125 protein-coding genes, 1 other RNA gene and 1 pseudogene (1 of these 127 running past the window's edge) are annotated in these 111575 nt (G+C 48.3%); 83 read left to right on the top strand and 44 right to left on the bottom strand.

Features of this window, described 5'->3' with window-relative positions:
* Positions 1–10: 10 nt before the first annotated feature.
* Both Q8M75_RS06770 and Q8M75_RS06775 read left to right on the top strand, forming a co-directional pair.
* Entirely contained in the window at positions 11–877 is an 867-nt protein-coding gene (locus tag Q8M75_RS06770) for an LOG family protein (RefSeq protein ID WP_305487668.1), read from the top strand.
* A complete protein-coding gene (locus Q8M75_RS06775) occupies positions 874–2115 on the top strand; it encodes an aminoacetone oxidase family FAD-binding enzyme (RefSeq protein WP_305487670.1) in 1242 nt (413 codons plus the stop codon). The genes Q8M75_RS06770 and Q8M75_RS06775 overlap by 4 nt, the downstream gene beginning before the upstream one ends.
* Here the strand turns inward: Q8M75_RS06775 and Q8M75_RS06780 are convergent.
* Both Q8M75_RS06780 and Q8M75_RS06785 read right to left on the bottom strand, forming a co-directional pair.
* Positions 2069–2929 (bottom strand): sulfurtransferase, encoded by an 861-nt coding sequence (locus Q8M75_RS06780; RefSeq protein ID WP_305487672.1) that lies wholly within the window; start codon positions 2927–2929, stop codon positions 2069–2071. The two genes, Q8M75_RS06775 and Q8M75_RS06780, sit on opposite strands and share 47 nt — an antisense overlap.
* Positions 2930–3016: 87 nt before the next feature.
* Positions 3017–3202 (bottom strand): hypothetical protein, encoded by a 186-nt coding sequence (locus Q8M75_RS06785; protein WP_305487674.1) that lies wholly within the window; start codon positions 3200–3202, stop codon positions 3017–3019.
* Between the two features lie 243 nt (positions 3203–3445).
* Here Q8M75_RS06785 and Q8M75_RS06790 point away from each other — a divergent pair, with 243 nt between their 5' ends.
* The gene (locus Q8M75_RS06790) at positions 3446–4039 is read left to right on the top strand and encodes a hypothetical protein (RefSeq protein WP_305487676.1); all 594 of its coding nucleotides are present in this window, start codon (positions 3446–3448) and stop codon (positions 4037–4039) included.
* An 82-nt stretch (positions 4040–4121) separates the two neighbouring features.
* Here Q8M75_RS06790 and Q8M75_RS06795 read toward each other — a convergent pair whose 3' ends face one another.
* Complete coding sequence (locus Q8M75_RS06795; protein ID WP_305487678.1) at positions 4122–4958, bottom strand: substrate-binding domain-containing protein; 837 nt, start codon at positions 4956–4958, stop codon at positions 4122–4124.
* An 83-nt stretch (positions 4959–5041) separates the two neighbouring features.
* On the opposite strand from Q8M75_RS06795, the gene Q8M75_RS06800 reads away from it, so the two are divergent.
* The 4 genes from Q8M75_RS06800 to Q8M75_RS06815 are packed head-to-tail and all read left to right on the top strand — an operon-like array spanning position 5042 to position 7847.
* Positions 5042–6052 (top strand): substrate-binding domain-containing protein, encoded by a 1011-nt coding sequence (locus Q8M75_RS06800; protein WP_305487680.1) that lies wholly within the window; start codon positions 5042–5044, stop codon positions 6050–6052.
* Between the two features lie 46 nt (positions 6053–6098).
* Complete coding sequence (locus Q8M75_RS06805) at positions 6099–6815, top strand: haloacid dehalogenase type II (protein ID WP_305487681.1); 717 nt, start codon at positions 6099–6101, stop codon at positions 6813–6815.
* A 37-nt stretch (positions 6816–6852) separates the two neighbouring features.
* Entirely contained in the window at positions 6853–7131 is a 279-nt protein-coding gene (locus tag Q8M75_RS06810) for a SemiSWEET transporter (protein WP_305487684.1), read from the top strand.
* Between the two features lie 23 nt (positions 7132–7154).
* Entirely contained in the window at positions 7155–7847 is a 693-nt protein-coding gene (locus tag Q8M75_RS06815; protein WP_305487687.1) for a fumarylacetoacetate hydrolase family protein, read from the top strand.
* On the opposite strand, the gene Q8M75_RS06820 is transcribed toward Q8M75_RS06815, so the two are convergent.
* A complete protein-coding gene (locus Q8M75_RS06820; RefSeq protein ID WP_305487689.1) occupies positions 7844–8254 on the bottom strand; it encodes a DUF2237 family protein in 411 nt (136 codons plus the stop codon). The genes Q8M75_RS06815 and Q8M75_RS06820 overlap by 4 nt on opposite strands.
* 102 nt (positions 8255–8356) lie before the next feature.
* Here Q8M75_RS06820 and Q8M75_RS06825 point away from each other — a divergent pair, with 102 nt between their 5' ends.
* The 5 genes from Q8M75_RS06825 (at position 8357) to Q8M75_RS06845 (ending at position 11238) form a co-directional block, all read left to right on the top strand.
* Positions 8357–8515, top strand: coding sequence for a DUF5993 family protein (locus Q8M75_RS06825; RefSeq protein WP_305487691.1), 159 nt, complete (start codon positions 8357–8359; stop codon positions 8513–8515).
* Positions 8515–9075: a disulfide bond formation protein B gene (locus Q8M75_RS06830; RefSeq protein ID WP_305487693.1), complete on the top strand. Its 561-nt coding sequence runs from the start codon at positions 8515–8517 to the stop codon at positions 9073–9075. Before Q8M75_RS06825 ends, Q8M75_RS06830 begins: the two co-directional genes overlap by 1 nt.
* Positions 9076–9091: 16 nt before the next feature.
* Positions 9092–10087, top strand: a complete 996-nt coding sequence (locus Q8M75_RS06835; protein WP_305487696.1) for a tripartite tricarboxylate transporter substrate binding protein — start codon at positions 9092–9094, stop codon at positions 10085–10087.
* A 132-nt stretch (positions 10088–10219) separates the two neighbouring features.
* On the top strand, positions 10220–10771 hold the full coding sequence (locus tag Q8M75_RS06840) for a hypothetical protein (RefSeq protein WP_305487698.1): 552 nt from the start codon (positions 10220–10222) through the stop codon (positions 10769–10771).
* A 35-nt stretch (positions 10772–10806) separates the two neighbouring features.
* A complete protein-coding gene (locus Q8M75_RS06845) occupies positions 10807–11238 on the top strand; it encodes a glycine zipper family protein (RefSeq protein WP_305487701.1) in 432 nt (143 codons plus the stop codon).
* 6 nt (positions 11239–11244) lie between these two features.
* On the opposite strand, the gene Q8M75_RS06850 is transcribed toward Q8M75_RS06845, so the two are convergent.
* Entirely contained in the window at positions 11245–12474 is a 1230-nt protein-coding gene (locus tag Q8M75_RS06850) for a GTP-binding protein (protein ID WP_305487702.1), read from the bottom strand.
* A 113-nt stretch (positions 12475–12587) separates the two neighbouring features.
* Here Q8M75_RS06850 and Q8M75_RS06855 point away from each other — a divergent pair, with 113 nt between their 5' ends.
* From Q8M75_RS06855 to Q8M75_RS06875, 5 genes are read left to right on the top strand one after another with little or no spacing between them, the layout of a single operon-like run.
* Positions 12588–13046, top strand: a complete 459-nt coding sequence (locus Q8M75_RS06855) for a Fur family transcriptional regulator (protein ID WP_305487704.1) — start codon at positions 12588–12590, stop codon at positions 13044–13046.
* Entirely contained in the window at positions 13033–13557 is a 525-nt protein-coding gene (locus tag Q8M75_RS06860) for a DUF2796 domain-containing protein (protein WP_305487707.1), read from the top strand. Before Q8M75_RS06855 ends, Q8M75_RS06860 begins: the two co-directional genes overlap by 14 nt.
* Positions 13558–13562: 5 nt before the next feature.
* A complete protein-coding gene (locus Q8M75_RS06865) occupies positions 13563–14255 on the top strand; it encodes an ABC transporter ATP-binding protein (RefSeq protein ID WP_305487710.1) in 693 nt (230 codons plus the stop codon).
* The gene (locus Q8M75_RS06870) at positions 14252–15487 is read left to right on the top strand and encodes an ABC transporter permease (protein ID WP_305487712.1); all 1236 of its coding nucleotides are present in this window, start codon (positions 14252–14254) and stop codon (positions 15485–15487) included. The genes Q8M75_RS06865 and Q8M75_RS06870 overlap by 4 nt, the downstream gene beginning before the upstream one ends.
* On the top strand, positions 15484–16026 hold the full coding sequence (locus Q8M75_RS06875) for a DUF3299 domain-containing protein (RefSeq protein WP_305487715.1): 543 nt from the start codon (positions 15484–15486) through the stop codon (positions 16024–16026). The genes Q8M75_RS06870 and Q8M75_RS06875 overlap by 4 nt, the downstream gene beginning before the upstream one ends.
* A gap of 19 nt (positions 16027–16045) precedes the next feature.
* Here the strand turns inward: Q8M75_RS06875 and modA are convergent, their stop codons facing one another.
* Positions 16046–16801 (bottom strand): molybdate ABC transporter substrate-binding protein, encoded by a 756-nt coding sequence (gene modA, locus Q8M75_RS06880; RefSeq protein ID WP_305487716.1) that lies wholly within the window; start codon positions 16799–16801, stop codon positions 16046–16048.
* Between the two features lie 134 nt (positions 16802–16935).
* Between modA and Q8M75_RS06885 the strand changes: the two genes are divergently transcribed.
* On the top strand, positions 16936–17307 hold the full coding sequence (locus Q8M75_RS06885; RefSeq protein ID WP_305487718.1) for a hypothetical protein: 372 nt from the start codon (positions 16936–16938) through the stop codon (positions 17305–17307).
* Positions 17307–18080, top strand: coding sequence for a polyphosphate kinase 2 (gene ppk2 / locus Q8M75_RS06890; RefSeq protein ID WP_305487720.1), 774 nt, complete (start codon positions 17307–17309; stop codon positions 18078–18080). Before Q8M75_RS06885 ends, ppk2 begins: the two co-directional genes overlap by 1 nt.
* Before the next feature lie 36 nt (positions 18081–18116).
* Here ppk2 and Q8M75_RS06895 read toward each other — a convergent pair whose 3' ends face one another.
* From Q8M75_RS06895 to trxA, 5 genes are all read right to left on the bottom strand, one after another.
* Positions 18117–19505 (bottom strand): MATE family efflux transporter, encoded by a 1389-nt coding sequence (locus tag Q8M75_RS06895; protein WP_305487722.1) that lies wholly within the window; start codon positions 19503–19505, stop codon positions 18117–18119.
* A gap of 144 nt (positions 19506–19649) precedes the next feature.
* A complete protein-coding gene (locus Q8M75_RS06900; protein WP_305487723.1) occupies positions 19650–21368 on the bottom strand; it encodes a glycosyltransferase family 39 protein in 1719 nt (572 codons plus the stop codon).
* Positions 21369–21484: 116 nt separating this feature from the next.
* Positions 21485–21847: a type B 50S ribosomal protein L31 gene (locus Q8M75_RS06905; protein WP_305487725.1), complete on the bottom strand. Its 363-nt coding sequence runs from the start codon at positions 21845–21847 to the stop codon at positions 21485–21487.
* Positions 21848–22026: 179 nt separating this feature from the next.
* Complete coding sequence (gene rho, locus Q8M75_RS06910) at positions 22027–23289, bottom strand: transcription termination factor Rho (protein ID WP_305487727.1); 1263 nt, start codon at positions 23287–23289, stop codon at positions 22027–22029.
* Positions 23290–23607: 318 nt separating this feature from the next.
* Positions 23608–23934: a thioredoxin TrxA gene (trxA, locus tag Q8M75_RS06915; RefSeq protein WP_305487729.1), complete on the bottom strand. Its 327-nt coding sequence runs from the start codon at positions 23932–23934 to the stop codon at positions 23608–23610.
* Positions 23935–24031: 97 nt separating this feature from the next.
* Here trxA and Q8M75_RS06920 point away from each other — a divergent pair, with 97 nt between their 5' ends.
* Positions 24032–27043 carry a PD-(D/E)XK nuclease family protein gene (locus Q8M75_RS06920; protein WP_305487732.1) on the top strand — a complete coding sequence of 1004 codons (3012 nt, stop codon included), beginning with the start codon at positions 24032–24034 and terminating at the stop codon, positions 27041–27043.
* A 5-nt stretch (positions 27044–27048) separates the two neighbouring features.
* Complete coding sequence (locus Q8M75_RS06925) at positions 27049–30606, top strand: exodeoxyribonuclease V subunit beta (RefSeq protein ID WP_305488222.1); 3558 nt, start codon at positions 27049–27051, stop codon at positions 30604–30606.
* A gap of 10 nt (positions 30607–30616) precedes the next feature.
* Here the strand turns inward: Q8M75_RS06925 and Q8M75_RS06930 are convergent, their stop codons facing one another.
* Both Q8M75_RS06930 and Q8M75_RS06935 read right to left on the bottom strand, forming a co-directional pair.
* On the bottom strand, positions 30617–31276 hold the full coding sequence (locus Q8M75_RS06930; RefSeq protein ID WP_305487736.1) for a putative quorum-sensing-regulated virulence factor: 660 nt from the start codon (positions 31274–31276) through the stop codon (positions 30617–30619).
* A gap of 30 nt (positions 31277–31306) precedes the next feature.
* Positions 31307–31651, bottom strand: coding sequence for a HigA family addiction module antitoxin (locus Q8M75_RS06935; RefSeq protein WP_305487738.1), 345 nt, complete (start codon positions 31649–31651; stop codon positions 31307–31309).
* A gap of 195 nt (positions 31652–31846) precedes the next feature.
* Here Q8M75_RS06935 and Q8M75_RS06940 point away from each other — a divergent pair, with 195 nt between their 5' ends.
* Entirely contained in the window at positions 31847–32512 is a 666-nt protein-coding gene (locus tag Q8M75_RS06940; protein WP_305487740.1) for a glycosyltransferase family 2 protein, read from the top strand.
* 10 nt (positions 32513–32522) lie between these two features.
* On the opposite strand, the gene Q8M75_RS06945 is transcribed toward Q8M75_RS06940, so the two are convergent.
* From Q8M75_RS06945 to Q8M75_RS06960, 4 genes are read right to left on the bottom strand one after another with little or no spacing between them, the layout of a single operon-like run.
* Positions 32523–32918: a dihydroneopterin aldolase gene (locus Q8M75_RS06945; protein WP_305487742.1), complete on the bottom strand. Its 396-nt coding sequence runs from the start codon at positions 32916–32918 to the stop codon at positions 32523–32525.
* A gap of 9 nt (positions 32919–32927) precedes the next feature.
* A complete protein-coding gene (locus Q8M75_RS06950) occupies positions 32928–33464 on the bottom strand; it encodes a chromate transporter (protein WP_305487745.1) in 537 nt (178 codons plus the stop codon).
* Positions 33465–34043, bottom strand: a complete 579-nt coding sequence (locus Q8M75_RS06955; protein ID WP_305487747.1) for a chromate transporter — start codon at positions 34041–34043, stop codon at positions 33465–33467.
* 8 nt (positions 34044–34051) lie between these two features.
* A complete protein-coding gene (locus tag Q8M75_RS06960; RefSeq protein WP_305487749.1) occupies positions 34052–34882 on the bottom strand; it encodes a hypothetical protein in 831 nt (276 codons plus the stop codon).
* 246 nt (positions 34883–35128) lie between these two features.
* Here Q8M75_RS06960 and Q8M75_RS06965 point away from each other — a divergent pair, with 246 nt between their 5' ends.
* Together Q8M75_RS06965 and Q8M75_RS06970 are read left to right on the top strand one after the other, a co-directional pair.
* Positions 35129–36280 carry a hypothetical protein gene (locus Q8M75_RS06965; RefSeq protein ID WP_305487750.1) on the top strand — a complete coding sequence of 384 codons (1152 nt, stop codon included), beginning with the start codon at positions 35129–35131 and terminating at the stop codon, positions 36278–36280.
* Positions 36281–36339: 59 nt separating this feature from the next.
* Entirely contained in the window at positions 36340–38109 is a 1770-nt protein-coding gene (locus tag Q8M75_RS06970) for an ABC transporter transmembrane domain-containing protein (RefSeq protein ID WP_305487752.1), read from the top strand.
* Positions 38110–38157: 48 nt separating this feature from the next.
* Here Q8M75_RS06970 and Q8M75_RS06975 read toward each other — a convergent pair whose 3' ends face one another.
* Positions 38158–38685: a DUF4149 domain-containing protein gene (locus Q8M75_RS06975; protein WP_305487755.1), complete on the bottom strand. Its 528-nt coding sequence runs from the start codon at positions 38683–38685 to the stop codon at positions 38158–38160.
* Positions 38686–38973: 288 nt separating this feature from the next.
* Here Q8M75_RS06975 and Q8M75_RS06980 point away from each other — a divergent pair, with 288 nt between their 5' ends.
* The 7 genes from Q8M75_RS06980 to Q8M75_RS07010 all read left to right on the top strand — a co-directional run bounded on the left by Q8M75_RS06980 (position 38974) and on the right by Q8M75_RS07010 (position 42486).
* Positions 38974–39594 carry a DsbA family protein gene (locus Q8M75_RS06980; protein ID WP_305487757.1) on the top strand — a complete coding sequence of 207 codons (621 nt, stop codon included), beginning with the start codon at positions 38974–38976 and terminating at the stop codon, positions 39592–39594.
* 94 nt (positions 39595–39688) lie between these two features.
* Positions 39689–40054 (top strand): hypothetical protein, encoded by a 366-nt coding sequence (locus Q8M75_RS06985; RefSeq protein ID WP_305487759.1) that lies wholly within the window; start codon positions 39689–39691, stop codon positions 40052–40054.
* A 53-nt stretch (positions 40055–40107) separates the two neighbouring features.
* Entirely contained in the window at positions 40108–40389 is a 282-nt protein-coding gene (locus Q8M75_RS06990; protein ID WP_305487761.1) for a copper-binding protein, read from the top strand.
* Positions 40386–41036 (top strand): hypothetical protein, encoded by a 651-nt coding sequence (locus tag Q8M75_RS06995; protein WP_305487763.1) that lies wholly within the window; start codon positions 40386–40388, stop codon positions 41034–41036. Before Q8M75_RS06990 ends, Q8M75_RS06995 begins: the two co-directional genes overlap by 4 nt.
* A gap of 10 nt (positions 41037–41046) precedes the next feature.
* Positions 41047–41373, top strand: coding sequence for a heavy-metal-associated domain-containing protein (locus Q8M75_RS07000; protein WP_305487766.1), 327 nt, complete (start codon positions 41047–41049; stop codon positions 41371–41373).
* Positions 41370–41762 (top strand): hypothetical protein, encoded by a 393-nt coding sequence (locus tag Q8M75_RS07005; RefSeq protein WP_305487768.1) that lies wholly within the window; start codon positions 41370–41372, stop codon positions 41760–41762. The genes Q8M75_RS07000 and Q8M75_RS07005 overlap by 4 nt, the downstream gene beginning before the upstream one ends.
* A 112-nt stretch (positions 41763–41874) precedes the next feature.
* Complete coding sequence (locus Q8M75_RS07010; protein ID WP_305487769.1) at positions 41875–42486, top strand: alternative oxidase; 612 nt, start codon at positions 41875–41877, stop codon at positions 42484–42486.
* A gap of 8 nt (positions 42487–42494) precedes the next feature.
* On the opposite strand, the gene Q8M75_RS07015 is transcribed toward Q8M75_RS07010, so the two are convergent.
* Complete coding sequence (locus Q8M75_RS07015; RefSeq protein ID WP_305487771.1) at positions 42495–43466, bottom strand: YafY family protein; 972 nt, start codon at positions 43464–43466, stop codon at positions 42495–42497.
* A gap of 199 nt (positions 43467–43665) precedes the next feature.
* On the opposite strand from Q8M75_RS07015, the gene Q8M75_RS07020 reads away from it, so the two are divergent.
* The 11 genes from Q8M75_RS07020 (at position 43666) to egtD (ending at position 52455) form a co-directional block, all read left to right on the top strand.
* Positions 43666–43908, top strand: a complete 243-nt coding sequence (locus Q8M75_RS07020) for a PbsX family transcriptional regulator (protein WP_305487773.1) — start codon at positions 43666–43668, stop codon at positions 43906–43908.
* Positions 43908–44249 (top strand): endoribonuclease MazF, encoded by a 342-nt coding sequence (gene mazF, locus Q8M75_RS07025; RefSeq protein ID WP_305487775.1) that lies wholly within the window; start codon positions 43908–43910, stop codon positions 44247–44249. The genes Q8M75_RS07020 and mazF overlap by 1 nt, the downstream gene beginning before the upstream one ends.
* Before the next feature lie 62 nt (positions 44250–44311).
* Positions 44312–44851: a TIGR00645 family protein gene (locus tag Q8M75_RS07030; protein ID WP_305487777.1), complete on the top strand. Its 540-nt coding sequence runs from the start codon at positions 44312–44314 to the stop codon at positions 44849–44851.
* A gap of 108 nt (positions 44852–44959) precedes the next feature.
* Complete coding sequence (locus Q8M75_RS07035; RefSeq protein ID WP_305487780.1) at positions 44960–45553, top strand: DUF2076 family protein; 594 nt, start codon at positions 44960–44962, stop codon at positions 45551–45553.
* Between the two features lie 248 nt (positions 45554–45801).
* Positions 45802–46656, top strand: coding sequence for a putative selenate ABC transporter substrate-binding protein (locus Q8M75_RS07040; protein WP_305487781.1), 855 nt, complete (start codon positions 45802–45804; stop codon positions 46654–46656).
* 8 nt (positions 46657–46664) lie between these two features.
* A complete protein-coding gene (locus Q8M75_RS07045; RefSeq protein WP_305487783.1) occupies positions 46665–47528 on the top strand; it encodes a phosphonate ABC transporter ATP-binding protein in 864 nt (287 codons plus the stop codon).
* 7 nt (positions 47529–47535) lie between these two features.
* Positions 47536–48378 carry an ABC transporter permease gene (locus tag Q8M75_RS07050; protein ID WP_305487785.1) on the top strand — a complete coding sequence of 281 codons (843 nt, stop codon included), beginning with the start codon at positions 47536–47538 and terminating at the stop codon, positions 48376–48378.
* Entirely contained in the window at positions 48375–49178 is an 804-nt protein-coding gene (gene phnE, locus Q8M75_RS07055; protein ID WP_305487788.1) for a phosphonate ABC transporter, permease protein PhnE, read from the top strand. Before Q8M75_RS07050 ends, phnE begins: the two co-directional genes overlap by 4 nt.
* Positions 49179–49243: 65 nt before the next feature.
* Complete coding sequence (locus Q8M75_RS07060) at positions 49244–50395, top strand: SUMF1/EgtB/PvdO family nonheme iron enzyme (protein ID WP_305487790.1); 1152 nt, start codon at positions 49244–49246, stop codon at positions 50393–50395.
* Positions 50396–50454: 59 nt separating this feature from the next.
* On the top strand, positions 50455–51501 hold the full coding sequence (gene selD / locus Q8M75_RS07065) for a selenide, water dikinase SelD (RefSeq protein WP_305487792.1): 1047 nt from the start codon (positions 50455–50457) through the stop codon (positions 51499–51501).
* 12 nt (positions 51502–51513) lie between these two features.
* Complete coding sequence (gene egtD, locus Q8M75_RS07070) at positions 51514–52455, top strand: L-histidine N(alpha)-methyltransferase (RefSeq protein WP_305487794.1); 942 nt, start codon at positions 51514–51516, stop codon at positions 52453–52455.
* 5 nt (positions 52456–52460) lie between these two features.
* Here the strand turns inward: egtD and senB are convergent, their stop codons facing one another.
* The 5 genes from senB to Q8M75_RS07095 form a co-directional block, all read right to left on the bottom strand.
* Complete coding sequence (gene senB, locus Q8M75_RS07075) at positions 52461–53405, bottom strand: selenoneine biosynthesis selenosugar synthase SenB (RefSeq protein ID WP_305487796.1); 945 nt, start codon at positions 53403–53405, stop codon at positions 52461–52463.
* 117 nt (positions 53406–53522) lie between these two features.
* A complete protein-coding gene (locus Q8M75_RS07080) occupies positions 53523–54962 on the bottom strand; it encodes a glycine betaine ABC transporter substrate-binding protein (protein ID WP_305487798.1) in 1440 nt (479 codons plus the stop codon).
* A 160-nt stretch (positions 54963–55122) separates the two neighbouring features.
* On the bottom strand, positions 55123–55476 hold the full coding sequence (locus Q8M75_RS07085) for an HNH endonuclease (protein WP_371131761.1): 354 nt from the start codon (positions 55474–55476) through the stop codon (positions 55123–55125).
* 86 nt (positions 55477–55562) lie between these two features.
* Positions 55563–56537, bottom strand: coding sequence for a D-2-hydroxyacid dehydrogenase family protein (locus Q8M75_RS07090; protein ID WP_305487801.1), 975 nt, complete (start codon positions 56535–56537; stop codon positions 55563–55565).
* A gap of 48 nt (positions 56538–56585) precedes the next feature.
* Positions 56586–56900 carry a hypothetical protein gene (locus tag Q8M75_RS07095; protein WP_305487803.1) on the bottom strand — a complete coding sequence of 105 codons (315 nt, stop codon included), beginning with the start codon at positions 56898–56900 and terminating at the stop codon, positions 56586–56588.
* 174 nt (positions 56901–57074) lie between these two features.
* Between Q8M75_RS07095 and Q8M75_RS07100 the strand changes: the two genes are divergently transcribed.
* Positions 57075–57782, top strand: coding sequence for an alpha/beta hydrolase (locus Q8M75_RS07100; RefSeq protein WP_305487805.1), 708 nt, complete (start codon positions 57075–57077; stop codon positions 57780–57782).
* 37 nt (positions 57783–57819) lie between these two features.
* On the opposite strand, the gene Q8M75_RS07105 is transcribed toward Q8M75_RS07100, so the two are convergent.
* The 3 genes from Q8M75_RS07105 to Q8M75_RS07115 are packed head-to-tail and all read right to left on the bottom strand — an operon-like array spanning position 57820 to position 60477.
* Positions 57820–58230, bottom strand: a complete 411-nt coding sequence (locus tag Q8M75_RS07105) for an aconitase X swivel domain-containing protein (RefSeq protein ID WP_305487807.1) — start codon at positions 58228–58230, stop codon at positions 57820–57822.
* Entirely contained in the window at positions 58227–59459 is a 1233-nt protein-coding gene (locus tag Q8M75_RS07110; RefSeq protein ID WP_305487809.1) for an aconitase X catalytic domain-containing protein, read from the bottom strand. Before Q8M75_RS07110 ends, Q8M75_RS07105 begins: the two co-directional genes overlap by 4 nt.
* Positions 59460–59481: 22 nt before the next feature.
* Positions 59482–60477: a tripartite tricarboxylate transporter substrate binding protein gene (locus Q8M75_RS07115; RefSeq protein ID WP_305487812.1), complete on the bottom strand. Its 996-nt coding sequence runs from the start codon at positions 60475–60477 to the stop codon at positions 59482–59484.
* Positions 60478–60570: 93 nt separating this feature from the next.
* On the opposite strand from Q8M75_RS07115, the gene Q8M75_RS07120 reads away from it, so the two are divergent.
* The 8 genes from Q8M75_RS07120 (at position 60571) to Q8M75_RS07155 (ending at position 67502) form a co-directional block, all read left to right on the top strand.
* A complete protein-coding gene (locus Q8M75_RS07120) occupies positions 60571–61476 on the top strand; it encodes a LysR substrate-binding domain-containing protein (RefSeq protein WP_305487813.1) in 906 nt (301 codons plus the stop codon).
* Positions 61477–61545: 69 nt separating this feature from the next.
* Positions 61546–62550: a sulfurtransferase gene (locus Q8M75_RS07125; RefSeq protein ID WP_305487815.1), complete on the top strand. Its 1005-nt coding sequence runs from the start codon at positions 61546–61548 to the stop codon at positions 62548–62550.
* A 293-nt stretch (positions 62551–62843) separates the two neighbouring features.
* Positions 62844–63254: a type II toxin-antitoxin system PemK/MazF family toxin gene (locus tag Q8M75_RS07130; protein WP_305487817.1), complete on the top strand. Its 411-nt coding sequence runs from the start codon at positions 62844–62846 to the stop codon at positions 63252–63254.
* 279 nt (positions 63255–63533) lie between these two features.
* Complete coding sequence (locus Q8M75_RS07135; RefSeq protein WP_305487819.1) at positions 63534–64994, top strand: DUF4407 domain-containing protein; 1461 nt, start codon at positions 63534–63536, stop codon at positions 64992–64994.
* Between the two features lie 28 nt (positions 64995–65022).
* Positions 65023–65910 (top strand): hypothetical protein, encoded by an 888-nt coding sequence (locus Q8M75_RS07140; protein WP_305487822.1) that lies wholly within the window; start codon positions 65023–65025, stop codon positions 65908–65910.
* 22 nt (positions 65911–65932) lie between these two features.
* A complete protein-coding gene (locus tag Q8M75_RS07145; protein ID WP_305487824.1) occupies positions 65933–66859 on the top strand; it encodes a hypothetical protein in 927 nt (308 codons plus the stop codon).
* 33 nt (positions 66860–66892) lie between these two features.
* A complete protein-coding gene (locus Q8M75_RS07150; protein ID WP_305487825.1) occupies positions 66893–67096 on the top strand; it encodes a hypothetical protein in 204 nt (67 codons plus the stop codon).
* Between the two features lie 118 nt (positions 67097–67214).
* Positions 67215–67502 carry a hypothetical protein gene (locus Q8M75_RS07155; RefSeq protein ID WP_305487827.1) on the top strand — a complete coding sequence of 96 codons (288 nt, stop codon included), beginning with the start codon at positions 67215–67217 and terminating at the stop codon, positions 67500–67502.
* 393 nt (positions 67503–67895) lie between these two features.
* Here the strand turns inward: Q8M75_RS07155 and Q8M75_RS07160 are convergent, their stop codons facing one another.
* Entirely contained in the window at positions 67896–68486 is a 591-nt protein-coding gene (locus Q8M75_RS07160; protein ID WP_305487830.1) for a hypothetical protein, read from the bottom strand.
* A 14-nt stretch (positions 68487–68500) separates the two neighbouring features.
* Entirely contained in the window at positions 68501–68941 is a 441-nt protein-coding gene (locus Q8M75_RS07165; RefSeq protein ID WP_305487832.1) for a hypothetical protein, read from the bottom strand.
* A 129-nt stretch (positions 68942–69070) separates the two neighbouring features.
* Here Q8M75_RS07165 and Q8M75_RS07170 point away from each other — a divergent pair, with 129 nt between their 5' ends.
* Positions 69071–69520: a DUF1810 domain-containing protein gene (locus Q8M75_RS07170; RefSeq protein ID WP_305487833.1), complete on the top strand. Its 450-nt coding sequence runs from the start codon at positions 69071–69073 to the stop codon at positions 69518–69520.
* Here the strand turns inward: Q8M75_RS07170 and Q8M75_RS07175 are convergent.
* From Q8M75_RS07175 to Q8M75_RS07185, 3 genes are all read right to left on the bottom strand, one after another.
* Entirely contained in the window at positions 69517–69906 is a 390-nt protein-coding gene (locus Q8M75_RS07175) for a hypothetical protein (protein WP_305487836.1), read from the bottom strand. The two genes, Q8M75_RS07170 and Q8M75_RS07175, sit on opposite strands and share 4 nt — an antisense overlap.
* Before the next feature lie 61 nt (positions 69907–69967).
* A complete protein-coding gene (locus Q8M75_RS07180; RefSeq protein WP_305487838.1) occupies positions 69968–70444 on the bottom strand; it encodes a hypothetical protein in 477 nt (158 codons plus the stop codon).
* A gap of 44 nt (positions 70445–70488) precedes the next feature.
* Entirely contained in the window at positions 70489–70632 is a 144-nt protein-coding gene (locus Q8M75_RS07185) for a hypothetical protein (RefSeq protein ID WP_305487840.1), read from the bottom strand.
* 199 nt (positions 70633–70831) lie between these two features.
* Here Q8M75_RS07185 and Q8M75_RS07190 point away from each other — a divergent pair, with 199 nt between their 5' ends.
* The 8 genes from Q8M75_RS07190 (at position 70832) to Q8M75_RS07225 (ending at position 78530) form a co-directional block, all read left to right on the top strand.
* Complete coding sequence (locus tag Q8M75_RS07190) at positions 70832–71377, top strand: hypothetical protein (RefSeq protein ID WP_305487842.1); 546 nt, start codon at positions 70832–70834, stop codon at positions 71375–71377.
* An 8-nt stretch (positions 71378–71385) separates the two neighbouring features.
* Positions 71386–71556, top strand: coding sequence for a hypothetical protein (locus tag Q8M75_RS07195; protein WP_305487845.1), 171 nt, complete (start codon positions 71386–71388; stop codon positions 71554–71556).
* A gap of 24 nt (positions 71557–71580) precedes the next feature.
* Positions 71581–71976, top strand: a complete 396-nt coding sequence (locus tag Q8M75_RS07200) for a hypothetical protein (RefSeq protein WP_305487847.1) — start codon at positions 71581–71583, stop codon at positions 71974–71976.
* Between the two features lie 102 nt (positions 71977–72078).
* Positions 72079–74124, top strand: a complete 2046-nt coding sequence (locus Q8M75_RS07205) for a DEAD/DEAH box helicase family protein (protein ID WP_305487850.1) — start codon at positions 72079–72081, stop codon at positions 74122–74124.
* Positions 74125–74126: 2 nt separating this feature from the next.
* Positions 74127–74288 (top strand): hypothetical protein, encoded by a 162-nt coding sequence (locus tag Q8M75_RS07210; protein ID WP_215314950.1) that lies wholly within the window; start codon positions 74127–74129, stop codon positions 74286–74288.
* A complete protein-coding gene (locus Q8M75_RS07215) occupies positions 74289–76313 on the top strand; it encodes an AAA family ATPase (protein ID WP_305487855.1) in 2025 nt (674 codons plus the stop codon). It abuts the gene before it with no gap.
* Positions 76310–76801 carry a hypothetical protein gene (locus tag Q8M75_RS07220; protein ID WP_215314952.1) on the top strand — a complete coding sequence of 164 codons (492 nt, stop codon included), beginning with the start codon at positions 76310–76312 and terminating at the stop codon, positions 76799–76801. The genes Q8M75_RS07215 and Q8M75_RS07220 overlap by 4 nt, the downstream gene beginning before the upstream one ends.
* A 28-nt stretch (positions 76802–76829) precedes the next feature.
* Positions 76830–78530, top strand: a complete 1701-nt coding sequence (locus Q8M75_RS07225) for an Hsp70 family protein (protein ID WP_305487857.1) — start codon at positions 76830–76832, stop codon at positions 78528–78530.
* A 17-nt stretch (positions 78531–78547) separates the two neighbouring features.
* Here the strand turns inward: Q8M75_RS07225 and dndE are convergent, their stop codons facing one another.
* From dndE to Q8M75_RS07260, 7 genes are all read right to left on the bottom strand, one after another.
* On the bottom strand, positions 78548–78919 hold the full coding sequence (dndE, locus tag Q8M75_RS07230; protein WP_305487860.1) for a DNA sulfur modification protein DndE: 372 nt from the start codon (positions 78917–78919) through the stop codon (positions 78548–78550).
* Positions 78920–80887 (bottom strand): DNA sulfur modification protein DndD, encoded by a 1968-nt coding sequence (gene dndD, locus Q8M75_RS07235; RefSeq protein ID WP_305487861.1) that lies wholly within the window; start codon positions 80885–80887, stop codon positions 78920–78922.
* Positions 80884–82476, bottom strand: a complete 1593-nt coding sequence (gene dndC, locus Q8M75_RS07240) for a DNA phosphorothioation system sulfurtransferase DndC (protein WP_305487863.1) — start codon at positions 82474–82476, stop codon at positions 80884–80886. The genes dndD and dndC overlap by 4 nt, the downstream gene beginning before the upstream one ends.
* Position 82477: 1 nt before the next feature.
* Positions 82478–83569, bottom strand: a complete 1092-nt coding sequence (dndB, locus tag Q8M75_RS07245; RefSeq protein ID WP_305487866.1) for a DNA sulfur modification protein DndB — start codon at positions 83567–83569, stop codon at positions 82478–82480.
* Between the two features lie 235 nt (positions 83570–83804).
* Positions 83805–84041: an HTH domain-containing protein gene (locus Q8M75_RS07250; RefSeq protein ID WP_305487869.1), complete on the bottom strand. Its 237-nt coding sequence runs from the start codon at positions 84039–84041 to the stop codon at positions 83805–83807.
* A 32-nt stretch (positions 84042–84073) separates the two neighbouring features.
* Positions 84074–85009 carry an HNH endonuclease gene (locus Q8M75_RS07255; protein ID WP_305488225.1) on the bottom strand — a complete coding sequence of 312 codons (936 nt, stop codon included), beginning with the start codon at positions 85007–85009 and terminating at the stop codon, positions 84074–84076.
* Positions 85006–85386 carry an HIT family protein gene (locus Q8M75_RS07260; protein WP_305487870.1) on the bottom strand — a complete coding sequence of 127 codons (381 nt, stop codon included), beginning with the start codon at positions 85384–85386 and terminating at the stop codon, positions 85006–85008. Before Q8M75_RS07260 ends, Q8M75_RS07255 begins: the two co-directional genes overlap by 4 nt.
* Positions 85387–85578: 192 nt before the next feature.
* Here Q8M75_RS07260 and Q8M75_RS07265 point away from each other — a divergent pair, with 192 nt between their 5' ends.
* Positions 85579–85716: a hypothetical protein gene (locus Q8M75_RS07265; RefSeq protein ID WP_305487872.1), complete on the top strand. Its 138-nt coding sequence runs from the start codon at positions 85579–85581 to the stop codon at positions 85714–85716.
* A gap of 63 nt (positions 85717–85779) precedes the next feature.
* On the opposite strand, the gene ffs is transcribed toward Q8M75_RS07265, so the two are convergent.
* Positions 85780–85877, bottom strand: an RNA gene (gene ffs, locus Q8M75_RS07270) — signal recognition particle sRNA small type.
* A gap of 33 nt (positions 85878–85910) precedes the next feature.
* Between ffs and dnaX the strand changes: the two genes are divergently transcribed.
* The 12 genes and pseudogenes from dnaX to rlmD all read left to right on the top strand — a co-directional run bounded on the left by dnaX (position 85911) and on the right by rlmD (position 100774).
* Positions 85911–87617: a DNA polymerase III subunit gamma/tau gene (dnaX, locus tag Q8M75_RS07275; protein ID WP_305487874.1), complete on the top strand. Its 1707-nt coding sequence runs from the start codon at positions 85911–85913 to the stop codon at positions 87615–87617.
* 66 nt (positions 87618–87683) lie between these two features.
* Entirely contained in the window at positions 87684–88007 is a 324-nt protein-coding gene (locus tag Q8M75_RS07280; RefSeq protein ID WP_305487876.1) for a YbaB/EbfC family nucleoid-associated protein, read from the top strand.
* Entirely contained in the window at positions 88007–88630 is a 624-nt protein-coding gene (gene recR, locus Q8M75_RS07285) for a recombination mediator RecR (protein ID WP_305487879.1), read from the top strand. Before Q8M75_RS07280 ends, recR begins: the two co-directional genes overlap by 1 nt.
* A gap of 101 nt (positions 88631–88731) precedes the next feature.
* The gene (locus Q8M75_RS07290) at positions 88732–90120 is read left to right on the top strand and encodes a carbohydrate porin (RefSeq protein ID WP_305487881.1); all 1389 of its coding nucleotides are present in this window, start codon (positions 88732–88734) and stop codon (positions 90118–90120) included.
* Between the two features lie 145 nt (positions 90121–90265).
* Positions 90266–91681, top strand: a complete 1416-nt coding sequence (locus Q8M75_RS07295) for a TolC family protein (RefSeq protein ID WP_305487883.1) — start codon at positions 90266–90268, stop codon at positions 91679–91681.
* A 9-nt stretch (positions 91682–91690) separates the two neighbouring features.
* On the top strand, positions 91691–92950 hold the full coding sequence (locus Q8M75_RS07300) for an efflux RND transporter periplasmic adaptor subunit (RefSeq protein WP_305487885.1): 1260 nt from the start codon (positions 91691–91693) through the stop codon (positions 92948–92950).
* 26 nt (positions 92951–92976) lie between these two features.
* A complete protein-coding gene (locus tag Q8M75_RS07305; RefSeq protein ID WP_305487887.1) occupies positions 92977–96060 on the top strand; it encodes an efflux RND transporter permease subunit in 3084 nt (1027 codons plus the stop codon).
* 6 nt (positions 96061–96066) lie between these two features.
* Positions 96067–96888 (top strand): 5'/3'-nucleotidase SurE, encoded by an 822-nt coding sequence (gene surE / locus Q8M75_RS07310; protein WP_305487889.1) that lies wholly within the window; start codon positions 96067–96069, stop codon positions 96886–96888.
* A gap of 32 nt (positions 96889–96920) precedes the next feature.
* Positions 96921–97544 (top strand): annotated as a pseudogene (locus Q8M75_RS07315) (protein-L-isoaspartate(D-aspartate) O-methyltransferase); the annotation flags it as partial.
* Complete coding sequence (locus Q8M75_RS07320; protein WP_305487892.1) at positions 97541–98371, top strand: peptidoglycan DD-metalloendopeptidase family protein; 831 nt, start codon at positions 97541–97543, stop codon at positions 98369–98371. The pseudogene Q8M75_RS07315 and the gene Q8M75_RS07320, both read left to right, overlap by 4 nt.
* An 11-nt stretch (positions 98372–98382) precedes the next feature.
* Positions 98383–99204, top strand: a complete 822-nt coding sequence (locus Q8M75_RS07325; protein ID WP_305487894.1) for a 3'-5' exonuclease — start codon at positions 98383–98385, stop codon at positions 99202–99204.
* Entirely contained in the window at positions 99197–100774 is a 1578-nt protein-coding gene (gene rlmD, locus Q8M75_RS07330; RefSeq protein ID WP_305487896.1) for a 23S rRNA (uracil(1939)-C(5))-methyltransferase RlmD, read from the top strand. The genes Q8M75_RS07325 and rlmD overlap by 8 nt, the downstream gene beginning before the upstream one ends.
* A gap of 95 nt (positions 100775–100869) precedes the next feature.
* Here rlmD and Q8M75_RS07335 read toward each other — a convergent pair whose 3' ends face one another.
* Together Q8M75_RS07335 and Q8M75_RS07340 are read right to left on the bottom strand one after the other, a co-directional pair.
* Positions 100870–101250, bottom strand: coding sequence for a HEPN domain-containing protein (locus tag Q8M75_RS07335; RefSeq protein ID WP_305487899.1), 381 nt, complete (start codon positions 101248–101250; stop codon positions 100870–100872).
* On the bottom strand, positions 101247–101591 hold the full coding sequence (locus tag Q8M75_RS07340) for a nucleotidyltransferase domain-containing protein (RefSeq protein WP_305487900.1): 345 nt from the start codon (positions 101589–101591) through the stop codon (positions 101247–101249). Before Q8M75_RS07340 ends, Q8M75_RS07335 begins: the two co-directional genes overlap by 4 nt.
* A gap of 186 nt (positions 101592–101777) precedes the next feature.
* Between Q8M75_RS07340 and Q8M75_RS07345 the strand changes: the two genes are divergently transcribed.
* Positions 101778–102020, top strand: coding sequence for a type II toxin-antitoxin system Phd/YefM family antitoxin (locus Q8M75_RS07345; RefSeq protein ID WP_305487903.1), 243 nt, complete (start codon positions 101778–101780; stop codon positions 102018–102020).
* A 32-nt stretch (positions 102021–102052) separates the two neighbouring features.
* Here Q8M75_RS07345 and Q8M75_RS07350 read toward each other — a convergent pair whose 3' ends face one another.
* Both Q8M75_RS07350 and Q8M75_RS07355 read right to left on the bottom strand, forming a co-directional pair.
* Positions 102053–102247, bottom strand: coding sequence for a hypothetical protein (locus Q8M75_RS07350; protein ID WP_305487905.1), 195 nt, complete (start codon positions 102245–102247; stop codon positions 102053–102055).
* A gap of 103 nt (positions 102248–102350) precedes the next feature.
* Positions 102351–103052, bottom strand: coding sequence for a Bax inhibitor-1 family protein (locus Q8M75_RS07355; RefSeq protein WP_305487907.1), 702 nt, complete (start codon positions 103050–103052; stop codon positions 102351–102353).
* Positions 103053–103345: 293 nt separating this feature from the next.
* Between Q8M75_RS07355 and ndk the strand changes: the two genes are divergently transcribed.
* The 9 genes from ndk to hflX form a co-directional block, all read left to right on the top strand.
* A complete protein-coding gene (ndk, locus tag Q8M75_RS07360; RefSeq protein ID WP_108469164.1) occupies positions 103346–103771 on the top strand; it encodes a nucleoside-diphosphate kinase in 426 nt (141 codons plus the stop codon).
* Positions 103772–103775: 4 nt separating this feature from the next.
* Positions 103776–104930: a 23S rRNA (adenine(2503)-C(2))-methyltransferase RlmN gene (gene rlmN / locus Q8M75_RS07365; protein ID WP_305487910.1), complete on the top strand. Its 1155-nt coding sequence runs from the start codon at positions 103776–103778 to the stop codon at positions 104928–104930.
* 35 nt (positions 104931–104965) lie between these two features.
* Positions 104966–106231, top strand: a complete 1266-nt coding sequence (gene ispG / locus Q8M75_RS07370; protein WP_305487913.1) for a flavodoxin-dependent (E)-4-hydroxy-3-methylbut-2-enyl-diphosphate synthase — start codon at positions 104966–104968, stop codon at positions 106229–106231.
* The gene (gene hisS / locus Q8M75_RS07375) at positions 106228–107535 is read left to right on the top strand and encodes a histidine--tRNA ligase (RefSeq protein WP_305487915.1); all 1308 of its coding nucleotides are present in this window, start codon (positions 106228–106230) and stop codon (positions 107533–107535) included. Before ispG ends, hisS begins: the two co-directional genes overlap by 4 nt.
* Before the next feature lie 39 nt (positions 107536–107574).
* Positions 107575–108231: a tetratricopeptide repeat protein gene (locus tag Q8M75_RS07380; protein WP_305487917.1), complete on the top strand. Its 657-nt coding sequence runs from the start codon at positions 107575–107577 to the stop codon at positions 108229–108231.
* Positions 108228–109361 (top strand): outer membrane protein assembly factor BamB, encoded by a 1134-nt coding sequence (gene bamB / locus Q8M75_RS07385; RefSeq protein ID WP_305487919.1) that lies wholly within the window; start codon positions 108228–108230, stop codon positions 109359–109361. The genes Q8M75_RS07380 and bamB overlap by 4 nt, the downstream gene beginning before the upstream one ends.
* The gene (gene der, locus Q8M75_RS07390; protein WP_305487920.1) at positions 109358–110716 is read left to right on the top strand and encodes a ribosome biogenesis GTPase Der; all 1359 of its coding nucleotides are present in this window, start codon (positions 109358–109360) and stop codon (positions 110714–110716) included. Before bamB ends, der begins: the two co-directional genes overlap by 4 nt.
* Positions 110717–110875: 159 nt before the next feature.
* The gene (gene hfq, locus Q8M75_RS07395) at positions 110876–111121 is read left to right on the top strand and encodes an RNA chaperone Hfq (protein ID WP_108469158.1); all 246 of its coding nucleotides are present in this window, start codon (positions 110876–110878) and stop codon (positions 111119–111121) included.
* Positions 111099–111575: the start of a GTPase HflX gene (hflX, locus tag Q8M75_RS07400; protein WP_305487923.1), read on the top strand. 780 nt of this gene lie beyond the right edge of the window; only the first 477 of its 1257 coding nucleotides appear in the window; it begins with the start codon at positions 111099–111101; its stop codon lies off the right edge, out of view. Before hfq ends, hflX begins: the two co-directional genes overlap by 23 nt.

Raw genomic sequence — 111575 nt, forward strand, 5'->3', positions numbered from 1 at the left:
TGGATTGCTTATGGGCAATACGCTCCGCCGCACTACCCCCGTTAGCATTACTGACTTAGCAAAGCTTTCTGAGCCGAGTGCTGCTGCACCAGGCTCGAGCCAAGCGCACGACTCTTACAAATTCGCATACGACGACGATGCTTTTTTATCCCGTCGCGAAACCCTGGGTATCCGTTTTGAGCTGGAGTTACTCAAGCCCGATTTATTGCTGCGTGAAATGGGCATCGAGAACACCGTCGTGGTCTTTGGCTCAACCCGCTTTTATAGTCCAGAGCGTGCTGCAGAAATGCTGCAGAAGGCAAGTGCACCCAGCGAAAAAATTGCTGCCGAAAAAGCGCAAAAGGGCACTCATTTTTATGACTCTGCACGACGCTTTGGCAGTTTAGTTGCGCAATACAATCTAAAACAAGCGAGTAATGCCGATAAGCTCGTGATCTGCACCGGCGGCGGTCCCGGCATTATGGAGGCGGCGAATCGTGGTGCTTTTGAGATGGGCGATCTATCTATTGGTTTTAACATCAGCCTGCCGCGCGAACAAACCCCTAATCCCTATTTAACACCAGGCCTGAGCATCCGCTTTCATTACTTTGCCTTGCGCAAAATGCATTTCATGATTCGGGCACGCAGCATTGTGGTGTATCCGGGCGGCTTTGGCTCTTTGGATGAATTGTTTGAAGTGGTGACGCTCATGCAAACCAATAAGGTAGAGCGCTTTCCGATTATTTTAGTCTGCAAGTCCTTTTGGGATGAGGTGTTGGGATTTCAGAAGTTAATTGATTATGGTGTGATTGATGCGGCCGATATGAAGTTAATTCATTTTGTCGATACCGCTGAAGAGGCTTGGGACTACATCGCAAATTGGTACGAACTCAATTGAGTACGAGTGCCCCATGGGATGCGATTGTTGTCGGAGGCGGTGCAGCAGGGCTCTTTTGCGCCGGCATTGCGGGTCAGCTGGGTAAAAAAGTATTGGTTTTAGACCATGCTGCTGTGCTTGGCGAGAAGATTCGGGTTAGTGGTGGCGGTCGCTGCAATTTCACGAATATCAGCAGCACTCCAGCCCATTTCTTATCCTGCAATCCGCATTTTGTGAAGGGTGCTTTAGCGCGCTATTCTTCTGCTGATTTTATTGGGCTAGTGAAACGCTACCGCATACCCCATCATGAAAAGCACCAGGGCCAACTCTTTTGCGATAACTCCGCAAAAGACATTATTGCCATGCTCTTTGCGGAATGCCAGCAGGGTGGGGTCAGTATTCGCAATCCCGTGTCTGTGGAGAAAATCCAGTCTGTTCGTGGATGCTGGGAGATTAAAACCAATCAGGGTGTAGAGCGTACGAAAGCCATCGTGATGGCTACGGGCGGACTTCCAGTGCCAGCGATTGGTGCAAGCGACTACGCATTGAACATCGCTAAGCAGTTTGATTTACCTGTTGTGCCAGTGCGCCCAGCGTTGGTACCGCTCTCCTTTACGTCCGATGAATTCACGCACTTGAGTACGCTCGCTGGTTTGAGTGTGCCGGTTCGCATTGCTGCTGGCGCTAAAGGGCAGCGCTATGGACATGGTGACTTTCAGGAAGATCTGCTCATCACCCATAAGGGCTTGTCTGGCCCTGCAGTCTTGCAAGCGAGCAGCTATTGGATTGAAGGAGAATCTATCGAAGTCAATTGGCTCGGTGCGCACGACGTCAAAGGCAAGCTGTTTAATTGCGATGCCTTATTTGATGATCCAGACAATCGACTCAAGCAAACGGAAACGATCTTAGCGATGGTATTGCCGCAGCGCTTAGCCAAAGCATTTGCAGAACAGCAGTCGCTGCTTGGTCGCAAGTGGGCAGAGGTGGGTAAAAAAGATCGGCAAGCGCTTAAAGCGGTCTTGCAGCACTGGACCGTGAAGCCTGCCGGTACTTTAGGCTGGAAAAAAGCGGAGGTGATGCTCGGTGGTGTGGATACCAAGGCGCTGGATAGTCAAACGATGATGGCTAAAGCGCATCCGGGCTTGTACTTTATCGGGGAATGCGTTGATGTGACTGGCCACCTTGGCGGCCATAACTTTCAGTGGGCGTGGTCTAGCGGCTTTGCCTGTGCCCAAGCTCTAGCGGCAGCTCGGGCCTAGCCGACCATTCGTGCCACGAGCCGATGTAATTGCGGACCTGCGGATAGCCAGCCAAACGCAGCGCCCAATAGGTATTAGCTGAACGAGCTCCACGATGGCAGTAGGGCGCTATTTCATCATCATCGTTAATCCCGCGTCTGTGCAGCAAAGCCCTAATTGCTTCTCCTGATTTAAAGCGGCCGCGCTCTAAAAATTCTGACCAATGAATCCATATTGCGCCAGGTACATGACCGCGGCGCTCACAACATGCAGTGTGATCAAGGCCATCGTGCTCCAGCTCATCGCGCACATCAATCACCGCACGCTTTGCTTGATTGAACTCAGCCATCAAGGAATCGGCCGAGACAAAACCAGCGCTACTGTATTGGATTTCAAATTGCTGTGGTGTACTCACGCAGGCTGTTGTGCTGATCGGACCGCCACATTGCTGCCATGCATTCAGACCGCCATGCAGTAAACGCACATGACGGTGCCCGAGGTATTCCAGTAACCAGCATTCTCTGGCAACGCGCACCCCGGTATCGTCGTCATAGACCAATACCGGTGTATCCAAGGTGATGCCAGCAGCACCATAAAGGGCTGCCGCTTGATTAGAAAAAGCGCGCATGCCTTCGGGTTTAGTATTGGGAACAAAGTTATCGTAGGTACTGACCGAAATGGCCCCTGGAATATGCCCGGCAGCATAGGCTTCGGGTGAGCGGGCATCAATAATCAGGCCATCGAGGGCTGCAATAGTAGCCAACAGGGTTTCGGGTTCGACCAAGAAGGCGCCCAGCAACTGATTTGCTGATGTGGTTTTGCTGGAGGAGTTCATGCCTAAGTGTACTAAGGCGAATGAATAAAAGGCCCTAAAAGGGCCTTTTGTTTGTTTATCGGCGCAGTGCCGACCGTTTGTTCCTACTTATTCTTGGCAAAAACTGGGGCTTGCCATGAACTGAGCCGCAAATTGGACGCCCATGACGCGGACATAGCGTTGCAGCATTTCCAGTGATGCGGGATCCAGCAGGTTGCTGGCAGGGATACCAGAAGCCTTGGTTTCACGAATTAGTAGGGCTACTTGGGCCCATTTATGTAGTCTTTTACGCATATTTGTCTCCTATGAGGCAAATAACGCACTGACTTTTACTTAAGTTAACAAGAATTTTTATTTATTTTGAACTTTTCTTAAAAATACGCCCAAGACTAAAAATGCACCAATTTAGTGCGCAAAGAGCCATTTGCTAAGGGGCGATCAACCGTCGGTCAAAAACCACCTACCGGATAGTAAACTGAGCTTTGGTGAGCGCTGAGCGCACATCTTTTTTAGATCCTTCATTCATTAGGAGTTCACTTGAAGAAAATTGCCCTTATCGCACTCTGCTCTACATTTGCAGCCACTAGTTTTGCCCAAGCGCCCGCTAAGCCAGCCGCCTCATCTGTTTCGATGGCGCCGGTTGCAGCAGAGGTAGTTGTCATGACTTCGACCGTTGATTCCGTTGACGTAAAAAAACGCATCGTTACCTTAAAGGATGACAAAGGCAATACCGCCACCATGACGGTAGGTAAGCAGATCAATGACCTTGAAAAAGTAAAGAAAGGCGATTTGTTTGTAGTGGAGTATGCCCAAGCGTTGGCAGTTGGATTGGCGATTGCGCCTAAAGATGCCAAGCCAGGTGTCAGTGGAACACGTACCGTTACCATTGCCGGTAAAGGTGCCAAGAAGCCATTTGAAGAAATTACCGATGTGATTGTTGCCACCGCAAAGATCACGAGCATTGATGTCGCTAAGCGTACCGCTGTTTTGACTTTGCCAAGTGGCGAGAAGCAAGCCGTGAAGGTAGATCAAAAAGTATTGGGCCTTGAGAAATTCAAGGTAAATGACGATGTGGTTGTAGAGTACATCGACGACATGGCGATTGGTTTTGTAACGCCACCAAAGAAGTAAAGATTGATGCGCGCATCGCAGTGTGCGGCGCATAAAAACAAAAGGCCCGCAGTGCGGGCCTTTTTATATGCCTAGCGCTTCATCATTTTGCGTTCGGAAAGAACAGTTGTTCACCGCCCACCTTATAGGAGGCAATCGTATCTTGCCCTTCTTTGGAAACCAGCCAGTTGATAAATGCCTGACCGTCTGCTTTTTTCACATTAGGAAACTTTTCTGAGCTAACCAGCATCACGCCATATTGGTTAAACAGCTTGGGGTCGCCTTGAACCAAAATAGCGAGATCGCCGCGATTTTTAAATGAAAGCCAAGTGCCTCGGTCAGCCAAGATATAGGCGTTCATGCCCGATGCGGTATTCAAAGCAGGGCCCATGCCCGAACCGGTTTCTTTATACCAAGGCAGGTTTGCGTTGACTTCAACGCCCGCACCTTTCCAGTAACGGAGCTCTGCTGCATGGGTGCCACTTTTATCGCCGCGCGACACAAAAGCAGAGTTGCTATCGGCAATCTTCTTGAGTGCTACTTGAATGTCTTTTCCGCCTGCGATTTTGGCAGGATCCGATTTGGGTCCCAGCAACACAAAGTCATTAAACATCACTTCTTGCCGTTTATCGGAAAACCCCTGCGATACAAATAACTCTTCTGCTGCTTTGTCATGTACAAACACCACATCAGCATCGCCGCGGCGGCCGATATCCAGTGCTTGACCAGTGCCTACTGCAACCACTTTGACGGCAATGCCGGTCTTATTGGTGAACGCTGGCAGGATGTGTCCGAATAAACCGGACTGCTCGGTTGATGTGGTGGATGAGACCAGAATACTTTTCTGAGCTTGCGATACAGCCGGCCCACTACCAATCAATAAGCCAACAGTCAGTAGGGTGGCAGCGCTTAGTGCGGAGTATTTTTTATATGGCGACATGGAATCATCCTCTTAAAAGAAGTTGTTATGATTCACGCCTTCGGTGTATAAATCAATATGCAATTAATTACATATAAGCTGATATGAATATCGTGATTAAGCCCGCCCTAATGCTGGAGTCAGGTGGCAAGAACCGTTCATCTGCTGATTTGTCAGCCATCGCTATCCTGTTGCGGGAGGTCCAGCGGGGCAAAACCATTCAATCGGCAGCAGAGGCGCTCGAAGTTTCATATCGGACTTTGTGGAATCAAATCAAGGTGGCAGAAGAGGCTTTAGGTACGCCCTTATTGCTTAGTACTAAGGGCCATGGATCCACACTCAGTCCAGCAGCAGAATCCTTTTTGAACTCCGTTACGCAAATGGAGCGACGCTTTGATCAGGTCAGCCAAGATGAGGCCAGCCGACTATCCCGCGAACTCGCATCATGGATTGATCCTCGGCCGGTGCGCTGGGTATGTTGTAGCAGTAGCGATCCATTAATTGAGCAGGTCATCGATGGGCTCACCCATATTGATTATCAAACTATGGGATCAGGTCAGGCGCTCGAGCGCTTGCTTAGCGGTGATGCTGATATTGCTGGATTTCATTTGCCTGATCAGGATAGTTTGCTCCAAGTGCAGGCCCATTTAAAAAAAGCGGGGATGGTGGCTTATCCAGTAATGCGACGTACACAAGGACTCATGGTGGCAGCTGGCAATCCCTTACGAATTAAAAAACTGGGGGATTTGGCTCGTCCTGAGGTGTGCTTTATCAATCGTCAAAAGGGTGCGGGAACACGTTTACTACTCGATACCTTGATTGAAAAAGAAGGTATTGGCAGCGACCGTATACGTGGATATCGCCATGAGGAATTTACACATACCGCCGTGGCGACCGCAATCGTGGCTGGCACCGCCGACGCGGCACTGGGCCTCAAGTACATTGCTGCGCAATTTCGTTTGGGTTTTGTTTTACTCGAAGAAGAGACGTTCTATTTGGCAATGTCACCCAAGACCCATGCTAGCAAGCCGATTCAAAAGTTCATTCAGTCCTTACAGGCTTTGGCGGCAAAGCAGGTAGGTTACCAAGCTGCGACTGCCCGGCCCCGAAAGTAGCTAAAATCGAAATACCCAATCGAGCAGACCGCTAAGGAGCCTTACCTTGAATACACCGTCCCCCGCTAGCCAAGTGAAGGTGCTGGCATTTGATGTCTTTGGTACGGTCGTTGATTGGCATGGATCGATCGTGCGTGAAGTCAGTAGCTTAGGCTTATCGGTTGACCCAGTTGATTTTGCTAGCGCATGGCGCAACGGCTATCGCCCAGCCATGGCGCGCGTTCGTTCGGGTGAACTTCCGTGGACGAAGATTGATGATCTGCATCGCCTGATCTTGGATCAGGTGTTACTGGATTTTGGAATTACCTCCCTAAGTGAGGAGCAAAAGCGCGATCTCAATTTAGTTTGGCACCGTCTCGCAGCATGGCCCGACAGTGTTTCTGGACTAACTCGCCTCAAACGTCAATTTACGATTGTGACGCTATCCAATGGTAATTTAGGTTTGTTAGCCGATATGGCGAAAAATGCCGGTTTGCCATGGGATTTGATTTTGTCGGCCGAAGTATTTCGACACTACAAGCCCGATCCAGAAACCTATCTGGGCGTTGGTCAAACCTTTGATCTGCCTCCAGAGCAAACCATGCTCGTTGCATCGCATAAAGATGATTTGGCGGCAGCCCATGCGCTGGGTCTAAAAACGGCATTTATTGAGCGTCCAGCCGAATTCGGACCTAAAAAAGCCAATCCGGATTTAGAGCGAGTGAGCTGGACTACTTTCCATGCGGCCGACTTCAATCACCTAGCGGATCAACTCGGCGCCTAATTGACGAAAGCCAAGGCAAGCTCAATACAATCAAGTCATGGATTTTATAAACACGATTGGCACGGTTGCCGCTACGCTAACGACCTTGGCCTTTTTGCCTCAGGCTTGGCGTTCATGGCGTACCCGTAATTTGGCCGGTGTGTCTTTGGCGATGTATGGCTTTTTCACGCTGGGTGTTTTTCTTTGGTTGGTATATGGCATCCTGTTAAGTCAGTGGCCCATTATTGTCGCCAATGCCATTACCTTCGTCTTGTCCTGCAGTATTCTGTTTTTAAAAATTCGGCACAAAGATGTGTCACATCACCCGCATCCCTAAGATGCAGTAAAGAAAGGTTTTTTATGAGCACCCAGTATGTGATTGACCCAGTCGTTTTGCCATCCTTGCCGGTAGCAGGCGATACCCGCCGCTTTGCGGTCAACCGCATTTATTGCGTTGGTCGAAACTACGCTGATCATGCCCGTGAAATGGGCCATGATCCAGATCGTGAGCCGCCATTCTTTTTTATGAAACCCGCTAGCGCAATCGTGACTGACGGTGCCGACATGCAATACCCCAGCCTCTCAAACGATGTACACCACGAAATCGAGATGGTGGTGGCGATTGGCAAGGGCGGTGCCAATATTGCAGCCGATAAAGCCTTGGAGCATGTATATGGTTACGGCGTTGGTCTGGATATGACGCGCCGTGATTTACAGGGGGAAGCTAAGAAAATGGGGCGACCTTGGGATACTGGCAAAGCCTTTGATCAATCCGCTCCATGCTCCGCCTTAGTCCCAGTTGCACAGTGTGGTCATCCATCGCAGGGTAGTGTTCGCTTGAGGGTCAATGGTGAAGTGCGCCAAGAGGGCGATCTTAATCAGTTGATTTGGAATGTACCCGATACGATTGCCTACCTCTCAACACTATTTACGCTGCAGCCGGGCGATTTAATCTTTTCTGGAACACCGGCAGGTGTTGGCCCCATTAAAAAAGGCGATGTGCTGGAGGGTGAGGTTGTTGGCTTGCCCCTGCTGAAGACGCGAATTATTTAAAGTAAGTTATCTTTCGCGGCGTATTGCTTCAGGGTGGCTAAATCAATTTGGTCGAGGGCTTTGATGTTCGTGCTCTCGAGTTGAATCAAGGGGGCGCACTGAGCATCGAGCGCCTCTTTCCAGCGATTGAGGCAAAGGCACCACTGGTCCCCGGGTATTAATCCTGGAAATTGCCACTCTGGTCTTGGGGTAATTAGATCATTTCCCCGTTCTAGACTGAAAACCAGAAATTCTTTTGTCATGATGGCGCAAATCAAATGACTCCCCAAATCCTGCTCATCGGTTTTGCAACAGCCGTCCCGAAAAAATCCAGTCAGAGGGTCAAATGAGCAAGGGACGATCGGCTCGCCCAGAACATTCAAGGCGATGTCATGGTCAGGGTCATATCGGTATTGATCTGCTGCCATACGCTTGGATTCGCTTTAAAAACATTGGAATGACTATTTATACGCTATTTTCCCCAAGCGATGGGGCATTTTGATGGCATGGGCATACGCTAGAATGAGCACATGTACATGTTTCTTCCTTTTGTGACCGCATTGCTTGCTACCGTGTGTATTTGGTATGAGCGGCGCATCCTGGCCTTGAGCTTGACTGGCATTACCCTGCTTATTTTGCTGGCATGGTTTCAGTTTCATGCGACCACGCATTTAAACATCAGCCTCTAATGCGAGCCCATCCTTTTTCATTTGCAGGTCTCGGTAATTTACTTGCCTTATTGGCCGTTAATGGCTCATTGAGCTATGCCTTTGTTGATCAATTGTATTTTGGAGAATTACCTTGCCCGTTGTGCCTATTACAGCGTGTTGCCTATGTATTGGTCGGTATTGCGCTCGTCCTGAACATTCGCTTTGGGGCGCACAGCGCGCATTATGGCTGGGGAATTTTAGGATGCGTGACTGGCATGGCGGTATCGTTGCGGCAAATTCTGCTACACGTACTCCCTGGAGACGCAGGCTTTGGAAATACTTTTTTAGAGCTCCACTTTTATACCTGGGCATTCGTGGGCTTTATTGGCTTAATTGCAGCCCAGGCAATTCTAATGATGCTGCCGAGTAGCGGCGTTCGCAATCACGGTTGGTTTGCTAAAACTCTGGTGATTTGGTTCATCTTGTTGGTGTTGGCCAATGTGATCTCGACATTGCTCGAGTGCGGAATTGGTCCTTGTGCCGATGATCCAGTGAGCTACGATGGATTGCAGTGGCTGCGCCAACGCTTTGGTATTTAGCATGCAGGTAGGGCGCATGGCTACTGTATCTTTTCAAAAACTAGCGCTGCTAAGCTGCTTCCTGTTTCTGACGGTCCATGCATCGGCGCAAACCAGTTCTGCTAAGAATACCGCTTGGCCAAAGCAAGCCATTCGCATTGTGGTGACTTTTCCAGCCGGGGGTGCTCCAGATATTTTGGCGCGTGTATTGGCTGAAAGTTGGCAGCCTGCCTTAAACGTTCCGGTGTTGATCGAAAACCGACCTGGGGTGGGCGGTAATATTGGCGCAGACATCGTAGCCAAAAGTAATCCAGATGGATATACCTTGCTCATCGGTACAGTGGGTATTCATGCGATTAATGGGGCGCTTTATAACAAGATGCCGTTTGATCCGATTGCTGATTTCACGCCCATCAGTTTTTTAGCCAGCACACCGAATGTGCTTGTAGTTAATAAGCAGCTCGGCGTAACCTCCTTACGTGAATTAATTGCCCTTGCTAAATCAAAACCCAATCAACTGACTTTTGGATCTTCCGGAATAGGTACGTCGCTGCACATGTCGGGCGAACTCTTTAATGAAATGGCCGGAGTGCAAATACGCCACATACCTTATAAAGGCCGGGCCCAGTCCTTGCCTGACTTATTGGGTGGTCGTATATCCATGTTGTTTGATAACTTATCTTCAGCCTTGCCCTTAATCCAGCAGCAAGAGATTGTGGCCTTGGGAGTCACCACCCTAAAACGCTCGCCTGCTGCGCCCGAGATACCAACGCTGGCAGAGCAGGGCTTGCCAAATTTTGAAGCGGTTTCCTGGTTTTCCTTGATGGCACCTGCCGGTTTGCCCAAGGACCTTCAGCAACAGCTCAATCGCTTAACAATTGAGGCTTTATCAAAACCCGAAGTGAGGCAAAAGCTGCTGATGAGCGGCCTGGAACCCAATCCGGGCACTCCGCGTGATCTCAGTAAGCTTATCCTAGAAGAATCCAGTAAATGGTCTAAGCTAATCCAAAAGGTGGGCATCTCGATTGATTAGGGTTCTGAAAGCCGCAATACCTTATAAGTCTGTCATCTTCTGCTTATGTGCCGCGTTATTACAGAAGAAGTGCTAAATTGATCCATGCACTCAGGTTTTCAATCTTCACTGCCTAACTGTTAGGGATATGCGATGACTCCATCTGCGAATACGCCTCAATTGCTTAAGAAAATCACCGGTATTTGGGTTTGTGGCGTGGCGGGCGCATTCCTTGCGATTGCTTTTTTGGCGATGCCCGCACCGGCTAGCGCCGGCGGATGGAATGTCGCTGTTGGTGTTTCGGGTGGCAATGGCTATCGCCCAATTGCCTATGGGCCCGGTTATGGAGCGCCCTATGGGCCTGAATTTAGGCGGGGCTACTGGAATGGTGGACCTTACGGATACGGCGGCTGGGGTACTGGGTGGAATGCAGCTTGGGGCAATGGATGGGGATATCCTGCTTATCCAGTTGGCTATCCATACGTGTTTAGCCCACCACCTGCAGTGTATGTTCAGCCGGTTGTGGTTGAGCCGATTGTCTTGGCGGCGCAAGCCCAGCCACCAGTTTGGTATTTTTGTGCATCCGCTGCGCAATATTTCCCGAATGTAGGAGCATGCCCTGAAGGTTGGCAGGTTCAGTCTGCGGTACCTCCGCCACAAACGCAAAGCCAACAAAAGCCTTCTAATCCTGCACGCATTAATTAGCTACCATTCCTACCGTTTTATTTGAAAGACCTACTATGACCCGTTTTCTTGTTCCATTTGTACTCATACTGACCTTAGCAGCCTGCGCATCGGCTCCGACTGGCCCAACGGTTACCGTGATGCCAAGGGAGGGTAAGCCATTTGATGTGTTCCAAAAAGAAGATCAAGAGTGCAGGACCTTTGCAGCAAAGGCAGTAGAAGATACCTCTAACGCCGCGCTGAAGCAGGGCGCTACCAGTGCATTGATTGGTGCTGCTATTGGCGCCGCTGCTGGAGCAGTCATTCAGGGGGGAAGTAGTCAGAACATTGGAACAGGAGCAGGTATTGGTCTTTTGGGCGGCTCGGCGATGGGCGCAATGGGCGCATCCAATAAAGAAGATCAAGCACAAACCCAATACAACATTGCTTATCAGCAGTGCATGTACGCCAAGGGCAATCAGGTTCCTAGCTTTAGGCCGCTGCGTTAAGCTGTTTTAGTTTTCGATGCGGTCCCAAACTGGAAAGGGGTCTTCGACTGAGTTCCAGTGGGATTGCGGCAGTGATTTTTCAGCTGCAGTAAGTTCGCATGCTTTCAGAATCGACTCAATTGTTGGGCGATCAAGGTGCTGCCCAATAAACACAATCTCATTGACGCGATCGCCATAGGGCTCTTCCCAGCTTTCTAGTATGTCCGCATATTCGGGATCATTTTTATCTGGCCACTCCGCACGCTCGGTTGCGGCCCACCAGTAACCAGCCGGCTCTACATTGGCAATATTGCCGGACCTCGAATATGCGATGGCCCATTCAGGACGGCTGGCTAACCAAACATAGCCTTTGGCCCGCAGAACACCAGTCAGTGGCAGCCCTAAGAAGGCCGCAAAGCGAACTGGATCGAGCGGCTCACGCGAGGTGTAAATAAAACTCTGGATGCCATACTCTTCGGTTTCGGGGGTGTGTTGTCCCTCCAATTCGCGGATCCAGCCTGGCATAGCGCTGGCCTGTTCAAAATCAAACAACTGCGTTCCTAAGATCGATTGCAGTGGAACGTCTCCCTGCTTCGCGAAGATTACCTTGGCACTTGGGTTGAGGGCTTTGACCACAGCCGTCACTTTTGCGAGCGCTTGCTCATCTACTAAATCAATCTTGCTAATGACGATGACGTTCGCAAACTCAATTTGCTCCGTTAGTAGACTGGCTAAACTGCGGTTATCGGTTTCATCGGCAATGGTTCCCCGATCGACTAGAAGGTCTTCGGAGTGGTAGTCCTTGAATAAATTGACGGCATCAACCACGGTCACCATCGTATCTAAATGGGCAACCTCACTGAGTGAGCTTCCTTCCTCATCCTCAAAATCAAAGGTCGCAGCAACGGGCATCGGCTCTCCAATCCCGGTGGACTCAATCAGGAGGTAGTCAAAGCGATTTTCTTGGGCTAACTTGCGTACTTCGATGAGCAAGTCTTCACGAAGCGTGCAGCAAATACAGCCATTGCTCATCTCAACCAATTTTTCATCGGTTCGAGAGAGGGCGGCCCCGGCATTGTTAGTGCCCTTAGCAATCAGAGAGGCATCAATGTTGAGCTCGCTCATATCATTTACGATTACGGCAACTTTGAGTCTTTCGCGATTAGCTAGGATTCGATTGAGTAGGGTGGTTTTACCTGCACCTAAAAATCCCGATAAAACCGTGACCGGAAGACGCTTTTCTGGATTGTGCTGCATCGGCGTGCCTTTGTTATGGGTAGTTTAGGTCAGTCATCAGGTCTTGTTAATGCAACTCAATTGCAATATGATACCAGCATCTATCGTAACTAAATGCAATAAGACCTTACTCCATGTCCTTGCTACGCAATCCAATTACAGCCGATTCCGAATGTGAGGAGTTGATCCGCTCTAAGGGTCTGCGTGCTACTCGTGCTGCTGTATCCGTTCTCAAAACTATCCATAGCTTGGATGTTCCTGTCTCCCATGACGATCTGCAGGATTATCTTAGCCAGCAAAAGCCGTCCAATGTAGTGGATTCGGTCACCTTATATCGTATTTTGGATCGACTCAGCCACGTTAAGCTGATCGACAAGGTATTGGGATCCGATCGAGTATGGCGTTATACCGGCGAGCGCGATCAGTTAAATGATTTGTACGAATGCGAATCGTGTCATCAGCACTTCAATCTGCCTCGGTCATCCCCGTTGGTCACGCTGTTGGAACAATTTAGTAATCAACTCAAGCGCAAAGGCGATGCTGCGTTTGCAATTTCATTTAATGTGCATGGGAGATGCAATGATTGTTCGTAAAGGGATTTATGTCCTCTGCTGCGCGTTGGTCTCGGTAGCAGTGACTCCTTTTGTGTTTGCCCAGCAAAAGCACAGCCATGCGCATGAGCATGGCAAAGGAAACTTAGAAATCACGCTGGATAAAAATCGCATCCTTAGCCACTTTACTTCGCCTTTACAAGCCTTGGTCGGTTTTGAGCGCCCACCCAAAAACCAGGCAGAAACAGATGCTATTAATACCCTAAATCAGCGCTTACTGAGCCCTGCCACGCTCTTTAGTGTGAACGCGGAAGCAGAATGCAAGCCAACCATTCTGGAAAATAAAATTGTTCGCGATGCTGCCAACAAACATGCTGATTTGCATTATCAGCTGGAATTTACCTGCGCCAAGCCTGCTGCCATCAAGCAAATGACGATTCATCTGTTTAAAGATACAAAGCACTTAAAAGAAGTTCGAGTGGAGTTCGTTGGCCCCAGCGGCCAAAAATCCAGTACGGCTAACGCTAAATCCAACACGGTTATATTCAATTGACGGCATTGCAATCGACGGCTGCCATACGGGCAGTAGACCTGGCGTTTGCTTGGCCTAAGCAAAAGCCCCTGTATAGCGATGTTTCCTTTGAGCTATACCCTGGCCAGAAACTATTAATCACCGGGCCTAGCGGCTGCGGTAAAAGCACTTTACTTAACTTATTGGCTGGGGTAGTAGAGCCTAGCTCGGGCTCGATCTGGATTCATGAAGAAAATATTCATGGCTTAAGCGCATCCGCTAAAGATCAGCTGCGCGGCGAGCAGATGGGTTTTATCTTTCAGCAATTCAATTTATTGCCTTACTTAAGTGTTCGCGATAACATTTTATTGCCTGCCCACTTGTTTGCTAAACGCCAAGCAGCCGCCCTTGCGCAATTTGGAAGCCTGGATCATGCTTTGCGCTACTACATGAATCACCTTGGCCTATCTACCGATCTAGAAAACCAAGCAGCACACCGCCTATCCATTGGTCAGCAGCAGCGGGTCGCTGCAGCTCGCGCATTTATGGGTAAGCCATCGATTGTGATTGCCGATGAGCCCACTTCGGCTTTGGATGAAGCAAATCAAACGCAATTGTTAAAGCTCTTTTTTGCCTTGGCAAACGAACAGCAGACAGCCTTATTGATGGTGAGTCATGATCCACGGCTATCCCCGTATTTTGATCGGCAATTGCAGCTTGCCGAGGTGAGTTCATCATGATTTGGCTGCGCCTCGCCATACAAAGCGCCCTTGCTCGTAAAGGGGCCCTATTGATCATGGTTCTATCTACCGCTATCTCGGTAGCGATTTTGCTTGGCGTATTAAAGATTCGAGACGATGCAAAAACGAGCTTTTCCAATGCCATTAGCGGTGTTGATTTAGTGCTTGGATCAAAGGGAAGTCCCGCTGAATTAATCTTATATAGCGTCTTTCATCTTGGCAAGCCCACCAATACGATTCCGGCTCGCCTTGACAGGGATATTGCTGCCATTACGGCGGTGGATTGGATTGTGCCGATTCAGTTGGGCGATAGTTACCGTAACTATCCGGTAGTCGGAACCAATACTTTATTTTTTGAGAAAGTGAAAGCCCAGGGGCGTCCCTTGGTGATTCAAACGGGTAAAGCACTAACTAGTCCAGAATCATTTGATGTGGTGCTCGGGTCGCGGGTAGCAAAGAGCTTAGGGCTGACGATTTCCAATCAAATTGCAATTGCCCATGGGTCGGGTAGTGGGCCTAAAAAAGACCATAGCGATTCGCCATTTAAAGTCGTCGGGATTTTGGCGCCAACCGGTACGCCGATTGATCAGGCTTTATACATATCGACCCAAGCATTCGATTCCTTGCATGATGCACAGGATGGTAGTCAATTGCAGTTTGCTAAGCTCGATCCCAATTCGCGGGTGAATGCCTTTTTTATTGGATTAAAGAGCCGTGGCAGTATTTTTTCTGTGCGTCGCCAAATTGATGATTTAAAAAATGCCAATCTGATGGCAGTTATGCCGGGGGTTGCCCTCGATGATTTATGGTCCACCATGGAGGTGGCAGAAAATGCCCTTATCCTGATTGCGTATGGGGTTTTACTCACGACCATTCTTGGTATTACAGCAACTTTATTGATTGCCCTCGATAACCGGCGCCGTGAGTTGGCTATTCTGCGCGCGATTGGCGCTAAACCCCCGCAGATCCTCTTGTTTATTCTGATGGAGGCTTTTTTGGTTTGTATTGTTGGCATTCTAGCGGGATGGGTGCTTTTACAAGCCTTGATTGCCGTTTATGCAGATCCGTTGCGTACCGAGTGGGGCGTGGTATCGTCGGTTGGACTGCCCAATACAGCCGACCTGATATCGCTATTGATTGTTTTATGTACCGTTTTATTATTTGCAACAATTCCAGCAGCAAAAGCCTACAAAATGGCATTGCATGATGGATTAAACCCACCATCACCATGAGACGACTCTTTTTACGCCGCTGCCTTTTATTAACTGCCGGGTTTACTGCTGGCCTAACGCATCCCTTGCTCGCTCTAGCGACCGCCTATAAAGATATCGATTGGGATGAGTTAATTCCGGACGGCTGGCGCAAACAAGTGATCTTAGAGCTAACACGGATGAAGCGTTTTACCAACGCAGAGGATGGCGACCCAAAGGCAGATGAGGCCTACGCTAAATTAAAGAAAACCTGGGATGCCGCCCCCATCGTCAAAAACATGATTGGTAAAAAAGTACGCATTCCGGGTTATGTAGTGCCACTCGATGCAGAGCGGATGCAAAGCAGTGATTTTTTGATTGTGCCGTACTTTGGTGCCTGTGTGCATTCACCGCCACCCCCAGCTAATCAAATTATTCTAATTATTCCTCCTAAAGGAACTCGAACCCGAACGATGGATGCCATTTGGGTAGAGGGAACCCTTGGCGAAGAGCGTACTTTCTCAGAAGCAGGTACGAGTGCTTACGTTATTAAGGCTGATAAAGTAACACCCTATCGTTAGCAAGGCTTGATGCTGTGGCTTACGGTATTTGATAGCCAAAGCGTCGCAATATGGCCTGCGCTTTCGGCGATTGCATAAATTGATAGAGGGCAACGGCTTCCTGAGGTGCATTTTTCATCAGAACCATGCGTTGCCGGATTGGCTCATAGAGTGCAGGATTTAAAACCAAATGCTCCGTTTCTTTTGCAACCCCTGGTGCCAGTGCCAAGGATAGGGCGGTAAAGCCAATATCGGCTGACCCGCTGGCAACAAACATCGTTGCCATGCTGATGTTATCGCCATAGACGAGTTTGTCTTTAGCTAGATCCCAGAGGCCTTCGGCTTTTAGATATTCGACTGCTGCTTTGCCATAGGGCGCTAATTCGGGTTTTGCAATGGCAATCTTATTGGCTTGTTTGATTGCCTTCGTGAGCTCTGCCTTACTACTCCGGAGCGCGATACCCGTTGATTTTTTACTGAGCAAGGCAATTTTGCCAATGGCATAGACCTTGCCTTCATCCCTTGTCATTTTCCGCTTAAAGAGCTCCAGTGGGTAGCTCTCATCTGCCGAGATAAAGAGCGAGAATGGCGCACCATTCAAAATCTGGGCGGAAATATTGCCGGATGACCCATAGACAACCCGAAAATCAGTCGTGTTATCTGTTTTGAATTCTTTCTCAATAGCAAGGAAGGCATCCTTCATATTGACTGCAACCGCTATCGTGCTGACTTGAGCGTGGACTGTAGTGCAGAGTGTGACCAAGAAAAGGCTTAGGATGAATTTGATGGGCGCCATACAGTCATCATAATCGAATCTATACACTAAAAAAATGACCCTAAACTGTCACAATTCCTTGAAATCACTACTAAATCGTCATACGATGATTCGATAGTAGTTCACTTAATTGCATGAATCGCGAGGGTATTAAAATGAGTAACACAAAGACCATTAAAAAATTAACCAAACAGCTCGATAAGCTTGAGGCAAGTAAAGCAAGTTTAATTAAAAAATTAGAAAAAGCCCGTGCCTCTAAGGCGGCCAGTGAGGCCAAAAAAGCCGCAGTAAAACAAAAAAAAGCAGCTAAAAAGGCAGCCAGCAAGAAGGTCCCCGCCAAAAAAGTGGTGGCAAGAAAAGCCCCCACTAAAAAAGCCGCAGTAAAGAGAGTACCTGCAAAAAAAGGAGCAGCAAAAAAGGCAGCAGTAAAACGCGTCGCTCCTAAAAAGGCGGCTGCCAAAAAAGCGCCTTCAAAAGTTACCGCACCGGCAGTGAGTGGTAATCCAGTGAATAAGGTCAACACTTAGTGGGTAAAAGCGCAGCCCATGATGCGGAGCCCAGGAGTTACGATCAAGAGCTGAGGCTACTGCAGATTGAGCTCGTCAAACTCCAGAAAAGCCTCATTGCAAACGGCGATCAGATCCTAGTTGTATTGGAGGGTCGCGATACGGCCGGCAAGGACGGTACGATCAAAGCAATTACCGAGCACCTAAGTCCACGCGAGACTCGGGTGGTTGCGCTGGGCAAGCCATCCGATGTGGAGTTTGACCAGTGGTACTTTCAGCGCTACATCGCTCAGTTACCCAAGCGAGGTGAATTCGTGCTCTTTAACCGGAGTTGGTATAACCGGGCTGGCGTTGAGATGGTGATGGGCTTTTGTAGCAAAAAGCAGTACGCTGAATTCATGTCTACTGTTAATCCGCTGGAATCGATCTTGATTCAGTCGGGCATCACTGTGCTGAAGTACTACTTGGATATTTCAAAGAAAGAGCAGAAAGAGCGACTTCAGTCACGTGAGCAAGACCCCCTTAAGCAATGGAAGATCAGCCCCATTGACCAGCAGGCCCAAAAGAAATGGAATGCGTACAGTAGCTACCGCAATGCCATGTTACTCAAGACCAGTACAGCAGAAGCGCCCTGGACCATCGTGCGCGCCAACAATAAAAAAGAAGCGCACCTCAATTTAATTCGGGATCTTTTATTGCGAATTGACTATGCCGGTAGAGATAAAAAAATGGCAGCGCCGGATCAGAGCATCGCGTTTCGATGGAATGGCAACGTCAGCGCTTTAGAGAAGTAGGGTGTGGGCTCCCCATTCAGGCCAAGGCAATCCCGACTAAACCAATACTGGCGGATGCGTTTTCTGAAAGCGGACCGCAGTGCGCTTGAAAAGATACAGCAGAAAGACGGCAGCAACCCCCAAGCTCAGGCTATTGGCCGCCCAAAAGCCACTCGCACCTTGCAAGGCCAATGGCACATTGCCGGTGATATTAAAACCCAGCATATAGCCGCCACCCAGCCCAACACCCCAGAGTGAGAGGGCATAAATCAGCATTGGCCAAAATGCAATGCGGTAGGCGCGCAGAATAAAAGCGGCGCTGACTTGCAGGGCGTCAAATATTTGATAGAAAGCGATAAATAAAAAGAGCGGAATAGCAAACTGCTTTACTTCCTCTGGGGGGTCGTACAAGTTAAGTAATTCGGTCCTGAAAAACCAGGCTGTGAGTCCAATGACGGCGCAGGCAGTAGTCGTAAAAAAGACCGAGGACCAGCCAATCTGCTCGGCTTTTGATTGTTGGTTGGCGCCAATCGATTGCGATACCAAGGTCATGGTCGCAATGGATAGGGATAAAGGAACCATATAGATCACGGTACCAATATTGGCCACAATTTGATGCCCAGCCAAGGTTTCTGTACCAAGACGAGCAATAAAGAGGGACATGAAGGTAAATGAGGTTACTTCAATGAGGTAACTAAAGCCAATCGGCATACCCAGTCTGAGCATGACGCCGATGCGGTGTGGATCGGGTTTACTAAATCGAGCGAATAGGGCAAAGGGCTTATAAAAACGCCCGGCGATCACAATCCATAAGGTAATGAGTAGCCAGAGCCAATTAATGATGACCGTTGCTACTGCACAGCCGGGACCTCCCATGCCTTCAATCCCAAAAGCCCCATAGATAAACAAATAGTTGAGCGGGAACTTAGCAGCTAAGCCAATCAATTGCACGATCGTAATGATGGTGGGCCGAGATACGGCATTGTGTAAGGCAACGAGTACGCGCATGACCATGCTGGCAGGCAATCCCAGCACGAGGATGTGCATGTATAAACTGGCTTTGGCGTGAATCTCGGGACTGACTTGCGAAATATCCAAGATCAAATCGGCATTCCAAAGAACCAATGCGCCAAACAGGCTGAGCAGTATTGCAAGCCAAATAGCCTGGCGAACCTCTTCACCGATTTCATCATAGCGTTTTGCTCCGAATAGTTGACCGGCAATTGGAGCCAATGCTGAAACAACACCGGTAAGCCCCACGTATACGCTAATAAAAATCGCGGAGGCCATTGCCAACGCCGCTAAATCATCTGCAGAGTAACGCGCCGTCATGGCGGTATCGAGCACCCCAAAGGTAATTACGGCAAGTTGACCCACCAGCAGTGGGCCTGCTAACTTAAGTAATGCCGGAATATCCTCGCGTAAGCGAGAGAGTCTTAGAAGCATGGGAAGTGGTTAATCAGCGACAAGAGGCCGACTGTAATGTTTGTGTTCTTCAAGGAGCTATTTTACTGCTTCGCCGATAAAGCATGTTCAGTGGTTTTTCGATCTTGCTGTGCAGGATCTAAACAAGCATATTGAATGAATCGGCTATTCAGGCGTCACGCGGTAAAGCCGCAAGCGCTCCGCACGATCGGCTGCCCGCCGATCTTCCCACAGCAGAGTAATCGTTTTTTGATTGAGGCTAGCGTAGGCCTTTGCCTCTAACTGACTGTGGGTCAATACATAAGGGCAGCTGGCATCATCCCGCAAGGGGAGTTTTGTGAAGTAACTAAAGGATGCTAGCTGCGAGGAGCCAATATTGCTAGTATCAATACAGCGCGCATCTTTTGGGGCTGCTTGTACCAATCGCTCAGCTACAAAGCGGTAGGTTTTGGCGTAATTAATGGTGGGCAGCCAAAGGGTCATGAGAAGTACCCACATTAACACCGTACCCGAAGCCGAAATAATTAAACAGCGCCAGATTACTTTGGGTGCGCGCGAAGTGCGCCAGCGAATCACTGCAATCCAAAGGCCGGTAATACCAATGGCAATCACAAAGGCGGTCAAACTAAACTGCGCCTCATAGCCTGGAATAAAGCGGGCCACATTGGCTGCGGTGCTGGCCGGAAATCCAGTGATCTTCGCCAGCCAAATGACCCAAATGGCTATACCAATAATGGTGAAACTCAGCATCGCCAGCCAATCAATAAAGCTAATCAGATTGCGTTTCAGAATCGGCAAGCTAAAAATAGCCAGAATGGCCATGGGCGGGATCAATACGATCAAATCGTGTTCGTTCGCATCAACGCGCAGAAGTACGTAGATGATTCCGCTGAGTATGAGGCCCAGTGGAATGCATAAATGGGCCGCACGCCAAGACCCCGCATTTTTTTCGCGAGCCCAATGCGCGATTGCCACGATGGCGAGCGGCCACACTGGCCAGGCATAAAGCCAGAAGTTCACGCCCAGAAAGCCAATCGATTCAGCGGAAGGACTACTCTGCATCGGCGGCACATTGATCCACGCATCCAATGCATTGGCCCGCTGAGATTCGGTTAAATCAAATAGGAACCACAGTAAGGGCCAAAGCGCAAAGCCAATCAGACCCAATACGACCGATGTGAGCGACCAGCGAAAGCGCAATCGCGCATTACTGACAAATACTGCACTCACGGTTGCCAAGATAACGAGGATGGTGAGGTATAGATTACTGGATAGTGCCAAGACCATCACGCCCAGGCCAGTCCATGCACCACCTTGCCAAGGCTTATCGAGTCCACGCACGGTGCCGTACAGCACAAAACTAATACCCATCAATTGAGCCATCATGGGGGTGGTTTCATGAGTGCGCTGAGCTAAGCCAACACATGCTAAGAATATAAGCAGAGCACCATCCGCCAAGGTCATGCCGTATGCCTTGGATTGCGGTTGACCGCCGACCGCTAGTGCCATCGGCTGTAATTCACGTCGGCGCCCTAATAGATAGGTGGCATACCAAATGGCAAGAGCAGCTGCAAAAAAACACAGGGCCGAATAAAGTCGGCTAGCGTTCGCTAGGCCAATGAGTGGTCCAAACCATTCCATCAGTAAGCCGCCAAGCCAATATGGCAGTGGCGCGCCGAGGGCAGCATCGCGCCCAGCTAAGTGAGGGATCAGCCAATCCTGGAGATTGCCTTGGTATAGCGACCACATACCGCCAAAGCCGATGGCATCCTCGTTCTTCCAAGGGTCTCGTTGGAATAGACCGGCCAAACCATAGATGAGCGTTAATGCAAAGATAACTGTGCGTGGAATCGATGCAGTAGCGGCGGCGGTGAGTTTAACCATGCAGGTGGTGATGGTGAAATTGCATTTGGGCGATATCAATTACAGCTAAGAAAAAAGGCAGCACAGGCTGCCTTTTCAGGGTTGCGGGAGAGAAGCAACTTACCCCCACAAAATCATTACGCCTTCTTGGGAGCTGCTTTTTTGGCCGCTGGTTTCTCAGCAGCTTTGGTTTCAGCAGCAGCTGCTTTTTTCTCAGCCGTTTTAGCAGCGCCATCGCCAGTTGCCTTAGCAACGGCTTTGCTACCAAACTTCTGACGGAATTTCTCAACCCGGCCAGCGGTATCCATAATCTTCTGGGTGCCGGTGTAGAAAGGATGCGACTCTGAAGAGGTCTCAATTTTGGAGAGCGGATATTCTTTGCCGTCTTCCCATTTCACGGTTTCTTTGGTGGTGATGGTCGAGCGGGTTTTAAAGCTGAAGTTGTTGGAAACATCGACAAAAACAACTTCGCGGTAATCAGGGTGAATGCCAGGTTTCATAAGTGTCCTTATTGCAGGTAGCCGTTTCAGTTCCAGTGAGAGAAGTGAAATACTTGCCCAGGTAAAAGTAAATACAACGGTGAATCAAAAAAAGCCACACCCAAGGTGTCGCAAAGACGAAATTATGCCATGAAATCAATAAGAAAGGCTAGATTTGCGATCCACCTAGCCTAGGCTTCTTAGCCTCCGCGGCGCATCAGATCGAAGAATTCCCCATTGTTCTTGGTCGATTTGAGCTTATCGACAATGAAGTTCATCGCCTCAATGTCGTCCATATCGGCCAATAACTTGCGTAAAACCCAGATTTTTTGGAGATTTTCAGGCTTGACCAACAATTCTTCACGGCGGGTGCCGGATTTATTGAGGTTAATCGCAGGATAGACTCGGCGCTCAGCCAAACGGCGCTCGAGGTGGACTTCCATATTGCCGGTGCCCTTAAATTCTTCATAAATCAGGTCATCCATGCGGCTGCCGGTTTCAATCAAGGCGGTGGCCAAAATCGTTAAGGAGCCACCTTCTTCAATATTCCGGGCTGCACCGAAGAAGCGTTTTGGGCGCTGCAAGGCATTGGCATCGACACCGCCCGACAATACTTTGCCAGACGATGGCACAACGGTGTTGTACGCGCGAGCAAGGCGAGTAATGGAGTCGAGCAAAATAATCACGTCTTTTTTCATTTCCACCAAGCGCTTGGCTTTTTCAATCACCATCTCGGCAACTTGAACGTGACGCACTGCTGGCTCATCAAAGGTAGAGGCAACGACTTCGCCGCGAACGGAGCGCTGCATTTCGGTAACCTCTTCGGGGCGCTCATCAACGAGCAGCACAATCAGAATGGCATCCGGGAAATTGGTGGAGATGGCATGGGCAATGTGCTGCATCATGACCGTCTTACCTGACTTGGGTGAAGACACGATTAAGCCGCGCTGACCAAAGCCAATCGGCGAGATCATATCGATGATGCGACCGGTTAAATTCTCTTCGGCTTTAATGTCGCGCTCTAAATGAATGGTGCGATTAGGGTGAAGGGGCGTCAAGTTCTCAAACATGATGCGGTTCTTCAGGGCCTCTGGTGCTAAGCCATTGATCTTATCGACCTTGACCAGTGCAAAGTAACGCTCACCGTCCTTTGGTGTGCGAACTTCACCTTCAACGCTATCGCCCGTATGTAGATTGAAGCGACGAATTTGGGCGGGCGAGATGTAAATGTCGTCGGGCGAAGCCATATAGGAGGCTTCGGGCGAACGTAAAAAGCCAAAGCCGTCTGGCAATACTTCGAGTACGCCATCACCGAATACGGATTCACCAGACTTGGCCCGCTTTTTCAAAATCGCAAACATCAATTCTTGTTTGCGCATCCGCTGGGTATTTTCAATTTCGAGGCTAGCTGCCATCTCGAGGAGGGCGGAAACGTGGAGTACTTTTAATTCAGTTAATTGCATTGTGTTTAGTCGTATCAGTAGAAAAGTGGGGGCTGGTTGCTGCCAGAACGGCGGCGAGCCAAAAAAGGTGCGTTACGTTAGTGGGAAGTCAAAATCAAATGGGCGCGCCAAAAAATGAGCTTGGAATCAATCAGGGAAAAAATCAAGAAACAAAGAAGAGGGGGATGTAGAGCCAGAAGTGGGGAAGCACTGAATAGTGCGTTTAAAGAATATTACACCAAAAAAGCCATTTGGCAAGATACACGGTCAAAAAAGGGTTTCCCAGCAAAAGAGGCAAGCAAAGACAGGCTCGAATAGTGAGCCTGTCTTGCGGGATACTTAAATATTGCCGTCGATGAAGGCGGCTAACTGGGACTTAGAGAGCGCGCCTACTTTTTGAGCGGCTACTGCGCCCCCTTTGAAAAGGATCAAGGTTGGAATGCCGCGAATATTAAACTGCGCTGGAACGCCTTGGTTCTCGTCTACGTTCATTTTGGCGATTTGGATTTTGTCGCCGTACTCGGTCGACAGCTCTTCCAAAATAGGACCAATCATTTTGCAAGGACCGCACCACTCTGCCCAAAAATCAAGCAAAACTGGCTTATCGGATTGGAGAACATCTTGCTCGAATGAAGCGTCACTGACGTATTTAATGCCGGCACCCATGAAAAATTCCTTATTTATTAGTATGTCGAAGCTTATATTAGCAATAAGCCAGCTTTTCTGCCTAAAACAACAGATTACCGCATAAATCCGATTGACCATGAAAACCCCCGCCGCCTTTCCGACTTTCCCTTTGCGTGATGCGCCAGGGTATGGGCAGCCGCTGGCGTGGTCTGTTCCTCCTGACCGCAACGCTTTAGAAACCCTCTCTGGCGCCATCTGGAATGTGGCCAAGCAAACCGGTCAGCGGCCGCTGGTTGTGCTCAGTACAGCTGGACCATTAATGGCCTTGCGCAGTAGCTTGGAGCGCCATCGCCCAGCCAAAATCCCACCCCAGATTGCCTTTTTGCCTGAGGTGATGAGCTTGAGTGATTGGCTGGGATCAGCTCCGCAAAGCTGGACCTTTCCCAAGGTGCAAACCCCTATAGAGCGTTGGCTGGCCGTATATGCTGCGCTTCAAGCTCACCCCAAGCTGCGTGCCTGGTTTAAGGCGGAGAGTGAGGCTGGCGCCTGGGGTTTGGCTCAAGCGATTATTGCCGCTTGCGATACCTTATCAAGCGTGGTGTTATCCCAGCCCACATTGTTGCTTGAGCCCCAGCAGGGCGGGGCATCCAGTGATGGGTGGCTAAGCCTACTTGAGAAGTTACTGGAAGAGGCCATTGAGGAGGCTTATCCAGCACTAGCCCGTAAAGTAGTCGACCGAGAGGCGGAAGTATTGCTACTCTTTTGGCGCTACCTCAGTGATGCAGGTAATCCGATTGTGCGCAAGCACCTTGCGCTCGCGGCATACCAAGAGGCTGCTAAAAAGGCACAGCATGCAAGGCCTTTCGTTTGGGTTCAAACCGCCGATGGATTGGCAAGTGAACGTGCTGTGATGCAGCGCTTTATGGATGAGTACGCAGTCCATGCCCCAGTAGTTGATATCAGCCTGAACTGGAGCGATGTGGGTTTGTGGCCCGAAGCTCTATCGGCAGGAGAGGCTGAAGCAGGCCAAGTAAGCCAAGCAAAACAAGACGCGATCCACAATGCTAAAGCCGCGTATCGAGGTCAGTGGCGTTTGCTTTCGGCCAATCGATTTGAAGAGTTGGCATGGATGGCTGCCAAAAGCGTTGAAGAGCACATCATTTCTGGCAAGAAAAACATAGCGCTGGTTGCGCAAGACCGTTTAGCAGCCCGCCGGACGCGCGCGCTATTAGCGCGTTTTGGTCCAGCGCTCGCGATTCGGGATGAAACCGGCTGGAAGTTATCGACGACACGCGCTGCAGCAGCGCTGCACAGTTGGCTCTCCCTAATCCGAGCTCCCAAAGAAGGTCCGAGCGCCGCCGACCTATTGGAGTTTTTGCAAAACCCGTTTGTCGATATCCCGGCCATCTTAGGAAAAGATCCCCAAGACTGCAACGGCTTGATTGCCGAACTGGAGGATCGCTTGATTGCCGCTCAAGCCCATTCGGGATGGGAATCCTTTTACATTGCCATGGAAGGAGTGCGCTACGGCACTGTTTTTCGTCAAGCGCCCGCCAATCCATTGCTATTGGAGTTACTGCAGTTCGTGCGCGGCCGAAGCGTTCAGTGGCGCAGTAAAAACGTGGATGTCAGTCAGGCATACCAGCAGTTGCAGGGTGACATCACCGCATTCGGTATGGCAACCACCTTGGCCGACGATTCTGCCGGCAAGCAATTGCTCGATGTACTCCTGACCTTAGAGATGCCCTTGCAGCCCAATAGCATCAAGTCAATTCAGTTGCGACTGAGTGAGTGGATCAGCCTGTTAAGCTCCGCCATTGAAGAGGCTTCGTATCAAGAGGACAGCAAAGAGGCCCATGCTAATCTCAGCATCCTGCCCTTAAGCTCTACGCGCTTACGGGAATTCGATGCCGTGGTTATGGTTGGCTGTGATGAAAATCAATTACCGGCATTTTCAGAGCCACCCCTGTTTTTTTCAGAAGCACTCAATCGATTGCTCCACGGATCGACGATTGAAAATGAATTCAAACAACAAGCGCGTGACCTCTCGCAGCTATTGGTCAGTTGCCCTGCAGTGGACCTGCTCTGGCAAAGTAAAAGCGCCAATGGCGAGCCCATTCGCGCCGCAGCATGGATTCAGCGCTTGCAAATGGCGTTACCAAAGTGGCAGACGGAAACCCAAACATCCTGCTCTGGCAGTGTAAAGCGCGTCGGCACCAGCGTGCGCATGGACGGCGCTAGCGCGACGCCCAATGCTGCATTGCCTTTGCCTTTATCGATGAGTCCAAGTTCGTATCGCACCCTACGAGATTGTCCGTATCGCTACTATGTCCGCAGCTTGCTGGGATTACGCAAGCAGCATGGCTTTGATGAGGGCATCGATGCCTCCTTGGCTGGGCAAGCGATTCATGCAGTGTTGCATCAATTTTTCCGTGCACTCAAAACCCACGAGCAAACCAATTTATCTGCGATTGCCTACGGCAGTGACAAGCGACGTGCGTGGATGACGCAGCATTTAAACCAGACATCTGAACGGATCTTTGCTCGGTTTATTGAGGGTGACGAGCGCGTGCTCGGCGTACTGCGCGATTGGCAGAAACAAATACCGAGTTTTATTGAGTGGCAATTGGAGCGTGAGTCTGCCGGCTGGCGTTACCTCGATGGTGAACTCCATGTTGGTTTTGATTTGCCGTTCACAGCCGAAGACGGAGGCCTGCGGATGATGCGGATCGAAGGGTATGTGGATCGCATCGATACCCATATTGATTCGGCAAGCGCCGCAGTGCTCGACTATAAGCACCAGACAGTTAAAAAAGTCCGCGATCGTGCCGCGAGCGTGTTAGATGATCCGCAGTTATTAATTTACGCTAGAGCAGTAACGGATGCTGACTCGAATGTACCGATGCAAGGGCGAACGGTGACGGATGCTGAGTGGGTTGCCCTGAAAGCCGATATAAAAAATCGCCATGGCAGTGCAGAGCGTTCGGTTGCTGTTGCCGACCTCGCCGATACGGCGCTCCAATCCATGGCCCAAATCACCGAGGATGTAGAACTATTGTGGGCGCGTAAAACCCTCAATGCATTTGCGCCCGATAGCGTGTGTCGCTATTGTGAATCGCGTGGCATTTGCAGGAAGGGGATGTGGTGAGCCCAATGCAATCCAATCAGCAGCGCGCGTGTGATCCAGCGCGCTCGGTTATGGTGTCTGCCTGCGCCGGTAGCGGTAAGACCTGGTTGCTGGTGGCACGTCTGGTGCGTATCTTATTGGCCGGCGCTAAACCTCATGAAATCCTCGCACTGACATTTACCCGTAAGGCTGCGCAAGAGATGCGCGAGCGCTTGTATGGCCTCTTAGAGGAGTTTGCTAGAAGCGATGATGCTGCATTGATTACAGCGCTTGCCCAGCGTGGCCTGAATGACGCCGAGGCTAGATCTGCCATACCGCACGCCCGCGCCTTATATGAAACCGTACTCGCTAGTCCGCAAGCGATTGTGATTGATACCTTCCACGGTTGGTTTGGCAAGCTCTTGGGCGCCGCTCCGGTATCGATCGGTATTCAGCCAGGATTTAGTTTGCGCGAAGACAGTAAGCGCCTCCAAGAAGAATGTTTAGCCGATTGGTGGAGTCAAGTTCCCAAGGAGCTTAAGCCGCATTACGAATCCCTTCTGCAGCAGCTTGGCGCCCATGAAACCCTGCAGTTCTTAACGGGCAGCTATAGCGCATTTAAACAGCGGGGCGCGTGGACTTTCTTTGAGGCACGCTGCGCTGAGCAAGGCATGAGCCCCATTCAGAAGCTAGAGCAAATACTGACCCAGTTCAGGGCTCCGGATGCAGTATTGCAAATGTGGAATGCCCCGAATACCCTTGCCGATTTGGAGCTCTTGGTACGCTGCTTTGCCAACAGTACGCCAACCGAAAAAAAGTACTGTGCAGTGATTGAAAGCGCAATCGAAGCCAAGAGAGCCGGATTGAATATCACGCAACAGGCTGCCCTGATTGCGGCGCTGGAAGCAATTTTTCTCACAAAAGAAAAAACGGCCCGCACCGCCAATACCAAAGTATCCGCCGATCTAAAAAAATGGCTAAGTAAAGCGGATCAGGGCATCAGTGAGTCTGGTTACATTGCCTGTAAAGAGGCCTGGGCAGATGCATTTTTGCTTAATGTTCAGCGCGATCGCGAAGCAGCCGCTTTACAACTTAATGCCGCCTGGTTCGCGATGAGCGCTGCCATGCTCGCCCATGTGCAGGCAAGTAAAGAAGCAATGCGCGTGCGTGATTTTGATGACTTGGAGATTGGGGTGAGTCAGCTGATGGCGGATTCAAGTCATGCCGCCTACCTTCAGGCCCGGCTGGATTCACGCTACCAGCATATCTTGATTGATGAGTTTCAGGATACCAATCCCTTGCAATGGCAAATCCTACGGTCGTGGCTCGAAGGGTATGGTGCCGATACAAATAAGCCCAGTATTTTTATTGTGGGCGATCCAAAGCAATCGATTTACCGCTTTCGGCGCGCCGATCCGCGCTTATTTGATGCTGCCAAAGACTTTTTGCAAAGCGAGATGGGCGCCGACTTTATTGAGCTGGATGTAACGCGCCGTAATGCACCCGCAATTAATAGCGCCGTTAATCGCACCTTTACCAGCGAACTCTTACCTGAAAGCTACCCCTATACGCTTCAAACTACAGCATGGACAGCGCCAGATTTACCTGATGCAAAAGCAAATGTGGCCAATCAGGGCGAAGCTTATTTACTTCCCTTGATTCCCCTGGAGGAACACGAGGTAAATGGGCGATCGGGTAATGCCTTTGCCAGCCCATTGCCGGATGCCAGTGAGACTGGCGCTGTGATGCAGCGCTATCGTGAGGGGCAGCGCATCGCCCAAATGATTTGCGAGGTGATGCAAACGCGGCGCGTGCTGGAGATGGTAAATGGCAAACAGGTGTGGCGTGATCCACGGCCGAGTGATTTCTTATTATTAGTAAAGCGCCGCCTGTACTTACCGCAATACGAGCGCGCCATGCGTGAAGCCGGACTGGCGTTTGAGAGTTCACGGCTTGGGGGCTTATTAAATACTCTCGAGATTGATGATCTGATCGCACTCTTAACAGTATTAGTGACGCCACGCCACGATTTACCGTTAGCACAGGTATTGCGCAGTCCTCTTTTTGGCGCAAGCGAAGACCAAATGCAGTCGCTTGCGATTGCGCTGGCAACTGAGGGCTGCCGATCCTGGTGGGATGCCTTGCAGGCCAGCTCAGATCCAGCTTTACTGAGAGCAGGGCGATACCTCGAGCACTGGCGTGTTTTGGGCGAGCACTTACCAGTACATGACTTGCTTGATCAAATCTATGCTGAAAATGATGTGCGCATGCGCTATGCGATTGCGTCCGATGATTTACTTCGGCCGCAGGTCTTAGCAAACATTGACGCCTTTTTAGAGCTTGCCCTCAATCACGATGGTGGACGCTATCCGAGTTTGGGCCGCTTTATCGCTGAGATAAAGGCGATGCGCCAAGGCGACGATGATGAAACTCCGGATGAGGGAGAGATGGATTTCGAAAGTGAGGCCGCAGAATCGATTGAGCTAGAGGATGGCGGCGGACTTTCCGATGCGGATCGCAACAAACGCGTACGTATGATGACGGTTCACGGCGCTAAAGGATTGGAAGCGCCATTTGTGGTCTTGCTTGATGCCAATCACACCACCGGCATGAATCAGCATCGCGGTATCTTGCTCGACTGGCCTCCCAATGAATCGGCGCCAATTCATTTATCAGTCTTTACCAAAGACACCATTACCAATCCCCGCACACAGATTCAGGAAGAAGAGCAGCGCATCGCTTCAAATGAAAACTGGAATGCGCTTTACGTAGCCATGACCCGCGCTAAGCAAGGCCTGTGGATTAGCGGCGTCGCAAAATCCTCCACTAAAGAAGATGGCATTGATCTCAATTCTTGGTATTACCGCATTCAATCAGCGCAGCTACCTGACTTTGCGATATCGGAGGAAGTGACTACGCCGCCGAATGATCACAAACTGACTGCCCAAAGCCAAAGCAATACAGGCATGTCATTTTCACTCGATGACTTTGTCATCGAGTGGGATGTGGCTAAATCCAGTCATGCCGTGCAATTAGCCAATATCGAGAGTGGAAATACAAAGACCAATGCAGTAGAGGATCTAACAGAGCCCGAGATCGACCCCCGCATTTTGGAGGACGGCGTGTATTTTCATGCGCTCTTGGAATGCTGCACACTCCAAAGTGGTAGCACTATCTCGGATTTGCCTAGTCTGACGCACGCCATGAATTGGCTTGGCATTGATGAGGCAAGGGCTATGTTAGCCTTATCTCGGGCGAAAGCAGTCTTAGAAACTGAGGCTTTGAAACCCTATTTGCTGAACGGTGACTGGGTTCAGGCGTGGAATGAAATCGATGTGCTGATGACCATCGATGAAAATGAATCAATGCCAGATGAACAAGGCAAGAAGACCATCCATACACGTTTTGATCGTTTAGTGGAGTTTGCCGATCGCTTGGTGATTTTGGATTACAAACTCAGTCTACCCAAGGAGGGCGATCGTAAATCGGCCCTGTATCAAAAGCAGTTGCAACAGTATGCGAGTGGTCTACAGCGCATCCGACACGATAAACCCATTGAGGCTTATTTGGTTTCAGCAGCGGGAGAGCTGCTGCAACTAGTTTGAGACTGCTCTACTAGCGAGCCTCTAAGGCTTTGCGTAAGTAAGGGTCAATGTCGCCTTGGCCGAGCAACCAGCGTTTGTAGTCGGCAGGTACATCTGCGATGGCCATCCCTTTGTGTTTGCCAAAGGGCATGACGCTGGGTGATCTGGCGTTTTCAGAGGCGAGCCAGAGTGCTTCCATGCTAGTGATCGAGCGGACTTGGCAAATGTGTTGCAGGATAACAGCGCAGATGCCGACATCAGCTAAAGCGCTATGGGCATTTTTGAGCATGTCCTTTGCATTGGTGCGATCCAGAAAATAGAGTAGGGCGCTTTGATTGTGGCTATCGAGCTCAGGCCAAATGGATCGAGCCAAGGCTAAGGTACAAATGCGCTTGATATCGGGATTGCCAATCGCCGCCCAATCAAAATCAACATTGTGACCAATCATGTACTGCGTATCTACTGGTAAAGCAAAAGAGCTGCTTGGCGGGCAATCGATCAGCTCCTCATCCAAAATATGGTGGGTTGCTAAAGCCCCCAGACTAATTGGTTTGCCTGGGTTATAGCGCTGTACCCAGGGATTGCCAGTCGTAAATGGACTCAAAGAGCTTAGCTCCAGCCATGCCGCCTCAATAATGACCGGATTGTTTTTATCGGTTGCTTCGGTATCAAAAATGATGGCATTTGGCATGGGTAATGTCTCTCTAAATTGTTTTAGTAATTAAGCCGCCAAAAGATCGCTGTAAGCAGGTATACGCGGCAGGATTTTTTTTAACTTGCGTTCTGCTTGCCATAAATCGTAGCGTGACTGCATCTCAATCCAAAGCTGCGGACCATTGCCTAAAAAAGTGCCCAATCGTAAGGCAAGCTCTGGAGAGATGGCACTTCGTTCAGACAGTACGGCATGCAAGGTTTGTCTGGATATGCCTAAGTGCCTCGCAAACTCCGATACCGAGATTTGCAGTGTTGGGTAGACATCCTCTCGTAAGATAGCCCCCGGATGCGTTGGAGGGCGCTTGCGTAATGTATTAATGGTAGTTCTCCAGGTTGATATAACAAGTGCCACTTACATAGAGCTTTAATACGCATTTTAAATTAGGGCTATATGTGTAAAGTATAACCTTACAGTAAAAAACGGTCAAGGATGCTATTTGTGTATAAGCTCCTAAAACCAAAGGCATCCTTAAGAAATAGTCCTTTCCGTATCGTCATTAATAGCACTGTCAAGAAAGAGTCACGGATTTATGCTCTAATGCGGCTCATGATTACAGTTGTTATTGCCTCGTATCGATACGGGCACCTCGCAGCACATTGCATTGAATCGCTGCTCTCGCAAAGCTGTATGCCGGAGCGTATTCTGTTCGTGGATGATGGAGCGCATGACTGTGGTCATTTGCCGATACTGTATCCCGACATCGAATACGTTCTGCGCCCACATAACTTAGGCACCGTAGCCAATTTCCAGGACATGCTTTCTCGGGTAGAGACCGAGTACGTTCTCTTTATTGGCGCTGATAACTGGCTGCGCTCCGATTCCATTGAGTTGCTTACCGCTAATGCAAGCGCCGATGTTGTGACCTATGACATCGTTGTTACGGGGGAGCTCAAAGCAGAGATCACCTTACGCGTTCCTGGCCAAACCGAGCTTCGCCAAGGCGATTTGTATTGGGATCGGCAAGGTCTGCACCATGGCTCAATGATGTATCGCACGGCTTTGGGTAAGCAAATTGGCTACCAAAAGCGCTTTGCGGATCGCTCTAATCCACAAGAGGACTGGAATCTTTGGGATAAGATGCAAGAGCAGGGGGCTTCTGTTTCTAGCATTCAAGAGGGCTTGCTCTATTACCGCCGGCATCGTGAAAACTTCTTAAAGTATGGAGTGGCAGATTACGCACCGTACCTACAAGAATTGGCATCGCAAGAGTAATCCGTTTGCTTTACTTGTTTGATGCTCGTAATTGATTCAGGGCAGTCGCATCGAGGTGAAGTTTTACGCCTAGCGATCCAGAACCATTGTGAACCGGGCTTTTGCGTAAGTTGATTTCCATGGCGATGATTTCAGAGTGGGCGGAACATGCCTGTGCGATACGGCTAATCAGCCGCTCTTGTGTTTCGTAATGACAGTCTCTTGCAAGTCGATCAATCTCTAGTATGAGCGGGTCATAGTCAAATACATGTGCCATACCGTCTGCCTCAATTAAAACAAGGCCTGTATCAATCCATAGTGCTAGATCGAGTAGATGCGCATCCGGCACAGTATCGCCTGGTTGATAGGTGCCAATATCGGTGCGAAGCCTCAGGTCCTTGAGTTCAATGCTGGCATTTGTAGTCATAGAGATTATTTAACTTAGTAGGTGAGAACTCAGCATATGCTGAACAGAAAACAGTATTCCGGCCGCCACAATAACGAGGACTGGATTGACTTTGGTGCGGACTAAGATAACAAAGGCGACAAGAGCAAGCCCGAAGGTAATGGGGCTAGTAGCCGCCGCTTTTGCGACGGCGTAGACCCCAGAGACCATTAAACCAATCGAGATTGGCTCCAGCGCATTTTGAATGGCTCTACGCCAGGAACTCTCCCCCATCTTGATCCACAGACGCCCTACAAATAAACACAAGACACTAGACGGAATAAAGAAGGATAAAAAAACCACAGCAGCGCCAAGTATTCCGGCGACTTGCAAGCCAATCACGAGCACCATCAGCATATTGGGTCCTGGCGCCAATTGGCCTAGACTGTAAATATGCACAAATCGATCGTGCGTCAAGTCAAACTCATGCAATAAGATGCTTTGCATCTCGGGCAAGACGGCGGTGCCGCCGCCTACGGCAAGCAAAGACAGCATGGCAAAGGTAAGTGCAAGGTGCAGTAATACCATTTAGCTTTTACTCTTTGGACGATAAATGAAGAGGCCAATAGGAAGCATAATTGCTAATACTTCAAGCAACTGCAACTTAACGATGCTCATCAAAATAAAGGTGGTTGCAATCAGCAAAAGGGAGATGGGCTTTTTCCAGTGAGCATCACCAATTCGATACGTAACCGCCGCCAGCAAGCCAGTAGCACCAGCTGCAATGCCCGTTAATAGTAAAACCGTAATCGCATGATCCGTTAGTGCGGTATAGACAAAACCCAGCAAGAGAACTAAGGTAGAGCCGGGCAATACTAGTCCAATTAAGGCAATGATTGATCCTTTCATGCCTCTTAAGTGGTCGCCGGTTAATACCGCTAGATTGACAGAGTTAAGGCCAGGCATCGTTTGGCTGATGGCCAGGTATGCCATAAACTGATCGGCATTAAGCCATTTACGCTTCTCGACTAATAGAATCCGCTCATAGGCAATAATGCCGCCACCAAAGCTGACTGCACCTACAATTAAAAATTGCAGAAACAGATCGACTAACGAAACGCTTAGTTTAGTAAGGTCTGCAGATGGAGTCGGTGATGAATTCAGCACGGCGCAAATTACTCCGGCTTGCCGTATACCAAAGCAGTTTTAGTGCTGCCTATTTCTAGCCAGTTTTCCAGCTCAAACTGCAGCGCACTAAAAAAGGCATCGGCGCGTTTATGGGCTTTTACTTGCGCACGATTTTCATCGGTCACTCTATAAGCAAAGGCCAGTTCGCCCACAATAGGATCGCCCACGCTGCGCATCCAGATGGCGATTTCGCAATGGGCCTGTACGCCATCACCAAAAACCAAATTACCCAATGGCAAACAGGCCTCTAAAATTTTATTGGTACTGCCGCCCACAATCCGGATCGGTGTCTTTTTTTCTAGGGATTCAATTTCGAGTTTAGGAAAAAAACGGGAAACACCTGCAAAACTACGATCAAAGACATTGTCGAGCAATACCGCATCCAGAATGGCATTGTGCGAATACAGGACGCGAGTTGAACCTAATTTATCGCCACGCAATATTTCCTCCTTTAGGCGAAGGCGGTACTTAAGGCCTTTTTTGGGGCTGGGATCGATTGCGATGGCATCTTTAATCTCATGCGATCGGTGCTTTAAAGTCACCTCACACCAGTCATCGACCCAGATATTTTGACGAGACTCACGCACCCGCAGAATAAGATTATTTTGCCGAAAATGCTCGCTAGCCGTGTCGTAAAAATAGATATTACGTAATGCCGTATTAGCATTGTCGAGATGAAAGAACCCTACCTTTTTCTTATTGCAAAAGAGGTGAATTTGCTCACTTAATTTCGTGATGCGACTTAAGCGATCCAGACCTTGCGGCTTAATTAGGAGCTTGAATTCACGATTGGTGATGCGTTTGTGCGGCTTGGTCATAAAAAGCAGGGTCTTTCATATGGCGATGCCTCCTATCCTAAAGCTACTGGGGCGCCATGACATCATCTTCGAATAAAGCTAAAAAATATCAATGTAATCAATTATTTATATGCATTCGGGTATACGCTAACGCACCAAGATAGTGAATGGCATTGAAATAGTTTAGGCTTACAAATTGAGTGGGTATTTATCCCCCGTGGCTGAAGGGTAAGCCTTCCGCTGATTTAAGTACGCGAGACGAAACCAATGCACACGAGCGCTGTGGAGACCCAAGCATTGACCGATGCCCAAGCCATTGGCTTTGCTGTGTTGCTTGCAGATCACGTCGATTCTGAAAAGCGTCTGCGTCAAACGCAGCGCTGCTTACGCCGCCTTGGCATCAATGACTTCGTTGATTGCAGCTTAAGTCTGGTTGGAAATGAACGCCATTTGCATTTTCGGGCGAGCCATCGCTTGCTTGCCTTATGCCCTGATTTCAATACTGCCAATATCCCAACTTTCTTAAGTGCACGCCAGTCAAATCGGGATCCGGCGTTGATTGGCGAGATTATCTTGGCAATGGCGCTTAGCCCCCATGTTATTTGCTTTAGCAGTGAGAGGGAGCTGAAAAGTAATCTACGCATGCGCTCCACCGTAGTGCAATTGGCCTCACGCACCGAGCTGAACTTCGACACTAGCTCAATCACTCGCCCGCAGGCATATTGGATTTACACCAAAGAGAATGGGTTTTTACTCCGCCATGGCGTTTCACTAGCGGATGGATTGGAGCGGGCCTTATGCCCCGATGTCAGCGGATATACGTATGCTTTTTCATGCCAACGTGCCTCGGAATACCTCATGCTGTATGCGGTTGTATGCGAGTTGCAGAGGGTGAATGAAACAGGCTTAAACGACGTAGAGCATCAGTGGCGCAAGCGTGCCTTAACGGGCGATGATTTTCTGTTCCGTTTTTTAGGGGAGCGAGGCACCCGTGAAAATCCCATGCCGATGCGCTATTACATTCCGGGGGATCGCATTTGGTTTAAAAATCCCGACGACCACTCGTCCGATCTCGAGGGGTTTGAGGGTTCTTGGGTTATTTATTTAGGTGGCGGGCGCTTCTGCAATTTATGGGATTGCCAGAGTCCCTATACGCTCGAAGAGAAGTGCATAGAGATTTATTATTGGAGCCAATGCGTTGAAGTAAGTCCTGCGGGCATTCCGTGGATGAATGAAGCTGTAGTCAAAGAGCGCGTTCAATTGGCCCTCGATGATCCGGCGATTAAAAAGCCAATACTGCAGAAGATGATGGTCTATCGTGACCCTGCCGGCGTGTATGCAGATGGCGGATGCATTGATTTAAGTCGCGATTCATTTAGCGCTCTGAGTAATATATCGGAGCGCATGCAATCCCTTTAATGGTATTGATTTCGCCCTGAAATCAACCTAGGTTGTGATATCACTTACACTCGCCTTCTATGGCATCCAAACTCAATAGCTTGACCCGCTGGCTTCGCGACTACCGTGTTTTATCCCGCTACCGAATCCAGTGGATATTGGCCTGCCTTTTCCTCCTATTGGCGGCAGCAGCTACCTTAGCGGTACCGCTGGCTTTTCGGGGGGTGGTTGATACTGGCCTAACCAGTGATGCAATTGATCGACAGTTCATTTACTTATTGCTATTGGCTGCGGTCCTCGCGGTGATGACAGCTAGCCGCTATTACATGATGTCCTGGTTAGGTGAGCGTGTAGTAGCCGATATCCGGCAACGCGTTTTTGAAAACGTCTTGCGTCAAAGCCCCCGTTATTTTGAAACCCTGCAAACTGGGGAAGTTCTATCGCGGTTAACGAGCGATACGACCTTAGTGCAAACCTTGGTGGGTTCGAGCATATCCATTGCATTGCGCAGCTTGGTCATGTTGATTGGTGGCATGACCATGATGCTGGTGACAAGTGCATGGCTCGCGGGTGTAATGATTGTGTTACTTGCCATCATCGTCTTGCCGCTATGGGCCTTGGGTAGACGCGTGCGAAAAATGTCGCGCATCAGCCAAGATAAAGTCGCCGATACCAGCGCCATGGCCGGGGAGGTTTTGAATGCCATCACTACGGTGCAAGCATTTACTCGAGAGCCCCATGAGCAGCAACGTTTCAATGCCGCAGTAGAGACTGCTTTTGGGGAGGCGAAGAAGCGCATCACCATGCGCTCGGTATTAACTGCCATGGCTATTGTGATGTCGTTTGGCGTGATTGTATTTGTGCTGTGGATAGGGGCCCAGCAGGTGACTGCTGGTGTCATGACTTTAGGCGAGCTAACCCAATTTGTGCTCTATGCCGTGTTGATCGCCGGATCGATTGGTGCGTTATCCGAGACCTGGGGTGATTTGCAGCGGGCTGCTGGCGCCATGGAGCGCTTGGTTGAGTTAATGCAAGCGCCGCCCGATTTGGTTTATGGCAACGCTAGCGCAAGCCAAGAACCGATCTCATCGCCGCCCCCATCCTCATCGGTAGAGCAGGTGGAGGCGGTAGCGTTCCAGGATGTTTCATTTGCGTACTCATCCCGCCCTGACTTTATGGCCATTAATCACCTTTCTTTTGCCGTACCTCAAGGCGCTCGCTACGCCCTGGTGGGTCCATCTGGTGCTGGTAAAAGTACCTTGTTTGCAATGCTCTTGCGCTTTTATGCGCCAACGGCTGGCCAGATTGCGATTTTGGGTCAGGACATAACCCACTGGCCAGTGAGCGAGCTGCGCAATCTGATCGGTATCGTTCCGCAAGAGCCGATCATCTTTGCATCGAGCGCCATGGAAAACATTCGCTATGGCAAATTGGATGCCAGTGATGAAGAGGTGATTGCTGCCGCCAAAACGGCGCATGCCGATGGATTTATTTCGGCATTGCCCGAAGGCTACGGCAGTTTTTTAGGAGAGCGCGGTGTGCGTCTCTCGGGTGGACAAAAGCAGCGCATTTCCATTGCCAGAGCGATATTGAAGAACCCACCCATCTTACTGTTGGATGAGGCAACCAGCGCCCTTGACGCAGAATCCGAACGCGAGGTGCAGTTGGCATTGGATAGCGTGCTTCCAGGAAGAACATCCCTAACGATTGCCCACCGTTTGGCGACCGTACTGCGCGCAGATTCGATCTTGGTCTTAGAGGAAGGGCGGCTCGTGGAGCAGGGTAGCCATGCTGATTTAATTCAGCAGGGCGGATTATATGCACGCTTGGCTGACTTGCAATTTGCATAAGAAACAAATTAAAACGAGCAATAAAACGATCAATCCCTTGACGCTAAATTAACCTGCTGATTTTTTGGGATTGAGCTGTCGCCACACCAGCACGCCGCCACTCGCTAGCTGAATCAAGAGAAGGCTAGTTGCTAGTGCGGATAAGGTTGTAAAGTAGGCCGCTGAAGCTGAATAGAGAACCGGAAGTCCGTCAAGCAAGGCGGCCTCGCGTAAGTAATCCATTCGGGGAATCAATATAAACGCCACGATTGCAGTCGAGATTGCCAAAACAATAGCGGGCAGGCGCAATCGTTTGTATTCCACGAGGCCCCGCTTGATCAGTAGATTGGAAATACTCAGAACAACAAAGGCGATGCCCAAAATGACGTTGGCGAAGTGCTGCGTAATGATGTCCGCCAGCATGCCACCCGCTTGAATATCGCTCGAGGCAATGCGCACCACAACAATACTAAGCAACTGGCCCAGGAGGCCGCCGCCCAGCAAAAGGCAAAGGCAGGTAATGACGCGATTGGTGGCGTTGTGCTGATCCAGTATCTCTGTTGAGGTTGGCTTATTGGATGGGTTAAGCGGCTGCATTTTAGGAATGTGTTTTTAGAAAGTAGTGCTGTCGTAAGCATCTCAAGCGTTTGCTTGGAAATGATTAAAAAAGAATGCCAAAAAAAGGCCGTACAGCACTGGTAATGCTATTTTCGTTACAAAAAAGCCCTTTTGGTAGTAGTCTTATACCTAAATTGCTATAAGGGTGCAAACTCATATCTCCTTCCTTGTGCTTGTCGGTCGCCTCTGGGCGACCCTTTTTTAATCAGTCTTGAACTGCTTTGTATTTGATTCTGCCTCTCCTTAATGGGATTAACGTATAACACTATGATTCAGATACAAATTTGGGGTGATTTTGAGTGCCCTTACTCCTATCTTCAGACGGCGGCACTGGCCAAGCTGAAAGAGCGCTATCAGGATGGCATAGAGATTATTTGGCGGGCGATTGAGCTGACGCCTACGATTGGCACGATGCCGCCATCCGATTCCTATTTAAAGAAACTGCAGCAGGCGTCAATGGAGCCGATTGTGCAAGAAGAAAAGCTGGTATTACGTACTCCCGCTTTTTTGACCTACACCTGGTTGGCACAAGAGAGCGTGTGCTTTGCCAATAAGCACGGAAAATCGTTACAACTAGCGCTGGCTATCTTTAGGTCAGTATTTAGTCAGGGCGCTAACATTAGCAATGAAGATGAAATCATTGCGCTGGCTGAGCAAGTCGGCATCGAGCCCAATGCCTTGCGTGAAGCCTTTGATGATGGGGTCGTGACTAAGCAAGTGATTGCAGACGAGGAAGAATTTAAGGCAAACGGCTTTCAGGGCGTGCCCGCCATGTTGATTGGCGAGAAAAACTTTTCACCCAAAAGCTTTATGCCGGTAACAGGCTATACCAATGTCGATGAGCTCGAAAAGTTAATTCCAATCAAATCACTTCTGGGTAGTAACTGAGTTAAATCTGGGGCATAAGCCCCGTAAATCGGCTCAGCACGGTCTGTTTGCCTACAAACAGACCAACATTGCCGAAAAGTGCTAGGATTTAGCCATGGTAAAAAGCTTGATCAGTCTCTTGCTAGTCCTATTGGTGCCCATGCAGGCCATGGCGTCCCTCGGCATGGATTTGCAAATGCAACAAATGCCGTCGATTGCTCCTGAATCAGTGCATGCCAACGCATCCGTTAATCATGCCTGCCATCTAGAGGTGAGTGCTAACGGAACACTGGAGTCCGATGGCGCTACTTTTGATAATCAACGTAACTGCAACGCTTGTCCTTTGTGTATGGCTTTTGGCCTTACAGGTGATGCAATCCTCTTGATCACTGCCGATCACCTTACGCAAAGCGTGACTCATATCACGCACGCCTTAGTCAGCGCAGACCCAACGGGATTAATTAAGCCACCCATTCTGTAACTCCTTAGGATTAGTCCGCCCATTTTTGGGCATCACTTTCTTTGGAGCCTTACATGAAAAAAACTATTATTGCTTTACTGTGTGTTTTATCGTCGTATGCCGTAATCGCTGCGGAATGGGTCAATGGGGAAATTGTCCGGATTGATACTGCACGTAACCGCATCATGATGAAGCACGAATACATTCCCAGCATCAAAATGCATGCCATGACGATGCCATTTGGCATTAGCAGTGGCCTCAATGTCGAGTCATATAAGCCGGGCGATAAGGTGCGCTTTCAGTTCAAGATAGTGGATGGGGCTTTGGACATCACTACCCTGGAAAAACTGAAATGAAATTACTCCCCAAAATCGGCGGAGTAATGCTCACGCTGTTCGGCCTCGTTGCCCAGTCACATGCTGCGCCCATGGGCTATAAAAATAGCTGGATGTTCATGGGCGATTTTAGTAAAACCTACCAAGAGTTTTCCTTTAATTACGCAACGACTGCCAATGATGCAATTGGGTTCTCGGCTGGTGCCATGCAAACCGATGATTACTCCAAGCGTCAGCAAAATGCCGAGGTGGTTTATACCCGTAAAGTGGCGCGCTGGAATCTTCCCAATGCACAGGCCAATATTTGGTTTATTGGCGGACTGGGCTCAACTACCGGCAGCACGTTTGGGGGGTCAAAAGCCATGGCCTCACCTGGCCTGCAGGTCGATTATGAAACCACCCGTTTTTACTCCATGGCATCTGCTCGGGTATACGCAGCGCAGGGGGCTACTAGCAACATCACTACCGCTCGGCTTGGGGCCTCGTTTTATGAGGTGGATTACGACCAGCCACAGCCCTGGCTTGTGATTGAGGCCAGACGCATGACCTTTGTATCGAATCAGTATGAATTTACACCCATGCTTCGGGTTATTCACAATCGCTACTTTGTTGAGCTCGGAGCCAATTTATCGGGTCAGCCGCGTTTTAATTTTATGTATAACTATTAGGATGAACATCATGAAACTATTGAACTTTGTATTTGCAATCGCATTGATGGGATTGAGTCAGGCAAGCCTTGCCAGCATGAAGGTGACTGTCAATGGCATGGTTTGCTCCTTTTGCGCCCAAGGCATTGAAAAGAGCTTACTGAAGATGGATGAGACCAAGGCCGTATTGGTGGATCTCAAAAATAAGGTGGTTGTGGTGGAAGCAAAAGAGGGCAAGACTCTCAATGAAAAAGAGATTCGTCAAGAAATTATTGACTCAGGCTATGACGTGACTAAGGTGGAAACCATCCCGCTTACCGTTGCGCAGTTTAGAGATCAGATGAAAGGCAAGAAATGAGCGCGGATGGCTCGCCCGATGTAAAAACGCCGTACATCAGTTCATGGGTTAGCCTCTTTGCTAGTACTAGCACCTTAATTTGCTGCGCACTACCAGCGCTGTTAGTCAGTTTAGGTGCTGGTGCTGCACTGGCTTCACTGGTCGCCGTGTTTCCGCAAATTGTGTGGATCAGCGAACACAAGGAGGCGATTTTTTTGGTGAGCAGCGCCTTGATGGTGGCAGGCGGATTCTTGCAATGGCGTAATCGCTATGCCCCATGCCCTATTGATCCAGACTTACGCAATGCCTGCCTCAGTACGCGCCGAATTTCATTGCGCATCTACTTATTTAGCTTGGTTTTGCTGCTAGTGGGGGGCTGGTTTGCATTCATACAGCCGCTATTGAGTTAGAAAACCCGTTTAAATGGATTAAAAAGGCTGATTTCAATCTCCGCAAACGGAAATAGCCAGTTTCCAATACGATGAAGGGATACCTTTATACCGATCTAGGCTAGTCAATCCCATGGAACACTACCAAGTTATTACGATGTCCGACAGGGTTGCGCTGTCCTTTACGAAAAGTATGCGTTTCTTTGCGGACACCTTCTTTCAGAAACGCTACGGTCATCGTGCGGTGGTACTAGAAACGGTAGCGGGTGTTCCAGGCATGGTTGCCGGTATGTGGACCCACCTGATGAGCCTGCGGCAAATGCGCCATGGCTATGGTCCTAAAATTCGTACCCTATTAGCCGAAGCTGAAAACGAGCGGATGCACTTGATGACATTCATTGAGATTGCCAAACCCAATCGCTTCGAGCGTTATTTGGTTCTGTTTGCCCAAGCTATTTTTTGGAATGTCTTTTTCATTATTTATGTCTTTTTTCCTCGCACTGCGCACCGCATTGTGGGGTACTTTGAAGAAGAGGCGGTGTATTCCTACACCGAGTATTTAAAAGAGATTGATGAGGGTAGAACGCCGAATATTCCAGCACCGCAAATCGCGATTGATTACTGGAAGCTTCCTGTCAATGCAACTCTGCGTGATGTCGTGCTGGTGGTGCGTGAAGATGAAGCGGGGCATCGTGATACGAACCATGCCTTTGCAAATGAATACGATCGGCCAAAAGCAAACTAGATTGTTCTTTAGCGGTAACTCGTGAGTGCTTTCTCTAACTCCGCCTTCACCTTGCTCTTCAGACTAGCCGGCCCCATCACCTCAACACCGGAGCCGTGCTTCAAAATATCCATGATGAGTTCGGGATCCTGGTTGTAATCAAACTCCAAGATATAAAAGCCTTCTTTATCAAAGCTGCCTACTTGTTGGCCATGCCACTTCTCAGTGGCAACCCAGCGTGCATGCTCAGGCGTAAAACGTAACTTAGCGCGTTGTGTAGCTTTCCCAGAAAAGATGCCATAGCTTTCTGCAAAATGCTCTTGCGCTTGCTTTTCAGAAATCTCATCGGCTTTGAGGTTGGTGAGCACCGCTTTACGAATGCCATCTACCGCAAAGCTGCGTAGTTCTTTACGCAAGTGGCAGTAGGCATCGAGGTACCAGTTTTCGCGGTAAAAAATTAGCCGCTGCGGGGAAACAATGCGCTGGGTTAATTCATCTTTGCCTTTGGAGTAATAGGCTACATCCAAGCGATTGCGTTTGAGCAGGGCAGCGCCAATCTCGGCAAAGTTCTCGATGCTGTTCTTGCGGCTGCCCATGCCCAATACCTTGATGCGTTTGCGCAGCTCCTTGGCGGTAGTTTCAGATTGGCCCAAGATGCCATCGATGATGGCCGTCAGAGGCTCAATGTGCGGACCAATTAAACCGCCTTGATCGAGGGACGACAGCAAGTGCTGCATCAATACGAGGGCAGTGGCTTCTTTTTCGCTAAACCACAGGCCCGGCAATTCGGTTTTCTCCGCATCTTGCGGATTTTCAAATTGATAGCCCCCTGTGTAGCGGTCATAAATAATGGAGGCATTCATGCGGCTGCGCAAATACTCTAAGTCACGCTTAAAGGTAGCGTCGGAGATTTCGAGTTCATCCAAAAAGGCCTGCTTCGGCACACTCTTTCGTGCCTGAATCATGTATTTAATGCGGTGTAATCGCTCCATGTCACTCATGACATTTCCTTAATAAATAGAACTATTAGTAATTAAAGCAGATTAAGGAGGTTGAGGCTCATATTTTGAGCCGGTGGTGGATTGTTATCCATTGGCTTGCGCAATTTGTCCACACACAAACCAAAGCTAAATTTCGAGAGGGCCATTGACAATTTCCAAAATGTATCTACAATGTAGATACAAAATAAATGGAGTTGTTATGCAGGCAACAATTAAGAAATGGGGTAATAGCCCCGCGCTACGCCTAAGCTCAAGTTTGATGCAATCGGCGCATCTGAGCTTGGATCAAGAGGTCACTATTAAGGTTGTAAAAGGTAAGCTGGTTATTCAACCGGTAAATCCCTCGGCATATACCTTGGAAAGCTTAGTTAAATCCATCACACCCGAAAACTGTCACGTAGAGGCATCTTTTGGGGCGCCCGTTGGTAAGGAAATGTTCTGATGGTAAAGGCATACACACCCGATGCTGGTGATGTGGTTTGGCTGGAGTTTGATCCTCAGGCGGGCCATGAGCAGGCTGGCCATAGGCCTGCAGCTGTTTTAAGCCCAAAAATTTATAACGGCAAGTCTGGCTTAATGCTGTGCTGCCCGATGACCACCCAGATTAAGGGCTACCCATTTGAGGTTTTGGCTACTATAGATGGCGTGCGTACCGCGATCTTGGCGGATCAAATTAAATCATTAGATTGGCGTATACGTAAGGCAAGATTTAAGTCCAAGCTGAATTATGCAAGCCTTATTGAGATAAAAGCCAAGTTGAAGCCTTTGTTGCAGATTGCTTAATCCAGGCTTCTTAATTCAGGAGTGCGTCATCACCTTGTCACAAAAGCCGTTAAAATCCCTACATGAATTCGGAAAATCAATCGCCAGAGGTTAAAAAGCTTCGCCCATTGCCGCGTTGGATCTTTATGTCCCGCTGGTTACAGGCGCCCCTTTATATTGGCCTGATTGTGGCCCAGGGGGTTTATGTCTGGCAGTTCTGGCTAGAGCTGGTCCACCTAATTAGCATGATGGCTGATAAGTCGATGACCGAAACGGCATTAATGCTGATTGTTTTGGGTCTCATTGATGTGGTGATGATCTCCAATTTATTGGTGATGGTCATCGTGGGCGGGTGGGAGACCTTTGTGTCCCGCCTCGATTTAAAGAATCACCCCGATCAGCCCGAGTGGCTCTCCCATGTGAATGCTGGGGTGCTTAAGGTAAAACTGGCAACCGCGATTATCGGCATTTCCTCGATTCATTTGCTCAAGACATTTATTAATGCCGCATCCTATGATGAGAAAACACTCCTATGGCAGACCTTAATTCATGTGACGTTTGTGTTGTCTGCGGTTGCCATTGCCTATACCGAAAAGTTGGTTAATTCAGCCCACAAGCATTAATTGGTAGCGCCCTAGGAGAACGCGCGTCAGATTGCATTCTGACGCATCACCATTCTTAGCGTATTTCAGCTAAGATGAAGTCATTCCACTACAGCAGGAGCGCTGCATATGAATTCCCAAGAAAAAGCCCAACTGGAGCAGTTCTTACAACAGCTCAATAGCACCCAGGCAGGCACAAAAGACGCCGAAGCCAATACCTTGATTGCCGAATCAATTAAGCAGCAGCCGGACGCATCCTATCTTTTAGTCCAACGCGCCATGGGCTTGGAAATGGCACTGCAAGTCGCCCAAAAACAAATGGCAGAGATGCAAGCGCAAATCGACCAAGCCAACAAACCTAACTCTGGATTTTTGAGTGGCATTAACTCCTGGGGCAGGGTAGCGCCCACTCCAACGCAAAGCACGCCAGCAAATGCCATGGCGGCAAAACCGGCGGCGGGTGCAGCACAGCCAAGCGCTTGGGGGTCCGGCATGCTGGGCGCCATCGCAACGACTGCAGTTGGTGTCGTAGCGGGCTCACTGCTTTATCAAGGTATTCAGAGCATGATGGGTCAAGGCGCCAATTCAGATGCAGGTACAGCGTTAGACCATTCGAATTCACCAACAGAATCGGGTCAGCAGGTTGCTCAAAACTACGATAACAGCGCAGTGGATTACGACAGCGACTTTGGTGACGACTTTGATGTCGATGGATTTGCATAACTTGCATTCCAATTGGTAACAAGATCTGCGCTAGGCATCGGCCTGCGAAGTAAATATGTTACGCGCCGACCCTTTTTAAGCCGCATGCCTTAATTGCTCTTAAACGGCATAAAGCCGTTTGCTTCGCTTATATGGCTCAGTGCACGGGCACGCTCAGCATTATCGCTACCTTCGCGAATCGTGCAGGGCAACTCGCTTCTTAAATCCTCTATATAATTTTGTTTTTATCGTTATAAAGTGTTGAAAACGTGAAACATTTTTTTAAATCAGTCCTTTGCCTATGCCTCTTTGCTGCTTCACTGAGCTTAAGTGCGCAATCCGTTTTACGCGTAACCACCATTCCAGAGGAGGCTGCAACCGAGCAGATGCGTAAATTTGGTCCCTTGACCAAGTATCTAGAGCGTACGGTAGGCACTAAGGTCGATTTTGTTCCGGTCAATGACTATCCTGCCGCAGTAGAAGCGCTGGTGAACAAGCAAGTTGAATTGGTATGGTTTGGTGGTTTCACATATGTACAAGCGCAAATTCGTTCTGGTGGGAAGATCGTTCCAATTGCTCAGCGTGAAGAAGATACCAAGTTTCGGTCCGTGTTTATTACCCAAACCAATTCTGGTATCAAAAGCCTTGCCGATTTAAAAGGAAAGCAAGTTAGCTTTGGCTCGCAATCGAGCACATCGGGTCATTTAATGCCGCGCTCCTTTTTATTAGAGGCTGGCATCGATCCAGACAAAGACTTTAAACGGGTGGCCTACTCTGGAGCGCACGATGCAACCATTGCGTCGGTTGTGAGCGGCCGCGTTGATGCAGCAGCGTTGGATATAACGGTATGGCGTAAATTTGTTGCAGAGAATAAGGTGGACACAAGTAAAGTCGACGTTTTTTATACAACCCCGCCATACTTTAATTACAACTGGTCGGTACACGCAGACATGCCAGCAGCGCAGCGTGAAAAAATTACTGCAGCCTTGCTTGATCTCAATATGAATAACCCAGAGGGCAAAGAAATCTTGACCCTGAATCGTGCTACCAAATACATCCCTACTAAACCAGAAAACTACAAAGGTCTGGAGAGCGCAGGACGAAGTGCTGGCTTAATTCGTTAATTGATTACGTGCAGAGTCAAGCCACTACTCGCAATGACTTTGGCATCGAGCTGAGCGATGTCACTGCTCGGCATCCCGCAGCATCTGTAAATGCTCCTCCAGCGATTCAAGAACTCAGCTTAGCAATTACGCCAGGGGAGCATGTCGCCATCATTGGCCCCTCAGGGTCGGGTAAAACCAGCTGTTTGCTCGTGATTGCTGCCGCTTTAAAGGTGCAGTCTGGAAATGTCGTTCTCAATCACCAGTCCGTTTGGAAGCTGCCCATTCGTCAGCTGCAAAAATTACGCGGCAATCTCTTTTATGCACCGCAAACCCCGCCATTACCGCCTAGGCAGCGTGTCATTACTGCGCTCCTTGCAGCAAAATTACCGGGACAGTCTTTCTTTGCCAGTCTGATGAGCTTGATTTATCCCCGAGATATAAAAGAGGCGAGTGAGGCGCTGGCTCAATTTGACCTTGCCGATAAGCTTTGGCAGCGGGTAGACCGGCTTTCTGGTGGCGAGCGCCAGCGTGTGGGATTGGCCCGTGCTTTGCTAGCACCCGCAAAGATCTGGTTAATTGACGAGCCACTTTCGGCTTTGGATCCCACCCGAGCACGACAGGCGATTGAAAGTTTAATTACGCATGCAAAGGAGCACGCGGTTACCTTAATTACAAGCTTGCACCAAGTGGATGTGGCCATCAGCCAATTTCCTCGCGTCATTGGCTTGCGTGATGGAAAGCTGGCCTTTGATCTTCCAAGCAATGAAGTTAGTAAAGAGCTGTTGGCAGATTTATATAGGCAACATGAACACGAGCTTGATCAAAGCACACCTGTCACGCTAGATAGTCTTCCTGAGCCGGCGCCGGTCAAGATTATTCACTGCCGGTAATAAAGCAGTGCCTAGCTCTTTAGCCCCACCCATTAACCCTGCGCTAAGAGATCCGGCTTGGACGGGACGCCTGTTCTGGTCTATCGCGATCATTGTTCTTCTAGTACCCGCTTTAGTAGCAACGGAGTTTAAGCCTTGGATTTTGCTGGAGTCCGAGAATCTCAAAGTAAGCTCTCGATTTCTGGCTGACTTTTTTCCTCCCAACACGCAGCCTGATTTTTTGCTACTCGTCGCCAAGGAGGCATGGCGAACTATTGCGATTGCTACCGCTGGCACCTTTTTAGCGCTGCTACTGGCAATCCCACTGACATTGATCTCAACCCGTGTATTGTCAATTTCATCCTTATCAGGACGAATGCATCATTTGCCGTTTGTACTGCGTCAACTAGTACGTTGGATATTAATCATTATTCGCAGTGTTCCCGAGTTGATTTGGGCCTTGGTATTTGTCAGGGTCGTTGGTCTCGGGCCGGCTGCAGGGGTCTTAGCAATTGGCCTAACGTACGCAGGCATGCTGGGAAAGGTCTATACCGAGATTCTCGAGAGTGGCGATCATCACGTCTCTACTAACTTAATGCGGAATGGCTCCAGCCGCTTACAAGCATTCTTTTATGGAGTCTTGCCACAGAATTTAACTGAGCTGACGAGCTACACCGTATATCGTTGGGAGTGTGCCATTCGGGCTTCGGCAGTCCTTGGTTTTGTTGGGGCAGGGGGCCTCGGGCAACAGCTTGATAATTCGATGCGGATGTTTAATGGTGGCGAAGTAGCCACTATTCTGATTGTCTTTATGCTGCTCGTTGGCTTAGCAGATCTACTCAGTGCATGGCTCAGAAAGATCCTGCAATGAATAACTCACAAGCCAATCCATGGTTTCGTTGGAACTGCTCAGTGTGCTGGGTCACACTCGGCCTATTCCTATTAACAATCCTGAGTTTTTGGACTCTAGATCTTCAGTTAGAGCGCTTATTTTCGGTCGATAGTGCCAAGCGTATGGGGCGGTTTTTAGGTGAGCTTCTATCACCTGACGTACGCCCAGCTTTTTTACATAAACTATGGATCGCTAGCGTAGAGACCCTAGCAATGTCGGCAGTTGGTACTGTCTTGGCGGCTTTCTTTGGTTTACTGCTGGCGATTCCAGCCAGTAAAAGTCATCCTGGTGATCCTGCGCATTGGCGCTTTCTGTGCCGACTAATTCTCAATGGCCTGCGCTCCATTCCCGAATTAGTATGGGCAGCATTAGTTCTGATATCGGCTGGTTTAGGGCCGTTTGCTGGCACTTTAGCATTGGCACTGCACACGACGGGTGTACTTGGCCGCTTATTTTCGGAGTCGATCGAGAATGCGCCGCAAGCAGCAGCCCATGCTTTGCGTGTACAGGGCGCATCAGAGAGTCACGTATTTTTATACGCCACCTTGCCAACGATCATTCCGCAACTGGTGTCCTATTCCCTGTATCGCTGGGAGAATAATATCCGCGCAGCTGCTGTTTTGGGTGTTGTGGGTGGGGGCGGCCTAGGACAAATGCTAGCCTTTCACATGGGGCTATTTCAAATGCAAGAGACCAGCAGCATCTTGATCGCCATGATAGTACTGGTTGTTCTGGTCGATACCGTGTCTTACACTGCTCGACGGTTGATGTCGCGCTAGCGCTAGGGATTTTGAAATAATGTATTTAGACGAGTGTATTTTTAAGGCGTAATAATCGGAATACTATGCCCCATCCTCCAGTCGCTGATCACCTCCTGTATGAGCCCTATCCGAATGCTGTGCTTTTAGATGGCTGGCTGGTAAGTACAAATAGCCTTACCCGCAGCATTCTGGAGAAAATGAGGCCGGGCGATGAATCGGTTCCGATCAATGCTAATTTAAATCCCCCGCATTGGGAGTTCGGTCACCTCACGTGGTTCCATGAGTTTTGGGTACATCGCGCTGGTCAGGTGGCTAACCCATCCCTATTGGGTGATGCGGATTATCTGTTTAATTCTTCTGAAATTGCCCATCGGGATCGATGGTCAATCCCCATTCCGCCTCTAGATGCATTGCTTGAATACAATGCCCGAGTCATACAAAAGACGCGCGAGCTTTTAGTGAAGTCGATTGATGCAGAAAAGGCCTACTTTATTCAGCTATCGATTTTTCATCAGGATATGCACAATGAAGCTTTTGCGTATATGTGGCAAACCTTAGGCTATCCAGCGCCATTTGCGCCATTTTCTCAGGCTAAATTAGATGCTAACAACGCATCTTCCTATATTCATTTTCCAGAAACCAAGGTCATGGTTGGTTCTGAGCCTAAAAGCGGTTTCATTTTTGATAATGAAAAGTGGGCTCATTCGATAACGCTACCCGCTTTTAGCATTGCGGAGCAGGCGATTCATAATTCCGATTATTTGGAGTTTATTGAATCACCTAGCAATCAAGCAGACTTAAATCCTGTAACACCGCCAATGCATTGGAAGAAAGAAAGGGGAGTGTGGTACCAGCGTTATTTTGATGAGTGGCGGAGTTTTTCAGCGTTTGAGCCTGTGCGGCACATTTCCTATAGTGATGCCAAACGCTATTGTGATTGGCGCCAATTGCGCCTACCCAACGAGCATGAGCTGAGTTTATTAATGGCTCAAAAACAACATGACTGGCAACCGTCCCATTTATGGGAGTGGACGAGCAGTCCTTTTACGCCTTTTCTGGGATTTAGCAGCGACCCTTATGCAGATTACTCTCAGCCTTGGTTTGATGGGAGCTATCAGGTCTTAAAGGGGTGGAGTATGTATACTCCAGACCGATTAAGGCGCAGTCAATTTCGTAATTTTTATGCCCCGCATCGCAAGGACCACTTTTGTGGCTTTCGCACGTGTTTACTCTAAATTGAGTAAGCTTACCGTTTATGGCATTTGCCATCGTTTAAATACTAGATAAATTCATTATGACAACTTCTTATAACGGCCGCTTGACTTCTTTATCCCATGGTGGAGGCTGTGGCTGCAAGATTGCCCCAGGAATCCTGAGTGATATTCTGAAGGCCTCACCCATGCGCAATTTGCCCGCTGCGCTACTGGCTGGATCTGACAATAATGAAGATGCAGCGGTCTATCAAATTAATGAGCATCAAGCGATCGTTGCCACAACCGATTTCTTTATGCCCATTGTGGATGATCCCTTTGAGTTTGGGCGGATCGCCGCGACCAATGCCATTTCAGATATCTATGCCATGGGTGCGCAGCCTTTGTTTGCGCTCGCACTATTAGGGATGCCGATTGCCGTTTTACCTTTAGAGGTGATTCAGCAAGTCACTGCCGGCGGAGAATCGGTCTGCAATGATGCTGGCATCATGATCGCTGGTGGCCACTCCATCGATACAGTCGAGCCAATTTATGGCCTTGTTGCCATTGGTGTAGTCGATCCAAAAAAACTCAAGCTCAATAGCGGCGCTAGGGCAGGCGATAGCATCATTTTGAGTAAGCCATTGGGTGTGGGCATACTTTCTGCCGCCCTGAAAAAAGAGCTGCTCTCAGATAGAGGGTATCAAGAGATGATTGCGCTGACGACTAAATTAAATAAACCTGGCGTTGCCCTTGCACAGTTAGAGGGAGTTCATGCCCTAACGGACGTCACTGGTTTTGGCTTGGCGGGGCATCTTCTAGAGATGGCAAGGGGATCGAAGCTAATGGCGCAGATTCAATGGGACGCTATTCCGGTCATTCAGGAAGCCATCGAGCATGTCAAAGCCGATATATATACTGGTGCCTCTACTCGCAATTGGGCTGGCTATGGCAGCGAAGTCACGCTCGCGAGTAACTTCACATTGTGGCAACAAAACCTCTTAACCGATCCGCAGACGAGTGGTGGGCTACTCATTTCCTGCGCCCCAGAGCAACAAGCAGAAGTTCTCTCGATTCTCAATGCAGGGGGCTTTGCTAGCGCAAAGAAAATAGGCCAGTTCGCTGCGGGGACAGGACTATCCGTTGTTTAGGTAGGCAATTCAGTGAAACAGACCTTGCTTGAAGAATTACATCTCAGCCTAACGGCAGATGTGCCATTTATATCCCCTAAGTTTTTCTACGATGACATCGGCTCGCATCTCTTTGATGTCATTACATTGCTCGAGGAGTACTATCCAACGCGCACAGAGCGATGGATTATGGATGCCTATCGGGCTGCAATTGCCGATGCTGTAGGCCCTTGCGACGTATTGCTTGATCTTGGGGCAGGCAATTGCGCCAAGGCAAGTCAGCTTTTCAATAGCATTAAACCAAAGCAATACCTGGCACTAGATATCTCAAAAGAATATCTGGAAGCGGCTGTGGCTGATCTTCAAAAACAGTTTCCCCACATCGCCATGAGCGCACAGGCTATTGATTTAAGCTTGCCCCTGGCGTTTCCGGATATTTCAGAACTGCGCAAGATCTTTTTCTTCCCAGGATCCTCCATTGGAAACTATGATCCCAAAAAAGCGGATCAATTTTTTACAAACATCGCAAATGAATGCCATGGCAATGGCGGTCTTTTAATCGGCGTTGACTTAGTCAAGGATATTGAAACCCTAGATCTTGCTTATAACGACTCCTTGGGGGTAACCGCATCATTTAATTTAAATATTCTTTTAAACGTTAATCGAATCACGGGTAGTAACTTTAATCTGCAAGATTGGGAGCACTACGCCTTTTTTAATGAACCCCTATCGCGCATTGAGATGCACCTCCGTGCACGATCGGATGTGGAGGTGATTCTGCCAAATGATGGCAACAAAGAGCATGTGATTCAGTTCAAGGCGGGTGATTTGATCCATACCGAAAATAGCTATAAGTACACGCAAGACGGGTTTACAGAAAAGCTCCGCCGCGCAGGTTTTGATTCCATCCATACATGGACAGATCCCAAAAAGCATTTTTTAGTGTGCTTTGCAAATACGAAAAAGCAAACGTAACTAACTCAAATTAATGCACTAACTAATTCTTGAATCGACCGTTTCTCACGCGCTGGTGTAATCAGCTCCCTGCGAAATTCAATATGCTTTTGTAGTGAAGCATAAAAAGTGGGTGTGTTTTCTGCGCGATATAAAAGAGTAGCCAGTGCAGCTTCATCCCCCACTGGGTAGTAAGCAGGGTAATCCTCGCCTAGCAAACCGCGATTGCCTGGAATGTCGGATGCGATCACTGGAATGCCGAGCGCAATCGCCTCGGAGACGACGTGTGCGCCGCCTTCCATGCGGCTGGAAATGACCATGAGGCTACTTTGAGAGAGCACCCTCAAGGCATCAGCATGACTTACTTCACCAAGCCATTGGTAGCGATCGATTGTTGCATTGAAGTTGTCGGCAAGGTCTTTCATTTGGGAGTTCATCGCCTGACCTAAATGCGTAACCGTGATTTTGGAATCGGCTGGCAATAGCAGGAGGCTACGCACAACACAAAAGGGATCCTTTTCTTCCCGCAGGTGCCCAATAATACTCACTACAAAATCGTCTTTAGTAGTCGAATCCCTATTATCAATATCAATATCAATCTCAACCGATTGGTATATTACTTGGGCTTTATATCGAAGACGAGCGGGTATCGAATCAACTGCAGCTGACTGCAAGACAACTAACTGATCTGCCATCTCCATCGATTGAGTCACTTCATTGTGGTTTGCTATGTCCCGGTAGAGATCAGTGCCTGTCAAAATCAAAACGACGGGCCTATCGGGGTATTTTTTCTTAAACTCTACTATCGAATGATGGCTGCGATAGGCATGCAGCGCTATTAATAAGCCTGTATCACCTCTAGACCAAGACTCGGTGACCGCGACCGGATAGCCAAGCTCCTCCAAAAACCCTTGCCAGCGCAGGGCAGTCATGCGGTTGCCATGCAGGCTCCCCAGTGGCGCTGGGGTCACGATTTCGATGCGGGGTTTGATATTCAGCCTTTATAAAGTGTTCTTATATTTGAAAATCATATGAAATATTAATTGAGATTTGATCAATTCGTTTATTGAGCCAATATTGCTTAAAGCTTAGTGCTTCATGCCCCTTCGTTTTGGCGTCAGCAGGGCTTGCGCTAATAGAGCCAAAATAGCGGCCGGAATTGCTCCCGCCAGCATGAGGGCATGGTCATTGACTGCAAGCCCGGCCACAATTCGATCGCCGAAGCCGCCGGCGCCAACAAGCGCTGCTAGGGTGCAGGTACCTACGCCAATGACGGTGGCGGATGCAAGGCCGGTCATGATGATCGACCTTGCGGAGGGTAGCTCAATGGACAGAAGAAGTTGCTTATTACTGCAACCCAGGGCGAGTGCAGCCTCTTTTAAATTGGCAGGTACTTCCAAGAGGCCAATATGGGTTGCATTCACAATCGGTAGCAAGCCATACAGAAATAGGGCGATAACGGCCGGAACAGCGCCAATTTGATCTAAAACGGCTATCAGAATCGTCAGTAAAGCCAGTGACGGAATGGTCTGCAAGATTCCAGCTGCACCCAGTATCCAAACAGCAAAGCGAGGGCGACGCTGCGCCAGAACGCCTAAAGGGATTCCGACGAGGAGGGCGAGAGTCGAGGAGACGGCTACTAACAGGACATGGTCCCGTAGCGCAGTAAAAAAATCAGGCCCAAACAGCAGTTTAAAAAAGCGGGAATAGCGTGATGAGCTATTCAACTGCTCTGGAGCAGCGTTCAGAAAGGTTCTTGCCACTTGTTCAAATTGAGTGCCTGCCTCAGCCTGCCCATTGAGTTTTGCCATTGTCGCTTCATTGAGTCGATTGATTAAGTTTTGCAGGGGCTTTTCATCAAAATCAGATCGCATCAGCAGTACTGCGTCGTAGCGCGGAAATGCCTGCCGATCGTCCTCCAGCAAGACGAAGTTTTGCCGTGCGATTGCTGCGTCTGTCGTGTAGGCATCGACGATATCGACATCGCCGCGTGCCAAAGCATCATAAGCTAGGCCATGCTCTAGAACCTTTTTGGGCTGGATTGTGAGCTGGTAGCCTTTGACTAGAGCAGGCCACCCATCCATCCGGGTCTTGAATTCAGGGGACAGGGCAATGCGCAGTTTCGCTTGTTGCTCCAGCGTTAACTTGGCAATGTCGCTGATTTTTTTAAGGCCCAAGGCATTCGCACGATCTGCTTTCATGGCCAAAGCGTAGGAATTATTAAAGCCCAGCGGTATTGCAACTTTAAGTCCCATGGGCGCTAGCATCGCATTGAGTTCGTCGAGCGAAACCGAGCCCTCTCGCCGCTTCAGTATCTCCCGCATAATAGTGCCGGTGTATTCAGGGTAAATATCAATTTGGCCAGTGGTTAGGGCCTTTAGGACGATTGCCGTATTGCCAAGGCCCTGACGATGCATGGATTGAACGCCGGCATCGCGCAAAGATAGATTGATGAGCTCGCCCAGCACATAACTCTCAGTAAACCGTTTTGAGCCAACCGTTACCTTGGATTCTATAGGCTGTGCCATAGCTGAGCAGCTAAATATCAACCCAAGGCAGAAGCTGATTTTGATGCAGGCCCGAAGAATATACCGATTAACAGACAAAGCGATTGGACACCCTTATTGAATAGATACCAATCATAAATTCGTTTTAATGATTGCGCTTTTTTTATCACCAGTAATGACCTTAAGGCGTTTTTAATCGACGGCTTTTGCGCGTGCGCTCAAAGAAATCATCGGGCTTAAGGCGAACCCACGCTATAAACCCCACCATATCTGCCTGGAGCCGCAGTTGCTCAATCGTGCTGTATTGCCGTGCTAGCTCAGTTTCGGTGAAGAGGGCATGGATTTGCCGATGGCAAATGCGATGTAATACAGCAGTTTGACGCCCGCCATGGGACTTTGGAATGAGGTGGTGTTCATCGCGTTGCAGCTTGGGTATTGCTCTACCGCACAGTGGGCAAATCACTTCTTCTGGCTGAGACGCCATGAAATGAGTACGTTCAGCCTGAATTTGTTTTTTCTTGATGCGTCCAGTCACGATCTAACAATCCCTGCGCTTCTAAATCAACAAATCAATCGATCAGAAATAAGAGGTTGAAAATTGAATGGATTGCCTTCTAATACTTAAGGCTTATACGGTTTTGGAAGTGGCTCCCCATCGAGCCAGGCTTCTAGTGTTTCGGTAATACCCTTGGCAAATGCAGCAATAATAGGTTCAGCCACAAAACCCAAATGCGGAGTCACTAATAGGTTTGGGGTGTTACGCATTACATCGTCTGCCGGCAGTGGCTCAACATCGAATACATCAATCGCTGCCTGCCCGGGGCTGCCTTTCGTGAGTGCGCTCACCAAGTCGGGCATCGAGATCAAGGCCGAGCGCGAGGTATTGACCAAGATGGAATCCGGGCGCATCAGCGCCAGTTGATCGGCGCCGATGATGCCTTTAGTGCCCGGCCCAGCCACTAAATGCAGGCTCACTACTTTTGAGGTGGAAAGTAATTCATCTAACGTAACGGACTTCGCATGTTCAGCAGCAGCGCGCTCCGGCGTCATGTTTGGGCTCCACGTCACTACCTCCATACCGAAAGCATGACCAACCCGCGCAACCCGACTACCAATTGCGCCTAAGCCCATGATGCCAAGGCGTTGCCCAGAGAGCATGGGCAAAACCGAATGGGAATCGCGCCAACCGCCGCTAGCAAGTAAAGAGCGCTGTTCCACTAAACGCTTTGCGGCACCCAGTATGAGTGCCCATGTTAGTTCCGCAGTGGTCTCTTTGGAGGGGCCGCCGGGGGTGCAGGCAATTGGAATGTTGCGCGAAAGTAGTGCAGCTGCATCGAGCGTGCCATTGCGCTCGCCCGTAAACATCAATAACTTCAATTTACTTAAGCGCGAAATCAATGCCTCATTAAATGGTGCGCGATCCCGCACGATCACAATCGCATCGGCATCCTTCACGGCTTCATATAGAGCTTCACCCTGAAGAGGTTCATGGTGAATGGTGATCTTGGCGCGTTGATCCAGGGTTTCCCAATGGGAGAAGCGGCGCAAGGCGCGCTCGTAATCACCCAGAATGACGATATTGGCTAATGAGGGCATATTGAGTATTGAGTGGTAATTGGATCAAGCGCGGCTGTAGTAAAACAATTATCTCCTAGATGGCGTATAGCCAATCCGATTGCCATTGTTATCAAAGTAGTTGGTCACGCCAGTAGGGGCGGTGACCTCATAGGCCAAGCGATTGCCTTTGCTGTCGTACACCCCATTTGTGGCATTAAAGTTATTGGGGCTGTTATTAAAGTTGTACGGACTGTTATTGAAGTTGTAGGGACTATTGTTAAAGTTATTGGGGCTGTTCTCAAAGTTGTAGATTGAGGCATTAAAGGGCACAACCTGAGCTACAGCCGAGCGCACAAATAAGGCGGCTTGGCTAATGAGAACGATGGCGATAAGGTATTTCATGGTGACTCCCTGTAAATGAAGTGAAAAGAGTGACTTAGTAACGCCTTCATCCTAATGACGGGGTGGTTCACTGGGTGAGCTTGGGCCAAATTTTTGCTTGGGATTATGATCAAAACAATGCCCACTATAAAAATCCCATCATTCTTACAAGTCTGCCTTGTTCTGTTGGCGGCATTGAGTACAAGTTATGCGGAATCCATAGCAAAAATAATCCCGCAAACGCAAGTAGTCAAAATCAATGGTACTTCCATAGAAGTCGATGTCTATAAACCCATAGGCCCGCAGAAGGGCGCAGCTATTCTGACTCATGGCTTTACACGCAGTCGCACCACCATGGGGGAGCATGCCCAGGCACTAGTAGCTAGAGGTGTTCTGGCGATTACGCCCGATATGCCCTGTACCTTTGACTTTCGTTGTAATGCCAGTGCGATTGCTGGTTTAGTTAATTTACTACGCAATACCGAAACCTTTGGCGCTAGTAGCCAGCGCATCATGCTTGTCGGCTTTTCAGCAGGAGGCCTCTCCAGCTTATTGGCGGCAGATACGCCTGGGGTTGTGGGATTCGTGGGGCTCGATCCATTTGATCGGGTCTTGCCCAATGAAACGGAGCGTGCTGGCATTACTGCATCCAGACTCCTTACAACGGAAGCCCTCATTTTAAGAGCCCCTGCATCCCGCTGTAATGCAAATGCGGTTGCTGCCCCATGGGGCTCTGAGATGAAAGCCCTTTGGCGTGATGAATTAATTCCCGGCGCCTCCCATTGCGACTTTGAGGCACCAAGCGATTGGAAATGCCGATGGGCCTGCGGCGATACCGATCCTGCGCTGCAATTGCAGGTTCGGCAAGGCATATTGGATGCAGCGGCTAGATGGCTGCAGTAAAGGTTTTAGATGCGCGCTAGATCGCCCCTAAATATACCTAGGTAATTACCTCAACCGTTTTATTCTTTGGATCAATCCGCAATTTGGCGCCACTTGCAATAGCCGCTGCAATGTCCACATCAAAACCACTCAGCATGGATATGCCGCCATGGGCAGCGCCTTGCGCCAAAATCGGGTTCACTGTATTGAAAATAATGGCAGACGGGCATAGGTTTCGCATCTTCATTTCATAAAGCATCCATGCGCTGGCAACACCACCCTTGGCTGTATCCAAAACAAGGATCTTATCGTTATACGACTCGCCAAAAAGTTTATGGCTTGGCCGTGAGAATGTTCCATTAATGCGATCTAAATCGTAGCGTGCAGAAAAGCCATCACTAGCGCTTAAGCAGTAACCCTCAACGACATCACCTTGGGCATGCCGCGCTTTAAATAATTTTTGGCTCATGCCAGTCTCCCTGTTTCTGCAGCATTGACGCAATCTTCCATTGAGGCGAGGATGGGGGTGTATCCATAGCCACCTAAAATATTGACCATTTTGGCGCTATTCGTGGCCAACTTTTTCCATCCATTTGCCTCGGCAATTTCACGTGCATAGGATTGATAGAAGCACATACCAGCAAAAACCGTGCCACCAGCTTCTTCAATCATGGCGGTGTATCCCATGCGGTCGGAGTCAGGCTTTACTTGTGGGCTCGTTACTGCCAAGAGGGGTTTCTTGAATTTCTTACCCTCACACAGGGCCGCAACACTCTGCATTTCAATGAGGCTCAATTGCGGCGCAGAGAAGACGACTACATCAATTTCATCGGTAATGCGGTAAGAGCTCTGCAGTGCCATCACCTCTTCTTTGGCAATGCTGATCTCAGGTAAGTGATCAAAACTAAGGTCACGCGCATGAATCGCTTCGGGCGTAACCCCCAGAATATGAAACAAAGCAGAGGAGCCAAAGCTGGCCATGGCCGCGCCAAAATGCTTTAAGGAGTCTGAGCCGGGACGGCCTTCAATGCCCTCAATGACAGGCACTGACCAGTAGTTGCCGGACTTTCTGCCAATGAGGCCGCCCAGAGCGCCCCATTCATTCAGGGACTGCGGTGTCCACGTAACTCGGTAGCGATGGGTAGGCTGACGATGCTCGTCTAAGTGATAGCCATAGCGCGGGGTGCGACCGGTAAGCCCGGCGGAGAGGGCAGAAGGGCCGCCTTCAAAATTCGAGCGGGCGCCACAGATGCTATTGGAGTAGATCACAACGCCAGTGTCACCAAAGGCCAAATGCTCACCAAATACCGGCGCCATAATGGTTTGGTAATTGATGCAGGTATCCGTCATGGATACGCCCATTTTGACAAAGGCAGCAATGGCGCGGTGCTCTAAAGAAACCATCTTATCCGTTTGACCTAATTTCTTAGCCTTACTGAAATCCGTACCACGCGGATCCGTAATAGTAGGGATTCGGACCACGCGGTCTTTGGATTTATTTTTGGCTAATGCTTCAAGCCATTCAACGCCGGACTCGCCTAAGCTTTCGGTATCGGCCATGATGTGGGCTTGCGATACCCCCACAAAATCTTTTGCGCCAAAAAAATCACCAACTTTAATTTGATGTTCAATCGCCATTTTTCGTACGGGACCAAATTCTCCGGCGAGCATGGCTTTTTCTTCTGCATTCAATTCCATTTTTTTTATTCTTCTTTACAAGTTAATCAACAGTTGCACCAGAGTCGCGGACGGTACGAGCCCATTTCGCAATCTCTTTTGTCTGAAAATCAGCCAAACTTTCTTTGAAGTCGGTGTTGGGTAAGACGCCTAAGTTACCGAGACGTTCTTTAAAGGCAGCTGAGGCAGCCACTTTTTGAGTTTCAGCGCGTAACTTATCGGTGATTGCCGCAGGCATCTTGGCTGGCCCAAACACCGCCCACCAGGCGGTGGATTCAAATTGGGGGTAGCCGAGTTCAGCAACCGTAGGTACGTTTGGTAGAAGGGGGGAGCGATTCTTACTCGTCACAGCCAGAGGACGGACCCGGCCTGAGTTGATGTGGGTGATAGCCGATTGAATGGGGTCAAACATCACGGGTATTTGGCCGCCAATTAAGTCCGTCATTGCAGGGGCGCTGCCCTTATAGGGGATGTGCTTAAGCTTAATTTTTGCGGTGGTTTCAAACAAAGCGCCGGTGAGGTGGCCGGGCGTGCCATTGCCTGCGCTACCAAAGCCGATGGAATCGGGTTTTGCTTTCGCTTCGCGCACCAAGTCTGCCAGTGTATTGATGTTGGTTGCGGGGTTGACCACGATGACTACAGGGGCACTAGCAACCAGCGCTATCGGCGTGAAATCCTTAATCGTGTCATAAGCCAGTTGCTTGTAGAGACTGCCATTAATCGCATTGGTACCTACCGTGCCCATTAATAAGGTGTAGCCATCCGGAGCGGATTTGGCGACTAAGTCTGCGCCAATCGATCCGCCTGCGCCGCCGCGGTTATCAATCACGACTTGTTGTTTGAGGTTCTCGCCCAGGAGAATGGCCAATGGCCTAGCCACAATATCCGTGGGCCCACCTGCCGGGAAGGGAACAACGAGCCTAATCGGCTTGGATGGGTAGCTTTGTGCCGAGCTTAGCCCCGGCAACAGAAGTGCGCCCAAAAGGGCAAACAACAGGGCAAACAACAGCGAAAGGGAGCGGGACGGTAAGAAGTTCATGGGGGTGGCCTCTTTAGTGCGAAAAGGACACGCTAATCCATTAAACATATAATGTAAATTAATATTTAATTAACTAATACATTAGCCTTTATTATGAATATTCATCGCATTGACTACCGCTTATTGAGAAGCTTTTTAGTCGTTGCCCGAATTGAAAATTTTGTTCGGGCGGCAGAGGCATTGAATATTACGCAATCAGCACTATCCCAACAAATGAAGGAGCTTGCCAGCCATTTCAATTCGGCTTTATTTGAACGAAAAGGCCGTAGATCCGTCTTGAGTGAATTTGGCCGAGATTTGTTAATTAAACTCGAGCCGCTGATGGGGCAGGTCGATGAGGCATTGCTGCAAAGCATGCATGACGATAAGCAGGTCGTGGGCGCTCTGCGCATTGGTGCAACGCATACCTATTCAAAGGCAATTACATTGCCAGCGAGTCTGCGGCTCTTACAAGCCTACCCAGATCTAAGAATCGATTTACGCGAGTTATCAGCAGAGCGCTTAATTGCCGACTTAATGCAAGGCGATATCGACATCGCTGTATTGCCGGAAGACTATCAACTGGTGGAGTTTTATCAGCAACCCTTACTGACGGAGCAATTTGCTCTCATCGGCAAGCCGCAAAGCATGACCAACTTACCTAAAAAACTATCGATCACGTCATTTAAAAATATCGAGCTTGCCTTACTGAATCGCCAGTTCCTCATGCGGCAGCAAATTGAAATGGAGGCGCGCAGGGAAAACATTCAACTCCATGTACGCCTAGAGGTATCCACCATGGGTGATTTGCTCGAGGTTGCACGTACAGGAAGTCTTGCAGTCATTGGCAGCCCAATCGCATGTGGGCGAGATAAAGACCTAGTATCAAGATCCATATCCGGCGAGTTTTTAAAGAGAACCGCGGCTCTCTGCTGGCGAAAAGGCAGATTCGTTACCGGTGCCATGAAAGCGTTTCAAGAAACTGCCATTGAAATTAGTGATGAGTTAAAACATAACTAAAGTAGTGTGTGTTGCCTTTAGCAAAACAAAGAGTACAGTATATAAAGCGCTGTTCCAAAGGAGCCCCCCATGAAAACCATCCTTTTTATAGTAAAAACTGTTTTTCTAGCGGCCTCATTTTCTGGAGGTCTGGCCTATGCCCAATCCAGCAGTATTGTGGATTTGGACTATGTCAAAGCCGCGCAGCAACGCGGAGTGATTCTATGGGATGTGCGTTCCACTAAAAATTACCTGGATGGGCATATTCCAGGGGCAATTAATATTGGAGAGATTGGAGCGACCTTACGGGATCCTAATCGCGAGGACTATATTGATATTGCCGATATCAATGCCATCTTTAATAAGGCCGGACTCGACATTAATAAAGAAATCATTGTGTATGGTTCAAGAGGCAATCCTTATGCCTATTTTGGCTTATTCACCATCAATTACTTTGGGGGTAAAGAGGCCAAGGTGTTTCATGATGGCATTGATGGCTGGGCTGACGCCAATCTAACCATCGAGAAAGCCCCATCAACCTTAGCGGCGGTTAATGTCAAATTAGTTCCACAAGAAAATTTAGTCGTCAGCAATGAGCAAATGCGTAAGCTATTTAACGATCAATCGGTTCAAGTGATCGACGCAAGAACCGTAAATGAGTTCAAGGGCAACGATGTGCGCGCCATCCGGGGTGGTCATATCCCGGGTGCAATTAGTATTCCGTATGAGCAAAACTGGAAAGACCCGGCAACGGGATCAAAACTCGCTAAGCGCGAAGTAAAAACAAATAGTGGCATGGCCTTAAAGTCATCCGAGGATCTTAAGGCGCTTTATTCCAAATTGGACCCCAACAAAGAGACGGTGGTGTATTGCCAAAGCGGTGTGCGCGCCGCAGAGACCGCAGTAGTGTTACAAAATCTGGGATACAAGAAGGTCAAAATTTATGATTCATCGTGGCTCGGGTGGGCTAGCCATCTCGCATCGCCGGTTGCAGACGAGACATATCTGAATGTGGGCCTGCTCAATTCCAGAATCGCCGCAATGCAAAGCAAAATCAATGAGCTCGAGGCAGAGCTTAAAGCCAGTAAGAAGTAATAGTGAGCACAGCTAACGACATTGGCAAAGGATGTGCAAGAGTAGATTTTCTTTGAGTAATAGATAAAATGCTGGCACTTTAATTACTTTGCAAGCACGTGCAACACTTCTTTTGAAAGAGTCATTGCCAACGCAGCACTGCCTATTTATAATGGAGATATTTTCCGGCATTGCCGGTTGGAGTCTTGCCAATAGTAATGTTGGGCAAGCGGCTTGAAAGAGTGATTGCAAACTGTTTCAGGCGTCTGTCAGAACCCCCTTGAGTGGGGGTTTTGCTTTTTTAAGGAGCGGGTTTGGCATTACACAATTTTCATCCGAAACAGGGTCACTACCTGATTTGTAATTTTGATTATGGTTTCGTGCTCCCTGAAATTGTCAAGCCAAGACCTGTCATAGTGATCTCAAAAACCGATTCGCATGGACCACATAAAAACCTGTGTACGGTTGTAGCGCTATCGACTACGCCGCCTCATCCTAAATTGCCATGGCACTGGATGTTAAGTTTTAATCCAAACCCCAATCGTAGTGATACACCAGTTTGGGTGAAGGGCGATATGATTTATACGGTCTCTTACTATCGGCTTGATAGGCCACACATCAAAACACATCGCCTTGGAAGAACTTATCAGAACATAAGAATCGCGAAGCCAGAAATTGAAGGCATTCTGAATGGTATCGCCCACTATTTTGGACTAGGCAAATAAAACAGCCCGCCTTTCCCGGTTGTGTACTTGCTAATACCCCGAGACCATTACAGCCGTAATGGTAGGAAAAAGCATTGAAACGTATGTGAATGTAATAAAAAGTTTGCCTATGTAAGAAAAAGTGAGCTTGCAGGGCTTGAGTAAGGTGTGTTACTGTACGGATATACAGTACTAATTCTGATTAAATGGGAATTTCTTTACCCATCTTTTTTAAGGCTCATCCCATGAGCTAGCCCCTTGGAATACTGCATCCATCGCAACAATTCAGTGGGTGGATGCATGAGTACCATTCGGCAATATCTGGTTTTCCTTACCGGGCACCGCATCGCGGCCAATGCACCAGTAGAAGAAGTAGGGAGTCTAAGCAAGATTGGCGCTGCTATTGCCTTTGCTAGCTTTCTAGCGGCCTTGCAGTTTGGCATTGCCGGCTGGTTCTTGGCGATGGATTTGCATTTAGCCTTGCAAATCGCTTTGGCGATTACCTTTGCCGTAATAGGCGCGGCGATTGTCTTGGTGCTCGATCGCAACTTCATTTTTTTAGCCGATACACGGTACGAGACCGACAAGAAACTCACCTACGTATATCTAGGCATCCGTATTTTCTTAATTACGGTGATTGGCTCGCTCAGTAGCCAATTCACCATGCCACTCTTTCTAAAGTCAGAGCTCGCCATTCATGCGCAAGATATGAAAGACGGGCGCTATACCGATGCAAAAGCGCGCTATCAAGAAAAGTATGAGTTGTCCGATAAAACTACGGCTGTCAGTAATTTAGAGCAGCGCTCCAATCAGCTTAAAAAAGAATTACAGACACTCACGCCTGAGATTATTCGGCAGCGCAATGCCTCTAGCCAGTGTTTTCAGGATTACCGCAAAAAAACCAGCATGACTTTTGCGCCAGACCTCGATGAAGGCGAGATCCTACAACTCTATGCTAAAGATAAGCGCGAGTGTGAGCGCTTAGAGGGCATCTATCGCCAAAGCTATCGAAACTATACCGACCCTCGGGAGGCGGAGCTCGCCTCAGTAGGTGAGGCGATTCCACAAGCCATAGGTGCAGTAGAAGGGGCTAAAAAAGACATTGCTGCTAATTTAGCTAAAACCAGTCAAATCGATGAGGCCTACATCAATGTGGCTTCTGCCGACGTGCTGTCATCACTTATCACCCATAGCCCAGGCGTGTTCTTTAAGTACGCCCTGATTACGCTCTTGCAGTTGTGTTTGGAGCTCATGCCAATTCTGCTCAAACTGCAAGCAGGGCAATCCGCCTTAGGTCACCGCGCTGCCTTAGCGGCGCACCAGAATAAAACCCGCGTGCTTTCTGAAATCAATCGCAGCGTAAGTCGTAGGCTGGGATCCGAAGCGGAGCTGCAATTAGCTCAGCATGAGCAGGCGCTTGTCATAAAAGGTCAGCAGGCAGAGTTGCAAGAACTGGATTTATCAATGACCAAGCAAAAGATCATGCACGATATCGCCAATCAAAAGCTGCACCAGGAGCTCGATGACCTTAGGCGCCAGGGTAGTATGTATGGCCGCTTTCAAAATCAAATGAACTACAGTTTTACCCAGGCAAGCGATCAGTTCATGAATAAAGTCGTCACGCCATCAGTAGCTGCAGCGAGCGGTGCATTCCACGGCGCCTTTACTAAACCATCCAATACAAGCCAAACCGAGAGTAATTCCGCACGGGTATTTAATTTTGACCCGAATGCACAAGGCCAACTCAAGGCAGCCTCCTAAGACGCCGCCCAAAAGTCGCCCAACACGCATGAAGTTACTCTCCTTACTATCTACGCTGATCCTGTTGCTGGGCCTAAGTGCTTGCGCGAGTAAGCCGGGCCAGTACACGGCGTACAGCGCGCCGAGCCATATCAAACAAACCCAATACAGCCAATACAGCGCCCCTAGCTACATTCCTCCGCGGCCCAGCAGTCAAACAACCCAATTCAGCCAAAGCAACCAAACTAAGCAAAACAATACAGCCCGGCCAGTTCAACGGACTGCAGCACAGACGAGCAATACGCAGCAGAGCGCAGCGCCAACCTTTGTACGCCTTACTTACGAAGACTTGGTGCGCTTTCAGGTGAATTGCGAGCAGCGTACCGAGCAAATAGCGTTGCTTGAAGAGCAGTTAAAACGTAATCGCTTCTATACGGTCGATGGGGTGGAGGGTAACGCCTCGCCAGACAAAATCAGTAAAAGTTATTACTCCTTGGCCAAGTACCGCATTTGGTCCGTGCGTTTTGCCTGTCAAGGTAGCCCTGTGGATGCGGGGTTAATTCAGGCGGATTTGCGAGCGGTTCCGAATAAGCCGCCTGAGGCAACCCCCCGTTGCTACTTTGAGGAGGTGACTGTAGCCAAAGCGGCAATCAGTCCCGTCAATCTGGTTCAGAACGATCAAACCACCACCCGAAAAGAAATCTGCACGAACTTTCCCTACGTGGCAGATCGGCCATTTATTCGGGTGGGGGATCAGATTAGCTTTACCTCAAAAGACCTGCAAGAGAGTCAAACCCGATCCAGCCTGCGCCGCTGGCGGGGCAATGTGTATCAACTGATTTCGAAAACAGAACTGATTCGAAATCAAGCAGTGCGCTTTACTTTAGTGGCCGTACGTTCAGGCAGCAATCAGTGGGTTGTAGTGGATAAATTTTAATTAATTCAACAAGGAGTATGAGATGAAAAATGCATTAATTGCGCTTCCCATTATTGGGATATTGAGCGCGTGTGGTACAAGTCCGGTGAGCAAAAATACCCAAACCGACTTGGAGTATCGCCAGCAGGCTAAGGTCGCTACTCAAGCCATCAGCCAAGCGCCGATCTGGATGACGAAGTTACCCAAAGAACCCGGCGTCATTTATGAAAACGGCACGGCAATAAGCAGTGACTTTTCAATGGCGGATCTTAAAGCCAAGACCATGGCCTACGTGAAGATCTGTACTGGCGCTGGAGGCAAGGTGCGCAGCCAAATGAAGATGTATCGCGCTGATAGCGATGCGGCTTCCATAGAGCAGTCAGAGTTAACCGTACGGAGCATATGCCCAGATGTGGATATCACCGGCGTAGAAACAGTGGAGATGAAACACGTAGCCGAAGGCAATCGCATCCGTACCTACGTGCTGGTGGCCTTGCCCATGGGCTCCAAAAACCTCATGAAATCCTCCAAGGATTTACAAAACCGTTCCCCTGAGGCGTTTAAAGAGCTCGATAGCGTAAGCAAAGAGCAGCAGGCAGCTCCTAATGCAGTTCCTCAAGCAGAGCCTGTTCAGTCCAGCAGACCGGCCCCAGCTAGGGCAGTAGAGCAGCCACAAGCACGAGCGCCAAGCCAGCCAGCGGCGATAGTTGAGCCAATTCCATTGGAGCGGATAGAGGCGCCACTGTCACCTACATCAACGATCCAGGGGATACCACCCGCAACCAAGCGCGATGGCAGTTTGCTGGAATCCGTGAGGGCCGTAGGCAACGATACGGTAGTAGTGCAATCAGCCGATGGCAGCGAGCGTCAGTTGGGTTTACTCGGTGCTAAAAACCCGGAGTATGTGGCGCGCCGTGCCCAAGCATTAAACAAACCTGGCGCGGTTATTGCTCAAGTCGCGGTGGAGTAAAAGACCTTTTTATCAACATCACATTGGAGTTTCATGGGCGATAAAAAAAGTGATTTTAAGATTATCGAGATTAATACAAAAGAGCGAAGCCTAATTCTAGAAGATGCAGCTTTAGGATATAAGGTTGAAGTTCCGCTGAAGCAAAGCAATTTGCTATCGGCTCGTCTTGTTGGACCATACGAGCTAGAAGTGCGCTACGAGGATGGCTCGGCAATGGTGATTCGGTTTTTGATTTAAGGAAACTAGTTATGACACAACAAATTGAAGCAATTGCTAGCATTAGGTTTACCGGATCAATGGGTGATCTAGTGCAATTGCATACTACCTCGATTGTCAATTACGCCAAAAGAGCCCCATGCTGACCAGCGCACTGTTACTTGCGACCATTCTTCCCTTTGAAGTCACACCCAAAGACGCCATTACCCCATCCTTAGCCAGACCCATAACGGTGGCTGCCTTTGTGGATAGCGCCAAGATACTGGGCTTACCGAGACTAAAGCTCAGGGACTCCAACGGTAATCGCTATATCCCCAATAAAGCCATGCTATTTGAGCCAGCAGCCTTAGTACACCAGCAGGCTGGCACGGTAGGCGAAAAGATCAACCCAAGGAGGGCATTTATTCAGGGATATTTAAAGCGATGAGCTTCATAATCAATCAGACAGATACTCTTAGAAGTGCATTGCAATCCCACTGACGGATATTTAAAATAGAGAAGTTATCCGGTATAGCCGGTTGGAGTCTAGTAAGCAGCAATGCTTTGCAAGCGGCCTGAAAGAGTGATTGCAAACTGTTTCAGGCGTCTGTCAGAACCCCCTTTCAGTGGGGGTTTTGCTTTTATGAGTAAATAAAAATAGCCGGTCTTTCCCGGCTGTCAGCTTGCTCGCATCCTGAAAGGAGTCCCCCATGGAATTAGGGTTTGGCAGAATGCACAAGCTGGTATGGTTTTTCAATGAAAAAGACGCCGCCCGCTAGTGCCGTCTTCTGATCTATGGGCACTCATACCTAATCCCGTTGATCACCATGCTAAAACTCGATTAATCGCTCTCAACTACCAACTCACCCACAATCTTTCCCTTGCGCACGATTGCGTAACCACGCACATCACCACTTACGCTTCGGTATAAGCCGATATGAGTGTCTTTCGGGATAAAGAAAGACCACAGCTGATCTGCTGGCTCGGTCATCTCTGCTAAGAGGCGACCCCATGCTTTATTGAGATGTCCAAAGGGTAGATTGGGTACCTTTCCTAATGGATCATGTACTTGATTAAAGACTTCAGCCTCAATGGGTGTTATTTCACTAACCAAGTTACCCATATTGCAGGTAAAGTCGTTTTCATCCTCATCATCGATTGCATCAGGCTCATCGCGTTTTTGCATGAACCACCAAACAATCACGGCAGGCCAAGCTACCAGGATGCATATTGAGGCAGCGCCATAAGCAATACTGTCTTCAATGCGTTTTTGCGTACTGGTCTTGTTATGAATGGCGAGCAACATGTCATTCACAAACTGGGAGTTGCGTTCGCGGTAAAGCTTAATTATGTTGTAAGTGACATAAGCTAGGCCGGGGAGGGTGTAGATCCCAAACCACTGCAATAGGGTGTAGTCAAAATTAATGGTCACGGTTAGTTCTTTTGCTAAAACAGACTGTCTTCAGTTGTTGGGGATTTATTGTGTTTAGCGTACTTATGAACTAGAACGCCTTGCTTAAACTCCATCATGAGGTCGTATTCATAGGTACTGGCATAGCCACCGTGCACATAATTGAGTAATTCACCTTGGGGGCAGCGCAGTTCACCGGTAAACCAATGAGCAAAGACCTTATCAAAGCCTGGAAAGAGGTCTGTAAGGCCGATTTTTTCACTGTGACTTCGATTAGCGCTCAGTTTGGCTAAGTAGAGTCGCTCGGCCCCTTCACATTCGATTACCTCCCAAGTCGCGATATAACCTCGCCAATTGGCTGTAGACCTAGAAATAAATTGAATGCCCATTTGCCTTAAATAGGGCGATAAGGGGTTTGTGCATAATGAAATTCCTTTGCCTGCATAAATCAGCCGATCTGAAGCTTGTGCGGTCATCTAGGTCCCTTACTTGGCTTTAATTGAGTAACCAGTATGAAAGGGATCAAGGTCATGGGATGAGCTTGATCGACAATAAAATGAGATTTATTAATTACAGAATTCAATAAAAAAGTCATCAAATACCCTATGCCAAACATTGATCCAAATAAACACGACTCTTTAGAGCGCTTTGTTTTAGCCCAAAACACGTGTTTTGAAGAGGTAATAAAAGAATTAGGGAGCGGCAGAAAAACGTCGCACTGGATTTGGTATGTGTTTCCGCAAATAGTCGGATTAGGTTTTAGTGAATACTCCACTTATTACGGAATTAAAGACCTTAAGGAGGCTAAAGCGTATTGGGCTAATCCTTTGTTAAAAGATCGTTATGAGGAGGTTCTGAAATTAGTCCTTCAAGCCAACAAAACAGCAGAGGCTGTATTGGGTCAAACCGATGCAAACAAGCTGCAGTCGTCTATCACCTTATTTTTGGAGGCGGACCCGAATTCCGCTCTATTAAATGAGGCACTTGAGCAGCTGTATTTTGGAAAGCCAGATTTGCGTACATTAGAGCTACTAAACAGTCGCCGATCGCCTTAAATCCAATAGCCCCCTTTGGAGTAAATGCCCGCTTGGTGATCGCGAGCATCGTAAAAATTCCCATGGGGCTGAGATCCATCCCAAGGCCCTGGGTAATCAGCTAAGCGATTAAATCCATTCGTATCAAGAGCTTCTATTGCCGCTTCACTGCTTTCAAAATCAAGTGAATCAATAATTGCGCAACGGTTTCTCAGTTGACTAAGTTTATATGGGCCCATTGATCCTACGGTTGTGCCTAGATCATGAAAAAAGTAAACGGTTACCCCTTTATCTTTAGTTTCAATCAAAGCCCAGTTGTGCTGCAGCATCCCAAGGACCTTAACCCACCAATCTGTTGATTTAATGTGAAAGAGGGGTGGGTCGTTTGGATCAAGTTTTCTGTTCATATTCTTCTATGTTGAAATTTAGGTGAATCATGACTTTTTTATTAGTAAAAAAATATCGGATTCAAATTGGCCAGAAGTAGAGTGACTTGATAATCTTTCCATTTCTATTAATCGATACTAATTTAACTCCAGTTCTTTCAATTCCAGTGGTTACTTCAGGCTCATCAAAGATATAAAAGTCATCACCTTTTTTAATCGTGCCGCTATATTCAAGCGCTAAATCCCTTGCTAGATTCAAAAAGATGGCAAGGTATTTTGAATATTCTGCAGCAAACTTCATATCGACTTTAGCTGCATTATTTAGGGGTCTAAGATTCCTTACTGTCATCCACAATAACTCTCGATGTACGTTACGATTTTTTAGTTTTTTTGCCTCATCTTTGTTCATGAGCTTTGATTTTTCGATATCAATTTCTTCGCCCGCCAATTTATTTGCCCGCGCAATATCTGCAAATGAACCAGTTTGTGGAAAATCATCAAATGCATATTGAATTCCATTGCGAAAGATTTTTGCTTTGCCCCAAACGAGTTTGGTCATAAGTTCCCCAGATTTGACGATTTATTGAAAAAACTTAGATTAATTTAATAAATCAATCGGCTTAATGCCCGTAGCCTGGAGCTTTTTCCTGAGGTTAAATCCAGCATGTCGGCTACTTCCTGCAGGGTTAAATGCATTTGCCGTGCGTCGGTTCTGGTGTGGCCGTTTGCAATCCTGATCTTACTCATGCCGTCTCCTTTTATTAACTGTGCAGAAAAAATACCCTCTATTTAAATTACCATATTCGCGTTTCACCTTATGAAATAAATCCATTTATTTTTTCTGTGGGATTGGGGCGCAGGGTCGGTATATGAGCTAGCCCCTTCGTAATCTGTAGCCAATCAAGCCCGACTTTTCCCCACCACAATTCAACCCATTGGAGTATTCATGCCCGTACTGATTGAAGGCGTCTGCGTTCTATTGAAAAAAGGTGCAATCCACCAGCGTTACGAAGGAGGCTACGGCCAATTCATCTTTGATCTAGTCGATCAATCCAAGCTCTGGTCTAGCAATGAACTGCTTAGCATTCGGTTTGAAACACATGCAGAGGCTAGGCAATACCTCGCGTTTGTTGCCGCAAAAGGCTTAAAGGTCATTCAGATCAATGAAGAAGATCCCCACAATACCGATGCCTTATTGGTCGATCAGATCTTTGGCCCCAGCTTTAAGGTGTATTGGCTTAATTTCTTGCGGGTCAAGCCCCTTGATGATGAGCAAAAAGCGCCGAGATCCAAAAAGAACCCAAATAAAGACTTTGAGCGCCTAATTCTTGTTGCCACCGACGATGAAATGGAGGCCATTGATGAAGTGAGACTGCAATGCTGGAAAAAGGATGAGATCACCTTTCCAAAAGACTGGGAATATACCCAATCCCAAACCATGGACCTAGATTTCATGCGCATGTCTGAAAACCGCAGCTACTTAGACCACTAGGAGACAGCATGGCCCAAGTAAACAGGGAGCAGCGGTTAATGAAGGCAGTGGAGCATATCGTCCCCATCTTTGAAAGGGCGGGGTATGCAGTACCGGTAGTAAAGGTATCGGTAGGATTTCCCAGTACGGGAGGGAAGGGGCGTCATTTAGGGCAGTGCTGGTCTAGTAAAGCAGCATAAGACGGCATTAACCAAATCTTCATTGTGCCACATCTACATACCCCCTTTGATTTTCTGGATACCTTAGTCCATGAGTTAGTGCACGCGGTAGATAACTGCAAAAGTGGTCATGGCGAAGGATTTAAACGGATTGCCTTGGATATCGGCCTAAAAGGACCGATGCGCAGTGCTGGAGCAGGAGAATGGCTAAAAAAGGACTTACTTGCCATTGCAGAAAGGCTAGGGGAATTCCCGCACGGCAGATTAAGCCTACCAGTCAGAACAGGCCAAAAGGCAGCCAAAAGACCAGGAGCCAAGTGCACTAAGTGCGGCTATGAGGTAGTGATGCTCAGAAAGCACCTGCTTTTAGGCCCACCCATCTGCCCGAAGGACATGGAGGGGATGGAGGAGACGGGGGGGTGGATAGGTTTTGATTGTTAAATTTAGAGATATTATAGGGCGAATGAATAATGATCTAATTAACTTAATTGCCCATAACAGTAGTATTTCGGTGCTAAAAAGTTAACTACCAGGTTAAAAATAATGCCAAGCGAAATAATCTTTCAATTGAAAGATAGATACAAAAATGGTTATGACAATATTGGCAAAGATTTGATAGGCGCTTGCTTATCTGAATGTAAGCTTTATCGTCGGGGAACTGCTTACTTTAGTAGTAGTGCGCTTATGTCATGGTCTGCGGCCATGGATCATGTCATCAACGATAAAGTAAAAATTGAAATAATTTGTAGTCCTGTCATTAGCGATAGGCATTTAGTGGAAATACTAAAAGGAAGTATTACATCAGATCAACGTAAAAAGACTATTCAACAGTTGGCTGACAATATTGTATTGACTGCGGTTGGATTTGGCATGAATAGTGAGCGTAGAGATTATCGTTCGCAGCTTTTGTCTTATTTAATAGCAACCGGTCAACTAGAGTTTAGGTTTGCCATTCCTAAAAACTATGAATTTCCTGATGAGAAGTCTGATGACAGAAATTTATACCATGTGAAAGTTGGTTATTTTGTTTTTGAGGATGATTCAATAGTTGCGTTTGAGGGCTCTATAAATGAAAGTGATTCTGCTTATCAATACAACACGGAAAGTGCGCAAGTATTTAAAAGCTGGCTTGACGAGGACCTTCGGCGGGTAAACAACCTCGTTTTGGATGTAAATACAGATTGGTCGAGGGAAAATCCTCATATTGAAGTATTCAATTTGAGTAAGGAGGCTATAGAAAAGATTGGTAAGTTATCGCCATCTGAGAGACCCAGAAAACCTAAGCCGGTAATCGCCCCAGAGCCAGAGGCACCTAAACCTGCCTCGGGGTTGAGGCCCTACCAGGAAGAGGCTTTAAATGCATGGAAGGAAAATGACTACAAAGGTATTTTAACCATGGCAACTGGAACTGGAAAAACGAAGACCTCGATTGAAGCTTTAACAAGATTTCTTAGTAGAACGGATCGTGGTCTGGCTGTAATTACAGTTCCCTATTTAGAGTTAGCAAGACAGTGGGTTCAGGAGTTAGGTGAGAAGGGTATAGCTACTGTGTCGGTCTATGACTCACAGGAAAATTGGAGTTTAAGTGCAGAAAATATAATCCAGGCTCATTTAGTCTCAAGTGATTCAAAGGCACAATTACCCGTTTTAGTCTGCGTCAATAAATCATTTAGGGACGATAAATTCCAAAATCTTTTAAAGAGGCTCAACGGAAAGCCTGGCTCAAGGATGATCATTGTTGACGAGTGCCATCACTTTAATAGACAAAATCAAATCGATTATTTGCCTACGTCATTTCGTTTTAGGTTGGGGCTATCAGCCACACCATATGAGCTTGATGAAGAAAAATATTTGGAAAGATATTTCGGAGAAATAGTTTTTGAGTTTAAGTTGAGCGAAGCTATTAAGCAGGAATATTTATGCCCATATACCTATCATCCAATACTCATTGAATTCACCGAAAATGAAGCCGCAAGATATCTTGAGATTATTAAAAAGGTAACAAATAATAAAGATCTTGATAGTTATGGCGAGTTAGATCATTTGCTCGAGACAATGGTTAGTAAATTAACAAAGCTTGAAGATGTTTTAAAAGAGAATTCATCCAAGACGTTTTCTTTATTTTACTGCGGAGAGGGTTATGTCGAGTTTGAAAATGGCGAAAGAATTAGGCAGGTAGATTCATTGACCATGTTGCTTCAAAAATTAGGATGGCGTGTAGGGCGAATCACCTCAGCAGATACTCCATCAGAAAGAAGGGGGACGATTGCTAACTTACGCGCACAAAATATAGATGCAATTGCTTCTATGAGAATTTTAGATGAGGGTATCGATATACCGGATTGTCGTAGAGCCTTTATTCTCGCAAGTCAGCGTCAGGAAAGGCAGGGCATTCAGAGGCGCGGTAGAGTTTTAAGAAAATCGCCTGGAAAAGAGTCTGCAGAGTTATTTGATTTTATCTTGGTTGGCCCTAAATTAACCAATCAAGATTTAGACAAGCTCTATAACCGTGAAATGAAGCGGGCAAGAATGTTTGCATCGGATGCGCTAAATAAAGACGAGTGCGAAAAAATATTAGACGGAGTTTAATTATGAGTGATATTGCCAATAAAAATGAATCAAATAAAGATTCTCAGCTTGAAAAATTAACGCAATCATTTTTAAGAAAGATTAAGGAGCTCGAGGCAAGCCGTCCGCAGCGAGATAATTTAAAAGAAGAAATTAGAGAGTTAATTAGTAAAGAGAAATTCTAAATGTTTATTAAAAAAATCACTCTAGAAAATTTTCGAACATTCTATGGGCATCATGAGATTAACTTCTCAACTGATGAGGAAAAGCCAGTCACAATTTTAATTGGAGACAATGGTGCTGGAAAAACAAACTTGTTAAATGCTGTGTATTGGGCATTTACAGGTGACTTTACGAAGCAATTCAATAAACTTGATCCTATTATTAACAAAACTGCTATTGGCGAAAAGAAAAAGACGTGTTCAGTAGAAATAGAGTTTACTAATAACAATAAGAGCTACCTGCTTCGAAGAATTTATACACAAGGCCTATCTGAAACAGAAATTTCAGTAAACGAATATAGAAGCACTGGCTCTTTAACTCCAATGAATGATGAGTTGGCTAAGACATTCATTGAGCAATTAATTCCAAGAAAGTTGGCTAGTTGGTTCATATTTGATGGTGAGGCCATAGGGCAGCTTCATCTGGACGGTGATTCGAAATTTAGGACAGATATTCGCCAAACATTTGGGTTTTCAGCTCTCGAGAGATTGTTGAGCACTCTTACTGAGATTGAGCGAGGCTATATCCGGAAGGAAAGTGACTCTGGAGATAACGAGGAACTTAATGGTCTGACCTCTCTTATTGAAAGGCACGAAGAAGACTTGCAGCGTTATGAGGCTAACGTTGTAAAACTTAAAGAAACAATACATCTAAATGAAAAAAAGAGGGCTGATGCGAATTCACGGCTTTCTCAATATGCGCAGGCTGAACCAATTCAGGGGCGAAAAGAACGAGCGGAAAGAAAGCTTTCTGAGGCTGAGTCTAGACGAAAACAGAGCATAAAAAGAAGAAATGAATACTTTATTGAGGCAATGCCAAAAGTTCTTTTAGAGGGGCGACTTGAGGGTCTGATAGATGTATTGAATCAAAAGGAAGAGGAGCAAACGTTACCATCACCTTTTGGCACCAAGCTTATAGAAGATATAAAGCAATTAAAAAAATGTATTTGTGGAACCTCTGTTCTTCCAGGCTCCGCTGAAGAAAAGCATTTGGATGATTTATGTGAGAAAGCTTCAACAAGTCAGCTATTGCAAAAGATATTCTCTTTTAGAGCAGAAATTGGTGAGTATGCAAAGCAAGCAAAAAAATTCGACCCATCAATAGCTTTTCATGATGAGGAGATTGGAAAATGCGAGACTGATATCGCAGAACAAAAACAAATTATCAAAAGAGCTAATGAGGAAATTGATGGTATTGATAACACGGAAGTCAGAAAGTTAAAACAAGAAATTGCTGAAGCCGAGGGAATATTAAGCAATGCGAATCAAGAGTGGGGCTCTGCAAGAACAAATATAGATCGATTGAAGGGCAAAATACCAGAGTTACGAATTCAGCAAGACAATATACTTGCCCAACAAAAACAAACAGCTAGCTTAAGAGCTGAAAGGCAAAAAGTAAGCAAGCTAAAAACTTACGTTGCGGGCCAATTTCAGCGCCAAGAAAGCGAAGTATTGGATGCTCTAAATAAGGAGATTTCGGGTGTTTTAGAGGCCTATTTAACAAAAAACTTTACTGCAAAAGTTGAGCCAGATACCTATGCCGTCAAGGTTTATGACTCGGATGGAAAGATAGCATCTTTAAGTACTGGAGAGTCAAATGTGCTTAAATTTGCTGTAATTGCTGCGATTGTTGGAATGGCAGGAAGACGAACAAAAATTAGTCAGGTTGAGTGGATATCTGAGCCTATTATTGCCCCTCTAATATTTGATGCTCCATTTTCAGTTGTGGACAGTGAATATCGCTCTGGCATTACAAAAAATTTATCTGAGCTGGCAAGTCAGCTGGTACTTATGTTCGACGGTGATAAGTGGGGAGATAAACTATCGTCAATATTAGAATCTAAAATTGGAAAATCATATCTCTTGGTTTCACGTGCTAAAGGCCCTAAAAAATCGATTTCAAAGACTATTGATATTCACGGAAAGCTTTTTGCGCTCAATGAATATGGCGATCGCGATGAATCAGTTATTAAGGAGGTCGCGCTATGACCAGCATGCTTAATCAAAAAACCCTTTTTTCATTTGACCATACTGTCTATTGGCCTGAAAAGTATGAGCGTGTTGTTGAGTACTTAAAGAATGGAGTGGGACAAGGAGAAAATTCCCAATCACTTTATAAGTTAAATGTAGAAGTCTTAGTTTTAGCAGCCTGTGTTGGACTCGAGGCTGGAAACGCAATTGATTTGCCTCCACAAACAAAAGAAATTGCATTATCTACATTTACATCGCAGTCGCTAAGCGTCTATCTTTACCTCATTCCTATGCTGGCAGAAAAAGATACGACTATAGATTTCTTTAGAAATAAAGAAGGTGAAGCTAAAGCTGTATCTATTTTTGAGAAATATGCGGCAGGTGGCTTGGAAATACTAAATGAAAAACTCATGTCAAATACGCTAGATTCCCCATATTTCTTTACCTCAAACCTACGGCAGGATAAGGGTGATGACGTACGTGATTTAGAAATCGATATTTTTTAATTGATTGGAATTAATAAATATGGAGTACTTGGGCATTGATTTTGGAACCACTAATACATTGGCAGGAATAATCGACCATAACAAAAAATTGCAGCTAGTACCTTTAGAGGGTGAATCTCATGAAATGCCATCGGCGATTTTTTTAAAAATTGGAAATAAGGAGCGCTTAGTCCTTAATGAGGATACTTTAACTAGGAGGGTGGGTGAGGCAATTAAGCGTGATAAAAACCGCTTCGATGATTCTTTTAGCTCTATTCCAAGTAAGTTGGAGGATTTTCGAAGGGTCAATCGTCCTCGTCTCAAGGCGCCAAAGCCTTATGATTTTGTGAATTCTGATAAATATAATAAGGCTTTAAATGCCTACCTTCGTGACAGGGATGATTACGATAGGATTTTGCAGAACTTTGAGAACACCAAAGTCGCGGAAGAAGAAAAAAAGCTTAGGCTATCTATTCAGCCCTTAAAAAATATTGACTCCATTAGAAGCGAGGTAAGGGCGAAAATGGAGCAGGAGTTAATGGACGAGGAAATGGAGTCCATGGAGGGTAAAACATTCTTTACGGCCCTGAATGACCCCGAAACAGTCCGTTTTTTTGGCCAGAGCGCTATAGATGAATATAAAAGTAACCCAATGAATGGTTTTTTTATGCGCTCCCCCAAGGCTTTTTTGGGCATCTCGCTTCATGATGTTCACAAGCAATTATTTGTTCAAATAGTTGCATTAGTTTTAACGGAAATCAAAAGACGTTCCGAAGTATATTTTGGCAAAGAATTTGCTGGCGTAGTTTTGGGACGCCCTGTTAATTATATGGGCGCTCAATCGAGTGGCGATAATGAACAAGCCTTAGGAATTATGAGGAAAGCAGCGCAATTAGCTGGCTTTACTGATATTCATTTTGTTATTGAGCCAATGGCGGCATCTTTAGTTATTTCTAGGGCAATGTTCGATTCTAGTGCGCCAGCTGTTGTTATAGATGTCGGCGGTGGTACGACCGACATAATTTTATTGAATGTCAATTCCGAGGCTGATGAAAAGCTAAATGTATTGAATGCAGTTGGTGAGCGAGTAGGGGGAAATGATTTCGATGAAATTTTAGCTAAAAAGAAGTTTGCCCCTTTTCTTGGCGCAAATTCAGAATCAAGAGATGGCAAAAAGCTTCCTAATCAGCTAATAATGGATGCCCTCAGTACCAGAGATATTCATAAACAGGCAAATTTTCGAAAACGTGGCATTGAAATTCATGAATATATTAGCCAAGCTGACGAATCATTACCGCTCGAAAGACTTTATCAGCTGTTTCGGATGCAACTTCAGCATCAGATTTTATTAATTTCAGAGGATGCAAAGAAGGCTTTAAGTGATATCGATAACTATGAAGCTCAGTTCCCATTTTTTGATCATCCTTTTAAGGTGGATTTGAGAAAAAATGATTTAGCGGACATTTACGAAAATGAATTAAATATTATTAAGCGTAATGTTTTGAGTGTTTTTAAAGGACATTTAGCGGATGGTCAGGCCTACAGAGTATTTTTGACGGGCGGTATGTCTAGATGTACAACTTTAATTGAATCAATTAAAGAGCTCATTCCAGCTGGCGTCGTCATTAATCGTATTTCAGCTCTGCAAAGTGTTGGCGCTGGTTTGGCTGTCGTCGCAAGGCAATTAGCACTTTCAGACGACGCCTATGCTGAGAATTTTTCTGTCAGGGGCATACCTGTAACTAGATAATTGGCGGCCTTTAATAGTTATTTAATTAAACTTGCCAATAAATTTTCAATTGAATCTGATGACGAGCCATTTAGATACGAGATACCGCGATGCAGGTGAAGCTTAAAATAATTATTTAGCTCCACCTTTTCTAGGGAAACTCCATTTTTCTTGGCATTTGAAATCAGCAAGGCCATATAAAGATTTTCAAGTCCTCCAGTAAATGTTCTCCAAGTCATCTCCACCGAACTATCTGCGATGACATTTTCAAAGGGGGGTGGCGTCGTCTCTCTTAGTGAGAGGCAAAAGGCCCATCTACATAAAACATTCCAGTTTTGTATTCCGGTTCGCCTTTTAAGGGTAATTAATTGAATTTTTGCTTTTTCTGAGATTCGAACATTTTCAATCATTTAGGTCCTCGCAGTCTCAAAATATCCTTTGCTGAATACAGAGGATTCAGTAGATTCATCGTAATTAATGGTGTATTCAAGCGCTATGTGACCTTTGAGTGATTCGTAATGTTCATTTGTAATTTCTTCATCTGTTGAAAAAATCAAAACTTGACTTCCGGCCTTGGGGAAATAGTTTGAGATCAATTTCTGTCTATGCGGACCGTCTAGTCGACCAAGCGGGGTATCAATAACAGTTGGTAGAGTTTTTCCAGAGGATTTGGCTAATGCCCAAAGTATTGCAACAGCCAGAAGTTGTCGCTCCCCAGCTGAGAGAGACTTGGCCGGAACAACCTCTCCGGATGGCTTTACTATTAATAGATTAAAGTCATCTTTATTAATCTCGAATCTGAGGCCAAACTTGGACTTTCTGTGAAGAAGTTGAAAGCACTTGGATATTTCATCACTTAGCGAAATGAGGTGCTTGGATATAAGTTCATCTTTAAATTTAGAAAGCGTATTCTTTGCCTTTTGTGCATGATTAAGTACCCGTTGATTCACAATTTGGCTTGTTTCTAAATCTGCAATTTGGGCTAATTTATTAGTAATTTCTTTGGTGATGCGCTCCAACTGGGTATTAATAGATCTTATTTCATCAGCTAGAACTTCTGTCTTTAGTTCAAGTTTAGTTTTCTCTTTCTGCTTTTCGGTAAGATTTTTGACAATATCCGCTACTTTTTCTTCAGACGGAACGGCTTGGAGGCTTTTATTTAAGACATCAATTTCATTCTCAATAACTTCAAATTCCTTAAGCTTTGATTCAATAGACTTTTTAAGTCCAGAAAGTTCATCTATTGAAGGTAGCTGAGCTTCATCAATATCGGTAGAGAAGCTAGATACCTCAGCCAATACTTGTGCAAGTCTTCTATCAAACAGCTGAAATACTGAATCTTTGCTAACTTTATCTAATTCTTTTAATAAAGTTATTTGTTGCTTAAATGTTGAGATTTCATCCTCAAAAGCCTTAGCAGATTTTAAGTTATGACCTGAAGCTTTGCTGAGCCCTTGTCGTATTTCAGCAATTTGCTTCGATAAAAGAAGAAGGGGTGCCATACCTGAGGCGAGCTCTAGAAGCTCATTCGTTAATCTCTTTCTTCTCTCTTTGAGGACTTCAAGGTTTTCTTGTAAGGCATGTCTATTTGCCAAAAGATCGGCACCAGAGATTTTCATCTCATCTTCAGTTCTGGCAATCTCAATAGTTAATCTATCTAGTTGATTTGCAATCCCGGCTTTTTCTTGACCAATAAGCTCTTTTCTTGAGTTTAATTCCTTAGCAGAAGCTTCCTCTGAGTCTATAGAAATGCTTCCCGATTCCTTGGTAATTTCTAGCGCCTTTCTCTTTTCAATTTGCGTGAGACTTTTTGCTAGGCTTTCTATGGAATTAATGCCGAGAAGGGAGTAAATACCACTTCTTAATATTGCTGAGGACCTTAGGGGGTCAGCAAGACCTTCAATCTTTTCGCCATCAAAAAAGAATAGTTCAGAGATTTCTGATGGCATAAACTCTTCAACAAATTCATGCCAGCGCTCGGACGCTGTTCCATCAAAAATGCCGTCTCTAGTAATCTCGCAAACCTCTTTAATATTAGATGGGCTTGATTCAAACCAATTTCTAGAAACTTCTATTATTTCCTTTTTCCCATTTTGTTTAGTGGTAAATGTAAGCTTTAAACCAGCGCCATTTTTTGGTGAAACATCGCGGTTGATTAAGCTTTTTAAGTATTCCTCATAAGGACCCTTTCCTCTTGACGAGGTCTTTGCCGTCTTGCCGTATAAGACAAGCTGTAATGCATCAAGAAAGGTCGTTTTTCCTGAGCCGTTAAATGCCCCAAACAAAATAATGGGTTTTTTTGAAGTCGGAGTTAGCTCAACGGTATGCTCACCTTTGTAGATGCCAAAGTTAACTAGAGTTAGCTCATTTAAAATCACGCCTTGCTCCCATCTTCATCAAGGGGAAATAGGTCTGAGACTTCAAATGTAGCCGATGGTTCCATCATATTTCTTACTTGTTCTTCGTCGTCAGTTGTGGTTTGTGATTTCTTAAGGGCAAATTGATATGCCTCATCCTTATTCTCAAATCCGCCGTTTATAAGTGCTTTTTCCAAGTTTTCATAGATCCCAACTCTTCTAGTGGCTGTGGAGTAGTTTCTTTCAATATTGAGCAAGTTTCTTACCAGTTGGTAGTGAAGATCGTCTGGTGAATTGTCTTTTGAGGCAAGTTCTCTAAGTAAGGCAATATCATTCCTATTGAATAGGGCGCCTTCATCCACGCTCTCAAATGGGTAATCTCTTCCGGTTGCCTCTTTGTAAATTTCCGGAACTCTATCCTCAATTTCATTCTTATCTTTAACCCATATACGCCTAATTTCTTCTAACTCTTCTTCAGTAATTAGTTGAAATTTTTCAGTTCCTTCGCTACCGCTTGCTCTTACTTGTTCTTGGGCAATTAAAAGCTCTAGTAATAGTTTTTCACGATAACTTTGGAGGTAGGGGCCGTGCACAAGTTTTTTGCCACCAGTATCCTTGTCATCCATTAGGGTAAGCCTGCCATCCATCCTTCTAAAGTCGCGCTTATCAAAGTCTGTTATTCCAATATCTAGGAAGTTATCCCGAAAATGAGAAAGAGGGGCCATCCACTTTTTCTCATCATCATTCTTAATCATCGCTTGCATTGATTTATCTTTGTCAACCAAGGTACAAACAAAGCAGCCAAAACGACTATCACCACAGCTAGGTGTTGACGTGTCAACTACTAGAGGGCACTCGTTATCTTGAGTTGCCCCGCGGTACATATTTAGAAGCTGGCTATTGTCATAACCCCATGGGTTTTTGTAGGTTACCAAGTACTCCCAGACATCATCATTTGACCAGCTAACTATTGGCGGGTAAATCCAGACCCTATCTAGCTTTGGATTTCCATTTCTGCTCAATAAATCACGAGTAGAGCCTTCGTACCCTTCCATAACCTTTTTTCTTGTCGAGCTCTCGGCCTTACGTGTGCCTAAAACAAGGATGGCTTCACCATTTTTCGCAACTACATCAAGAATGAAGCTATTTGAAGGATTAATTTTTAATCTGCTGGTGCACCATCTAAACATGGGCCTGGGGGCCGGATACCCTTTACCAATTAAATTAACCCAAAATCTATCTTGTAGCTCCGGGGTCAAACGCTTAGGTTCAATTGGCATTCTTTGTTGGATTGCTTCAAGTCTCATCTTCTCAAGAGAAACTTCAACCCACATTGCAACGACTGGATTCTCAACTAATGTATCTGTACTGATGACATATATAGGCTTTGAGCGCTGAGACTCTTCAAGCTCTTTAATTGCATACCAAATTAATTGAAGGCATGCAGTGGAATCCTTGCCGCCGCTATATCCAATTACCCAAGGCAGAGCGTCGCTTAAGTAAAGTCTTTTAATATCGGCTTTAATTGTTTCTACTTCTGAATCAATCCCATCTGCATCAAACGACGACTTTTGATAGCCATTGACTATATTTATTTTTTTCTCAACCATCTTAGCCTCGTTTATATGCTTCTTCTGTTCGTTTTTCTTCAGGGGATAGTTTTAACCCCAACTTTTGTTTTATTAAATTAGTTGTTAACGTTACGTTATTGTAAGTTTTTGATACTTTTCCGCCCACAAGTGCTCGACCCTCCCAGACTTTGGCATTGCTACGAGACCAGTCAATATTTTTGAGGGCTGCGAGTTTTTGCTTCCAATCTTTCGGGTGCTCGCTTAGTAGCTGACTGCCTGCAATCCCGATAGATTGAATTGCTATTCCATGCGAATGGAGGAGCTCTTTACGTATCTCACCTGCGGTAAGCCTGCTTTTTTGAACCATTTCCCATTCTGGGATGTGCTTTGAAACTTCATCCCAAAATGTGATGCAAAGCTTTGAGGCATTGTTTTCATCAGATAGCTCTTTCGCATCCAATAGTGCGTGACAGCCCGTATAGATAGCGCTTAGAGTAAATAACTTTCTAGAGCGCTCGGAAAGTGTACTTCTCTCCATTTCTACTAGCCCCTTAAAGGCAATTGACTTTAGGGCAACTAGTTTTGCAATTTTTGACATGTCATTGCGATGATCGTAAAGTAAGCCTAGTGAACGACTAGGCCGTATTGCATGCCTATTTAAGTCGGCAAACATTTGCTGGCTACGCTCTAACCCTCTGTCAATGAAGAAAACCACGGCGATAGATTCACTCGACAGTGATGAGTCCTCCTTAATCGCCATTTCTATGGCGGCTCTTCTATGTTGACCATCGTTGACGATTATTTTTGAATTCATATCTATTCGAAGGAATCCATTTCGCTGGGCTTCGGGGGTATTGTTGATGGTTGTGAACTTAACATCCCCATCGATTGAAGCAGTGATTGCTGAAAAAACGTAGTTATCTGGATTGCTTGTTATATACCTGGCAATTTCAGGTACTCTAGATTTATTAAGAATTCTTTGGGCTCTTAATTCGGGACTAAGCTCCTCTTCGTCAAACTTGAAAATTTTATGAACCAAGCCAAGTGGGCACATTGATACAAAATATTCCCTCCCAGCCTGAATTCCACGTATTGCTGGAAAAGTGAAGTGGTGGTCTGTTGTATTTGACATGTATGTATGTATGTTTGTTTGTCAAAATATTAACAAACACGTCAATTGTTTGTCAAGTATTTAACAAACACTTTACAGCCCTATGTAACCCAATGATCCAAATAAATTTTTTTGTTTCGTACTAACAGTGATGGGGATAGGGGGCTTTAAAAAGTCTAAATTACGATAAGAATCTAAGCCAAATAAACCTTTAGCGCCGCTGAAGTTAACTTTCCGTCTTGTCCGCTTTCAGCCATCAAAGGATCTGAAATGTTTTGTCAATCAGCTGCTTTAGTCTTGGTGTTTCAGCAGCAGATTTGCCTGTAAAGCCAAGGCAATTCTTCCTTAATTGTGCTTTTAAAATAGCCTTCGGATCTTGGGACTTGAATTCGAAAAGTTGGCTTTTGCATATTTCGACATAAATTTCATCTGCTGATAGCGGTTTGTTTGCTGTTTTAAGCACAGTCAAAGCTGCGTCAATAATCGTGGCCATCTTTTTTTCCTTAATTTTTGATTATTTAAAGTCTACCTAAGCTTACTAAGTCTCCATTCTAATGACTCTATCTTTGGTTCGTATGTAGATTCTTTTGGGAGTATTAACGGCAATCCCTCTAGGCTTGTGAAGATCTGTAAATCAGGTATGCGTCGATCAATTGACTTGCTCACATGCCATTTTTTATCTGGGCCGGGGCTTATGATGTTTTTATCCATTGCCCAATGCATATTTGGTGTTAAAGCCAGCCCATTTCTTGGGTCATCATCGCCTGCAACGGAAAAGGGATGGATGTGTGCGGCTTCGACAAGCGCTTCTCCGCTGGGAAGAATAATTCGAGAACCAGTTGCAGCGCAGCGATAGTCATAAATTTCTATAATTACTTTTCTAAATGCTGGATTTCGAATGAATTCGGATGGGTTGCGTGAAGATTTGGTGGTAGCCCCTTGTCGAATTGCATTTTCGTATTGGCTAATTCGATTATTTTTTTCTACAATTGAATGCAAATCTTCATCCGTCCTATCAAACCAAAAGTCTGATAATGCCGCTTCTAAAGCCTTGATGCTTTTTGACTGCTGAATTAGCGCGAAAAGATCATCATTCAAATATGCATATTCAACATTTTCTTTTATGTAATTAAATTCCGATCCACTTTTCATCGGAATAGTTGTGTCAATTTTTTTTAAATGCCAAAAACTTGGCTCCCCATTATTTAAATTTCCAGATAGGTATACGAATGGGTATTGTGGATTTGGCTTATCTTTATTTGCTTTTGTGCTAAGAAAGTAAGAAAGATACCTCTCCAGTAGAGTCGGTGCAAAATAAATTTTATTTACCTTTAGTCCGCCTGCATTGGCAAGGTCAAGCATCGCCAGGAGCATGCAAATTTTATGCGGCGATCGCCTTCCTTCACGTACATGAACCTTGATATCTTTAAATTGCTCTATGTATTTATTGAGGACAATCATTCCCAATACTTTGCCTTACCCGGAATAATCCACCGCACACCACCTTTGGGATCTTCTAAATCTCCCTTGTAACGAGGAATAAGGTGTATATGAAGGTGAGGTACGGTTTGTCCTGCTATAGGCCCATCATTAATACCAATGTTGTAGCCGTCGGGCTTAAATTCCTCTTCTAATACTGCTTTGGCTCTCTCTAAAAGATTAAGCATCGCGCTTTGCTCTTCAGGGGTGATTTCAAACCAAGATCCAATGTGTTGTTTCGGAATGATCAGGGTGTGTCCAGGTGAAACTGGGTAGCCATCTCGAATCACAAGAGCCAAATCATTGGAGTCAATGATGCGCTCTTGGGGCAGGGTACAAAACGGGCAGGGCTTAGTCATCAAATAGCTACTGAATGGCTGCTTGTCATTTATGGAATTTATATACTATTCCAAATAAATGGCTCACAGCATGAGCGCCCAGTCTTATCCTACCGAAACTCATCCATTTCCTACACCTAAATAATCCTTTTCCCCTGTTTTTATGCCTTGCATCTCTCTAAGCTGAACGCTTTATGACCAAGGGAGGCAGCGATGTACGTAATGATTGAGTGTGGCCACAAACGATTACGCCTATTTAAGCTCATGCTGGATATCCGCACCGTCGCCGTCTTTGGAGGATTAATCCTGCTCTATATAGGCTATCGCTATCTGATATCCCTCAACTGGTAGGCTAAGGGGAGCTGAAAGCTAAAAAGGGAGCTGCTAGCAGGGGGGGGTAGAACCAAGGGGGAAGTGGACGAGCCAAACCCCCGGCACTGGCAGTACTTGGGTTTGGCTGCTTCGTTCCCGACCTGACCAGGTTGCCAAGCCACCATGCGAGGAGGCCCGTCCACAATCATTTTAGCCCTTGTTAGAATAGACGCATGACAACATTGGCACTGGCCCGTTCGTGGCGCCCCAAAACCTTCCCTGAACTCTTGGGCCAAGACCACGTTGTCAAGGCCTTGACCCACGCCCTGGATCAAGGACGCCTACACCACGCATGGCTCTTTACTGGAACAAGGGGGGTGGGTAAAACCACTATCGCCCGCATTCTGGCAAAAGCGCTTAATTGCATCGGACCCGATGGCCAAGGCCAAATGACCTCCCAGCCCTGCGGCAAATGTGCCGCTTGCCTGGAAATCGATGCCGGGCGCTACGTTGACTATATTGAAATGGATGCCGCCAGTAACCGCGGCGTCGATGAGATGGCCCAGCTATTAGAGAAGGCGTCCTACGCCCCCAGCAATGGTCGTTATAAGGTCTACATGATTGACGAAGTGCACATGCTGACCAACCATGCCTTTAATGCCATGCTCAAGACCTTAGAAGAACCGCCTGAGCATGTGAAGTTCATACTGGCGACCACCGATCCACAAAAAATACCAGTCACCATATTGTCGCGTTGCTTGCAGTTCAACCTCAAGCAAATGCCAGTGCCATTAATCGTAGAGCACCTGCAAACCGTCCTGGCCGCTGAAAAAGTCGAATCCGAAATCGGTGCACTGCGCGTATTAGCAAAAGCAGCCCAAGGCTCGATGCGCGATGCACTCTCCCTTACCGATCAAGCGATTGCCTACGCAGCCGGCACCGTAACCCAAGCATCGGTACGCAATATGCTGGGCACGCTCGATGATGCCTATTTAATTCAGGTACTCGATGCATTGGCCAATAAGAATGGCGCTGCTCTTGTAGCCGTTGCGCAAGAGATGGGCGAGCGCAGCATGTCTTTCTCTTTAGCACTACAAGATTTAGCCAGCCTCATACAAAAGATAGCAAGCGCCCAAGTTGTCCCGGAATCCGTTCTAGATGATTGGCCCGAAGCAGCGGAAATACGCCGCTTAGCAACGGTCTTTAGCAAAGAAGAAGCCCAGCTCTTCTATCAAATCGCCATTACCAGCCGTCCTGATTTATCGCTCGCTCCGGATGAGCAAACCGGTTTCTCGATGGCACTTCTGCGCATGCTGGCCTTTCGGCCGGGCAGTGCAGGTTCAGGACCCAGTCAAAGTGCAGGTAGCGTAAGCAATGGTGCAGCTTCCACTGCTACCAAGCCAGCAGCAGCCAAGCCGGCTTCAGCAGCACCTTCAGCGGCTCCTGCATCTGCAGCTGCGCCTAAATCAATAACATCGGCAGCAACATCAGCACCAGCGCCGAAATCAACAACATCGGCAGCAACATCGGCAGCATCCCCCGCAACCGCGTCGACTAGCGACCGTCCGGATTGGCATAGCCTGATGCGCGCCTTGCCGGTGCGTGGTTTAGTACAGCAACTCGCCCATCAAACAGAATTGCAAGACTGGGTGGATTCAGCGCAAGGGGTTAAGGCAACGGTGATTACAAGCTTGCCGCAGTTAGCTAGTGCCGATTGCGTTGGCCGCTTAAGTGAAGCGCTGAGCGTTCATTACGGAAAAAAAGTGCAGATCGAAGTAGTGGAAGGCGCTGTTGAAAAGACCGTAGCCAAAATCGATGCGCAAGTACAGCAAGAGAAACGCCAAAATGCCGAAGAGCGGATTGCAGCCGATCCATTTGTGCAGCAACTCGAGCGCGAGTTTGGTGCCAAGGTCGTGAGCGGCTCCGTAAGACCTGCCTAAACTAAATCTACCAAAACCCAAATTAAGCCAAATTAATTTATACATATTGAATAGAGGGAACACAAAATGATGAAAGGCAATATTGCTGGCCTCATGAAGCAAGCCCAGCAGATGCAAGAAAACATGAAGCGGGCGCAAGCTGAGCTGGCTAGTATGGAAGTGACTGGCCAAGCTGGTAATGGCCTCATTCAGGTGACGGTATCGGGCAAGTACGAACTTAAGCGCGTGCAAATTGCTGAAGGCGCAATGGAAGACCGCGAGATGCTGGAAGACCTGATGGTCGTAGCCTACGCTGATGCATTCAAGCAAGTGGAAGCTGCCAGTGAAAAACTGATGTCGGGCGCTACGGCTGGTATGCCTATGCCCCCTGGTTTTAAGTTACCGTTTTAATGGCACGAAACGATGTTCCCCAGGATGCGTTGCAGCGCTTAGTTGAAGCGCTGCGCGTTCTGCCTGGAGTAGGACCGAAGTCGGCGCAGCGGATGGCTTTTTATTTGCTGCAACACGATCGCAATGGCGCTGCATTGCTCGCCCAGTCTTTGGGTGAAGCAGTTGAAAAAGTAGGGCACTGCAGCCGCTGCAATACCTTTTCCGAAACAGCGATTTGTTCTACGTGTTCGGATGGCAGGCGCGATCCTTCGATGCTCTGCATCGTGGAGACCCCCGCCGACCAAGTGATGGTCGAGCAGACACTCAGCTTCAAAGGCAATTACTTTGTACTGATGGGCCGCATCTCGCCGCTCGACGGTATGGGCCCCACGGAAATTCATTTTGATCGGCTCTTGGCGCGCATTGAGAACCCCGATACCGGTCTTGCGGTGCGCGAAGTCGTATTGGCAACGAACTTCACGAGCGAAGGCGAGGCCACTGCCCATTACATTGGGGAAGTTCTCAAATCCAAGGGCATCAAGGTCACTCGCATTGCCAGGGGCATACCGGTAGGGGGTGAGCTAGAGTATGTTGATGCCGGCACCTTAGCCCGGGCCCTCATGGATCGGCGTACGGTCGGCTAGTCTTATTTAGTAAATTCAGTACATCTATTCGTATTTGTGGCATTTCTTTAAATCGCCACATGCCTATGCTAGGGTTGCGGTATTCCTGAATGATTGCACCCATGTATTTTCTAAACCGCCCCATTTACGCCAGGCTGATTCTGTGCTGCTGTATTAGCGCAGGGACCAGTGCCTTTGCGATTGCGCCGGTCGACAGTGAACCTGTAGTGGATAGCAAGGTCCCGCTGATGGGAGAGACGGAACGCTGGAGCATTCATGGGCAAGCGACCTACATGCTGCAGCAACGCAATAACTTTAATTCCCCTTACTCTGGACAAAATAGCTTATTGAATAAATCGGCCAGTCCTGCCGAGAGTTATTCCTTGAGCGCGACTGCATTTGTTGGCACAAGACTGTGGCAAGGCGCCGAGGTGTATTGGAATGGCGAAATGTTCCAAGGCGCGCCGTTTGATGGGAAGCTGACTGGAGTCGGCGGTGTGTATAACGGCGAGCTGCAAAAAGGAGCCTATGCGCAACCCGTTTTTTATACCGCCCGGGCTTTTCTGCGCCAAACGATTGGCCTCGGCGGTGGTCAAGAACACATTGCGGGCGAAGCCAATCAATTAGCAGGTAATTTGGATAAGAATCGATTGGTTCTGAGCTACGGCAAGATCGCTACGCTGGATTACTTTGATGACAATGCCTACAGCCATGATCCGCGTACGCAGTTTCAGAATGCGTCGATCTTTTCCATGGGCGCCTATGGCTATGCAGCGGACACCAAGGGATACACCTACGGCGCCGTAGCCGAGTGGTATCAGGCTAATTACATTTTGAAGGCAGCCCGTCTGGCCTTGCCAACCGTACCGAATACCGCCCAGCTCGATTACACCTTATCCAAAGACTATAGCAATCAAGTAGAACTCACGCGTACTCATGAGATCTATGGACGGGCGGGTGCCGTGCGGGGATTGTTCTTTCAGCAGCACGCCTTTATGGGCACGTATCAAAATGCCCTGAATCGCGCGCAGCAAACGAGCACGTATCCACCGAATATCACCAATGTGCGGCAAGCCTCCACGAATACCTGGGGCTATGGTCTTAATTTCGATCAAGCGCTCAGTCAAGACATTGGCATTTTTGGTCGTTGGAGTTGGAACCCCGGCGCCGCTGAAACTCAGACTCTGGACATCAGCAAATCGCTTTCAGGTGGGGTGAGCGTGAAGGGCGCCTCGTGGTCTAGACCCGGCGACACCCTGGGGATTGGCTTTGCTGTGAATGGCATTTCATCGGCGCAAATTAGCTATTTGCAAGACGGCGGTATGACGACCTTTATTGGCGACGGCAAGCTCAGTTACAAGCCAGAACAGGTGTTAGAAACCTATTACAGCGCTAAAGCCTATAAAGAGCTGTTTATTTCCCTGAACTACCAGCGGATCGCCAATCCTGCCTATAACGCAGCGCGTGGCCCCGTCAATATCATCGGCGTTCGGGCTAACGTAAGTATTTAGGCTGTAATACAGTCCTCAAGCCCTCCATTTTTGCCCTTTTCAGCCTCTTAAGAAGGGCGTACCCCCTATAATCAAATACCCATTTTTTATCGGGTAATAGGGGGCAAGACAGCAATTGAAGATTGTGGTAATAAATTTTAGAAGCATGCGCTTGCCTCTCGCAGGGGTGCTTTTCTGTTGCGCTGCTATTTCGGTTTCGCATGCGCAGGCACCAGCACTTGCGCGAGAAGCGTCGGTGACCGTTGCCCCCGCAAAAAATATTGCCCCTAGTTCTGCTGCTAGCCCCAGCATCAATCCCAGCGCCAAAGCAACCGCGCCCACTGAACTCGATTTACGTCAGCTGTGGTCAGAGCTCAAGCTTAATAATCCGCAACTCGCTGCGCTGCGTGAGTCCTACTTTGCTGCCAAAGCCACCGTCCCGCAAATCGCGGCGCCCGCTAATCCACAAGTGGGATTGGTTTGGTCGGGTATGCCTGCAAACTCGCCATTTGCCCTAGGCGGAGCCAATCCACCTAATGTCCCCAATTCGCAATACCCCAATGGGGTTAGCAGTAACAACGCCATCTCCTTTTCTCAGCCATTTCAGTTTCCGGGTAAGAAAAGCCTTGCTGCCGATATTGCCGATACCAATGCAGAAGCCCTCTTGGCCCAAAGCGAATCGACCTACCTGCAATTGGGGGCGCAATTATCCAGTTTGTATTACAGCGCCTTAGCATCGCAAAAGCAGTTGACGGTGTTACGGGAATCAGTCACCCGGTTGGAGATGATCAAGAACGTAGCCAAAGCCCGTTACGCCAATAATGCAGCAGCCTATGTGGAGTTTTTAAATGCTCAGGTGGCACAAAGTGCGGCTGAAGCAGATCAGTTTGCGCTTGATCGCCAGTTGCAAGTGGCGCTAAGGGGGATCAACGCCTTAATTGGCCGCCATTCGCGTGAGCAATTGCTGCTGCGGGGCGATGCGCGCCTCACCTTGAATACCGTACCCAGCTTGCTGGAGCTGGAAGACTATGCGGAAAGCAGCCATCCACTCTTAAAGAGTTCTGCCTTACAACTGGAGGCTGCTAAAAAAGGAGTCAGCCTAGCCAAGAAAGCTTACTTGCCGGATTTTCAGGTGATTGGATCTTCCTATACTCCGCGTGGCCCGTTTGCTGCGAATAACGGGACTCTGTTTTATCAGTTCGAGCTGGACATTGTGATTCCACTGTATTTCTTTACCAAAGAAAAGTATGGGGTAGAACAAGCCAGGCGTAATCAAGCCTCGCTCGAAGCCAGCAATATTGCTAGTCGCCAACAAGTGGTATTGGCCGTCAATACGGCATACGCCAATTACGAGCAGGCCAGAAATCAGGTGCAGTTTTTACGTGATCGCCAAGTACCGCAGGCCGATGCAGCGTACAAGGTGGGACTGAACCAATATGCCAATAATGGCCAAGGATTTAATGATGTACTCACAGCGCAAGCGCAATTGCGTTTATTGGAAATTCAATTGGCGTTAGCGCAAAGCGCGCTACTCCAAAGTCAGGCGACTGTATTGGCAGCCGCCGGTAAAGAACCGTTTTAAGGATATCGCTTGAAAGATCAATTTCGCTCCGGAACAAAAAAGGTGGCAGAGCAGTTAAGCCAGCTCCAGCAGAAGCTCGGTCAGCAGTTTGCGCATCTGCGTGGTAACCTCGCCGACCTCTATTGGAATCGCTCACCCGAGCAGCGCCAACGGATTCGCTTAGCTGCGTTTGCCTTTGCGATTTTGTCGCTGGGCATTGTGCTCGGACGGCTGACAGACATCAATCGCGCAGTGCAAATTGATAAGTCGGACAAGACATTGAAGGTGGAAAAGAGTGGCACCTTAGAGCTCAAGTTGCCCGGCGTTACCCTCAATCCTGAAATTTATGTTTTTAAAGAAGCAAAAACTACCGAAGTGCCGATTGAAATAAAAGTGCCAGGGCGACTTGCCTTTAATGCGGAAAAATCCAAAGTGATATCCGCGCGGGTAGCAGGACGGGTAGAGCGCATCTTTGCCTTTGATGGCGCCGCTGTTAATCAAGGCTCGCCCATTTTAGAAATGTACAGCCCAGAATTTAATTCAGCCCAGCAAGAGTACTTGCTGGCGAGTAAAACAGCGAGCATTCTCGGAAAAAATCAGGCCATGGGCGATCTGATGCAGGACGCCAAAATGACCCAAGATGCAGCGTCCAATCGCCTGCGCAATATCGGCGTATCGGATCAGGAGATCGCGCAGCTCGGCACTAATCAAAAAACGCAGGCGAATTTGCTGATTCGCTCACCCATTCAGGGGGTTGTGATCAAGCGCAATACCGAACCGGGCGCTTTTGTAAATAGCGGCGATGTGCTTGCTAGTCTGGCTGATCCAAAGGCCTTGTGGTTTTTGGGCAATGTATTTGAAAAAGACATCCGTCTGTTATCGAGTGGCCAGCAACTCATTCTAAAAACCGAAGCGTATCCCGATCGCGAGTTTATTGCCCAAACCAATTACGTTGCTCCCAGCGTTGATCCAGAGACGCGGGCATTGCTGATTCGTGCCGACGTCAATAACGACGACGGTTTGCTGCGCCCCGATATGTTTATGTCAGCCAAGCTTTTGGTTGGCAAAGGTCTTGCTGTGGTGGTGCCGCAATCGGCGATTGTGCGTATACGTGAGATGCGCTACGCGATTGTGCGGGTAGCGCCCGATACCTTTCGCCGGCTTCCGGTCAAAGGCTATGACTTAGACGGCAAACGTTTTGCTATTACGGACGGCCTGGGCGCTGGCTTAATGGTGCTGACGGATGGTGCAGTCTTACTCAACGATCGCTTTGCTAAGTTAGAAGACTAAGTTAGAAGACTAGGTTAGAACACTAAATGAGCCAATTTACTTCCTTCATTCGGGGCGTTTTAGAAAAACGCGTCTTGGTGATCGTGGGCTCCATCGTGCTCTTGGGTCTCGGCATGAATAGTCTGAGTAAATTACCCATACAGCCATACCCTGGTGTTGCCCCTTTAACGATTCAAGCCATTTCGCAGTGGCCGGGCAGAAGTACGACTGAGGTCGAGCAGCAAGTCACCATTCCGGTTGAAAATGCCTTGGCTGGTATTCCGGGGTTGCAGGCCTTTCGCTCAGTCTCGCTCTTTGGCTTATCGGTTGTCACCCTGAAGTTCAATGACACCGCCGATCCGTTTAAAGCCCGCCAAACCTTCATTGCTAATTTAGCCAACGCCAATTTACCCGCTGGCGTTGTCTCCAGTATTAGTCCAGACTCGGATGCGACTGGAGAGATCATGCGCTACGAGGTGCACTCCGACTACGCATCTTCGGCTGAACTCAAAACACTGCAAAACTACGAGATCTATAAAGAACTAAAGCAAACCCGTGGCGTTGCGGATGTCTCCTCTTTTGGTGGCAAGGTACGCCAATACCAAGTGATTGTGACGCCAGAGAGCCTGCAATCGAAGGGCATTTCCATTGCCCAGTTGATAGCCGCCATTACCAGTTCCAATAGCAATATGGGTGGCGGCTTATTGCCCAGTGGCGAGCAGCAGTTTGTGGTGCGTGGTGTGGGCTTGCTGAAGAACATCGACGACATTAAGCAAGTTGTCATCACCACCAACAATGGCGTTCCAGTTCGGGTAGGTGATGTGGCCACAGTTCAAATTGGTAATGCGCCGCGCCTAGGTTTATTTCAGTTCAATGAGAACCCAGATTCCGTCGAAGGCATCATTTATTTGCGCCGCGGCGAAAACGCCACCGAAGTATTAGCGCGAGTACGTGAGACCGTTAATAACATTAATAAGCAAATTCTGCCGCCCGGCATTGAAGTGCGGCCTTTTTATGATCGCCAGGTATTGCTCGACATTACCGTCGGCACGGTGAAACACACCTTGTTTTTTGGTATCACCTTAGTTCTTGCCATTCTCTATATCTTTTTGGGAAATCTGCGCGCCGCTGCGGTGGTGGCTGCGGTGATTCCATTGGCACTGTGCGTGGCCTTTATTCAGATGCACATTTGGAGCGTACCTGCCAATCTCATCTCCTTGGGGGCCATCGACTTTGGTGTGATTGTGGATGCTGCCGTCATTTTGACGGAGAATGTGATGCGGCATTTGGAGAAGGGCGGTAAGCGCTTAAACCAAAGCATCATCCTGGCAACGAGTGAAGTGCAGCGGGCAATGATCTATTCGACGGGCATCATTATTGTGGCCTACTCGCCGCTGTTCTTTATGGGCGGAGTCGAGGGCATCATCTTCAAGCCCATGGCCTTTACGATGGGCTTTGCCTTAATTGCTGCGGTGATTTTGAGCCTGACCTTTTTGCCGGCCATGATCTCCTTGATATTTGGCGAGACCATGGGGCACAAGCCACCGAGTTTTATCACTCGTTTGATTGAGGGCTATAAGCCTTTGCTCCGCCGCTGGATGGATCGCCCCAGAACGATTGTGGCAGTCGCGGTCTTTATTCTCGGACTCACGCTGCTCAGCGTAACCCGTTTAGGCACCGCTTTTTTACCCACCCTTGAAGAAAATAACATTTGGTTACGGGTCACGCTCCCCAACACGGTTGACCTCGACTACTCGATTAAGGTCGCCAACCAATTGCGCGAGAACTTCATTAAACAGCCTGAAATCGAAAAGGTCGCGGTACAAATTGGTCGACCCGATGACGGCACCGACTCTACTGGGGTATTTAATATCGAGTTTGGTCTTTATCTCAAATCACCCGATAAGCTCCCAAAGGGAAGCAGTAAGAAACAATTGATTCAGAAGCTGGAAGGCGTTCTAAATCAAATCCCGGGTGCCAATTACAGTTTTTCACAATACATTCAGGACAACGTCAATGAGGCGCTCTCCGGTGTGAAGGGCGAGAATTCGGTCAAAATCTACGGCGCCGATTTAGAAGTGCTCGATGCTAAAGCCAAAGAAGTACTGGAGCAGATTAAACACGTCCGCGGCGTAGCCGACGAAGGCATTCTTAAGGAATTAGGCCAGCCCACACTGAACATTCAGATTGATCGTGAGCGAGCAGCGCGGTATGGCATTAATGTCAGCGATATTCAGACGGTGGTTGCGAACGCCATTGGCGGCGCTGCAATCACGAACTTATTGGAAGACGAAAAGACCTTTGGTATTGCCGTACGCCTCAGTGAAGCGAGTCGCAATGATGTATCCGACATATCGCAACTATTGGTTGATGCCCCTGGCGGAAAAAGAATACCCCTTTCGATGGTGGCCAAAATTGAACTCAGTGATGGGCCTTTCTTTATCTACCGCGAAGCCGGTAAGCGCTACATTGCGATTAAATTCAGTGTGCGCGGACGCGACTTGGGTAGTGCAGTTGAGGATGCTCAATTCTTAGTTGAACAAAATGTCGTATTGCCAGCAAATTACTCGATCAGCTGGGATGGCCAATTTAATCAAATGAAACAGGCGCAGAGTAAGCTGATGGTGATCGTGCCCTTAGCATTGCTTGGGATCTTCCTACTACTCGTGAGTGCCTTTGGTAATTTCCGGGATGCGGTGATTGTCATGATCAACGTACCCTTTGCTGCGATAGGCGGGGTAATCGCACTGCACTTGGCGGGCGAGACCCTCAGCATTTCTGCATTCTTTGGCTTTTTATCGCTCTTTGGTATTGCTATTCAGGACGGGGTGATCCTCATCTCCTTTATCAATAAAACCGTAGCCAATGAACATGGCGCCATGAAGGATTCGATGGTGGAGGGCGCCGCTTTGCGTGTCAGACCCGTATTGATGACTGCCATGCTCTCGGGCTTTGGATTGCTGCCCGCCGCGCTCTCGACCTCCATTGGCTCCGAGGCGCAGCGCCCCTTGGCCCTCGTGATTGTGGGCGGCATGGTAACCACCACCATTCTGACCCTACTGGTGCTACCGGTCATTTACGGCTGGTTCCGTTGCCGGAGTCTGCCAGCCCCCGTCAAAGTCTCGGTATGATGCGGTATGGCTACTTCTTTTCCTTCCGGCGACACGGCTTTGCCCCACATTCTGATCTCCAATGACGATGGCTATTTAGCGCCCGGCTTATTGGCTTTAGTCAATGCTATTCGCCCCTTGGGCCGCATTACGGTAATCGCCCCAGAGCAAAACCACAGCGGTGCCTCCAATTCTTTAACGCTGTCGCGTCCGCTGTCGATTCACCGGATTGCTGGCGGAGAGCGCGATGGCTTTGTCTTTATTAATGGCACACCAACCGATTGCGTACACATTGCCATGACGGGTTATTTAGACCATCGCCCTGACTTAGTCGTATCTGGCATTAATCAAGGTGAGAACCTGGGCGAAGACGTACTCTATTCGGGTACGGTTGCCGCAGCGATTGAAGGTGTGATGTTTGGCGTTCCGGGGATTGCGTTCTCGCAAACCGATCGAGGCTGGGCCCGTATTGACGATGCAGCGCAAGCAGCGCACGACATTGTCAAGCAAATGCTGTCCCACCCCATGCCAAAACACCCCCAGCAGGCCGATGGCATTGCTTCTTTACTGAACGTCAATATTCCGAATCGTCCCTACGAAGAACTCAAACGCTGGCGCGTCACGCGCTTAGGTAATCGCCACCACTCACAGCCCGTCGTTGTGCAAAACAATCCACGCGGCGACAAGATTTACTGGATTGGCGCAGCGGGCGATGCGAAGGATGCTTCTTCTGGTACGGATTTTCATGCGATCAATGAGGGCTGTATATCGATTACGCCAATGCAGCTGGATCTTACTCACCACGCTCAGCAAAAAGCGATGGCTGCAGACGGTTGGAACCGCGATTGAAGTCGGCAACTGCTGATCGGTTTGCCGGGCACCGGCAGGCGCTTGCTACGAAGGTAGCGATGGCTGGCGTGAAGCATGCCAAAACCTTAGATGCCATTGCAACAGTGCCACGCCACGCTTTTATGGATGCAGGTCTGCATCCCCAAGCTTACGAGGATTCCGCCTTACCAATTGGGCATCAGCAAACCATCTCGAAGCCATCGGTGGTGGCGCGCATGATTGAGGTCCTGCATAAATCCAAACAGCCGCTGAATAAAGTCTTAGAGATCGGCACGGGTTGCGGATACCAAGCCGCCGTATTGAGTCTGCTAGCCGATGAGGTGTATTCCATTGAACGTATTCGGCCATTGCATGATTTAGCCCGCGATAATTTAAGGCCATTTCGGATTAAAAACCTCCGACTGATTTATGGGGATGGCATTTTGGGGCTTCCCCAAGCCGCTCCGTTTGACTCGATTATTTTGGCCGCCGCTGGTTTAGGTATTCCGGATGCCTTGCTAGATCAGCTCGCCATTGGCGGCCGTTTGGTTGCCCCGGTGGCGCGCAATGCAAAAGAGCAGCAATTGCTCCTGATTGAGCGGGTGAGCTCCCACCGCTACCAGCGTACAGCCCTAGACGAGGTCTTTTTTGTGCCTTTACAATCAGGGGTAGTATGAACACAAGCTCCTTATCGCACATGAACCGCCTCTCCAGTCAAACCCCATCCATTCGGGTTTTGCTGCTACTTACTGCTGCAGTTGCCGCTCTTTCTGCTTGCTCTACGCCGCGCACCACACCGGCTACCGTAGTGGATCGTTCGCGTATTGATGCCCCAACATCCACTGCAACCGTACCAACCCCGCCCGGGTATTACCGTGTGAAACGGGGTGATACCGTATTGCGGATCGCGCTGGATCAAGGGCAGTCTTATCGCGATATCGTGCGCTGGAATAACCTCACTGATCCCAACCTAATTGAGGTCGATCAGTTGTTGCTGGTGCGCCCACCGGCTGGCAAGATGACCGTCAAGCCCTTGACATCTGCCGCTACCGCAGCAACACCACCGAAAATGGCAGATCAGCGTATGGCAGAGCCTGCTCCAGAACCCAAATTAGAGGCGGTCAAGCCCGATGCGCCGCCGCCCGGTATTCGTTTGTCGTGGCCAGCCAAAGGCAAGGTGGTAGAGGATTTCATTGATGGCAAGAACAAGGGTATTGATATCGCCGGCAAATTGGGTGATCCGATTCAGGCTGCGGGCGATGGCCGCGTAGTGTATGCCGGCAACAGCCTGCGCGGTTACGGTAATTTAGTGATCGTCAAGCATGACAATACTTACCTTACCGCCTATGCCCACAATCGTAATTTATTAGTGAAAGAGGGCGATACGGTTCGCAAAGGTCAGAAGATCGCAGAAATGGGCGACACCGATGCCAATTCTGTGCGCCTGCATTTTGAGCTTCGCGTGAATGGCAAGCCCGTCGATCCGCTGCCCTTCCTGCAGTAACCTAAGGCGGCATGACAACCGTTCTGGTATTTGATATTGAGACCATTCCAGATGTAGTGGGTCTGCGCCGGCTGGAGGATTTTCCGGCGAGCATGACGGATAGCGATGTAGCGCAGCAAGTCATGCAACTGCGTTTAGATAAAACCGGCAGCGATTTTTTACCCCTCTACCTGCAACGCATCGTTGCAATCTCCTGTGTGATTCGGCGCACGACCAAAGAAGGCTTGCCGCAAATCAAAGTCGGGTCCCTTGGCAATCCAGATGATTCTGAAAGGGTATTGATTCAGGCATTTTTTGATTTGATCGAAAAATACACGCCGCAATTGGTATCGTGGAATGGCAGTGGTTTTGATTTACCGGTCTTGCACTACCGCGCCTTAATCAATCAAGTGCATGCGCCGCGCTACTGGGAAATGGGCGAGAGCCAAGACAGCGATAGCCGCGAGTTCAAGTGGAACAACTACATTAGCCGCTACCACATGCGGCATTTAGACTTAATGGATTTGCTGGCGAAGTTCAATGGCCGCGCTAATGCCCCTTTGGATGCCTTAGCGAAACTGTGCGGCTTTCCAGGCAAGCTGGGCATGGATGGCAGTCAAGTCTGGCCAGCCTACCAAGACGGCAAGATAGCGGACATTCGGCGCTATTGCGAAACCGATGTGGTCAATACCTATCTCATGTATTGCCGTTACCAGCTCCTGCGGGGTGGGGTGACGCAAGCCGAGCACGATGAAGAGTTGGACTTTGTGAAGCGCTATTTAGAGCAAGAGGCCAAAGAGCCAAACGGCCAAGCCTGGCAAGAATACCTCGCTGGTTTTGCAGGCGATGCCTAGGCGACCACGCGCACGCGCAGCGCCAGAAATCCACGCTGTATCCGATCCGATCGTAGTCGAGGGCTTAGATCTCGATGCGCAAGGCATTGCGCGCTTAGCGCCCACCGAGGAAGCGGCCGCCCGGGGCGAGAGTGGCAAAGTCATCTTCATTCGGGGCGCTTTGCCAACCGAGGTAGTGCGCTACCAAATTACCCGTGATAAATCCCGCTTCTCTAAAGCCAAAGTAATCGACATTCTCAAAGAAGCCGTCTTTCGGGCTAAGCCCGCCTGCGAATATTTTGGAGTGTGTGGCGGCTGCACCATGCAGCACTTGGATATCCGCGCACAAATCGCGATCAAGCAACGTGTACTAGAAGATGACCTGCTGCACATCGGGCAGCTACGACCGCAAGAGGTGTTGCGACCCATGGCTGGGCCCACTTGGCACTACCGCCACCGAGCTCGTTTTAGCGTGGTCAATCGCTCGATTAAAAAAGGCACGGTGCTGGTGGGTTTTCATGAGCACCAAAGTGCGTATGTGGCCGACATGCTGTCATGTCAAATATTGCCCAAGCATGTATCCGATTTGCTAGAACCGATGCGCGGGCTCATCATGTCGCTCAGCGATCCGAGCCGAGTACCGCAAATTGAACTCGCTGTAGGCGAGGGTGAGCAAATCGGTAGTCAAGTTACGGCTTTAGCGATTCGGCATTTAGAGCCGCTCACAGACGCAGATCAAGCAGCTATTAGGGCATTTGCCGATCAGCATGGTGTGTGGATTTGGCTACAACCCAGCGGCTTGCAAAGCTTGGCTCCCTTTCATCCGCCAACGGGAAGACTCTGTTATCGCCTGCCGGAGTTTGGCATTGAGATGCCGTTTAAGCCGGCCGACTTCACCCAGGTCAACCACCTGATGAATCGCTCCCTAGTTAGCCGCGCCTTGCGACTCTTGGAAGTGCAAGCGGATGACCGGGTGCTCGATCTCTTTTGCGGTATCGGTAATTTCAGCTTGCCATTGGCTCGCACAGCCAGTAGCGTATTGGGAATCGAAGGCCTTGCTAGCTTAGTTGAGCGCGCTACAGAAAATGCAGTACACAATCAGCTCAGCCATAAAGCCCGTTTCATGCAGAGCGATCTATTTGAAGTCAGTATCGACACCATTGTTTCGTGGGGCAAGGCCGAGCGCTGGTTAATTGATCCGCCTAGAGAGGGTGCCATGGCCATCTGCCAAGCGCTAGCCAACATTGTTCAAGCAAGTGCAGTCGGGCAGCACGAGTGGGATGCTTTTTTGCCAAAACGCATCGTCTACGTATCGTGTAATCCAAAAACCTTGGCGCGGGATGCGGCTATATTGGCGCACCAAGCCGGTTACCAGTTACGCTCTGCCGGCATCATTAATATGTTTCCCCACACATCGCATGTGGAATCGATTGCGGTGTTTGAGCTTACAGGGCAGCGCATTCTAAATACGCCAGCCCTTAAAAAGGATTTAACTGCCGCGTTAGCTTGGGCACAAAAAACACCCGCTAAAGCAAGCGATCTTTCTGAACTAAAAATGACTAAAGCGTATGGTACGAAAAGTAAAGCCTGAGCCATCAGTCGAACTTAATTTTAATGCCCTGTTTTTCAATCTGCCTTGAGTGATTTAGAGCGAGTTAAGCATAATTCGAATGTGCGTTCATAGCCTTAACTAAATGTTTTGGATAAGGTCTTTACAAATATATCTGCTTGATTTACAGCCCAAGCAGCATCTTCTAGCATAACAGTATCGCCTTTGTAGTCAGCCATCAAGCGGAGGTCCTCGACCTTATTCAATGATTTGCCAAGCTCCACAGAAACTTGACCTGATTTAACCAGCTGCAAACTGAATTTTGAAATAAGGCCGCTATGGGTTTTGGTATTTACCGCTGCCTCATCTAGGCCTGATGCCAAAAGGGCTGCTCTTGCGGCATCAAACATGGCATAGTAAGCACGGTTACAAGCGCCATCAACGTCACCAGCATCTAACAAAATTTGAGCTGAGCTTGCTGCAATTAGCGCCTTACCAAATAGCTCTTTAGCATTCAAAGTACAAGGCCTTCATTTCGAATGTTTTTCAATAAGCCTGGGTTTGAGTAGCTCTCTGGATGGTCCCACTCCGCTTGCCAAATAGGCAAAGGCTGGATCCGAATTCCTGTATCTAACAACACATCGTAAGCCAGATCATCCATGGCGAACTTCGTGGTCATAAAAGGCCCTGAGTTGCCTCGCAATAAGATCGCTATGTCAGCATCGCTTTCACTGTGGTGGGCATTGCGAGCGCGGCTACCAAAAAGTAGCACCTGGCTTACATCATATTGATGGGCGATTTTTTCCATAAATGCTCGAGCTGCATTTTGGGTTGCTGGATCAATAGCGGGCTTATTCATTATGGTCAATTATCCTAATAAATAGCACTTTGGGCAACAAGCACCTCAATATGGCTCGCATCAGTGCAATTTAATTAAAAATAGGTATTCAAGCTATTTTGGCCTGCCCAGCTCAACAGGTCTTTACTTCCAAAGTAACTCCTCTATCTATTTGTAAAATACATAGAACAAGTCACGGAGCATGCCATGCGCGTTATTCAATTTTCAGATGCGAGAACGCAGTTTAAGCAAGTGATTGATCAGGTCGTTGCGGATCAGGATGTTGTGATTATTTCTCGACGGGATGCAGAGGATACTGTACTGATGTCCTTGGATACCTATAACAGTTTGATGGAAACATTCCACTTATTAAAATCTACTGCCAACGTAAAACATCTGGAGAAATCATTAAAGCAATATCGCCGAGGGAAAACAAAGGCGCATCATTAATTGCCATTATTACTATTAATGTTTTGCCGGGTTTAGCGATTTGGTTCAGACGGGTAGGTGGTATGCCAATCAGCATCGTTAGACATCTTTAATGCTTTAGATAGGGCAGCATACTTATCCTCAAGTGCATCCCACGCAGCCTTAAATTCAGGTTTTGAAAATAGCAGTGCATCATCATCTGCTGTGTGTGGGACAGGCTGGAATTGGTCTTTATTGAATGCAGTCATCTTATTTGCTTGAGAGGGGGTACCAGCAATTTTATTCCTCAAAAGCCTTTCTACCAAAGAAAAAGCGCCCCGCAGGGCGCTTCTCTTTCATGCGGATTACGACTTAGTCTCGATCGCCACCCATGATCCCGAAGAGGGCCAAGAGGTTGCTGAAGATGTTGTAGACGTTTAAGTAAATAGCCAGTGTGGCCATCACGTAATTGGTCTCACCACCATTGACGATGCGCTGTACATCCACCAGGATGAAGGCCGAGAAAATACCGATCGCCAACACCATTAAGGTCAACATCAAAGCAGGCATTTGCAGCCACATATTGGCAACCATCGCCACGATGAGCAGCAATACACCAATCATCAAAAACTTACTCATGCCCGTAAAGTCACGCTTGCTGACGGTAGCAATGCTGGCCATTACCGTGAAGATCAAGGCGGTACCGCCGAATGCACCCATGATCAGGGTGGCACCGTTGGTGTAGCTATTGAGGGTGAGGCCAATCAAGCGCGACAGCATGACTCCCATAAAGAGGGTGAAGGCCAACAGCAGGACTACGCCCAAGCCGCTGTCCTTGTTGCGGTCAATTGCCCAGAAAAAACCAAAGGCCGCTGCCATAAAGACAACAAAGCCCATGAAGGGGCTGCCTTCAAATAGCTTGAAGCCCATTGCAACACCCAGCCAAGCGCCGATGACGGTTGGAACCATGGAAAGTGCTAGCAGGGCATAGGTATTGCGTAGGACGCGGTTGCGGACCTGTGCATTTGCAACTGAGCCTGTTTGCCCAAAGCCGAACGAGTTCAAATCACTCATATTGACTCCTTTAATGTAATAACGTGAGTCCACCACGGGACTTTGATAGCAAGTATAGACAAAATTGATTAAATCAAGGGGTTAGGCCAATAAGAATAGACAAAATAGGGTTATACCCAGCAAATTCAATGGCTTAGGGTGGCGGACATGGGGGTAAATACGGATGAAGCAATGTATAATCAGCGGGCGTTGGAATGAACGCGTAATACCCGCATCGGCAGCCGATACCTTACAAATTTTGGTTAAAAATGGCTGTTTTTTTATTACTATTGAATTAATCACTGGAGTTTTGCATGGCAATGGAGCGCACCCTTTCTATTATTAAACCGGATGCAGTAGCTAAAAATGTAATCGGACAGATTTATTCTCGTTTTGAGCAAGCCGGCCTCAAAGTCATCGCATCCAAAATGGCGCATTTGTCGCAGTCAGAAGCGGAGCAGTTTTATGCCGTGCATGCCGCTCGCCCATTCTTTAAAGATTTAGTGAGCTTCATGATTTCTGGTCCAGTCATGATTCAGGTATTGCAGGGCGATAACGCCATTGCAAAAAACCGTGAACTCATGGGTGCAACCGATCCAAAGAAAGCAGACAAAGGTACTATCCGCGCTGACTTCGCAGACAGCATTGATGCCAATGCAGTGCATGGCTCCGATGCGCCAGAAACTGCTGCTGTGGAAATCGCTTTCTTTTTCCCAGGCATGAACATCTTTTCGCGTTAATTGATTGACTACCCCGCGCACAAATCTCCTGGATTTTGACGCTGCCGGCATGGCAGCGTATGTCGCGGGTCTAAATGAAAAACCATTTCGGGCCAAGCAGCTCCTGAATTGGGTTCACCAGCGTGGCGTGTCGGATATCGCCGCGATGAGTGATTTGGCAAAAACCTTTCGCACCTCTTTAGCTGACCGAGCTGAAATCAAACCGCTACCCGTCATACGGGATGAGCAGGCCCAAGACGGCACACGCAAGTGGCTGATCGATGTGGGTGCCAAAGATGCGGTGGAGATGGTCTTCATACCGGAAGATGACCGCGGTACCTTGTGTATCTCATCGCAGGCTGGCTGCGCCGTGAACTGCCGCTTTTGCTCGACTGGGTATCAAGGTTTCTCACGCAATCTCACTGCCGGTGAAATCATCGGCCAACTTTGGTATGCCGAGCACGAGTTAAAGAAAGACCCGAACGCCATCTTGCGTTTGGAGCAGTACCCAACTCCAGGTTACGTTTACAGCGGCCGTGTGGTTTCTAACGTAGTGCTGATGGGCATGGGCGAGCCTCTGCTCAATTACGACAATGTACTGACTGCCTTGCGCTTGATGCTCGATGACAATGCCTACGGTTTGTCACGTCGCCGCGTAACTGTCTCTACTTCTGGCGTGGTACCGATGATGGATCGCTTATCGCAAGATTGCCCCGTCGCTTTGGCCGTGTCCTTGCATGCGCCCAATGATGCGCTGCGTGACCAGCTGGTTCCCTTAAATATTAAATACCCGCTGCGCGAATTACTGGCAGCGTGTGAGCGCTATTTAGAATTTGCGCCCCGTGATTTTTTAACCTTCGAATACTGCATGCTCGAGAATGTGAACGACAGCGATGCGCAGGCCAAAGAGTTAATTCGCTTGCTGAGCGGCATTAAATGCAAGGTCAACCTGATTCCATTTAATCCCTTCCCTGAATCAGGCCTGACACGCTCCTTGCCGCAGCGCGTTCAGGCATTTATGCATTTATTACAAGATGCCGGCATGATTGCCACCGTGCGTAAAACCCGCGGTGATGATATTGCCGCGGCATGTGGCCAACTCGCTGGTGATGTGGTTGATCGCACGCGTGTGCGTGAGCGCGCGCTTTACGAACAACCCATCGAATGGGTCAACCGTTAATATTGCATATACCAATGACAGAGCCGACTAAAACCATGTCAAATTGCCTACCCCCATTACCCCTTGGTCCATCCCCTAAGCGCGCTTCTCGTCAATCCGAGGTAGTTTGGGAAAGTGCCCGGATTACAGTCGGCGGTAATGCACCGGTCCGCGTGCAGTCGATGACCAATACCGATACCGAAGACGCGATTGCAACTGCAATCCAAGTCAAAGAATTGGCGCGTGCCGGCTCTGAAATGGTGCGCATTACCGTCAACACGCCGGCTGCTGCCGCTGCTGTTCCCTATATTCGGGAGCAGCTCGATAAGATGGGCGTGCACGTGCCGCTCATTGGTGACTTTCATTACAACGGCCACACCTTGCTCAAAGAGCATCCCGAGTGCGCTAGAACCCTATCGAAATACCGCATCAATCCAGGCAACGTAGGCAAGGGCGCAAAGCGTGATCCCCAGTTTGCGCAAATGATTGAAGCTGCTTGCGAATACCGCAAACCGATTCGCATCGGTGTGAATTGGGGCAGTCTGGATCAAGACTTACTTGCTAGCATCATGGATGCCAATGCAGCATTGCCTGTGCCAAAGTCAGCACAAGAAGTGATGATCGAGGCCTTGATTCAGTCGGCCCTGCAATCCGCGGAGAAAGCGGAAGAGCTGGGCATGGATCCCAATCAAATTACGCTCTCCTGCAAAGTGAGTAACGTACAAGATTTAGTAGCGGTGTACCGCGACCTTGCGCGCCGCTGTGACTACCCATTGCATCTTGGCTTAACTGAAGCGGGTATGGGTAGCAAAGGCATTGTGGCATCGACTGCAGCTTTAGCTATCCTATTGCAAGAGGGTATCGGCGATACGATTCGTATTTCACTGACGCCCGATCCGGGCGCTCCCCGCGAAAACGAAGTGATTGTGGGCCAAGAGATATTACAAACCATGGGCCTGCGTAATTTCACGCCGATGGTGATTGCATGTCCTGGTTGTGGTCGCACGACAAGCACGACGTTCCAGGAATTAGCCGCCAATATTCAATCGTATTTACGTCAGCAAATGCCGGTGTGGAAAAAAACCCATCCGGGTGTTGAAGAAATGAACGTCGCTGTGATGGGCTGCATTGTCAATGGCCCGGGCGAAAGTAAGCACGCCAATATTGGCATTTCATTACCGGGTACGGGCGAGACGCCGGCTGCTCCGGTATTTGTCGATGGCGTCAAAGTAAAGACGCTCCGCGGTGAATCGATTGCGCAGGACTTTCAGGTAATTGTTGAAGAGTACGTCAAAACCCGTTACGGCAGTAAGCAAGCATGAGTAATCCCAAGTTGCAAAAAATAAATGGCGTGCGGGGCATGAATGACCTGCTGCCTGCCGATGCCCAGCAGTGGACGCATTTGGAAAATGCCGTGCGTGATCTTACGCGCGCCTATGGATACGAATTACTCAAAACGCCGATTGTGGAATCCACGCCCGTCTTCCAGCGCGGCATTGGCGAAGTAACTGACATTGTTGAGAAGGAGATGTATTCCTTTGAAGATCGTTTAAATGGCGAGCAGTTAACGCTCAGGCCCGAAGGCACCGCTGCACTGGTGCGCGCCGTGATTGAACACAATTTGCTTTATGACGGCCCCAAGCGCCTTTGGTATACCGGCCCGATGTTTCGGCATGAGCGGCCACAGCGCGGACGCTATCGCCAGTTTCACCAGTTTGGTATTGAGGCATTGGGCTTTGCCGGTCCCGATATCGATGCAGAAATCATTTTGATGGGTCAACGCCTGTGGGACGAACTGGGCTTACGCGGCGTGCGCTTAGAAATCAACTCCCTGGGTCAAGCCGATGAGCGTGCTCAGCACCGCACTGCCTTAATTGCCTACTTTGAGCAACACGCCAATGCGCTGGATGCTGATTCACAGCGCCGCCTCAAATCCAATCCACTGCGTATATTGGATTCGAAAAATCCTGAGATGCAAGCCTTGATTGAAGGCGCACCGCGCTTACTCGATTTTCTGGGACCCGAATCGCTGGCGCATTTTGAAGCAGTGCAAGCTTTACTGAAAGCCAATAACGTACCGTGCAAAATCAATCCGCGCTTAGTGCGGGGTTTAGATTATTACAACTTGACGGTATTTGAGTGGGTGACTGACGCTCTTGGAGCCCAAGGCACGATTGCCGGTGGCGGTCGTTACGATCCCTTAATCGAGCGCATGGGTGGTAAATCAGCACCAGCATGTGGTTGGGCGATGGGCATGGAACGGGTACTCGAACTCATGAAGGTGTCCGAGTCATTGCCCGAGCCGACAAATTTGTGCGATGTCTTTGTGTTGCACCAGGGCGGCGAGACCTTGCGTACCGCTTTGGTCGCTGCTGAGGAAATGCGCAGTGCCGGGATTGACGTTGTCTTGTTTTGTGCTCCGGACGGTCAAACAGCCAGTTTTAAGTCCCAAATGAAGAAGGCCGACGCTAGCGGCGCAGCGTATGCAGTGATTATTGGCCCCGATGAATTAGCACGCAATGAGGCACAGCTCAAAGATTTGCGTGGCGGTGAGCAGCAGCGGGCTATTCCGTTGGATGGCTTGCTCGGCACGGTAATTGATGCCTTAGTAGCGACATCCGAATAGAATGACGCATTCGTATCGTATTTAATAGCCTGGATCGTTATGCCTTTAGACCTTGAAGAACAAGAACAACTCGATAGCTTAAAAGCCTTTTGGGAGAAATACCGCTCCGTCATTATGGGCCTCGTTACGGCTGTTTTATTTGTATTTGCCGCCTACAACGGTTGGCAATGGTGGAAGAATAGTCAAGCAACTGAAGCCGGTAAGCTCTATGAAACCATGATGGGCTCGATTGAAAAGGGCAATAAAGAACAAAGCATGCAGGCAGCAGACGACTTACAAAAGCAATTTGCCGGCACCAGCTATGCCCCCATGGCGAGTTTGATTGCAGCAAAACTGGCTGCCGATGCCGGTGATGCTGCTAAATCCCAAGCCTACCTGCGCTGGGTTTCTGAAAAAGCAGCAAACGATGGCTATAAAGCCTTAGGAAAGTTGCGCTTAGCAACGACCTTGATGGATGAGGGTAGCGCGAAGTCCCTCGCGGAAGCCGATGCCATTTTGAAGGGCAAACCCACTCCTGGGTTTGAGCCTTTGTGGCTTGAGCGCCGTGGTGATTGGTATTTGGTACAGGATAAAAATGCCGATGCAAGGGCTAGTTATTTGCAGGCATGGAAGTTATTGGAAAAATCCAAAGAGTTTCCACAAGAGGCGCGCAGTCTTTTAAAAGTAAAACTCGATGCCGTTGGAGGCATTGAATGAAACGGCTTCTAGGTGCTGCCGTTGTTGCCGTATTGGCGGTAAGCCTGGTGGCTTGCTCCGGTAAGGCACGGGTGCGCCAGCCTGCTGAGTTAGTCAAAGTCAGCAACCAGTTTGATTTAGCGCCAGTATGGTCGCTCAGCATTGGCTCATCAGAACCCTTTAACTTTCACCCGGCAGTAGCGGGTGATGCAGTCTATGCCGCATCGCGTCGGGGCAGTCTGCGCAAAATTGATTTACAAAGTGGCAAGACAGTATGGGATGTGACTGTTCCCGAAAAACTCAGCATTGGTCCCGGCTCGGATGGCAAAGTCACTGCAGTAGTGACTACAGAAGGCGATGTATTTGCCTACGACGACAGCGGCAAAAACATTTGGAAGTTTCACATTGGCGGGGAAGTATTGACTGCCCCGGTTGTAGCCGGAGGCGTGGTGGTGATTCGGGGCTTAGATAATCGCTTTGTGGGTTTGGATGCAGCAACCGGTAAACGCCGCTGGATATACCAGCGCCAACAATCGGCACTGTCCTTGCGCGTCGGTTACGGCATGTTATCGATTGGTGATGAAGTGATCGTGACTGGCTTTGCAGGTGGGCGCTTTGGCATGATTGGCATTGCCAATGGTGGACTCGTTTGGGAAACCCCGATTTCCTTTCCGAAAGGCTTCTCCGAAATCGAGCGCCTGAATGATGTCAGTGCCAAGCCGAGCATGGAAGGTGAGCGGATTTGTGCTGTGTCCTATCAGGGGCGCATCGGTTGTGCGCAAGCGCGTACTGGTACCTTGACATGGTTTAAAGATTTTTCTAGCTTTACTGGTACCACGCAAAGCACTGAGTTTGTTTTTGCTGCCAATGAAAAATCCCACGTCACTGCATTTCGAAGCAGTGACGGCGTGCAGGTATGGGAGAACACCCAACTGACCTGGCGCGATGTCGGCGAGCCATTAGCAATTGGACGCGTTGTTCTCATGGGCGACAAGCAAGGCTACATTCATGCGATGTCGCAGTCGGGCGGAGAGATGCTCGCGCGTGTTCGCCATGACACCACGCCAGTAACGGCAGCACCGATTGCAGTAGGCGGCTTGATTCTGGTTCAGTCTCAAGGCGGTAAGCTAACAGCGTATAGCCCCAAATGAAACCAGTCATCACCATTGTTGGCCGACCAAACGTCGGCAAATCCACTTTGTTCAATCGCTTAACGCGTTCACGCGATGCCTTGGTTGCGGACTTTTCTGGCTTAACCCGGGATCGCCATTACGGCAATAGCCGCATTACCTCACGTGAGTTTATTTGCGTGGATACCGGCGGCTTTGAGCCGGTGGCAAAAACCGGCATCGTGGCTGAGATGGCCAAGCAAACCAAGCAAGCTGTTGCCGAATCGGACTTGATTATTTTCTTGGTGGATGGCCGCCTGGGTATGGCACCACAAGATCGCGTGATTGCCGACTTTTTACGCAAGACCGGTCGCCCCGTTGTGTTGGCCGTCAATAAAACTGAAGGCATGTCGCAGGGCGTAGTGACGGCCGATTTCCATGAGCTCGGATTGGGTGAGCCATTTGCCATTTCGTCCGCGCATGGTGATGGCGTTAAAACACTGATTGAAGATGCGCTGGATGAGCTCGGTATACCTGAGCCCGATGACAATGCGGATGCTGATCCCTTAACGCCGCGCGCCATGAAAATCGCCGTCGTTGGTCGTCCCAATGTAGGCAAGTCAACGCTGATCAATAAACTCATCGGTGAAGAACGCGTCATTGCATTTGATATGCCGGGCACCACTCGGGATGCGATTGAGGTTCCGTTTGAGCGGAACGGCAAGCCCTATATCTTGATTGATACTGCTGGTTTGCGTCGCCGTGGCAAAGTGTTTGAAGCAATTGAAAAGTTCTCGGTAGTGAAAACCTTGCAGGCCATTGCGGATGCCAATGTCGTGATCTTGATGCTCGATGCCCAGCAAGATATTTCAGAGCAAGACGCACACATTGCTGGATTTATTTTGGAAGCAGGCCGCGCACTGGTTCTTGCCATTAATAAGTGGGATGGCGTGGATCACTACGTTAAAGAGCGCTGCCGAGTTGAGATTGGACAAAAGCTACGCTTCTTGGATTTTGCGAACGTGCATCCCATCTCAGCAATCAAGGGCACTGGTCTTAAGGAGCTCTTCAAAGACGTCGACTTAGCTTACGCCGCAGCCATGGCTAAATTGCCAACCCCCAGACTGACGCGTATCTTGGCCGAGGCAGTAGAGCATCAACAGCCCAAGCGCGTAGGTATGGGTCGTCCGAAATTACGTTATGCCCACCAGGGCGGCATGAACCCGCCAATTGTGGTGATTCATGGCAGTGCGCTGAGCGGTGTGACGGATAGCTATAAGCGCTACCTCGAAGGGCGCTTTCGGGAGGCGTTTAAGCTGCGGGGAACCCCACTGCGGATCGAAATGCGCACCAATAAAAACCCTTACGTGGACGCAGATAAGGGCAAAAAACGCTAATTTAGCGCCTTCTAATCCAACGCTATTTCAGGTTTGGCAAAAGTTTGGCAGGCGGTATATATTAATAACAATAGGGCGAAGTTCGATTGTTGCGCCTGCCCCTGCAGCACCAGAATAAAAGCAAGACTCCCACACATCCAATAATGAACAAGGAGCAGTATGAATAGCAATAAGACCCAATTACTTCAGGATCCCTTCCTGAATACCTTGCGCAAAGAGCACGTTCCGGTATCGATTTACTTGGTCAACGGCATTAAGTTGCAAGGCAATATTGAATCCTTCGATCAGTACGTCGTTTTGTTGCGCAACACCGTCACGCAGATGGTCTACAAACACGCTATTTCCACCATCGTGCCGGCCCGTGCAGTCACGTTCCGTGCGGATGAGGACGAGCCTTCTGCATAAAACCGGCATTGATCCCGTTCGCGCGGTCCTAGTAGGAGTCGATTCGGGGCGAGAGGATTTCCCCGACAGCATGGCTGAACTTAGTCTGCTGGCGGATAGCGCAGGCTCCATTCCCGTCGCGAGCGTGGTGGCGCGCAAAGGTCGCACCGATCCTGCCTTGTTTGTCGGCTCAGGTAAGGCCAATGAAATCAAACGGGCCTTAGAAGACAACGACGCTGAACTCGTTATCTTCAATCACCCCTTATCCCCAAGCCAGCAGCGCAATTTAGAGCGCCACCTCGGCCACCATGTGATGGACCGTACCGGCTTGATATTAGATATTTTTTCGCAGCGCGCTCAAAGCCACATTGGTAAAACCCAGGTTGAGTTGGCGCAAGTGCGCTATCGCATGTCGCGCTTAGTGCGCGCCTGGAGCCATTTGGAACGTCAAAAGGGCGGTATTGGTTTGCGTGGC

The sequence above is a fragment of the Polynucleobacter sp. genome (assembly GCF_030693775.1).
Taxonomy (GTDB): Bacteria; Pseudomonadota; Gammaproteobacteria; order Burkholderiales; family Burkholderiaceae; genus Polynucleobacter.

What these genes read in the sequence shown, in the direction of transcription:
- rho (WP_305487727.1), bottom strand. Translation starts at nt 23,289, where the DNA reads ATGCAATTAACTGAATTAAAAGTACTCCACGTTTCCGCCCTCCTCGAG.
- Q8M75_RS07095 (WP_305487803.1), bottom strand. Translation starts at nt 56,900, where the DNA reads ATGAAATACCTTATCGCCATCGTTCTCATTAGCCAAGCCGCCTTATTT.
- Q8M75_RS06925 (WP_305488222.1), top strand. Translation starts at nt 27,049, where the DNA reads ATGCAATCCAATCAGCAGCGCGCGTGTGATCCAGCGCGCTCGGTTATG.
- surE (WP_305487889.1), top strand. Translation starts at nt 96,067, where the DNA reads ATGGCTACTTCTTTTCCTTCCGGCGACACGGCTTTGCCCCACATTCTG.
- Q8M75_RS07185 (WP_305487840.1), bottom strand. Translation starts at nt 70,632, where the DNA reads ATGAGTAAGATCAGGATTGCAAACGGCCACACCAGAACCGACGCACGG.
- Q8M75_RS06945 (WP_305487742.1), bottom strand. Translation starts at nt 32,918, where the DNA reads ATGACTACAAATGCCAGCATTGAACTCAAGGACCTGAGGCTTCGCACC.
- Q8M75_RS06850 (WP_305487702.1), bottom strand. Translation starts at nt 12,474, where the DNA reads ATGCAGCACAATCCAGAAAAGCGTCTTCCGGTCACGGTTTTATCGGGA.
- Q8M75_RS07345 (WP_305487903.1), top strand. Translation starts at nt 101,778, where the DNA reads ATGCGCGTTATTCAATTTTCAGATGCGAGAACGCAGTTTAAGCAAGTG.
- dndE (WP_305487860.1), bottom strand. Translation starts at nt 78,919, where the DNA reads ATGATTGAAAATGTTCGAATCTCAGAAAAAGCAAAAATTCAATTAATT.
- Q8M75_RS07060 (WP_305487790.1), top strand. Translation starts at nt 49,244, where the DNA reads ATGCCCCATCCTCCAGTCGCTGATCACCTCCTGTATGAGCCCTATCCG.
- Q8M75_RS07020 (WP_305487773.1), top strand. Translation starts at nt 43,666, where the DNA reads ATGCAGGCAACAATTAAGAAATGGGGTAATAGCCCCGCGCTACGCCTA.
- Q8M75_RS06975 (WP_305487755.1), bottom strand. Translation starts at nt 38,685, where the DNA reads ATGCAGCCGCTTAACCCATCCAATAAGCCAACCTCAACAGAGATACTG.
- Q8M75_RS06770 (WP_305487668.1), top strand. Translation starts at nt 11, where the DNA reads ATGGGCAATACGCTCCGCCGCACTACCCCCGTTAGCATTACTGACTTA.
- Q8M75_RS06785 (WP_305487674.1), bottom strand. Translation starts at nt 3,202, where the DNA reads ATGCGTAAAAGACTACATAAATGGGCCCAAGTAGCCCTACTAATTCGT.
- recR (WP_305487879.1), top strand. Translation starts at nt 88,007, where the DNA reads ATGGCACGAAACGATGTTCCCCAGGATGCGTTGCAGCGCTTAGTTGAA.
- hisS (WP_305487915.1), top strand. Translation starts at nt 106,228, where the DNA reads ATGAGTAATCCCAAGTTGCAAAAAATAAATGGCGTGCGGGGCATGAAT.
- Q8M75_RS07090 (WP_305487801.1), bottom strand. Translation starts at nt 56,537, where the DNA reads ATGCCCTCATTAGCCAATATCGTCATTCTGGGTGATTACGAGCGCGCC.
- Q8M75_RS06980 (WP_305487757.1), top strand. Translation starts at nt 38,974, where the DNA reads ATGATTCAGATACAAATTTGGGGTGATTTTGAGTGCCCTTACTCCTAT.
- Q8M75_RS06825 (WP_305487691.1), top strand. Translation starts at nt 8,357, where the DNA reads ATGTACATGTTTCTTCCTTTTGTGACCGCATTGCTTGCTACCGTGTGT.
- Q8M75_RS07205 (WP_305487850.1), top strand. Translation starts at nt 72,079, where the DNA reads ATGCCAAGCGAAATAATCTTTCAATTGAAAGATAGATACAAAAATGGT.
- Q8M75_RS07120 (WP_305487813.1), top strand. Translation starts at nt 60,571, where the DNA reads ATGAATATTCATCGCATTGACTACCGCTTATTGAGAAGCTTTTTAGTC.
- hfq (WP_108469158.1), top strand. Translation starts at nt 110,876, where the DNA reads ATGAATAGCAATAAGACCCAATTACTTCAGGATCCCTTCCTGAATACC.
- Q8M75_RS07105 (WP_305487807.1), bottom strand. Translation starts at nt 58,230, where the DNA reads ATGAGCCAAAAATTATTTAAAGCGCGGCATGCCCAAGGTGATGTCGTT.
- Q8M75_RS07005 (WP_305487768.1), top strand. Translation starts at nt 41,370, where the DNA reads ATGAGCGCGGATGGCTCGCCCGATGTAAAAACGCCGTACATCAGTTCA.
- Q8M75_RS06985 (WP_305487759.1), top strand. Translation starts at nt 39,689, where the DNA reads ATGGTAAAAAGCTTGATCAGTCTCTTGCTAGTCCTATTGGTGCCCATG.
- Q8M75_RS06995 (WP_305487763.1), top strand. Translation starts at nt 40,386, where the DNA reads ATGAAATTACTCCCCAAAATCGGCGGAGTAATGCTCACGCTGTTCGGC.
- Q8M75_RS06905 (WP_305487725.1), bottom strand. Translation starts at nt 21,847, where the DNA reads ATGAAACCTGGCATTCACCCTGATTACCGCGAAGTTGTTTTTGTCGAT.
- mazF (WP_305487775.1), top strand. Translation starts at nt 43,908, where the DNA reads ATGGTAAAGGCATACACACCCGATGCTGGTGATGTGGTTTGGCTGGAG.
- Q8M75_RS07305 (WP_305487887.1), top strand. Translation starts at nt 92,977, where the DNA reads ATGAGCCAATTTACTTCCTTCATTCGGGGCGTTTTAGAAAAACGCGTC.
- Q8M75_RS07145 (WP_305487824.1), top strand. Translation starts at nt 65,933, where the DNA reads ATGAAAAATGCATTAATTGCGCTTCCCATTATTGGGATATTGAGCGCG.
- rlmD (WP_305487896.1), top strand. Translation starts at nt 99,197, where the DNA reads ATGCCTAGGCGACCACGCGCACGCGCAGCGCCAGAAATCCACGCTGTA.
- Q8M75_RS06820 (WP_305487689.1), bottom strand. Translation starts at nt 8,254, where the DNA reads ATGGCAGCAGATCAATACCGATATGACCCTGACCATGACATCGCCTTG.
- Q8M75_RS06835 (WP_305487696.1), top strand. Translation starts at nt 9,092, where the DNA reads ATGGCTACTGTATCTTTTCAAAAACTAGCGCTGCTAAGCTGCTTCCTG.
- Q8M75_RS07180 (WP_305487838.1), bottom strand. Translation starts at nt 70,444, where the DNA reads ATGACCAAACTCGTTTGGGGCAAAGCAAAAATCTTTCGCAATGGAATT.
- Q8M75_RS07260 (WP_305487870.1), bottom strand. Translation starts at nt 85,386, where the DNA reads ATGACTAAGCCCTGCCCGTTTTGTACCCTGCCCCAAGAGCGCATCATT.
- Q8M75_RS07265 (WP_305487872.1), top strand. Translation starts at nt 85,579, where the DNA reads ATGTACGTAATGATTGAGTGTGGCCACAAACGATTACGCCTATTTAAG.
- Q8M75_RS07380 (WP_305487917.1), top strand. Translation starts at nt 107,575, where the DNA reads ATGCCTTTAGACCTTGAAGAACAAGAACAACTCGATAGCTTAAAAGCC.
- Q8M75_RS07290 (WP_305487881.1), top strand. Translation starts at nt 88,732, where the DNA reads ATGTATTTTCTAAACCGCCCCATTTACGCCAGGCTGATTCTGTGCTGC.
- selD (WP_305487792.1), top strand. Translation starts at nt 50,455, where the DNA reads ATGACAACTTCTTATAACGGCCGCTTGACTTCTTTATCCCATGGTGGA.
- Q8M75_RS07125 (WP_305487815.1), top strand. Translation starts at nt 61,546, where the DNA reads ATGAAAACCATCCTTTTTATAGTAAAAACTGTTTTTCTAGCGGCCTCA.
- phnE (WP_305487788.1), top strand. Translation starts at nt 48,375, where the DNA reads ATGAATAACTCACAAGCCAATCCATGGTTTCGTTGGAACTGCTCAGTG.
- Q8M75_RS07325 (WP_305487894.1), top strand. Translation starts at nt 98,383, where the DNA reads ATGACAACCGTTCTGGTATTTGATATTGAGACCATTCCAGATGTAGTG.
- Q8M75_RS06900 (WP_305487723.1), bottom strand. Translation starts at nt 21,368, where the DNA reads ATGGTTAAACTCACCGCCGCCGCTACTGCATCGATTCCACGCACAGTT.
- Q8M75_RS07220 (WP_215314952.1), top strand. Translation starts at nt 76,310, where the DNA reads ATGACCAGCATGCTTAATCAAAAAACCCTTTTTTCATTTGACCATACT.
- Q8M75_RS07255 (WP_305488225.1), bottom strand. Translation starts at nt 85,009, where the DNA reads ATGATTGTCCTCAATAAATACATAGAGCAATTTAAAGATATCAAGGTT.
- Q8M75_RS07320 (WP_305487892.1), top strand. Translation starts at nt 97,541, where the DNA reads ATGAACACAAGCTCCTTATCGCACATGAACCGCCTCTCCAGTCAAACC.
- Q8M75_RS06885 (WP_305487718.1), top strand. Translation starts at nt 16,936, where the DNA reads ATGAGTAACACAAAGACCATTAAAAAATTAACCAAACAGCTCGATAAG.
- dndC (WP_305487863.1), bottom strand. Translation starts at nt 82,476, where the DNA reads ATGGTTGAGAAAAAAATAAATATAGTCAATGGCTATCAAAAGTCGTCG.
- trxA (WP_305487729.1), bottom strand. Translation starts at nt 23,934, where the DNA reads ATGGGTGCCGGCATTAAATACGTCAGTGACGCTTCATTCGAGCAAGAT.
- bamB (WP_305487919.1), top strand. Translation starts at nt 108,228, where the DNA reads ATGAAACGGCTTCTAGGTGCTGCCGTTGTTGCCGTATTGGCGGTAAGC.
- Q8M75_RS06830 (WP_305487693.1), top strand. Translation starts at nt 8,515, where the DNA reads ATGCGAGCCCATCCTTTTTCATTTGCAGGTCTCGGTAATTTACTTGCC.
- Q8M75_RS06800 (WP_305487680.1), top strand. Translation starts at nt 5,042, where the DNA reads ATGAATATCGTGATTAAGCCCGCCCTAATGCTGGAGTCAGGTGGCAAG.
- Q8M75_RS06940 (WP_305487740.1), top strand. Translation starts at nt 31,847, where the DNA reads ATGATTACAGTTGTTATTGCCTCGTATCGATACGGGCACCTCGCAGCA.
- Q8M75_RS06845 (WP_305487701.1), top strand. Translation starts at nt 10,807, where the DNA reads ATGACCCGTTTTCTTGTTCCATTTGTACTCATACTGACCTTAGCAGCC.
- Q8M75_RS06950 (WP_305487745.1), bottom strand. Translation starts at nt 33,464, where the DNA reads ATGGTATTACTGCACCTTGCACTTACCTTTGCCATGCTGTCTTTGCTT.
- der (WP_305487920.1), top strand. Translation starts at nt 109,358, where the DNA reads ATGAAACCAGTCATCACCATTGTTGGCCGACCAAACGTCGGCAAATCC.
- ndk (WP_108469164.1), top strand. Translation starts at nt 103,346, where the DNA reads ATGGCAATGGAGCGCACCCTTTCTATTATTAAACCGGATGCAGTAGCT.
- Q8M75_RS06895 (WP_305487722.1), bottom strand. Translation starts at nt 19,505, where the DNA reads ATGCTTCTAAGACTCTCTCGCTTACGCGAGGATATTCCGGCATTACTT.
- Q8M75_RS06870 (WP_305487712.1), top strand. Translation starts at nt 14,252, where the DNA reads ATGATTTGGCTGCGCCTCGCCATACAAAGCGCCCTTGCTCGTAAAGGG.
- Q8M75_RS06875 (WP_305487715.1), top strand. Translation starts at nt 15,484, where the DNA reads ATGAGACGACTCTTTTTACGCCGCTGCCTTTTATTAACTGCCGGGTTT.
- Q8M75_RS06810 (WP_305487684.1), top strand. Translation starts at nt 6,853, where the DNA reads ATGGATTTTATAAACACGATTGGCACGGTTGCCGCTACGCTAACGACC.
- Q8M75_RS07190 (WP_305487842.1), top strand. Translation starts at nt 70,832, where the DNA reads ATGCCCGTACTGATTGAAGGCGTCTGCGTTCTATTGAAAAAAGGTGCA.
- Q8M75_RS07165 (WP_305487832.1), bottom strand. Translation starts at nt 68,941, where the DNA reads ATGACCGCACAAGCTTCAGATCGGCTGATTTATGCAGGCAAAGGAATT.
- Q8M75_RS07015 (WP_305487771.1), bottom strand. Translation starts at nt 43,466, where the DNA reads ATGAGTGACATGGAGCGATTACACCGCATTAAATACATGATTCAGGCA.
- Q8M75_RS06780 (WP_305487672.1), bottom strand. Translation starts at nt 2,929, where the DNA reads ATGAACTCCTCCAGCAAAACCACATCAGCAAATCAGTTGCTGGGCGCC.
- Q8M75_RS07350 (WP_305487905.1), bottom strand. Translation starts at nt 102,247, where the DNA reads ATGACTGCATTCAATAAAGACCAATTCCAGCCTGTCCCACACACAGCA.
- Q8M75_RS07135 (WP_305487819.1), top strand. Translation starts at nt 63,534, where the DNA reads ATGAGTACCATTCGGCAATATCTGGTTTTCCTTACCGGGCACCGCATC.
- dnaX (WP_305487874.1), top strand. Translation starts at nt 85,911, where the DNA reads ATGACAACATTGGCACTGGCCCGTTCGTGGCGCCCCAAAACCTTCCCT.
- Q8M75_RS07295 (WP_305487883.1), top strand. Translation starts at nt 90,266, where the DNA reads ATGCGCTTGCCTCTCGCAGGGGTGCTTTTCTGTTGCGCTGCTATTTCG.
- Q8M75_RS06930 (WP_305487736.1), bottom strand. Translation starts at nt 31,276, where the DNA reads ATGCCAAATGCCATCATTTTTGATACCGAAGCAACCGATAAAAACAAT.
- Q8M75_RS07115 (WP_305487812.1), bottom strand. Translation starts at nt 60,477, where the DNA reads ATGAACTTCTTACCGTCCCGCTCCCTTTCGCTGTTGTTTGCCCTGTTG.
- Q8M75_RS07250 (WP_305487869.1), bottom strand. Translation starts at nt 84,041, where the DNA reads ATGGCCACGATTATTGACGCAGCTTTGACTGTGCTTAAAACAGCAAAC.
- Q8M75_RS07150 (WP_305487825.1), top strand. Translation starts at nt 66,893, where the DNA reads ATGGGCGATAAAAAAAGTGATTTTAAGATTATCGAGATTAATACAAAA.
- Q8M75_RS06970 (WP_305487752.1), top strand. Translation starts at nt 36,340, where the DNA reads ATGGCATCCAAACTCAATAGCTTGACCCGCTGGCTTCGCGACTACCGT.
- Q8M75_RS07170 (WP_305487833.1), top strand. Translation starts at nt 69,071, where the DNA reads ATGCCAAACATTGATCCAAATAAACACGACTCTTTAGAGCGCTTTGTT.
- Q8M75_RS06965 (WP_305487750.1), top strand. Translation starts at nt 35,129, where the DNA reads ATGCACACGAGCGCTGTGGAGACCCAAGCATTGACCGATGCCCAAGCC.
- Q8M75_RS07195 (WP_305487845.1), top strand. Translation starts at nt 71,386, where the DNA reads ATGGCCCAAGTAAACAGGGAGCAGCGGTTAATGAAGGCAGTGGAGCAT.
- Q8M75_RS07000 (WP_305487766.1), top strand. Translation starts at nt 41,047, where the DNA reads ATGAAACTATTGAACTTTGTATTTGCAATCGCATTGATGGGATTGAGT.
- Q8M75_RS06920 (WP_305487732.1), top strand. Translation starts at nt 24,032, where the DNA reads ATGAAAACCCCCGCCGCCTTTCCGACTTTCCCTTTGCGTGATGCGCCA.
- Q8M75_RS07280 (WP_305487876.1), top strand. Translation starts at nt 87,684, where the DNA reads ATGATGAAAGGCAATATTGCTGGCCTCATGAAGCAAGCCCAGCAGATG.
- Q8M75_RS07030 (WP_305487777.1), top strand. Translation starts at nt 44,312, where the DNA reads ATGAATTCGGAAAATCAATCGCCAGAGGTTAAAAAGCTTCGCCCATTG.
- Q8M75_RS07155 (WP_305487827.1), top strand. Translation starts at nt 67,215, where the DNA reads ATGCTGACCAGCGCACTGTTACTTGCGACCATTCTTCCCTTTGAAGTC.
- Q8M75_RS07035 (WP_305487780.1), top strand. Translation starts at nt 44,960, where the DNA reads ATGAATTCCCAAGAAAAAGCCCAACTGGAGCAGTTCTTACAACAGCTC.
- Q8M75_RS07210 (WP_215314950.1), top strand. Translation starts at nt 74,127, where the DNA reads ATGAGTGATATTGCCAATAAAAATGAATCAAATAAAGATTCTCAGCTT.
- Q8M75_RS06840 (WP_305487698.1), top strand. Translation starts at nt 10,220, where the DNA reads ATGACTCCATCTGCGAATACGCCTCAATTGCTTAAGAAAATCACCGGT.
- Q8M75_RS07340 (WP_305487900.1), bottom strand. Translation starts at nt 101,591, where the DNA reads ATGAATAAGCCCGCTATTGATCCAGCAACCCAAAATGCAGCTCGAGCA.
- ispG (WP_305487913.1), top strand. Translation starts at nt 104,966, where the DNA reads ATGTCAAATTGCCTACCCCCATTACCCCTTGGTCCATCCCCTAAGCGC.
- Q8M75_RS06795 (WP_305487678.1), bottom strand. Translation starts at nt 4,958, where the DNA reads ATGTCGCCATATAAAAAATACTCCGCACTAAGCGCTGCCACCCTACTG.
- Q8M75_RS07355 (WP_305487907.1), bottom strand. Translation starts at nt 103,052, where the DNA reads ATGAGTGATTTGAACTCGTTCGGCTTTGGGCAAACAGGCTCAGTTGCA.
- Q8M75_RS06990 (WP_305487761.1), top strand. Translation starts at nt 40,108, where the DNA reads ATGAAAAAAACTATTATTGCTTTACTGTGTGTTTTATCGTCGTATGCC.
- Q8M75_RS06960 (WP_305487749.1), bottom strand. Translation starts at nt 34,882, where the DNA reads ATGACCAAGCCGCACAAACGCATCACCAATCGTGAATTCAAGCTCCTA.
- Q8M75_RS06855 (WP_305487704.1), top strand. Translation starts at nt 12,588, where the DNA reads ATGTCCTTGCTACGCAATCCAATTACAGCCGATTCCGAATGTGAGGAG.
- modA (WP_305487716.1), bottom strand. Translation starts at nt 16,801, where the DNA reads ATGGCGCCCATCAAATTCATCCTAAGCCTTTTCTTGGTCACACTCTGC.
- Q8M75_RS07080 (WP_305487798.1), bottom strand. Translation starts at nt 54,962, where the DNA reads ATGGCACAGCCTATAGAATCCAAGGTAACGGTTGGCTCAAAACGGTTT.
- Q8M75_RS07140 (WP_305487822.1), top strand. Translation starts at nt 65,023, where the DNA reads ATGAAGTTACTCTCCTTACTATCTACGCTGATCCTGTTGCTGGGCCTA.
- Q8M75_RS06815 (WP_305487687.1), top strand. Translation starts at nt 7,155, where the DNA reads ATGAGCACCCAGTATGTGATTGACCCAGTCGTTTTGCCATCCTTGCCG.
- Q8M75_RS07175 (WP_305487836.1), bottom strand. Translation starts at nt 69,906, where the DNA reads ATGAACAGAAAACTTGATCCAAACGACCCACCCCTCTTTCACATTAAA.
- Q8M75_RS07215 (WP_305487855.1), top strand. Translation starts at nt 74,289, where the DNA reads ATGTTTATTAAAAAAATCACTCTAGAAAATTTTCGAACATTCTATGGG.
- Q8M75_RS07110 (WP_305487809.1), bottom strand. Translation starts at nt 59,459, where the DNA reads ATGGAATTGAATGCAGAAGAAAAAGCCATGCTCGCCGGAGAATTTGGT.
- dndB (WP_305487866.1), bottom strand. Translation starts at nt 83,569, where the DNA reads ATGTCAAATACAACAGACCACCACTTCACTTTTCCAGCAATACGTGGA.
- Q8M75_RS06860 (WP_305487707.1), top strand. Translation starts at nt 13,033, where the DNA reads ATGATTGTTCGTAAAGGGATTTATGTCCTCTGCTGCGCGTTGGTCTCG.
- Q8M75_RS07010 (WP_305487769.1), top strand. Translation starts at nt 41,875, where the DNA reads ATGGAACACTACCAAGTTATTACGATGTCCGACAGGGTTGCGCTGTCC.